Raw genomic sequence first — 113,527 nt, 5'->3', positions numbered from 1 at the left:
GATGAACGCGATTCTGGAATCCGCGTTCCCGTTTTTAAATGTCGGGGATACAGGATGAAGAAAAGCGTGGTATAGATGCTAAAAAGAGAGACAGGTAAACATAAACGTTTACTTTGTGGTTATAATACACCGTTGGGGGCGCAGTGAAGCAAAGCGAATTAAAGCGCTGGCTTGAATCTCAGGGCGTTGAAGTGACAAATGGTGCGAACCATTTGAAACTGAGATATCACGGGAAACGCAGCGTCATGCCCAGACATCCCGGCGATGAGATAAAAGAACCGTTGCGTAAAGCCTTACTTAAGCAGCTTGGTTTGCGTTGATCATCACGGATAAAGAGGTTGACCACATGCGAGAGTCTCAAATCATTATGCGCTATCCCGTCAATTTAACGCCTGCGCCAGAAGGCGGTTATGTCGTGTCGTTCCCGGACATCCCAGAGGCATTAACACAGGGTGATACGCGTCAGGAATCTTTAGAGGCGGCCTTCGACGCGCTGATGACCGCGTTAGAATTTTATTTTGAAGACAATGAACCGATACCGCAGCCTTCGGTGCTTTGCGATGCGGACGCTTACGTAGACGTCCCGCTAAGCGTGACCTCCAAGATTTTGTTACTCAACGCATTTCTGGAATCAAGCATCACGCAGCAGGAGTTGGCAACGCGAATTGGTAAGCCAAAACAAGAAATTACCCGGCTCTTTGATTTACGCCATTCGACGAAAATCGATACCGTTCAGGCTGCAGCCAAAGCGCTGGGGAAAGAACTGAAACTGACGCTCGTGTGACTGGCAAGCGGGTATCAGGTTTTGAGCTAAATTGTTCATAACAGTTATCAAAAACCAGACAATTATGTAAACTGATATACACTACGTTTATCCCTGTACGCGTTCAGGAAGAGAAATGAAGAAATATCAGCGACTGGCCGAACAGATTCGCGATCAAATCGCCTCCGGCGTGTGGCAGCCCGGCGACCGTTTGCCGTCGTTGCGAGAGCAGGTTGCCAGTAGCGGCATGAGCTTTATGACGGTCGGTCACGCGTATCAGTTGCTGGAAAGTCAGGGGCGCATCATTGCCCGCCCGCAATCGGGCTACTATGTGGCGCCGCGTCCGGTGCGCCAGCCGGTGGTGCCGCCTGCGCAGGTCATGCGTGATGAAGCGGTGGACATCAATACCTATATTTTTGAGATATTACAGGCCAGCCGGGACGCCTCCGTCATGCCGTTTGCCTCGGCGTTTCCCGACCCGCGACTCTTCCCCTTACAGCAGCTTAACCGTTCCCTGGCCCAGGTCAGCAAGACCGCCACGGCGATGAGCGTCATTGAAAACCTGCCGCCGGGGAATGCCGAGTTGCGCCATGCGATTGCGCGCCGTTATGCCCAGCAAGGCATTACCGTCTCTCCGGATGAAATCGTGATCACGGCCGGGGCGCTGGAGGCGTTAAACCTCAGTCTGCAGGCCGTGACCGAACCCGGCGACTGGGTGATTGTTGAAAATCCCTGTTTCTACGGCGCGTTGCAGGCGTTAGAACGGCTACGCCTGAAAGCGCTGTCGGTGGCGACCGATGTCAAAGAGGGCATTGATTTAGCGGCGCTGGAACAGGCGTTACAGGAGTATCCGGTGAAAGCGTGCTGGTTGATGACCAACAGCCAAAACCCGCTCGGCTTCACGCTCAGCCCCGAGAAAAAGGCGCGACTGGTCGCACTGCTGGAAACGTACAACGTGATGCTGATAGAAGATGATGTCTACAGCGAACTCTATTTTGGTCGTGAAAAACCCTTGCCCGCCAAGGCCTGGGATCGCAGCGACAGGGTGTTACATTGCTCGTCGTTTTCGAAATGTCTGGTGCCAGGATTTCGCATCGGCTGGGTTGCGGCGGGTCAGCACGCCCGACAAATCCAGCGGCTGCAACTGATGAGCACGCTTTCCACCAGTTCGCCAATGCAGTTGGCGTTGGTGGATTATCTCGCGACCCGCCGTTATGACGCCCATTTGCGCCGTTTGCGCCGCCAGCTTGCCGAGCGCAAGCAACAGGCCTGGCAAACGTTACTCCGCCACCTTCCCGCAGAGGTCAAAATACACCATAACGACAGTGGCTATTTTCTCTGGCTGGAGCTGCCTGATTCGCTGGATGCCGGAGAGTTGAGCGCGCAGGCGCTGGCACATCACATCAGTATCGCCCCAGGAAAAATGTTTTCCACCGCTGACACCTGGACGCGTTTCTTTCGTTTTAATACCGCCTGGCCCTGGGGAGAAAGAGAAGAGCAGGCGGTGAAACAACTCGGAAATCTGATTCGCGGTATGCTGAAATAAATTCTCTGGCGCTATTGTTTTAATTTGAATAGCGCCGGGGCATTTTCAAAATAGTTATTCATGACCGATTGTTAACCCCATCGCTATTAACGTATTGCCCGTCATAGGAAATTTGAATAGCCCGCTCTATTTTTCCGCTGCGCCCTAACTCCTTGTCTATACTCCAGAAGATTTAGCATTGTTGCTGCTATCTGCGGCGTAATGCGCGTCAGCTCACAACCTGATTAAATTTCCTTGCCCCGACAGGTGCGCTTCAAAGGCGCCGACTATTTTTAGGAAAGGACATATATTTACGGCAAGGCTGCCGCTCAATATTTTGCGACAGGAGTAAGACGTTATGAGCAAGAAATTTGCCCGCAGCAGCCTGTGTGCGCTCAGTATGACATTGATGACCGCACACGCCGCCGAACCGCCCACCTCATTAGAAAAACCGGAAGGTCGTCTGGATATTATCGCCTGGCCTGGTTACATCGAACGGGGTCAAACCGATAAACAGTACGATTGGGTCACTCAGTTTGAAAAAGAGACGGGCTGTGCGGTCAATGTGAAAACTGCCGCAACGTCAGATGAGATGGTGAGCCTGATGGCGAAAGGGGGCTACGATCTGGTGACCGCCTCGGGCGATGCGTCGCTGCGACTGATTATGGGCAAACGCGTGCAACCGATTAACACGGCGTTGATCCCCAACTGGAAAGAGGTCGACCCGCGCGTCGTGAAAGGCGAGTGGTTTAACGTCGACGGCAAGGTTTACGGCACGCCGTATCAGTGGGGGCCGAACCTGTTGATGTACAACACCAAAACATTCCCAACGCCACCGGACAGCTGGGGCGTGGTGTTTGTTAAGCAGGATCTCCCGGATGGTAAAACAAACCAGGGACGCGTCCAGGCTTACGATGGCCCCATCTATCTTGCGGATGCCGCGTTATATCTGAAAGCCACCCAACCGAAGTTGGGCATCACCGACCCGTACCAGCTGAATGAGAGACAGTACCAGGCCGTACTCGAAGTGCTGCGTACCCAGCACGGTTTGATCCATCGCTACTGGCACGATACCACCGTGCAAATGAGTGATTTCAAAAATGAAGGCGTGGTCGCCTCGGGCGCCTGGCCTTATCAGGCGAATGCGCTGAAAGCCGAAGGCCAGCCTATCGCCACGGTCTTTCCAAAAGAGGGGGTGACTGGCTGGGCTGATACCACCATGTTGCACAGCGAAGCCAAACACCCGGTGTGCGCGTATAAGTGGATGAACTGGTCGCTAACGCCGAAAGTGCAGGGTGATGTCGCCGCCTGGTTTGGCTCTTTGCCAGTGGTGCCCAATGGCTGTAAAGCCAGCCCGCTGCTGGGTGAAAAAGGGTGTGAAACCAACGGCTACAACTTCTTCGACAAAATCGCTTTCTGGAAAACACCGATCGCGGAAGGCGGAAAATTTGTGCCTTACAGCCGTTGGACGCAGGACTACATTGCCATTATGGGCGGTCGCTAATTCCTCTGGGGTGATTTATGACGTACGCAGTGGAGTTTGAGAACGTCTCACGCCTGTACGGTGACGTACGGGCGGTGGATGGCGTCAGTATTGCGATTAATGACGGTGAGTTTTTTTCCATGCTGGGGCCTTCCGGCTCCGGCAAAACGACCTGCTTACGCTTGATTGCAGGTTTTGAGCAGCTCTCCGGCGGTGAAATTAAAATTTTTGGTCAGCAAGCCAGCGAATTACCGCCCTGGGAGCGGGACGTCAACACCGTCTTCCAGGATTACGCGCTGTTCCCGCATATGTCGATTCTCGACAACGTCGCGTATGGTCTGATGGTCAAAGGCGTTGCTAAAAAACAGCGTTATGCACAGGCCCAGGAGGCGCTGGAAAAAGTCGCCCTTGGTTTTGTTCACGGACGTAAACCTTCGCAGCTTTCCGGCGGTCAGCGCCAGCGTGTGGCGATTGCCCGGGCGCTGGTCAATGAACCGCGGGTGCTCCTGCTGGATGAACCGCTGGGTGCGCTTGACCTCAAATTACGCGAGCAGATGCAGCTGGAGTTGAAAAAGCTGCAGCAGTCGCTCGGCATTACCTTCATCTTCGTCACCCACGACCAGGGTGAGGCGCTGTCGATGTCGGATCGCGTGGCGGTGTTCAACAATGGCCGTATCGAGCAGGTTGACTCTCCCCATGAGCTCTATATGCGACCGCGTACACCCTTTGTGGCGGGGTTTGTCGGCACATCAAACGTGTTTGATACGGCGATGTCCTCCCGTGTCTGCGGCCTTGCCGGAACGTACTCGCTGCGCCCGGAACATATTCGGCTCAATGTCCCGGGTGAAGTGCAGACGGCAGGGGTGATTCAGGCGGTGCAGTATCAGGGGGCGGCGACCCGGTTTGAGCTAAAACTGAGCGGGGGCGAAAAGCTGCTGGTCAGTCAGGCCAACCTGACGGGGGAAATTCTGTCCCCGACGTTGTCACCGGGACAAAACGTGATGGCCTCATGGTCACGCAACGTCATGGTGCCGTTGATTGAGGAGAGGTAAATGGCAATGAGCGTATTACATTCGCCCCCTCCATCAAAACGCCTGAGTAAAATCTCCGGATTTTTCTGGCGCAACCCTGGGCTGGGGCTGTTTCTGCTGCTGTTGGGACCGCTGATGTGGTTTGGCATCGTCTATTTTGGATCATTGCTGACATTGCTGTGGCAAGGGTTCTATACCTTTGACGATTTTACCATGTCGGTGACGCCTGACCTGACGCTGGCCAACCTGCAGGCGCTGTTTAATCCCGCCAACTACGACATCATTTTGCGAACGCTGACGATGGCGGTGGCGGTGACGATCGCCAGCGCGATTCTGGCGTTCCCGATGGCCTGGTTTATGGCGCGTTACACCCGCGGCAAGATGAAAGCCTTTTTCTACATCGCGGTCATGCTGCCGATGTGGGCCAGTTATATTGTCAAAGCCTACGCCTGGACATTGCTGTTGGCAAAAGACGGCGTGGCGCAGTGGTTTCTGACCCATATGGGGCTGGAACCTTTGCTGATGTCGTTTCTGACGCTACCCGGCGTCGGCGGTAACACGCTGTCAACCTCCGGTTTGGGGCGTTTTCTGGTGTTTGTCTATATCTGGCTGCCGTTCATGATCCTCCCCGTTCAGGCCGCGCTGGAACGCTTGCCGCCTTCATTGCTCCAGGCGTCAGCCGATCTGGGCGCGCGCCCAGGACAAACCTTTCGCTACGTGGTGCTACCGCTGGCCATTCCAGGCGTCGCGGCAGGGTCTATCTTTACCTTTTCGCTGACCCTGGGCGATTTTATCGTGCCGCAACTGGTGGGGCCGCCCGGCTATTTCATCGGCAACATGGTCTATTCGCAACAAGGGGCGATCGGCAATATGCCGATGGCGGCGGCCTTCACTCTGGTGCCGATGGTCTTGATCGCACTGTATCTGGCGTTCGTGAAACGCCTGGGAGCGTTCGATGCACTCTGAACGCGCACCTTTTCTCCTCAAACTGGCCGCATGGGGCGGGGTGATTTTTCTTCATTTCCCGATACTGATTATCGCCACCTATGCGTTTAACACCGAAGATGCGGCGTTTAGTTTTCCGCCTCAGGGGCTGACGCTTCGTTGGTTTAGCGTCGCGGCGCAGCGCAGCGATATTCTGGAATCTGTGACGTTGTCACTGAAGATCGCCGCGTTATCCACCGGGATCGCGCTGGTGCTGGGAACGCTGGCGGCGGCCGCGCTGTGGCGACGCGACTTCTTTGGCAAGAATGCCATTTCGCTGCTGTTGCTGCTGCCGATTGCGTTGCCGGGGATTATCACCGGTCTGGCCTTACTGACCGCATTTAAGACCATCAATCTGGAGCCGGGCTTTTTCACCATCGTGGTGGGGCATGCGACGTTTTGTGTGGTGGTGGTGTTCAACAACGTGGTCGCCCGTTTCCGACGCACCTCCTGGAGCCTGGTGGAAGCGTCAATGGACCTTGGCGCAAATGGCTGGCAAACCTTCCGCTACGTGGTGCTGCCCAATTTAGGGTCTGCGCTGCTGGCAGGCGGCATGCTGGCGTTTGCGCTCTCCTTCGATGAGATCATCGTTACCACATTTACTGCCGGGCATGAACGGACGCTGCCGCTGTGGTTGCTCAATCAACTGGGACGACCGCGCGATGTCCCGGTGACGAACGTTGTGGCATTGCTGGTGATGCTGGTGACAACGATTCCGATTTTAGGTGCCTGGTGGCTAACACGTGAAGGCGACTCGCTCGCCGAAAACGGTAAATAAACGACAATATGGGAAAATGCTATGCAACATCAATTACTGATTAACGGTGAGCTGGTCAGCGGTGAAGGTGAAAAGCAACCCGTTTACAACCCCGCGACGGGCGAGGTGATTCTGGAGATTGCGGAAGCCTCACCCGCGCAGGTCGATGCCGCAGTGCGGGCGGCCGATCGCGCATTTGTCGAATGGGGGCAAACCACGCCCAAGTCCCGCGCCGATCTGCTGCTTAAACTGGCCGATACGATCGAAGCCAACGCCGGGGTCTTTGCGGCGCTGGAGTCGCAAAACTGCGGCAAACCGCTGCACTGCGTACTGAACGATGAGATCCCGGCGATTGTCGATGTATTCCGCTTTTTTGCGGGCGCAGCGCGTTGCCTGAACGGTCTGGCGGCGGGGGAATATCTGGAAGGGCACACCTCAATGATCCGCCGTGATCCGGTCGGCGTTGTCGCCTCCATCGCCCCGTGGAACTACCCGCTGATGATGGCGGCCTGGAAACTGGCGCCTGCGCTGGCGGCGGGAAACTGTGTGGTGATTAAACCTTCTGAAATCACGCCGCTTACGGCGCTGAAACTGGCCGAATTTGCAAAAGACATTTTCCCCGCTGGCGTGATTAATGTGCTGTTCGGTCGCGGGAAAACGGTGGGCGATCCGCTGACGGGTCATGAAAAAGTGCGCATGGTTTCCCTGACCGGTTCAATCGCCACAGGCGAACACATTATCAGTCATACTGCGCCGTCGATTAAACGTACCCATATGGAGTTGGGCGGTAAAGCGCCGGTGATTGTCTTCGACGATGCAGACCTGGATGCCGTAGTCGAGGGTGTACGCACCTTTGGATTCTACAATGCCGGACAAGACTGTACCGCAGCCTGCCGGATTTATGCCCAGAAAGGGGTCTACGACGCGCTGGTTGCGAAACTCGGTGCGGCCGTCGCCAGCCTGAAGACCGGCGCGCCGGAAGATGAAACCACCGAGTTGGGACCGTTAAGTTCGCTGGCCCATCTTGAGCGGGTAAGCAAAGCGGTGGAAGAGGCGAAAGCGCTTGGCCATATCAAGGTCATCACTGGCGGTAATAAAGTGGCGGGGGCGGGATACTATTTTGCGCCGACACTGCTGGCCGGCGCGAAACAGGAAGATGCCATTGTGCAGCGCGAAGTGTTCGGTCCTGTGGTGAGCGTCACCGTCTTTGACGATGAAGATCAGGTGCTGGCGTGGGCGAACGATACACAGTACGGGCTGGCGTCATCGGTGTGGACGCGGGACGTTGGGCGCGCGCATCGTCTGAGCGCCAGACTGCAGTATGGGTGTACCTGGGTGAATACCCATTTCATGTTAGTGAGTGAAATGCCGCACGGTGGGCAAAAACTGTCGGGGTACGGTAAGGATATGTCACTGTATGGATTAGAAGATTACACCGTTGTCCGCCACGTTATGGTTAAGCATTAACCGGACGTCTCATCTACAGGAAGGTCGTAAATCGATGGCAGAGAGGAGAAATTCTCTCTGCCATTCTACATTGCAAGCACGGTATTGATTCAAGAAAACCAGCCAAATCTCAAAGAGATAAGACCAAAAAGCCCCACAGCAGCAAAGACATTTATCAGCACTACGGTTTTACTGGAAACATTCATTTTTGCCACCTTTTTATATTGCCCTTATGTGTATAGTACGGCTTCAAACTATTCGCAATAGTACTTATTCTGGACATCACAGAGTTGTGTTGGGCTTCTGTTAAATCCGTGTTTCAAGGCAATAAAACTTGATGCAGATCAAAAAAGGGAGCATATTGTGCGCGTTTTTTAATTCTGGCCTGGATGCCTGACATGTCTGTCTACCAAAAGATGTTAATTTTTTACGCAGTAATGGCGTCAATCTCCTGTTTGACGACCTGGTTTCTCTCCCACGATAAAAAACGGATCCGCTTGCTGAGCGCCGTTTTAGTCGGCGCCACCTGGCCGATGAGTTTTCCTGTCGCGTTGATGTTTTCACTGTTCTGATGCAAAACGGCACGGCCAGATAAGAGGCCTGGGCCTCGTTATCAGACCTGTGGCAAGAGTTCGCGCAACCGCTTTTTGTCTGCGTCTGTGACATCCAGCGGATGCCGGTATCCTTTGTTTTCATTGGCGCGAGTGTAAAGCGCAACCAGCCAGTCATAGACATAGCGACTGGCGGCATGGACGGGCTGTTCGTCCAGTTGCGTTAAGCGGGACATCGGCGGTTGCTCCGTTGCGCTAAAAATAGCGGTGCCTTTGCGGATTCGGCTGGCAGGACGCGCAGCTTCTGCAACCTCCGCATAGCCGAGCCAGGCGACAAAGTTGCCGATTCCGGCGTGCAACTGCGCGCCACAAACCGCTTCACGCTGCATAATCTGCTGTAAATGCTGTGGCAGAGCGAGCCGATAGCTTGCGGTGACCAGAATATCCACGGTATGTCGGAGCGTTTCCGGCGCCAGACCTAATCGACGCGCATTCTCCTCATTACGACACCACTGACGCACATGGTTAACCCACATTCGATGCGCCAGGTCGCCGGTCTCTTTGTTTTCCGCCGGACGGGGCGCATCGCGCATGTCGGCGAACAGGTCGATCTCTTCACTGAACAGCCCGCTCACCTGTTCTTCACGCGGTTGTTGAGTCTGCAACAACGACTCAAAACGGTGAATCGGCGGCAACAGCCCGTCGAGCAGTTCGCCATGACGGGCTGCCTGCGCCTGCAACTGGCGGATGACGATCTCGGCGGCCATCGGCTCATCCGCGTCCGGAAGCAGCAGGTCGCGGAGCTGTTGATGATGTTGCCCAATCAACGAGGTCAGCCGCGCCTGACGCTGGGCTGGCGATGTCGCCTGTGAGAGCCACTCCACCAGGCGTTGTAAACTGTGTTTATCCAGCGCCTGTAGCGTTCCCCAGTGTAAACCGGGTTTGCCCATTAACTGCTGAACGGCTTCATCCAGATTTTGTTGCGTCGCAAAGCGGGCATCCTGCGGGGTAATCGCCCACACCACCCCTGGCATGGCGGCGTCGCGCAACGGTTGAGTGTCATACACCCAGCCGGATAGTTTGCGAGCGACAGTCGGGGTTTGCGAACGGGATGAGAGAGCGTTACAGATGACTAAAACGTCGGGTTGCAAGCGCTGGCGATAACTCTCCAGCATCCAGTCCAGTTTCGCCCGCCATAACGGGGAAATCGCCACGTCAGGCGACAGGGGAATATCCAACAGATCAACGTTATCCAGCACCGTATCTTCAACGGTCAGAACCACTTCACGGGTTAACAACGCCAGGGCGTCCAGCGACAGGCTGGTCGCATTCTGCAGTTGCCCCTCCACCACCGGATGGACCACCACATCGCTTTGTGTCTCTCCGCTACTCTGCGCTCCCTGGGTGAGAAAGCTTTCCGCCGGCAAACCAAAATTGTCGACCAGTAAACTCAGTGGTGCCGCCACTTCTTTAGCATGACCGGTTTGCTGCAACGTATGCGCCAGATCCAGCCATTGGCGGGTCAGTTCCGGTTGCTCTCCCCACAGTAACGCCCACGCGTTTGCCCGGGTGGTGAGATCGACAGCGGGCAGAAGGGTGGCAAACTGGTGCCAGAGCGCATCGTCAATCTGCTGCTGCCCTGAGGGCACACACGTTCGCCAGAAATGGGCAATGGCCGCGACGTCTTCAGGCGTCACCCCCGGAACAGACTGACGCTGGCGCAGCGCCTGCCACTTTTCTAATCGTGATTCGATGATCGACCGTTCAACCGGTCGATGGGCGGACTGCGCGCAGGCCTGGGCGATAAAAATCTGCACCAGATCCGCTTCGCTAATAAGCCGCAAATGCAGCGGCCAGTCGCTGTCGGTTGCGACGTTGTCCCGGGTAAAACGCAGCGCCATATTCGTTGGCGCATGCCCCGGATTAATATGTGAAAAATAGTCAAAACTACGATCTGGCGTAACGACATTCAATTTGCCGTTGCCGCCTCTGCAGAGCGCGCTGAGCAGATGTGCTTTCGCGGATTGTGAATGCCCGTACAACCCCACGCTGCCTCTGGCGGCCTGCGCCTGGTGAAGGGCCAACTCTTTCATGCCAGCCTGGGTGAGCCGCGCCAGCAGCGCATCGGCTTCATCATCAAGGCGTGTTGTCTGCTGACGAGTGTGATTAACCCAGTCAATGATGGCCTGTGTGGTGTTTAACGGCTTACTCATTTCAGGTACACACTCCCGCTGTCGATCCAGTAGTGGCTGCCGCTGTGTCGGCGGTCAGCCAGCGTATTTAATTTGAGGGTCAGGGCATTGGCGGCGACAGGCGTGCCATCCTGTAGCCAGGCATCGCTCAACACGAAGGATTCCGGCCCGCTTTCTTTATTTGTGCCGCGCAGTTGTAGCCGCACGTTTAAGACGCCATCTCCGGCAATGGTTTTCGCCAGTTCGGCGGAATTGATGCTCAGGGTGTACAACGGCGTAGCTGGCCAGCGACTGTTCGCCAACTGGCGAAAACCGAGGGTAACGTTGCCGCGTAACGGGAAGTGCAGACGGGCGTCCAGCTTCATGCCGGGTTTGTCGAGATCGACGTTGTGATACCAGACATTCTCATCGCGCAGCGTGTTCACCGTGTTATCCAGCACCCCGAGATAGCGCACCGTGGAGTAAGCGCCAATATCTGCCGCTTTGAAGTTAAAGCGCGGCAGGCGTAAGTCCAGCGCCAGACTGCACAGCATCGCGCCCACGGCAGCGGTCGATTTCGGATTGCCAATGCGGCCTTGCTGGCTGAACGGATACCATTCATGCACGCGGTAGTTGTCCATCCAGACAATTCGGTTGACCGGAACCGGCTGCAGATGGCGGATCAGTGCCTGCACGCCTGGCAAGCAGGCAGGACGTCCGGTGACCAGCAACACGTCGCAACAATAGTGCGAAATGGCTTCACAGACCGCATGAAGCGGGGAGGTCAGTGTGAACTGACCCGCCAGCAGCGCGTCCTGTAACGTGCTGAACTGCACCTGTAGCGGTACATTCAGCAGATCAAATGCTGGGGCGCCAGGCGGCAACGCATGATTGAACGCCTGCTGGATATAGTTCATCACGTTGCGCGTAGGACGCTGAGGCAGCAGTTCGCCAAACGAGGCATGTAATCCCGCCAGCGGATCGTTAACATCGCTCTGCTCCCAGGCGCTAAGCACCGCATGACCCAGCGGCATAAACAGTTGTAACGCGGTTTGTTGGCGTAAAATCGCCTGTGTATCTATCCGCCCCGAGTCGCCAAACAAGGTCGCCAGCAGGGCGGCGGCATCGCCCACCCCGGCCTGCTGCAAACGGGTTTGCAACGCAGGCAGGACGCAACGTTGAATAACATCCAGCAGCAGATCGTCTCCGGCGACTTTAAACCCTTCACGAAACAATAAATGCGGTGTGATTTTGACGTTGGCGCCGACACCGTCATCAAGCTGGTAATGCACGACTGCCATATCGGTGGTGCCGCCGCCAATGTCGATTGAGGCAACGCGCAACGCCCGACCTTTTACCTCACTGGGTTCTGGCAGGCGATCCGGGCGGGAGAGGGCATTAAAGAAGGATTCGGTACGACCTGCGTAGTGTGAAATCGCTTCGTTGTACAGCCAGACAAGCTGCCCACAGCTGGCTTCATCCCATTCCATCTGGATCGTGGGCACCGGGATAACGCTCTTTTCCTGCTGTTTGCGGGTGGCGAAGTCTTCGTCTTGTGGATGCCACCCCATCGCCTTCCACACCAGCGCGACGGCTTCGAACATGCGCTGGCGGAAAATCTCGCGCTCTTGTTTCGGCATCGCAGAGGGCAACGTCAAAATCAGCGAACGTAGCTGACGGGGAGAGGTTGGAAAGCCTAGCCGCAGACGGGTCGCGACGCTGTTAATTTGCCCCAGCGCCTGTGCCAGAATTTCACACAGCATGTGGGTCATCAGCGTGCTGCGTCTATATTGCGGGGAGAATACCGGCAATCGGTCATCCTGCGGCAGGCTGAACAGCGGCTCTCCGTCGTCATTCATCAGGTTCATTAACGGAAACGCGGTGGCGAGCGGCTCGCGCTGGGTTTTGCTGTTCATCTGGCTAAAACGCCAGTCCTGCAATACCGGCGTTTCATCCCACAGATAGCGGCGCGGGCTGGAGATCCCGCTGTTGCCTTCGGTGCCCAGACGCTGCATGGCCAGTTTTCGGGCTTCGTCTCCCACCCGTACGATGGAAGGCCAGACAAAAGCATCGTCACGGCCGCTTTCGACGGAAAAGTGCTGCTTGCCAAAGCGTGCTTCAGAGAACTCCAGGCGGCTGGTGAAGAGGGGATCGTTGAGGAACTGCGGCTCGCTTAACGAACGCACCTGCAATTCTGCCGTCTGGCGCAGTCCGTCGTTGGCGTCGCCGTGATCTTCAATCAGGACGCCGCAGGTGTGCGTATTGCCGACATCCAGAATCAAATCGACCGGGATCGCAGGCGTACTCAGCGTATGAGTAACCAGTTTTACTTCCGGCATCGCAAGTTGTTCGCCCAGCAGCGTCAGCAGATTCAGCCAGTGCGCCTGATACTCAAAGTTACGCAGCGCCAGTTGAACGTCCTGCTCTGAGTGATCTTCTTTCTGGGTAAGATGTTGGAAAAAGGCTTCCCGCAACCAGCCGTCAACCCAGGTCTGATCCAGAAAATCGGCCACTTCGTCATCGCGCCAGGCGAGCGCAAAGCGCGTACCGTTGAGCAGATCGTTTTCGTTTGGCGCAAGCGTTGCAGAGACGTTCTGTGCCAGTTGGCTGTCTAACGCCAGGGTAACGCGATGGGTGTTTCCTGCCCCGTCGGGTTGCGCCAGTTTGCGCACCTGAACCCGCGCCCAATTATCCGGGCCTTCCACGAAAGTGCGGGGGGGATTGAAGCGCAAAAACGGCAGCGGCAGCCAGACACCGTCAAGCACCTCCAGCGAATGATGCAGCGTTTGGGTACTTTCAGGTTTAACGACTTCCGGTTGCCCGCCGGTTCGCACCGGTAACGTATAGCGACCGCTGCTGAGATCGAAATCCAGCCGCAGCAAAGGGCCATTGGCGGTTTTTCGCACAAACCGTCCCAGGTGCGCGGATTCCTGCGGCGTCAGCCCGAAATCCAGAAACTGTACGCCGCTGTTGGCGATGAGCGTTACGCTTTGTTTGTAATCACACAGATTTACCAGCATAAAATCAGGCACCTATCTTTTTAAACGTCAACGGCAGCGCCGCGTGGGCATCGTAACGCGCCGTGCAAGTCGCGACGTCATTAACGCCCGCTTTACAGGTAATTTCCGGCATCGGGTAGCGTGAACCGTCAGTGCAGCGCGCATTGCCACGACTCTTGATCATCAGCTCACCCGTCTGATGCAGACCAGAGAACACCTCGGCCCGACAGACGATGCTGTCGCCATGCACCACGCGAGCGGTGCCTTTATTGTTTTGCAACTGATAGCGCAGAGAAGGCGCTTTCCCGGTGATGGGGTCCTTCACATCTAAAATCACGCGCCAGTTGCCGTTTAAAAAACGTGTCGTCCCGGCTTTCATCTGATTGGCATCCATCACCAGCGCATCTTTCGGGATGGCGGCAATCACCACCGACTGCTCCGCTTTTTTCACGGGTTGAGGCGCCGGGATCACTTCCGCCTGATGCAGCGGCAGCGGGGCGATTGTCTTCGGCAACGATTTTATCTCTGATGCGGCCAGCGTCGCGGGGGCGGGGGATTCAGTGACGACAACCGATGGCTTCCACAGCAATGGCGCAGCGATAACCACAATCACCGCCGCCGCGAGCGGTAAACACCACACCGGCAGACGGCGGACGGGTTTCACCGACGGCGCTGGCGTTTCCGGCTCACTGACATGCGGCGCAGTAATTGAAATCGGCTCAGGCTCCGGGAGTGGCTCGATAACAGGCACCAGCAGAGGTTCATCCGCCTGAGCGAAGGTTACCTCGGGTACGGGTTCATCTTCCGGCTCCGGTTCTGTGCAAAGCGCAGGTGGCGCGTCAAAGGTGCGCAGGCAATCCAGGACCTCATCACGGGTATTTTCATTGAGATTCACGAAACCCCAGAAGGTGATAACCGGCTTACCGCTCACCAAAAAAACATGATTTTCGCCAGGGAACTGAAGGGCTTTCTCCAGCAACGATCCAAACAGTTGCAGAGACGTTTTACCGGATTGCAGGCTTTTTCGACTCAATGCTGCTGCCGTTTCTACCATGCCAGCCAGCACGCGCAGCGCCCGTAAACGCGACTCTTCACTGGCGGATTTCCACCCGATAGCCTCTCCCTCGACCGGGGAATACCAGTCAACGCGCTCGCCGGTATCATTGAGTTGCGGTATCGCCAGACATTCCGCCATGGCCTGCTGTTTACGCAGGCGCAGCGTTTCACGAATTTGCAATGCTGAATCAAAAACGGCCTGACCGCCGCCGCCCACGGCCTGATAGTCATCCAGATTGCCGCTACGCAAGAGAGTTTTTGCCACGTTATTGTCCCTTAGACTTCTTCACGCATCTACTTTACGGGTCGCCGCGACATGCAAACGGCGGAAGAGAGGCAAAAAGGGGTGAATTTTCCAGGCATAGAGGACTAGGAAAATTCTTGACGTTAACAAAAAGACTTAAGGGAAATTCTTTCACGTCCGTTGCGGAATTTATCAGCGAAAAATGCCGGATTTGCATAACCTGAGAGTGATTCGTTATTTGTCAGTTTTTGTCAACTATGCTCAGATGGTCCCCTTAATACTAAAATGAAAAGGCCTATAACTATGTCTACAGGGAAAGCAGTGCTTGCGTTGGCGCTCAGCGCAATGTTGCCCACAGGAGCCGCCGTGGCGGCAGCGACGGATACCCTCATCTATTGCTCGGAAGCGTCTCCCGAATCGTTTAACCCGCAAATCGCCAGTTCTGGCCCCTCGTTTGTGGCCAGTTCTCAGGTGCTGTACAACCGATTAATCAATTTTGATCCGCTAAAAAATACCCCGGTCCCGTCTCTGGCGACTGACTGGACGATCTCTGAAGACGGCAAAACCTATACCTTCACCCTGAGGCAGGGTGTGAAGTTCAACAGTAATAAATTCTTCAAGCCCACCCGTGATTTCAACGCTGATGACGTTATTTTCTCCGTCTTGCGCCAGAAAGACGCCAGCCATCCCTATCACAACGTTTCGCAGGGGAGCTACGAATACTTCAATGATGTCGGTCTGGACAAATTGATCAAAGAGGTGAAGAAGCTTGACGATTACCACGTACAGTTTGTGTTGAACGAGCCGAATGCGGCGTTTCTCGCCGACTGGGGGATGGATTTTGCGTCTATTCTGTCGGCGGAATATGCCGATGCCATGCTGAAAAAAGGCACGCCGGAAAACGTCGATAACTGGCCGATTGGCACCGGCCCTTACGTGTTACAACAGTACAAGCAGGATGCGCAGATTCGCTATCTGGCGAACCCTCACTATTGGGATGGCGATGTGCCGACGAAGCACCTGATTTTTTCGATTACGCCTAACGTCCAGACGCGCCTGGCAAAACTGCAAACCAACGAATGTCAGATTATTCCCGCGCCCGCGCCTGTGCAGTTTGATGAGATTAAAAAGAATAAAGATCTGACGCTGCATACCGTTGATGCGCTGAACGTGGGGTATCTGGCGTTTAATACAGAGAAGAAACCGTTGGATAATCTTCTGGTTCGCCAGGCGCTGAATTACGCCACGGACAAAAACGCGATCATTAATGCGGTCTTTTTAGGTTCTGGCACGGTCGCAAAATCGCCCATTCCGCCGAAGATGATGGGCTTTAAAAAAGACCTTAACGACTACACTTACGATCCACAAAAGGCGAAAGAACTGCTGAAACAGGCCGGGCAGGAGAAGGGCTTTGAAGTGACGCTCTGGTCAATGCCGGTTCAACGTCCATATAACCCCAACTCACGGCGAATTGCCGAGATGATCCAGAGCGACTGGGCAAAAGTGGGCGTAACGGCAAAAATTGTCTCTTATGAATGGGGCGAGTACCTTTCCGGTATGCGTAAAGGCGAACATGATACTGCGCTGTTTGGCTGGATGTCTGATAACGGAGACCCGGATAATTTTGCCGATGTCTTGTTAGGGTGTAATAGCATCAAAACCGGATCGAATGCCGCACGCTGGTGCGATAAGGGATATGATGCGCTTGTGCAGAAGGCGAAGCTGGTCAGCGATCCGGCCAAACGCGCGGCGTTGTACGGTCAGGCGCAGGACATTTTTTATCAACAAGCGCCCTGGATAGCGCTGGCTAACGGAAAAACGTTCTACGCTACGCGCAGTAATGTGAGCGGTTACAGCGTAAGCCTGATGGGCAGCGATTTTTCAAAAGCGAAATTGAATTAAGACGTTAAGGAGAAAATATGTCGCATCTGGATGAGGTAAGTTTACGCGTCGATGCCGCCATTAACGAAGGCGTGATCAGCCATATGAATGAACTGCTGGTGGTGCTAAGCGATGATGGCGAGCTGAGTCGGGAAGATCGCTATACCCAGCAGCAACGCTTGCGTACCGCCATTGCGCATCATGGACGCCAGCACAAAGAAGAGATGGAAACGCGCCGCGATCAGCTCACCAAAGGCGGCACGATCCTCTGATCATCCTAAAACGTGCGTCTGGCGACGAGCCAGGCGCCAATCACCAGCAACACCGCCCCGCACACGGGACCAGCCAGCGCCCGTATCGGCACCCCGTGACTTCGCACGATATCCAGCACTAAGCCACCAATCAATTGACTGGCGACCAGTACCGCAATGGTGGTCGCCGCGCCGACATATTGATAACCACTGATGCTGGCGAAAACAAAAAACGACCCTAACAGGCCGGGGAGCAGCGTCCACCAGCGCACGCTTGACATCAGCTCGCCAAATCCCGCCGCCCCCTGTTTGAACCCTAAAATGCTGACAAACAGAATAATGCCCACCAGCGAGTTGAGCAGCATCGCGATAAGGATAGTCGACGAGGTCTGGGTAATCCGCACCATCAGGGTGTTTTGTACAACCAGGCCAATGCCTGCGGCAATCAGGAAAGCAACGGTCAGCGTCTGGTTCATCTGTGTCCGTCCGGATCGATACGATCATCCAGTTGCAGTTGCATAAAGGTCAGATCCAGCCAGCGACCAAATTTCGTACCGACCTGCGGCATTTGCGCTGTTGTTTTAAATCCCAGTGATTCATGCAGATGCAGCGAGGCGAGGTTTTGCGACTCAATCCCGGCAACCATCACGTGTTTACCGCACGCACGCGCCTCATCAATCAGTCTTTTGAGCAGTGCTCGCCCCAACCCTTTACCCTGATGTTCCGGGTGAACGTAGACCGAGTGTTCAACGGTATGGCGAAAGCCCTCAAAGTTGCGCCAGTCACCAAAGGAGGCATAGCCGGTGACCGTGTCATTTTCTTCGCTGACCAGCACCGGATAGCCCAGGAACTGACGCGCTTCATACCAGGCGATGCGGTTGTCGACATCGACAGTTTGATCGTTCCAGATAGCGGCGGTGTGTAAAACGGCATGGTTGTAGATTTCTGCGATGGCGGCACAGTCATCTTTGCTGGCAAATCGAATGGGCATGTTGAACCTCAGGGTGTGTTCACTATAGTATTACGATATGAATACTATTGAAGACAATATAAATCAACGGATCAGTGTCAGAATTCGCATTGAACGCGAGTCACGGGGCTGGTCGTTGACGGAGCTTGCCGAACGGGCGGGCGTCTCACGGGCGATGATCCACAAAATTGAACGGGGAGAGAGCAGTCCAACGGCAACGCTGCTTGGCAGACTTTCGGGCGCGTTTGGCATTAGCATGTCGACGCTGATCGCCCGCGCCGAGATGCAGGAGGGCAAACTGTTGCGCTTTGCCGATCAACCGGTCTGGCACGATCCGCAAACGCACTATCTGCGCCGCCATGTATCGCCGCGCAGCGACCTGCCCATCGATTTGGTGCAGATTGAGCTCCCCCCCGGCAGCGACATCCCGATGCCGGCATCGTCCTACGCGCTGGCCCGACAGCTTATCTGGTTACAACAGGGGGAACTGGTGTTTGTTGAAGGGGATACCCGCCATGAAATGAAGGCAGGAGATTGTCTTGAGCTCGGACCGCCCAATGACTGCCGCTTTATTAATGAAACGTCATCCGCCTGCGTTTATCTGGTGGTGCGTTTAAATCCTGGCAGCAATTAAGGTTAGTGCGTCATCAGTGGCAGGAGACTAGTATTGAGGAATTCATGCCAAATATACTGGAGAACATTATGGGTCAACAAACACATCGTAATCGTCGTTGGGTATTGGCGTCACGTCCACATGGCGCACCGACTGCCAGCAACTTTCGCCTCGAAGAGAATGAAGTTGCGCGCCCACGCGAAGGAGAGGTTTTGCTGCGCACCGTTTACCTTTCACTTGACCCCTATATGCGTGGACGCATGAGCGATGAACCGTCCTATTCGCCACCGGTTGATATTGGCGACGTGATGGTCGGGGGCACGGTCAGTCGTGTGGTGGAATCAAATCATCCGAATTATCCTGCGGGAGAGTGGGTTCTGAGCTACAGCGGTTGGCAGGACTATGATCTTTCCAACGGCGAGGGTCTGGTGAAACTGGGTCACAACCCTGAGCATCCCTCATGGGCGCTGGGGGTGTTAGGAATGCCCGGCTTTACAGCGTATATGGGATTACTGGATATCGGGCAACCAAAACAGGGAGAGACGCTGGCTGTCGCCGCCGCCACGGGGCCAGTAGGGGCGACGGTGGGGCAAATTGGTAAGCTGAAAGGTTGCCGGGTCGTCGGTGTTGCGGGTGGTGCTGAAAAATGTCGTCACGCCATCGAAGTTCTCGGGTTCGACAGTTGCCTTGACCATTATGCGAAAGACTTTGCGGAGCAACTGGAGAAAGCCTGCCCTCAGGGAATTGATATCTATTACGAGAACGTCGGCGGTAAGGTGTTTGAGGCGGTTCTGCCGCTGCTCAATACGTCCGCACGCATCCCGCTCTGCGGCCTGGTGAGCGGCTATAACGCCACACACCTGCCCGAGGGCCCCGATCGGCTTCCGTTACTGATGGCCACGCTTCTGAAAAAACGGATCCGATTGCAAGGGTTTATTATTAGCCAGGACTATGGGCACCGGATTCACGAGTTTCAGCAGGAGATGGGGCGCTGGGTGAAAGAAGGGAAAATTCACTATCGTGAACAGGTCACTCTCGGTCTGGAGAATGCCCCTGAAACGTTTATTGGCCTGTTAACGGGGAAAAACTTCGGCAAAGTCGTCATCCAACTGACGGATGAAGTGTAAAGTAATAATGGCGGTGCAATGCCGCCATAAAAAATGGGCAAATTTGTCATTTGCGGCTTTAATTAAAGCACCGCAAAATACGTCACAGAACGTTAACAAGCGAAATATCACACTGGTAAACTATCACTTTTGGTTTTTATTTTTATTATTCCTGACCAGGTTCACTTTTTTAAAATTAAATCCCTTGCTTTATATAGGGGTTTAATTGAGATGTCGCTCGATGAATAACTGAAGGATGTAAAATGCCCGGTTTGGAAAGAACATCACATATCAGCCTGACGACACAGGTTGAGAACGGTTTGAAACACCAGTTGACGATAGGTGTATTAAAACCAGGTGCGAGACTGATAACGAAAAATATTGCCCACGATCTGGGGGTCAGTATTACACCTGTTCGGGAAGCATTACTGCGGCTGGTCTCCGCCAGCGCATTGGCTGTTGCTCCGGCGCAGGCCTTTATGGTGCCAGACATCTCACTGGCGAGATGGGAAGAGATCAACCACGTCCGCACCGAGCTTGAAGGTATGGCGGTAGCGGCGGCGGCAGAGGCGATTTCTGCCGAGCATATGCAGACGCTCACCACGCTGCTGGAGCAGTATCAACAGGCGCACGAAGGCGGCACGATACAAGAGCGACTTCTGGCAAACCACGCGTTACGATTTGAAATTTACCGTTATGCCAATATGCCAACGCTCTATCAAATGATTGAACAACTGTGGGTACGAATGGGCCCCAGCCTGCATTTTTTATATGGCAATGGGGTGCCTGACGGTTATCAGAGCCGTGTGGAGTATTATCACAGGTTGCTCGACGCGCTGGCGCAAGGAGATAAAGACGAGTGCCGCCAGTGTCTGAAAGAGATCATTGCTAAAAATGTGACCGTCATTAGAACGCAATATCTTAATTAACCTCTCCGGAATATAGCGGGGATAACCCCGCTATTGATGCATTACCTTTCTGCGCTATTCAACACGTCAATACCCTTGTGACCATTCGTGCCTTCGTGGAGAAATTAAGAAGATTACGCGGCGGGTGAAAAGAATGCTCCACATATTGATAAATAATGATTACTATTCGCATTCATAAAAAGCAACACCATGATGTTGCTCGTCGAAGCCGTGTGAAGCAGTTATACAGATATTTATCAAAGGGAGTCGTCATGCATTTACGTCATCTGTTTTCGCCGCGCCTGCGGGGTTCATTATTGTTAGGTTCACTGCTTGTTGCGTCGTCATTTAGCACGCAGGCTGCGGAAGAAATGCTGCGTAAAGCCGTAGGTAAGGGCGCATATGAAATGGCCTATAGCCAGCAGGAAAATGCGTTGTGGCTGGCCACGTCGCAGAGCCGTAAAATTGACAAAGGCGGCATCGTGTATCGCCTCGACCCTGTCACGCTGGAAGTCACTCAGGCGATTCACAACGATCTCAAACCGTTTGGCGCAACCGTTAACAATGCAACCCAAACGCTGTGGTTTGGCAATACGGTCAACAGCGCGCTGACGGCCATTGACGCCAAAACGGGTGATGTCAAAGGTCGCCTGGTCCTCGATCCCCGCCAGCGTTCAGAAGAGGTGCGTCCGTTGCAGCCCCGCCAACTGGTGGCGGATGAGGCAACCAATACGGTTTACATCAGCGGCATCGGTAAAGAGAGCGTTGTCTGGGTGGTCGACGGTGAATCCATCAAACTGAAAACCACCATCCAGAATACCGGCAAGATGAGCACCGGTCTGGCTGTCGACAGTAAAGCCGGGCGTTTGTATACCACCAACGCTGATGGCGAATTCATCACCATTGATACCGCCGATAATAAAATTCTGAGCCGCAAGAAGTTGCTGGATGACGGTAAAGAGCACTTCTTTATTAACCTGAGCCTGGACACGGCCGGGCACCGCGCGTTTATCACCGACTCGAAAGCGGCAGAAGTGTTAGTGATTGATACGCGTGACGGCAAAGTGCTGGCAAAAGTGGCGGCGCCTGAATCGCTGGCAGTGCTGTTCAACCCGGCGCGTAACGAAGCCTACGTCACCCATCGTCAGGCCGGTAAAGTCAGTGTGATTGACGCGAAGCGCTACAACGTTGTGAAGACGTTTGACACGCCGACCTTCCCGAATAGCCTCGCGCTTTCTGCCGATGGAAAAACCCTCTACGTGAGCGTTAAACAAAAATCGACTCGCGAGCAGGAAGCCACCCAGCCAGATGATGTGATTCGTATCGCACTGTAATCCCCAACAGGAGAGGGAAATCCTCTCCTGTCTTTCCTCCCACAAGCCGACATGCCTCGTTACACCCCGCAAGTAGCCTGGTCAACATCAGGGAATTACACTACCGTCACGTTTGGATGATTGAAAAATACAGGAATATTATGAAGAAGCCACTTATCTGCCTTTGCGCGGGCGCTATGCTTTTCACTCTGTCGGGTTGCACCACCGATTACGTCATGACGACGAAACAGGGGAAAACCATTGTGATTCAGGGTAAACCAAAGTTGGATAAAGAGACGGGAATGACCAGTTACACCGATCAGGACGGCAATAAGCGGGAAATTAACAGCAATGACGTTGCTGAGCTTATCGAAGCGAATTAATTTCGCTCAGCCGGAACGTGCTGTCCGGCTTTTCGCAAATGCCCGGTAAACGTTGCGTCACCGGGCATCCAACACAAATTATCGCTGATCCGCTGTTGCTTCTTTGAGCGCAGCATCCTCTGAAACGCCCGGCGCATGACGGTGAATTTCCGCAACGCGGTTACGTACGCCAAACCAACCGGCAACCAGCAAAATCGCAATCAACGGCAGGGAAGCGATGGTCCAGGTTCCGTTAGGATAGTCAAACGCCATCAGCACCAGCACGCTGAGCAGGAACAGCAGTGTGAGCCAGGAGGTGAACGGCGCGCCCGGCATTTTGAAGCTGACGTCTGCCGCTTTGCCTTCTTTAATCGCCTTGCGCAGACGCATCTGGCAGACCACGATGAATCCCCACGACGCAATAATGCCCAGCGATGCAAAGTTCAGCACGATCTCAAAGACCTGAGCAGGAACCAGATAATTGAGCAATACGCCGAAAATGTAGACGAACAGCGTCGCCAGAATTCCGGCATACGGCACCTGTTGACGGCTCATTTTCGCCATAAATTTAGGCGCAGAACCGCCCATCGACATCGAGCGCAAAATACGTCCGGTGCAGTACAGACCTGAATTGAGACTGGAGAGCGCCGCAGTCAATACCACGATGTTCATAATGCTGCCGACATAAGGTACGCCCAGTTTTGAGAAAAAGGTCACGAACGGACTCTGGCCTGCCTGGTAAGCATTCCACGGCAGCAACAGCACCAGCAGTACCACCGATCCGACGTAGAACAGACCAATTCGCCAGATCACGCTGTTAATCGCTTTTGGCACCATGGTTTGCGGATCTTTGCATTCCCCGGCCGCTGTCCCCACCATCTCAACGGAGGCAAAAGCAAACACCACGCCTTGCACCAGCACCAGTGCTGGCAGCAGACCGTGCGGGAAGAATCCACCGTTATCGGTGATCAAATGAAACCCGGTAGTATTGCCATCCAGCGGTTGGCCTGATCCTAAAAAGACGGTACCGACCACCAGAAAAACCACAATCGCCAGCACTTTTACCAGCGCGAACCAGAACTCCATCTCGGCAAACCACTTCACGCCGATCATGTTCATGGTGCCGACGATCGCCAGCGCGCCGAGGGCGAAGACCCACTGTGGTACATCCCCGAAAGCGCCCCAGTAATGCATGTACAGCGCCACGGCGGTGATATCGACGATCCCGGTCATCGCCCAGTTGATGAAGTACATCCAGCCTGCGACAAAAGCCGCTTTTTCACCCAAAAATTCACGGGCGTACGACACAAAGCTCCCGCTGGTAGGGCGATGGAGCACCAGTTCGCCCAATGCACGAAGAATAAAAAACGAGAAAATACCGCACACCAGATACACCAGCGCCAGCGCAGGGCCAGCCATCTGTAAACGCGCGCCAGCACCTAAAAAAAGGCCGGTGCCAATCGCGCCGCCAATGGCGATCATTTGAACCTGGCGGTTCCCCATCGCCTTGTGATACCCCTCCTCGTGGGTATTCAACCAGCGTCGTTTCGCAGCGTGTTGCTCAAGTGAGCTTGCGTTGTCTGTTTTCATTACGTTACCTGTTAGCCTGTCTGTCCGAAGGAACGCAGCTTGCCGTACCGCTGGCGACTCAAACGATTGCTTCGCTGCATGCCACTCATCTTTTCCCGTTATTCTGGGTAGGGATAAACATGGGTGGCGCAGCATCCTACCTGCTAATTTTTTTTGACGCAAAACCAATGCATAAGAATTCATGAAGTCAGAAGAGGCAGGGGATGGCCTCGATTCAGCCAGTGGGGGTTATTGCGAAAATGACAGCGGTTTTAGCCCGTATTCCTGGGCAGAAACCTGCAACTGGCCAGGCTGTTCTACACTTAGCGTTTTACGCACGCTGGAGGCGGTATGATGACTGTTTATGGTGTACCCGGTTGGGGATCGGCAATCAGCGAGGTCATGCTGACCCTGGCTGAAATCCCGTATAAATTTGTCGATGTCACCGGTTTCGATGACGAGGGACCGCAACGCGATTTATTGAAAATACGCAATCCGCTGTGTCAGGTACCGACGCTGGTGCTGGAAAATGGCGACATCATGACGGAAACTGCAGCCATCGCGCTGATGATCCTCGATCGTCGTCCCGATCTTGCTCCGTCTGTTCATCATCCGGAGCGGCAGCAGTTCCAGCGTCTGCTTATCTGGCTGGTGGCGAATGTGTATCCCACCTTTACCTATGCCGATTATCCTGAGCGCTGGACCACAGACGCGCCATTGCAGCTGAAAACATCGTGCCTGGAATACCGCAAGTCGCTCTATCTCTGGCTAAACGATCGGCTCATTGCCGAACCGTACGCCTTTGGCGAACAGCTCACGCTGCTGGATTGCTATCTGGGTGTGATGCGCAGTTGGGGGCCAGGACATGACTGGTTTCAGGAACATACGCCGAACATTAGCGCGATTGCCGACGCGGTATGCCAGATACCGCAACTGCGGACGGTGCTGAAAAACAATGAAATTATTTAATCCGCTTGCGGGTGGGTATGCTAGTTTTGATCGCACATTCACAATAAGGAGCCTGCTATGCCGCACGTCGATATTAAATGTTTTCCCCGCGAACTGAATGACGATGAGAAGACCGCACTGGCCACAGACATTACCGCCGTGATCGTCCGCCACCTGCAAAGTAAAGAGAGTTCGGTGAGCGTGGCGCTAAACGAAATCCAACCCGCAGAGTGGAAAGCGGTCTGGGACGCGGAGATCGCCCCCCAGATGGAGACACTGATCAAAAAACCGGGCTACAGTATGTAACCGGCTAGCGTGACCAACGATTCCGCCCGGCCTGTTTTGCCCGATACAGTGCGGCGTCGGCCTCTGCAATCGTCTGTTCAGCCGTTTTATCTTTCGCTGAACAGGCGATACCCTGACTTACCGTGACGTTGTCACTTACCGTTGACGCGGAGTGGGGGATTGCCGCTGTCTCCAGACCGGCTTTGATTCTGGCGGCCACCTGCTCAGCCTCCGGCAGCGACGCGCCAAACAGCACTACCGCAAACTCCTCGCCGCCGTAGCGCGCAACCACATCTTCTGGGCTACGCACCGACTGCATCAACACTTCCGCTACCTGCGCCAGACATGCATCGCCTTTCGGGTGCCCATAGGTATCGTTGTAGCGTTTAAAAAAATCGACATCGAGCATCAGCAGAGTGAACGCGCTGTCATTGGCGGTGGCGCTGTGCAGCACATCCTCCAGCGCGCGTCGGTTTGCCGCGCCGGTCAGCGCGTCTCGGTGCGCGAGGGCGTCAAGGCGAGAAATAAGCACGTTGTTATGTTGGTTCTGATACCAGGCTTCATCGAACCAGCGAAGCAGGATGACGCGCCCACCGAGCATAATCAGCGTGAAGATGACCCAAACGACCGCAAAGTGGGGATTGATACCGTGGTTAAGCACGACACTGGCAACCGGCACCGTGAACCACAGCGGTATCACGTAGGAAAGCAAAGTCGGGGTGTGAAAATAGAGCGTCACGACGGCACTGAGCAGCAAGATGGAACACAGTGGATAGGCAACCGGTAATTGCCACTGGTCGATGAACGAGTAGATGCACAAGGACCAGAGCAGGCTCAGCAGTACTAGCAAACCCTGATTCAGCCACGATTTTCGCCGTGGCGAGAAAATCAGGATGACGCTGATCAGCACAATTCCCATCACCGCGCTGTCGATGGACTGGAGGAGGCTTATCTTCGCCTGATACAGGGTATCCGCATCAGTAAACAGGGCGCGACGGAAAAGGATCATCAACGCAAAGCTGATGTTCACAAAAGCGAACCACGGCAGGCTGATCGCCATTCCGCGTTCAACCATATCTTCACGTTTGGCCCAGATGGTATAGGCAGGTTTTCTATTATTTGGCGTCATAAACTTCATACATACGTAAAACGGGCGGAAAGTCCCGCCCCCAGAGAGTGTGAATTAGGGTGTAATAACCGTGGAGCAGAATTCAACTTTATCCTTAACGTGAGGCGTTCATCCCGCCGTGACCCGTTTCCCGCTGGTGATAAAGGTTCCGGCGCCTAAATGGTGCAGGGTATTGAGCTTGTCGTCGTCAAATTGCCAGCGACCTTCCACAAAGGCTCGTTCGTCGGCAGAGGCTGAGACCACTTCGCCAAACAGTGTATCGTATTTCTCTTGCGCGGACGTCGCAGGCAACAACCGGCACTCCATCCAGGCCAGACATTTTTCTTCAATCATCGGCAATCCGAGCACCGGGCCTTTCACCACCGGGATCCCGTAGCAGTTGAATTTGTCTTCCACACGTCCTGAAACGCTGCCGACCGCATAGGTCCAGTTGGTGGCGGCCACTCCAGGAACCACAATGCCAAACATGCCGCTACGCTCAATCAGTTCGCGCGACCAGGTACTTTTGTCGACCACAATTGCGATACGGGGTGGCTCAAATTCGACCGGCATGGACCACGCCGCCGCCATCACGTTACGTCGTTCAGTGTGACTGTCCCGACAGGTGATCAGAATCGTCGGGCCATGATTTAACAGACGGCAAGCATGCGTTAACTCAACAGGGCGAAAATGGCTCATGGCAGTTCCTCAGAAAGATGAAAAACGTAACGGGAATAGTATTGATATTAACGGGATTAGCGATTTTGTCGCCCCGTTGTCGCTATTCACCGCACAAAATCGCCTGTGCAACAATAAAAATACGTTATAAATACAGGATGCTATCAACAGGAATGCCTTATGACGCCTTTTTTACACGCTTATTTTTCCCGCCTGGGTTGGTCAGCCACGGCGGCGGTCAACATCGATACCCTGCGGGCGCTGCATTTACATCACAACAGCGCCATCGTGTTTGAAAACCTTGATGTGTTGCTACCCCGCGAGATACAGCTTGACGATCAATCGCTGGAAGAAAAACTGATCGTTGCACGTCGTGGCGGATACTGTTTCGAACAAAACGGCGTTTTTGAACGGGCATTACGTGAGATCGGATTTACCGTCCGCAGTTTGCTGGGAAGAGTGGTGCTGGCAAATCCGGCGAGCATGCCGCCGCGCACGCATCGCCTGTTACTGGTTGAGTTAGAGGGCGAACAGTGGATAGCCGACGTAGGATTCGGTGGGCAAACGCTGACCGCGCCGATCCGGTTGCAGGCCGACCTTGAACAACAGACACCTCACGGAGAATACCGTCTGGTTCAGGAGAACGAAGAGTGGATTTTGCAGTTCCGCCATCACGATCACTGGCAATCCATGTACCGTTTCGATCTCGGCATACAGCATCAAAGCGATTATGTGATGGGCAACTTCTGGTCGGCGCACTGGCCGCAATCGCATTTCCGTCACCATCTGTTGATGTGTCGCCATCTGCCGGACGGCGGAAAACTGACGTTAACCAACTTTCACTTTACCCACTACCAGGATGGTCACGCGATAGAGCAGATCAATTTACCCGATGTGGCCAGTCTGTACGCGCTGTTGCAGACGCGGTTTGGACTGGGCGTTGACGATGCGAAGCACGGTTTTACCGAGGCGGAACTGGCGGCGGTGATGTCCGCCTTTGATACCCATCCGGAAGCAGGAAAATAATTGGGCCAGTCTCCGCCGAAGAGCCATGCCCTCCGGCGGATTGACCTGATGACGAGGACCCATGAAACACTCTGCATTGCCATTTTTTGCCGGTCAGCACCGTCAGGAGCGCCTCGGTGCCCGCACCGTATTCAGCCCCCTGCCGGTGATGACCAATGTGCCGCCGGTGCGCCGCACCGACTGGCTGACCCAAAAGCACCCCCACTATATCGAGCTGGGGGGAGCGGGAGGGTCTCTCTTTCAAACACAAACCCTGTATATGTTTTGGGTGCTTGGCTTACTCCTCTCTGCTGGAATGTTTTGGGGGCCACCAGGTGATGGTTTGAGCAATGGTCAGGGCTGGGCCGGCGTCTGGGCTGGCAACTATCAGGAAGTCTGGGTGGGGCCAGGGCAATGGGTGATTGAATTTAGCTGGATGAATCTGGTGGGGGTCGTTCTGGGGTTGGGGATGGGGCCAGGTTTTGCTTTACTCCTAACGGTAAAAATGTTGTGGGAGCATCAGCAGCAGCTACGTCGGGTGTTGCCTTTTCGCTTTCACCGCCAGCGCCGCGAGGTGATGCTGTCGCGCTGGGACAAGCGCACCAGACGCACCGAGGTCCGGATTTTCCCCTGGGAAGATATGTGCGCCATGGTGGGAGAGGGCTCAGCCGTTTCGGTCAGCGGTGTCATGACCATGGCGAGCCTGTTTTTCGGTATCAATTCGGACGAGCGGCCCGGTTATTTCTGGTCCGGCATGAATGTCGGCACCCTCAGCAAGGAGGTGGGGGCCGGCGAGTGGGAGATGCTCCGCCGCTATATGGAAGAAGGCCCCGAGGCCATCGACGAGCCGGCCTCCGTCACCTTTGACGGCATGATTGAGGAATTCTGCCGGGAACGGAAGATACCCCGCAGCGCCTTCTCCCCCCTGCGCCGGCTCTGGTGGGAACTTAACGGCACCCGCTTTGGCATATTGCGCATCAATATCCAGAGCCGCTTGCAGCAGCGCTTCGCCGGGCGTTACTTCGCCGCCCATCCCGAGCTGGCAGCCTGGAGTGCGCCATTGCCACCCGAACAGTGGGCCAAACCGAGCGAGCGGCTGACCCGTTGCAACCAGCTGTTGGCCGAGCAGTACGCCCAGGGCCGGACCATCTTTACCGTGGGTGACGTGCGCGAACTGCTGGGGGAGGTCATCACAGCGGAGGAGTAACAGGTGTTGGCACCCTACGCCGCAAGATGGCGTGGTCTTGCAAGCGCCCCCTCGGGGCGTTTGTGTCGCATTAAGGCAGTGTCAGGTAATCTGCTGTTTTCTTGATGCTACCTGATCATGTTGGCACTGTTGCAAAGTTTTATCGCAGAACATTTCCCTGGCACATTTTGTGGACCAATACGGGAGTTGGCACAATAACTTGTGGCTGCAATTCCCTATTTTTCGGGAGAATCAAACTTTGCAACAGTGCCGTTCAACGCTCCCTGGTCAGTCAGTACAAAAAATCATCTTAACGTACAATAATTTTCGATATCCAAACTGACCCCTTAGAGTTCAATCGCCCATTCGGCGCTGAATAAGATCACTGCGGTGCCGGAGATCGTCACTTTTACTGGCTGATTATCGCGGATAGTGACGTTCACATCGACGACGCCATCGCGTCCCAGCGCGCGTCCCTGATGCCCCAGAACACGCAACGTATTGCCGTCGTGCGCCATCACATTGTGATGAACCAGCCATGCCCCCATCGGACCATTGGCGTTGCCTGTCACCGGGTCTTCAACAATACCGATCGCCGGTGAGAACATGCGTCCATCGGTTTCGTTTTTGCCACTGCGGATCTGGAACGGAAAAAAGCCGTTGCAGCCAATCTGCTGGCTGATGGCCGTCAGTGCCGCAAGATCGGGGGAAAGGGCGTCAATATCGACGCCGGGTTTCAGCGGGATCATCACTTTCGAATGTCCCGTTGTCGCCACCTGAATCGGCAGGCCGGGAAGAATATCGTCTTCACCAAGGTGGAATGCGCTGATGATGGCGGCGCGCGTTTCACCCTCAAGCGGCGGCTCAAAACCCGGCGTACCTTGTTCCAGCGTGATGCGATAGCCGTTGTCTTGCGCAAGGATATCGACCCGGTGACGTCCGGCGAGCGAGCTTTGCCAGACGGTACCATTCCCTAACCCAAGTACGGTGGCGCGAACATAATGCGCCGCAATGGTCGCATGGCCGCAAATCGGTACTTCAACCGTTGGCGTAAAGTAACGAATGCGTACATCGCTCTCGTCGCTTTTTAAGACGAATGCCGTTTCACTGTGACGTAGTTCGCGGGCGATAAGCTGCATTTGCGCCTCGCTGAGTCCATCAGCATGTAACACGACGCCCGCCGAGTTACCGCGAAACGGTACGGAGGTGAAAGCATCAACATGATAAACCTGGGGTTTCATTCGGGTTCTCCTTAGGTCGGAGAACCATCATAACGCGCCAGCCGCCGGAGAGTGAAGGCTATCCGGCGGCACAGAGGATTAGCGACGCGAGCGGACAATCTGGTAGCGACGCGTGAAGTATTCAAACGGCGCGCTCCAGACATGAACCAGACGGGTAAAAGGAAAGATCAGGAAGATGGTCATTCCCAGCACCAGATGCGCCCGGAAGACCAATGCCACACCGTCCAGATGCGCAGACGCTCCCCCCTGGAAGGTCACCACTGACTGCGCCCAACCGACCAGTTTCAGCATTTCGCTGCCGTCCGGGTGCTGCGCGGAAAAGGGGATCGATATGAGACCCAGGATGCACTGAAACAGCAGGATGCAGAGGATGAGAATATCGGCGGTGGAAGAGGTCGCGCGAATTCGGGGATTGGTCAGGCGGCGAACCAGCAAACCCGTACCGCCGACCAATGTCAGCACGCCACAGAGGCCGCCGGCAATCATCGCCATCTGCTGTTTCATCGCCATGGGCAGAAACCAGGCGTACATCCAGTGCGGGGTTAACATCCCGAACAGGTGTCCGAAGAAAATCCCCAGAATGCCGATATGGAACAGATTCGACCATAACACCATGCCGCGTTTGTCCAGCATTTGGCTGGAGGCGGCGCGCCAGGTATACTGCCCGTAATCGTAGCGTAACCAACTGCCGAGGATAAACACCGTACCGCACAGGTAAGGGTAGATATCGTAAAAAAAGACGTTCAGGTACTGTATCATTTCGGACCTCCCGAACTGACGTCAACATACTGTGGCGCCACGTCCTGGCTAAAGCGGCGTTGATAATGTTGTAACGGTGAACTGTCACAGGCGGTGGCGTTATCTTCGATAAACTTCACCTGTTCTTCTTCCCACACCGCGTCCAGTGCCTGACGCGTGTCATCGCGCGTTTCACTGTTGACCTGTTTGGTGACACTGTCACTTGAAAGTGGGCTTCCTGCCAGAGCTAGCAACGCGTCAAACAGGTGATACCACGGGGTTTCGCGCTGTTTTAAGCGCCCGCCCAGAAGGGCCAGAATAGGGGCGACATTCTGTAATCCCTCTTTGGCCTCGGCCTCCGGCAAAACGCTCAGGTACTCCAGATAGAGGGGAAGATGGTCCGGCAATTCCCGGCAGTTAAGCTGCAGTCCGACCTTTTCATATTGCGCCAGCAGATCCACCATTGCCTGACCCCGGTCACGAGACTCCGCATGGACATGCTCAAACAGCAGTAACGAGGTGGCGCGACCACGATCAAACACTTCGCACCATTGCGCCTGTTTCTCGAGCAAGGGCGCATTGAGGAGATCGGCCGCGAAGTCGCTCAGCATCGGCGCTTCATTGCGAACCAGCGCGAGGGCGTCGTCCCGACACTCCCAAAGAAATTCATCGGGATATTCCATCAGCAGCCCAATCACTTTGAGAATTTGCATTATTCGCCCTCCGCTTTATCGCGCACTTCCGTGACATCGATGGCGTCGATTCGGCTGCTGTTAAACAGGTTGAATTTGGTGTCTGAGCCGTGGCAACCGTCGCCGAAGGTAAAGCCGCAGCCATTTTTCTCCGGGAAGGCATCGCGCGCCATTTCCCGGTGGCTGGTTGGGATCACGAAGCGGTCTTCATAGTTGGCAATGGCCAGATAGCGATACATCTCTTCAACTTGTTCAACGCTTAATCCCACTTCCTCAATCGCGCGGGTGTCCGTGACGCCTTCCACGGTTTGTGAGCGTTTGTAATGGCGCATCGCCATCATTCGTTTCAGGGCGCGCAGCACGGGACCGGTGTCGCCCGCGCTGAGCATATTGGCGAGATATTGCACCGGGATCCGCAAACTTTCGACGGCAGGCAGGATACTGTCAGTCTGCGGCAATCCGCCAGCATCGGCATACGACTGGATGGGCGACAACGGCGGGACGTACCAGACCATCGGCAGGGTGCGGTATTCCGGGTGCAGCGGCAGGGCCAGCTTCCAGTCCATCGCCATCTTGTAGACCGGCGAACGCTGGGCCGCCTCAATCACGTTGTGTGGAATTCCCTGTTTCAGCGCCTCTTCAATCACCGCCGGGTCATGAGGATTCAAAAACACGTCGCACTGGCGCTCATAGAGGTCGGTTTCATGTTCGGTACTGGCTGCCTCTTCAATCTTCTCGGCATCGTAGAGCAACACGCCGAGATAACGGATGCGGCCCACGCAGGTTTCTGAACAGACGGTCGGCTGGCCCGATTCAATACGCGGGTAACAGAAGATGCATTTTTCAGATTTGCCGCTCTTCCAGTTGAAGTAGATTTTTTTGTACGGACAGCCGCTGATGCACAGACGCCAGCCCCGGCATTTGTCCTGGTCAATCAAGACAATGCCGTCTTCTTCACGTTTGTAAATCGCGCCGCTCGGGCAGGTTGCCACGCAGCTGGGGTTCAGGCAGTGTTCGCACAGGCGCGGCAGATACATCATGAAGGTGTTTTCAAACTGACCGTACATCTCCTTCTGCATTTTGTCGAAGTTACGGTCACGGGCGCGTTTTTCAAATTCCCCGCCGAGCAGCTCTTCCCAGTTTGGCCCCCAGATAATCTTGTCCATCCGTTTGCCGTCAATCAACGAGCGCGGACGGGCGGTGGGCAGATTTTTGCCCTCAGGCGCGCTATGCAGGTGCTGGTAATCGTAGGTGAACGGCTCGTAGTAATCATCGATTTGCGGAATGACCGGGTTGGCGAAGATTTTCGTGATGACGCCCATTTTGCCGCCCAGACGCGGCCTTATCTTACCGTTAACGTCACGAACCCAGCCGCCTTGCCACTCCTCCTGATCTTCCCAGTTCTTCGGATACCCGATACCCGGTTTAGTCTCAACGTTGTTAAACCACGCGTACTCCATGCCTTCACGCCCGGTCCAGACGTTTTTACAGGTCACCGAGCACGTGTGGCAGCCGATGCACTTATCAAGATTGAGGACCATGCCAACCTGCGAACGTATTTTCATTTTTTCGCCTCCTGTACCTGATCCCGACCTTCATCATCCAGCCAGTTAACATGTTTCATTTTGCGGATCATGATGAATTCATCGCGGTTCGAACCCACCGTGCCGTAGTAGTTAAAGCTGTACGCCAGTTGGGCATAGCCGCCAATCATGTGCGTCGGTTTCGGGCACACGCGCGTCACCGAGTTGTGGATGCCACCGCGCATACCGGTGATTTCCGATCCAGGAATGTTCATGATGCGTTCCTGGGCGTGGTACATCATGGTCATCCCTGGTGGAACACGCTGGCTCACCACCGCGCGGGCGGTGAGAGCGCCGTTGGCGTTGAAGGCTTCAATCCAGTCGTTGTCTTCAATACCTAACTCTTTGGCGTCGGTCTCGCTAAGCCAGACAATCGGCCCGCCGCGCGACAGCGTCAGCATCAGCAGGTTTTCGCTGTAGGTGGAGTGAATGCCCCATTTCTGGTGCGGCGTCAGGAAATTGAGCGCCTTTTCGGGGAAGCCGTTAGGGGGGATCTCCCGCATCGCGCTGACGCTGCGGGTGTCGATAGGCGGTCGGTACGCCACCAGACTTTCGCCAAACGCGCGCATCCAGGCGTGATCCTGGTAAAGCTGTTGGCGACCCGAGAGCGTGCGCCACGGGATCAACTCATGGACGTTGGTGTAACCGGCGTTGTAGGAGACATGCTCGCTTTCCAGACCGGACCAGGTTGGGCTGGAGATAATCTTACGCGGCTGCGCCTGGATATCACGAAAGCGGATTTTCTCGTCTTCTTTGTTGAGCGCCAGATGGGTGTGTTCGCGACCGGTAATGGCACCTAACGCTTCCCAGGCTTTCACCGCCACCTGGCCGTTGGTTTCCGGCGCCAGCGCCAGGATCACTTCAGAGGCATCGATGGCGGTGTCGATCAACGGTCTCCCTTTCGCCGGGCCATCCCGCTTGGTGTAGTTGAGCTTGCCGAGGAAATCGACCTCCGTCTGGGTGTTCCAGGAGATGCCTTTACCGCCGTTACCCAGCTTGTCCATCAGCGGTCCAAGTGAGGTAAAACGCTCGTAAGTGGCCGGATAGTCACGTTCGAGCACCGCAATATTGGGCGCAGTTTTTCCGGGAATGAGGTCGCATTCGCCTTTGCGCCAGTCCTGAATATCAAAGGGTTGTGACAGTTCGGCCGGAGAGTCGTGTTGCAGCGGTTGCAGTACGACATCCGTTTCTTTGCCAAGATGCCCGACGCACACCTCTGAGAACGATTTGGCGATCCCTTTGTAGATATCCCAGTCGCTTTTCGATTCCCAGGCCGGGTCCACGGCGGCCGATAACGGATGAATAAACGGATGCATATCCGAGGTATTCATGTCGTCTTTTTCATACCAGGTGGCGGTCGGCAGCACGATGTCGGAAAACAGGCAGGTGCTGGACATCCGAAAATCGAGCGTCACCAGCAGGTCAAGTTTGCCTTCAATCGCGGCAGACTGCCATTCGACCTCTTCAGGCTTAATCCCTTCGTGCGACCCTAACGCCTCGCCCTGAATACCGCTCTCGGTGCCCAGCAGGTATTTGAGCATGTACTCGTGGCCCTTACCGGAGGAACCCAGCAGATTTGAACGCCAGACGAAGAGATTGCGCGGATGGTTTTTTCCGCTGTCCGGCTGCTCACAGGCGAAACGAATTTCACCAGATTTGAGCGCCGCAACGGTGTACTCCGCCGGGGATAATCCGGCCTGATCCGCGTTGGCTTTCAGGGTTAACGGGTTGAGATTGAGCTGAGGCGCAGAAGGCAGCCAGCCCATGCGTTCTGCCCGGACGTTGAAATCGATCAGATGCCCGGTAAATTTCGTGGCGTCCGCCAGCGGCGAGAGCAACTCCTGCGCGGTCAGTTTTTCATAGCGCCACTGACTGGAGTGGTTGTAGAAAAACGAAGTGCTGTTCATCTGGCGCGGCGGCCGGTTCCAGTCCAGCGCGAACGCCAGCGGGAGCCAGCCGGTTTGCGGACGCAGTTTCTCCTGCCCGACATAGTGCGCCCAGCCGCCGCCGCTTTGCCCGACACAACCGCAGAAGACCAGGATGTTGATCATCCCCCGGTAGTTCATGTCCATGTGATACCAGTGGTTCACACCGGCACCGAGGATAATCATCGACCGTCCGTGGGTTTTGTGGGCGGTATCGGCAAACTCACGGGCGATCTGTTCGATATGACGGCGTGGCACGCCGGTGATGTGTTCGCCCCACGCAGGCGTATAGGCTTTGAGCTCGGCGTACTCTTTGGCGGCGCAGTCATCATCAAGACCCCGATCCAGCCCGTAATTGGCCAGCACCAGATCGTAGACGCTGACCACCGGACGCACGCTACCGTCGGCCAGCGTCAGGCGTTTTACCGGGAGCTGGCGAATGAGCACAGGTTCCTGCTTCACACTGCGAAAATGGGGATTCTCATTACCGCCGAAATAGGGGAACGCCACGCCCGCGACATCATCATGTTGACCCAGCAACGATAGCGACAGTTCCGTTTCGTTTCCTGCCGCCAGCGCTTCAAGGTTCCATTTGCCTTTCTCACCCCAGCGAAAGCCAATCGAACCGTTGGGTGCCACCAGTTCTCCCGCGCTATTCAGGGCGACCGTTTTCCATTCTGGATTATTGCTCTCGCCCAGACCGTTCACCAGATCGGAGGCGCGCATCATCCGCCCAGGAACGTAACTGCCGTCGTCACGCGCATCCAGTAGAACCAGCATCGGCATATCGGTGTAGCGACGACAGTAGTTGATAAAGTAGTCGCTCGGGTTGTCGAGATGGAACTCCTTCAGGATCACATGGCCCATCGCCATGGCCAGCGCGCTGTCGGTACCTTGCTTCGGCGACAGCCACTGGTCGCACAGCTTGGCGACTTCTGAATAATCGGGCGTGATGGCAATGGTTTTGGTGCCTTTGTAACGCACTTCGGTAAAGAAGTGGGCGTCCGGGGTACGCGTCTGCGGCACGTTAGAACCCCAGGCGATAATGTAGCTGGAGTTGTACCAGTCGGCCGATTCCGGGACGTCCGTTTGCTCGCCCCAGGTCATCGGCGATGCCGGGGGTAAATCACAGTACCAGTCATAAAAACTCAGGCAGGTGCCGCCGAGCAGCGACAGGTAGCGGGTGCCAGCGGCGTAGGAGACCATCGACATGGCCGGGATCGGCGAGAAACCGACGACGCGATCGGGACCGTAGGTTTTGACCGTCCAGACGTTGGCGGCGGCGATCAACTGATTGAGTTCTTTCCAGTTTGAGCGAATAAATCCGCCGCGTCCGCGCACCTGTTTGTAGCTCTGGCACTTTTGCGGGTCGTTCATGATCGATTCCCAGGCCAGAACCGGGTCGGGCTGGCGGGAGAGGGCGTCGCGCCAGAGTTCGATCAACCGTTTGCGCACCAGCGGATATTTGAGTCGGTTAGCGCTGTATAAATACCATGAGTAGCTGGCGCCGCGTGGGCAGCCGCGCGGCTCGTGATTGGGAAGATCCGGGCGAGTGCGCGGATAATCGGTTTGTTGTGTTTCCCAGGTCACCAGGCCATTTTTGACGTAGATTTTCCAGCTGCATGAGCCGGTACAGTTAACCCCGTGAGTCGAGCGCACGATTTTGTCGAACTGCCAGCGTTGGCGATAGCTGTCCTCCCAATCCCGGTTGGTATGCATAACCTGACCGTGACCTTCAGCGAAGGTGTCACCTTTTTGCTTAAAGTAACGGAAGCGATCCAGCAGTTTACTCATGACATTTCTCCTGCTCCGATAATGTGTCAGGCATGTAGGCCGGATAAGGCCTTGTGCCGCCATCCGGCATTATTTCAACGCCTGATGGCGACGCTAACGCGTCTTATCAGGCCTACATGAATATGTTTGTTATTTTTTTTGTGATTTACGGCCATAGACCAGCCAGGTCACCAGCACGCAGACGATGTAAAACACTAAGAATATTTTCATTGCGCCAACCGGAGAGCCGGTCAGCGCCAGAGATGAACCAAACGCTTTCGGGATGAAGAAACCGCCCACCGCGCCAATAGCGGAGATAAACCCAAGCGCGGCAGCGGTATCCGTCACCGCTTCACGCTGAGCCTGTTCTTCCGTCCCGCCGTGCAGTTTCACCCGGTAAATCGTGATTTTGCGAAAGATCACCGCAATCATCTGGAAGGTCGAGCCGCTTCCCAGACCTGCGGTCAGGAAAAGCCCCATGAACACCAGATAAAAGGCGGTAAAACTGCCGGAACCCGAACCCGGCAAGGTGAGAAACAGCAGGGCGCTAAACAAGGCCATAAAAATGAAGTTAATCAGCGTCACGCGCACGCCGCCGAACTTATCGGAAATAACGCCGCCGGCAGAGCGTGCCAGCGCGCCGATAAACGGGCCGAAAAAGGCCAGTTTCAGTATGTTCACATCGGGAAATTGTGTTTTCGCCAGCATGGCGAATCCGGCGGAAAAGCCGATAAACGATCCAAACGTGGCGAGGTACAGCAGGCTTAACAACCAGAGATGAAAACGTTTGAGTACCGGCAGCTGTGCGGCGACAGAGGATTTTGAGCTGGAAATATCATTCATTCCCAACCCGGCCGCAATGGTGGCGGCAATCAGCAACGGAACCCAAATCCAGGTGGCATTTGCCAGCGACAACAACGACCCGTCGGCTTGTGGGACGCCTTGTACGCCGAGAAACGTGAAGATGGGCAGAAAAATCACCAGCGGCGAGACCATCTGCATCACGCTGACGCCCAGGTTGCCTAAACCGCCGTTAATCCCCAGGGCGCTGCCTTGCTTCGATTTGGGAAAGAAAAAACTGATATTGCCCATACTCGAGGCAAAGTTGGCACCCGCAAAACCGCACAGCAACGCGATAACAATAAATACCCCATAGGGAGTGGCGGGGTTTTGCACCGCAAAACCGAGCCACAGGCAAGGAATAATCAGAATCACAGTGCTAAAAATCGTCCAGCGACGCCCGCCAAATATGGGCACCATAAAGGAGTAGGGGACGCGTAATATGGCGCCGGAAAGGGAAGGTAATGCGGTTAATAAAAAGAGTTGATCGGTGGTGAAATTAAAGCCTACTTTATTCAAATTAACGGCGACGGCGCTAAACAACATCCAGACGCAGAAGGCGAGCAGCAGACAAGATACTGATATCCAGAGGTTTCTTCTGGCGATATGCTTACCTTTGTTTTCCCAGTAAGCGGGGTTTTCAGGCTTCCAGTCATTTAAAAGATAACGATTTTTTCTCTCATTTTGTGGTGCCATATTACCCTCACATGCCCGCGTCGTTCATGAAAAAGAAATAATAAGAGGCTGAGCCGCAATGGCTCTTTTTAGAAATTATTGGCTTTTTTTGAGAATATTGTTTGAAAGGATAGATAAGAAAGCGAAGCCACGTGACGTGAAGGGGGAATAACAGGTTGCTTAAGTGTTACTAAATGTAAATTATGAAGGTGTATTATTCATTCATATTTAACGTCAGATATACAGTTCCCGTGAAATCATGTGATCCAGATGCCGTTCAAAGGCAGGATCGGCCATTTCCGTCATGCCAAGCGCGTACATACCGTCCAGACCACACACCAGCGCAATGAAACGCCAGGCGATGTCCTCCGCCACGCCATCGGTGAAGGTGAACTCACCGGCCTCACGACCTTGCTCGATCAGTCGCGCGGTATCTTCGTGCCACATCTTCATCGTCAGCAGATACGCATTTTTGATTTCAGGATCTTTGTCCGCCAGGATTTGCGCTTCCCGCCAGAGTTTAATGTACGGCTCAAAACCGCCGTCGTGGCTACCCAGCATGGCATGAAGGCGCGTGCGCCAGGTGGCGTTCTCCGGTGCAATGTTGGTATCCAGCAGGGTACGAATCAGACGAATAAATGCCTGCGATTTCAGTTCTCCCGCATTGCTGAAATGGTGGTGAAGTTGCCCGGTCGCCACGCTGGCTTCTGTCGCAATACGTCTTACCGTCATGGCGTTAAAGCCTTCCTGTAACGCAACGCGCATGGCTGCCTGCAAAATCACTTCGCGACGTTCATCCCGATTTAAATAGCTCATCCGTCTCTCACTCTGGTCACCGTGACGGCAGTGTAACAAAAAGCTGGACATGCGTTCAACTTTCCGTAGGATCGCTAAAGCTGGACATGTGTCCAACTTTGTTTTTAGTGGGAGTTTTATGTTTCGTCAGTGGTTAACGTTAGTGATTATTGTGCTGGTCTACATCCCTGTTGCGATTGACGCAACGGTGCTGCATGTTGCCGCCCCCACGCTGAGTATGACGCTGGGCGCCAGTGGCAACGAGCTGCTGTGGATCATTGATATTTATTCTCTGGTGATGGCCGGGATGGTCCTACCGATGGGCGCGCTGGGCGACCGCATTGGTTTTAAACGTCTACTGTTGCTGGGCGGGAGCCTGTTTGGTCTGGCCTCGCTGGCTGCTGCGTTTGCTCATAGCGCCAGTCTGCTGATTGCAACACGGGCGCTGCTGGCGATCGGTGCTGCAATGATTGTCCCTGCGACGCTGGCGGGGATCCGCGCCACCTTCTCTGAAGCGCGTCATCGCAATATGGCGCTGGGTGTGTGGGCCGCCGTTGGATCGGGGGGCGCGGCGTTCGGTCCCCTGGTCGGCGGTATGTTGCTGGAGCATTTCTACTGGGGCTCGGTATTTCTGATCAACGTCCCGATTGTCTTACTGGTGATGGGACTGACGGCGCGCTTTGTTCCGCCACAGGCAGGCCGTCGCGAGCAGTCGCTCAACCTGGCGCACGCGATCATGTTGATCATCGCCATTTTGCTGTTGGTCTATAGCGCAAAAACGGCGCTGAAAGGGCACCTCGCGGTCGGCGTGATTGCGTTGACGTTACTGGTGGGAGCGCTGTTACTGGCTGCGTTTGTGCGCATCCAACTGGCGGCTTCGCGCCCGATGATCGACATGCGTCTTTTTACTCACCGTATTATCCTGAGCGGCGTGGTGATGGCGATGACCGCGATGATAACGCTGGTGGGATTTGAACTGCTGATGGCGCAGGAGCTTCAGTTTGTTCACGGTTTAACGCCGTATCAGGCGGGGCTGTTTATGTTGCCCGTGATGGTGGCCAGCGGATTCAGCGGTCCGATTGCCGGAATGCTGGTATCACGACTGGGGTTGCGTTGGGTGGCGACGGGCGGGATGGCGCTCAGCGCGTTGAGTTTCTACGGTCTGGCGCTGACCGACTTCAGTAGCCAACAGTGGCAAGCCTGGGGGCTGATGGCATTGCTGGGATTCAGCGCTGCCAGTGCGCTTCTGGCGTCAACGGCGGCCATTATGGCGGCGGCACCGGCAGAAAAAGCCGCCGCAGCGGGCGCCATTGAAACGATGGCCTATGAGCTGGGCGCAGGCTTAGGTATCGCCATCTTCGGTTTACTGCTGAGCCGGAGTTTCTCGGCGTCTGTCATGCTGCCGGAGGGGTTAAACGAGCAGGAGATAGAACGCGCGTCGTCATCAATGGGTGAGGCGGTACAACTTGCCCATACACTCTCACCGAATCTTGGCGAAGCGGTTCTTGGGGCGGCCAGACAGGCGTTCACCTGGTCGCACAGTGTGGCGTTAAGCAGCGCCGGAAGTTTGTTGATCCTGCTGGCACTCGGGATGTGGTTCAGTCTCGCCCGCATAAAACAGCATTAATTTAGTGGGCTAACTGGCAAGGGTAATCCATCTCCTCAACTTCCTTACCGCTCAGGCGGGCATATTGCCCCGTGAGCCGCCAGAAAGCGGGTTGCGTTTCGGTGTAGATTTCGGCTGCCAGGATCAGGCGACGGCGATCGACCTCGTTAAGCTCCAGCAATGTCCACGGAATAAAATAGCGCTCACTGTCGGTCAACGTAAACCACAGTGGGCATCCGCAACCGGAACAGAAAAAACGTTCTCCACGTGTTGAAGAGGGAAAGTGCGAAGGTTCTGATGACTCTGGCGACATCAGCGGTTGACCGCTGGCTTCCAGATACATGGCAATACCACCTGACCATTTCTGGCACAACGTGCAGTGGCAGGCATAAACATCAAGCATTTCGACGTTAACGGTAAAATGACTTTGTCCGCAAAGACAACGACCTGTGAACGTCTGCACGGCATACTCCTTATGACCGAGTCTGGATCAAGAGAAAAAGCCAGCCCATCATGGGCTGGCTTTGATTTCAGGCTACAACAAAATTAGAACTGGTAGGTCAGGCCTACAGCCACAACGTTGTCAGTGCTTACGCCAGCAATCTGAGTGAAGTTGTTGTCATCCAGCAGGTTGATTTTGTAATCAACGAAGGTAGACATGTTTTTGTTGAAGTAGTAGGTCGCGCCCAGGTCAACGTATTCAACCAGATCCTGGTCGCCGAAACCGCCGATGTCTTTACCTTTGGATTTCAGGTAAGCGATGGACGGACGCAGACCGAAGTCGAACTGGTACTGAGCAACCGCTTCAAAGTTCTGCGCTTTATCCGCGATACCGTTAACATTTGAACCATAGGTGGTCATGTTACGGGTTTCGGAGTAGGTGGTTGCCAGGTAGATGTTGTTCGCATCGTATTTCAGACCAGCAGCCCATACTTCAGCGTTGTCGCCGTCAGCGGTGAACACGCCGTTAGTGCTCTTGTTCTGACGGTCGGTACGGTCAGATTTAGCATAGGTCGCACCGATGCCGAAGCCTTCGTACTCATAAGTGGTAGACAGACCAAAACCGTCGCCGTTAGCTTCTTTAACGTTGCTACGGTCGTTTTTGCCCTGGTACTGAGCGGCGAAGTTCAGACCTTCAACCAGACCAAAGAAGTCGGTGTTACGATAGGTTGCAACGCCAGTAGTACGGCTGGTCATGAACACGTCAGTCTGGGTCCAGGTATCACCACCGAACTCAGGCAGAACGTCGGTCCATGCGCCGATGTCGTACGCTACGCCGTAGTTACGGCCGTAGTCGAAAGAACCGTATTCTGCGAATTTCAGACCAGCGAATGCCAGACGAGTTTTGTCGCCTTCGGAACCCTGATCTTCAGTACGGTTGCCTTTAAATTCATATTCCCACTGACCAAAACCAACCAGTTGGTCATTGATCTGCGTTTCGCCTTTGAAGCCCATACGAGCGTAGGTTTTGTCGCCATCACTCTTGGTGTCATCAGAGAAATAATGCTGAGCGTGTACTTTACCGTACAGATCCAGTTTGTTGCCGTCTTTGTTATATATCTCTGCTGCGTTTACAGCACCTGCTGCCAACAGGGTAGTCACTGCCACTGCAACTAATTTAAGTTTCATGCTCAATAATCCTTATAATTTTCTTAGTGTGTTTCCTAAACCATTTCTAAACGAACCCGTCAGTCAATGGCAGACCATTTTTAAATTACGCAGTGGTATAAGTTCAATAATAAGTTTCATAATATTACTGAATATTTACAGTTATGTGATCCAGATCTACATAATAGAGCTGAGAAATTTAGTTTAAATTAGGAACTTACTGCATAGATATATTTACGAGAGGGACTATATCTGTATTTATTGTTTGATATTCGTTAGTTGCCCTTACTAACTATATGCATGAATACAGTTTCCTTTGAGCATAAAATGCTGAGTGTTATCAAAATATAATCATATTGATAACATATTTAACACAAAAGAAAATGGTTGCATACAATTTGTTCATGTGACGCCAAAATGAGCAGCCGGTATGGTATTAACGGTATGGCAATAAAACGGTGAAAAAGCAAATAAGAATTTTCTACGTGTGGGATATCCACGTAATAACTGTCAGATAAGAATTTGTAACAGGAAATAGGCAGTCGGGTCGTTTTTCATCCAGTGGACGATATTAAGACCCGATATTTGGCGTCAGGCACGGCGTGTTGCCAGCCAGCAGAGCAGTGAACCGACACACACCATAATAGCGCCTTGCCAGAACGAAAATGAAAGGGGGGCGCTTAAAAGAACCGCAGCCAGCGCAGACGACATCACGGGGGTGAAATAAGAACCCACGGCCATGATAGTGACATTTCCGTGCAAAATTCCAACATTCCACGCCGCGTAAGCAAAACCTAACGTTAATGCCGCCGAAAATAACTTGATGGTGACGGGAAGGGTGAAATGCATTTCAGGCTGTGGCGTCAGTAAATAGTAGACCCATAAACTTGCGGCAGTGAGCAAAACAAAGACAGTGATTCCGTTAAATCCCCGGGCATATTTGTTGGTGACTGTACAATATGTCGCCCAGATAAATGCGCCCAGAAAGGCGAGAAAATAGCTTAATGGGTTGGTGGCAATGTTGCTGATTATTTCACCAGGATTGAGTCCATTTTCACCGCCTAATACCCAACAGACACCGGTCAACGCCACAATTAATCCAGGAATGACCAGCCAGGTTGTTTTTTGTCCATTAAACAATATGGCAAAAAGAATCGTCAGGCTGGGCCATAAATAGTTGACCATGCCGACCTCAATAGCCTGATGTCGCGTCACCGCATAACCCAGCGACAGCGCCAGGCATATTTCGTAAGTAACGAAAAGGAAACTGCCAGCGATTAAATAACGAACAGGAAAGTGACGAATATTAGGAAAGCCAACCGTAAAAATAAGCAACAGTCCGCTTAATGAATAGATCATTGCCGCGCCGCCCACCGGTCCAAGTCCTTCACTCACGCCACGAATCAACCCCACCATGGTGCTCCAGAGCACGATGGCAATCAGTCCAATTAGCGTTGCTTTTTTTCTCGTCATTCTGTTCGTCTGTCCTCGTTCCTATTCATTAAAGAAGCTGAAATTTATAGCACTTTTAAACTGTCGGGCGTTAATAAATCGTCCAGCCCAATACTTCTTTGTGGGTATAAATGTTCGGCAAACGGCACTATTTAGTAGCGGAACCGATTCGTTATTGATTTGACGCAAAAAAGATATGGTCATAGCTGTTAGTTTCGTCGCGAAGTTACATCCCTGTAAAAAAGAGGAAAGCAATGGACGTCAGCCGCAGACAATTTTTTAAAATCTGCGCGGGCGGTATGGCAGGAACAACAGTCGCAGCGCTTGGATTCGCCCCCAAGTCTGCACTGGCTCAGGCGCGTAATTACAAACTGCTGCGCGCCAAAGAGATCCGAAACTCCTGCACATACTGTTCCGTGGGATGCGGGCTATTAATGTATAGCCTCGGAGATGGAGCCAAAAACGCGAAGGAAGCGATTTACCATATTGAAGGGGACCCGGACCATCCGGTAAGCCGTGGGGCGTTATGCCCTAAAGGCGCGGGTCTGCTGGACTATGTTCACAGTGAAAACCGCCTGCGTTATCCACAATATCGCGCGCCGGGTTCAGACAAATGGCAGCGTATCAGTTGGGATGAAGCATTCTCCCGTATCGCAAAACTGATGAAAGCTGACCGTGACGCCAACTTTATTGAAAAGAACGAGCAGGGCGTCACCGTCAACCGCTGGCTGTCTACCGGGATGCTTTGCGCTTCTGCGGCAAGTAATGAAACCGGTATGCTGACGCAAAAATTTGTGCGCTCGCTCGGCATGCTGGCAGTCGACAACCAGGCACGCGTCTGACACGGACCAACGGTAGCAAGTCTTGCTCCAACATTTGGTCGCGGTGCGATGACCAACCACTGGGTTGATATCAAAAACGCCAATGTCGTAATGGTGATGGGCGGTAACGCCGCTGAAGCACATCCGGTGGGATTCCGCTGGGCGATGGAAGCGAAGAATAATAATGATGCGACATTGATTGTCGTCGATCCTCGCTTTACGCGTACAGCGTCGGTTGCGGATATCTATGCGCCGATCCGTTCCGGTACGGACATTACGTTCCTGTCTGGCGTTCTGCTGTACCTGATCGAAAATCAGAAAATCAACGCGGAGTACGTGAAGCATTACACCAATGCCAGCCTGCTGGTACGGGATGATTTTGCTTTCGACGACGGCCTGTTTAGCGGCTATGACGCGAAAAAACGTCAGTATGATAAGTCCTCATGGAACTATCAGTTCGATGAAAACGGCTATGCAAAACGCGATGACACGCTAAGTCACCCGCGCTGCGTGTGGAACTTGCTGAAACATCACGTTTCCCGCTATACGCCGGATGTGGTGGAAAACATCTGCGGTACGCCAAAAGCCGACTTCCTGAAAGTGTGTGAAGTGTTAGCCTCCACCAGCGCGGCCGATCGTACGACCACCTTCCTCTATGCATTGGGGTGGACGCAACACACCGTCGGGGCGCAGAACATTCGTACGATGGCGATGATCCAGTTGCTGCTCGGCAACATGGGCATGGCCGGCGGCGGCGTGAACGCCTTGCGTGGTCACTCCAACATTCAGGGCTTAACGGATTTAGGTCTTCTTTCTACCAGTCTGAGCGGTTATCTGACGCTGCCGTCAGAGAAACAGACCGATCTGCAAACCTATCTGCAGGCCAATACGCCGAAAGCAACGCTGGCCGACCAGGTGAACTACTGGGGCAACTATCCTAAGTTCTTTGTCAGCCTGATGAAATCGTTCTACGGCGACGCGGCGCAGAAAGAGAATGACTGGGGATTTGAGTGGCTGCCGAAATGGGATCAGTCCTACGACGTCATTAAATACTTCAACATGATGGATAGCGGTAAAGTGACCGGCTATATCTGTCAGGGCTTCAACCCGGTGGCGTCCTTCCCGGACAAAAACAAAGTGGTGCAGTCCCTGAGTAAGTTGAAGTACATGGTCGTTATCGATCCGCTGGTGACAGAAACGTCTACGTTCTGGCAGAACCACGGCGAGTCAAACGATGTCGACCCGGCGTCGATTCAGACCGAAGTGTTCCGCCTGCCGTCCACCTGTTTTGCGGAAGAAGATGGCTCGATTGCTAACTCCGGTCGCTGGCTGCAGTGGCACTGGAAAGGCCAGAATGCGCCAGGCGAAGCCCGCAATGACGGCGAAATTCTGGCCGGGATTTACCATCGTCTGCGCGATCTCTATCGCAATGAAGGCGGTAAAGGCGTAGAGCCGCTGCTGAAAATGAGCTGGAACTACAAGCAGCCCGACCATCCGGAATCCGAAGAGGTCGCCAAAGAAAACAACGGCTATGCGCTGGCCGATCTCTATGACGCCAACGGTGTGCTGATTGCGAAGAAAGGCCAGTTACTGAGCAGTTTCGCTCAGTTGCGCGATGACGGTACTACGGCCTCCTCCTGCTGGATTTATACCGGTAGCTGGACGGAGCAGGGCAACCAAATGGCCAACCGTGACAACGCCGATCCTTCAGGTCTGGGTAACACGTTGGGCTGGGCGTGGGCGTGGCCATTGAACCGCCGCGTACTGTATAACCGCGCTTCCGCCGATCCGCAGGGTAAACCGTGGGATCCGAAGCGGATGCTGATCCAGTGGAACGGTGCGAAATGGACGGGTAACGATATTCCGGACTTCAACACTGCCCCGCCGGGCAGCGCAACCGGGCCGTTTATCATGCAGCCGGAAGGGCTGGGGCGTCTGTTCGCCATTGATAAAATGGCGGAAGGGCCGTTCCCGGAACACTACGAGCCGGTTGAAACGCCGCTGGGAACCAACCCGCTGCATCCAAACGTGATTTCCAATCCGGCGGTGCGCTTGTATGAAGAAGATGCCTTGCGCCTGGGTAAAAAGGATAAGTTCCCGTATGTCGGTACCACCTACCGTCTGACGGAGCACTTCCACACCTGGACCAAGCATGCATTGCTGAATGCGATCGCCCAGCCAGAGCAGTTTGTGGAAATCAGCGAAACCCTGGCCACCGCGAAAGGTATCGCCAACGGCGACTATGTGAAAGTCAGCAGCCAGCGCGGATTTATTCGTGCCGTTGCGGTGGTCACACGCCGTCTGCGCACCTTGCAGGTTAACGGTCAGCAGGTCGAAACGGTGGGGATCCCGATTCACTGGGGCTTTGAAGGGGTCGCACGTAAAGGCTATATCGCCAACACTCTGACGCCGAACGTCGGTGATGCAAACTCGCAAACGCCGGAATACAAAGCGTTTTTAGTTAACATCGAGAAGGCGTAAGGGAGGCGAACATATGTCTTTGGAAACGCAGGACATCATCAAACGGTCCGCAACAAACGCCATCACGCCGCCTCCCCAGGCGCGTGATTACAAGGCTGAGGTCGCCAAACTGATCGACGTTTCCACCTGCATAGGCTGTAAAGCCTGCCAGGTGGCATGCTCGGAGTGGAACGACATTCGCGATGAGGTTGGGCATTGTGTGGGGGTGTATGACAACCCTGCCGATCTGAGCGCGAAATCCTGGACGGTGATGCGCTTTAGCGAAACCGAGCAAAACGGCAAGCTGGAGTGGTTGATCCGTAAAGACGGCTGTATGCACTGTGAAGATCCGGGCTGCCTGAAGGCGTGCCCGTCTGCCGGGGCAATCATCCAGTACGCTAACGGGATTGTCGATTTTCAGTCTGAACACTGCATTGGCTGTGGCTACTGCATTGCCGGGTGTCCGTTTAATGTACCGCGCCTCAATAAAGAGGATAACCGCGTCTACAAATGTACGCTCTGCGTCGATCGCGTCAGTGTCGGCCAGGAGCCAGCGTGCGTGAAAACGTGCCCGACGGGGGCGATTCATTTCGGCACTAAGCAAGAGATGCTGGAAATGGCCGAGCAGCGCGTGGAAAAACTCAAAGCACGCGGGTATGAACATGCCGGTGTTTATAACCCACAGGGTGTGGGTGGGACTCACGTGATGTATGTACTGCATCATGCTAACCAGCCAGAGTTGTATCACGGTTTGCCGAAGGACCCGAAAGTCGACACCTCAATCAACCTGTGGAAAGGGGCGTTGAAGCCGTTGGCGGCAGCTGGGTTTATCGCCACTTTCGCCGGACTGATTTACCACTACATTGGTATCGGCCCGAACAAAGAAGTGGACGACGAAGAGGAGGATCATCATGAGTAAGTCAAAAATGATAGTGCGCACGAAATTTATCGACCGCGCCTGTCACTGGACGGTGGTGATCTGTTTCTTCCTGGTGGCGCTGTCGGGAATTTCGTTTTTCTTCCCGACGCTGCAATGGCTGACGCAAACCTTCGGTACGCCGCAGATGGGGCGCATTCTGCACCCGTTCTTCGGCATCGCGATCTTCGTTGCGCTGATGTTTATGTTCTTTCGTTTTGTACAACACAACATCCCGGATAAGAAAGACATTCCGTGGCTGAAAAATATTGTGGAAGTGCTGAAGGGCAATGAACACAAAGTGGCGGACGTGGGTAAGTACAACGCCGGGCAGAAAATGATGTTCTGGTCGATCATGAGCATGATTTTCGTTCTGCTGGTCACCGGCGTCATCATCTGGCGTCCGTACTTTGCGCAGTTCTTCCCGATGCAGGTAGTGCGTTACAGCCTGCTGATCCATGCGGCAGCGGGCATTATTCTGATGCACGCCATCCTCATCCATATGTATATGGCATTCTGGGTGAAAGGTTCGATCAAAGGCATGGTCGAAGGGAAAGTCAGCCGTCGCTGGGCGAAGAAACACCATCCGCGCTGGTATCGCGACGTCGAGAAAGCCGAAGCCAAAAAAGAGAGTGAAGAAGGGTTATAATCTCTTTTGACTCTGTACAATAAAAATGGCGCTGAAAAAGGCGCCATTTTTTTCATCAGATGAGTTATTGCGTTGCCAGATGGCGTAGCCTTGAAATATCAACGGTTTTTTCGGCTTCTGTCAGACTCCAGGCGGTTTGCAGATTCAGCCACATTTGCGGTGAACTGCCGATCACCACGGAGAGCTTAATCGCCATTTCTGGGGTTAGCGCCGCTTTTCCGGTTAGCAACCGGCTTGCTGTAGAGGGAGCAATGTCCATTGCTCTGGCAAATTCGCGCAGACTGACGTTAAGTTCGTTCAGCGCCTCCTGGATAATCTCCCCCGGGCGGGGATGATTTGCCATTTTCATGCGTGATAGTCCTCGTAATCCAGTATGTATGCATCGCCATTGACGAACTCAAAGGTTATTCGCCAGTTCCCCGAGACCGATATCGCCCAAACGCCATCACGATCGCCGCTCAACGGGTGCAGCCTGTAGCCAGGCATGTCGATATCGTTAATATGGCAGGCGGCATCAATAACAGCGAGACGGTGACGCAATCGTTTTACCTGCGTTGCCAGAACGCCTGACGTACGCCCATGAAGAAACAAGTCACGCAATCCCTTGTGTCTGAAGCTCATGATCATCCAAATCATCCTTGTTCCTTCAGGAGGAACGCTATCATTATTGTTCCGTGTGACGCAACAACATTCGCTACGATTGTCGAAATTTTGTGGGGAACTCGTTTAAAGAGGAAGCAGGAGAGGAGGTTTGTGGAAAGCGCTTCGCAAAACAAACGGCGACGAGCAATAAAGCCGTCGCCGTTTACCGATTAACGGCGGAAATCAATCACCATACGGCCACGAATCTGGCCTTGTTCCATCTCTTTAAAGATAGCGTTGATGTCGCCGAGCGGACGCAGGGCCACTTTAGGCACCACTTTGCCTTCTGCGGCAAACTGGAACGCTTCGGTCAGATCCTGACGCGTACCCACCAGCGAACCGACCACCTGAATACCGTCCAGCACCAGGCGTGGAATATCCAGACTCATGGCTTCCGGCGGCAGGCCAACGGCAACCACACGACCGCCAGCACGGACAGCATCGACGGCAGAGTTAAACGCCGCTTTCGCAACGGCAGTCACCACCGCTGCGTGTGCGCCGCCCGTTTTCTCCTGCACGATTTTCGCCGCATCATCAGTGCGTGAATTGATGACCAGATCGGCACCCATTTCTTTGGCGAGTTTCAGCTGTTCGTCGTTCACGTCGATGGCAATCACTTTGGCGTTAAAGACGTTTTTCGCATACTGCAGCGCCAGGTTGCCCAGACCGCCAAGTCCGTAGATAGCAATCCACTGACCGGGTTTGATCTTCGAGATTTTCACGGCTTTATAGGTGGTGACGCCCGCACAGGTAATGCTGCTTGCTGCGGCGGATTCCAGACCATCCGGCACTTTCACCGCATAATCCGCTACCACGATGCACTCTTCAGCCATACCGCCATCAACGCTGTAACCTGCGTTTTTGACGCTCCGGCACAGCGTCTCGTTGCCGCTGTTACAGTATTCACAGTGACCACATCCTTCAAAGAACCATGCCACGCTTGCGCGATCGCCTGGCTTAAGGGAGGTCACGCCTGGCCCAACGGCAGTGACAACGCCAATGCCTTCATGTCCCAGAATGACGCCGGTTTTGTCGCCAAAATCGCCGTTTTTAACATGGAGATCGGTATGACACACACCACAGCACTCCATTTTCAGAAGCGCTTCACCGTGTTGCAGCGAGCGTAGCGTTTTCTCAGTGATATCAACCTGATGATCTTTAGTGACAACAGCAGCCTTCATAGTCTTCTCCTTATCATGATGGTGAACTGCATAGCGAGTAAAGCGAGTGAGTCTTATTATCCTCTACCTCGTAAGGATTAATTTTTCTGATGATATATGCAAGTGTGAAGCACGATTATTTCCCTGTTCTGGCCTGTTTTTACCGCCAACGGGCCTGTCAAAGCATAATAAATACTAATATTAATAGCTTGACGAGACAGGTAAGAAAGGGCACCTGGCCGGTGCCCTGATGTCATGCTTATTCTAGCCGCAAAATCAGCGCGTCGATTTCCTGACGCCATTGCGCCTGCAAATGTGGCTTCTGATGCTTTGGCTTACGCGCCAGGTCATTCGCTAATTGCTGTTCCAGCAGCAACAGCTTTTCCAGCAGGCTATCGCTGTCATCCGGGAGGGGATTCGCCGATGCCTGAGCCGTGATAGTCGCCGTTGGCCACGTAACAGCCGTTTCCCGAATCCGCGAGTTGATCGCCTCGAGATCGTGCCATTCGCTCAACACACCCCGTTCAATAAACCAGAAGCGGTTACAGCTTTGGCTGATCAACTGTCGGTCATGACTCACCAGCAATACGCCGCCGCTGAAGGTTTGCAGGGTTTGCGCCAGCGCCTCTTTCCCATCCATATCCAGATGGTTAGTCGGCTCGTCAAGCATCAGCAGGCTAAACCGCGCCAGCGACAATCCCACAAACAATAACCGTGAGCGCTCGCCGCCGCTTAACGTTTTGACCTGCTGCTGATGACGGTTCCAGGGAAACCCCGCGCCAATTAGCGCCATCTTGCGTACGTCTGGCTGTGGGGCAAACGGTTCAAGCGCATCAAACAACGAATCATTATCTGCGAGCTGCTGTAGCGTTTGATCGTAATAGCCCAGTGAGACGCGAGGGTGCAGAGACACATTCGCATTGTCCTGCTGAGACTGAAACTGCTGCCAGAGAAGCCGGAGCAGCGATGATTTTCCGCAGCCGTTACGCCCGACAATCGCCACCCGGTCACCGCTTTTTAGCCGCGCCCCCGGAACAGAAAACAGCACTGGGGTTTCCGCCGCCGGTGACACGGACAGGTCGTTCATCTCCAGCAGGCGATCAGCGCGGACGCTATCACCCTGTAATGTTAGTGACCACTGACTTCCTGCCGTGACGTCTGTCTGCACGGCTTTCAGACGGGAAACCTGTTTTTCCATCTGCTTCGCTTTGCGGGACAAATCTTCGTTGTCATAAACCCGTCCCCAGTTCGCCAGCCGTTTGGCGCTGGCGGTGACTCTGTCGATCTCTTTTTGCTCTGCTTTGTGGCGCAGCGCATCACTGACATCCGCGTCCGCTAATGCTTGTCTCGCCGCGCTACAGGGCAGCGCGAACGCGTGCAGGCGACGATCGCGCAGGATCCAGGTGCCGTTAGTGACCGCATCCAACAGATTAGGATCATGCGAGACCACCACGAAACTGCCTGACCAGCGTTGTAAGAACTGCTCCAGCCACAATAAGGTAGGGAGATCCAAGTGGTTGCCAGGTTCGTCCAGTAACAGCAGGTCAGGACGGTGCATCAACGCGCGGGCCAGTAACAGACGCGTATGCTGTCCGCCACTCAGCACTTGCGCTGACAGTGACAACTCCTCTGCAGTAAAACCCATTTCCGCGAGTAATGACTCCGCCTGCCATTGCTGGCTGAGGCGCTCGCGTTCCGGCAGCTGCGCCAACAGCGCTTCCCGCAGGGGTAACGAGAGAATGTCAGACGGCAAATGTTGTTCAACACGGGCGAGATGACAGTGACTGGCCAGAGCAACAGTGCCTGAGGTTGGCGTTTCGCTGCCGTCGAGAATTTTTAGCAGTGTGCTTTTGCCACAGCCGTTGTCGCCGATAAGCCCTATACGATCGCCTTTTTTCAGCGTAAAGGTGAGATCACAGAATATCGGGCCAAACGCCGTATCAACGTGTAAAGATTGTGCGGTTAATAAAGTGCTCATTGCTGCTTACTCAAGAGTTACAGGCGTGAAAACGCCTCGTCAAACATCGCTGACGATAACCCGGTAAGCCCGAGAGAAGGGGAAAGAGAAAGTCGCTTCGCTCAAGCCGAAGTTATCGCAGCACGATATCGATAACGCTTGAGCACTGACGATCGCCTAATGTATGTGAAGCGATGAAACGTTCACAGTACAGCATAAGTATCCTCCTTTTATTTTCCGAATGTTAATGGGTGGTGAAAGTGTAAGCACAAAGAGGGAATTTCGCCACTGTAAACATCGGCGGGAGAATAACCCGGCAAGCATTGCGCCGCCGGGCTATAGGGGTAGTTAGATGGACGTACGGCGGTAATCGCGATATTCCGCCTGCCAGAAGTTATCGTCGATAGCCTGTTGCAGCGCCTCGGCGGAGGTTTTCACCGCGACACCCTGTTGCTGGGCCATTTTGCCGACGGCAAACGCAATGGCGCGCGACACAGCCTGGATATCTTTCAACTCCGGTAAAACCAGTCCTTCACCGTTGAGTACCATCGGCGAATATTTCGCTAACGTTTCACTGGCCGACATCAGCATCTCGTCGGTAATACGTGACGCGCCTGCGGCGATCACGCCCAGACCGATACCCGGGAAGATATAGGCGTTATTACACTGGGCGATAGGATAGGTTTTATCTTTCCACACCACCGGGGCGAACGGACTGCCCGTCGCCACCAACGCGCTACCTTCCGTCCAGGCGATGATGTCCTGCGGTGTGGCTTCCACGCGAGAGGTCGGGTTAGACAACGGCATCACGATCGGACGCGGACAATGCTTGTGCATCTCGCGAATGATCTCTTCGGTAAACAGCCCCGTCTGACCGGAAACGCCGATCAAAATATCCGGCTTCACATTTCTCACCACATCAAGCAGGGAGAGCACGTCGTTTTGCGTATCCCACTGGTGCAGATTTTCACGTTTTTGCACCAGTTTGGTCTGGAATGGCAGCAGGTTAGGCATCTGGTCGGTTAACAGACCAAAGCGATCCACCATAAACACGCGCTGGCGAGCGGCTTCTTCGCTCAATCCTTCGCGCTGGATCTGCGCAACTATCTGCTCGGCAATCCCACAACCTGCGGAACCGGCACCGAGGAAGACGATTTTTTGCTCACTTAACTGGCTACCCGCAGCATGGCTGGCCGCAATGAGCGTGCCGACGGTGACCGCAGCAGTCCCCTGGATATCATCGTTGAAAGAGCAAATTTCATCACGATAGCGGTTGAGTAACGGCATCGCGTTTTTCTGGGCAAAATCTTCGAACTGCAACAGCACGTCCGGCCAGCGTTGCTTCACCGCCTGGATGAAGTCATCGACAAATTCATAGTACTCATCGTCGGTGATACGCGGGTTACGCCAGCCCATGTAGAGCGGATCGTTCAGCAGTTGCTGGTTATTGGTGCCGACATCCAGCACCACCGGGAGGGTGTACGCCGGACTGATCCCGCCACAGGCGGTGTACAGCGACAATTTACCGATGGGAATACCCATACCGCCAATTCCCTGGTCGCCCAGACCCAGAATACGCTCACCGTCAGTGACCACGATCACTTTGATATTGTGATTCGGGACGTTTTGCAGGATATCGTCCATGTTGTGGCGGTTCTGGTAAGAGATAAACACGCCGCGCGAACGACGATAGATCTCAGAGAAACGCTCACAGGCGGCACCGACCGTTGGGGTGTAGATGACCGGCATCATCTCATCGAGATGGTTATGCACCAGTCGGTAGAACAGGGTTTCGTTGGTATCCTGAATGTTGCGCAGGTAAATGTGTTTGTCGATTTCAGCTTTGAATCCCTGGTACTGGATCCAGGCGCGTTCGGCCTGTTCTTCAATCGTTTCGACGACTTCCGGTAGTAACCCCAGCAGGTTGAAGTTACGACGCTCTTCCGCACTGAATGCGCTGCCTTTGTTCAGGAGAGGAAATTCAAGCAGTACAGGGCCAGCGTAGGGGATGTAAAGGGAACGCGGTTTCTTGGTTTTGATGTCCATGTCACTCACTCTTTTTTGAATTACCGACCCTGGCATTGTCGTTTATCTTCATATGTTGCCTTGCCGCCAGGGAATCGGGCACAGATTATAAAGCATTGTGTATGGATAGAGGGGTTTTATAAGCAAAAACACCATTGCGGTGGCAATGGTGTTTGTCGTCATATCAACACAGGCGGGGACTAGTTGCTGTCAGCGCGGCGTTTTCTTCCGGTTGGATTGTTGACCACGCTGGTTTTGTCGCCTTCGGTCACGGTTTTACGTTGATTGGAGATTTTGTGGTCCTGTCCAAGAATATGACGGGCCTGACGGTTCGATTTCATTCTAACTCCTTAATCCTGCTAATGGTTTCAAGGATGAGCCCGCGCGATGTCGGACGAAATACAACCCCATAGAACGCCGTTCTCAGCGAAAACGGCTTACTGGATGGTCGACTATTTTATCTGAAAGGTCAATGTTTAAGCGGTAATTCAGAACGTTCTCTTATCTATCCGCTTTGCGTACAGGCGTCCTATACTTGTTATCCCGACGACAATTAAGGAGAGTAGCAATGACAATCCATAAGAAAGGTCAGGCACACTGGGAAGGCGACATCAAACGCGGAAAAGGCACCGTTTCAACCGAAAGCGGCGTGCTGAACCAGCAGCCTTACGGGTTTAACACACGCTTTGAAGGCGTTAAAGGCACCAACCCGGAAGAGCTGATTGGCGCCGCGCATGCGGCCTGTTTCTCGATGGCACTTTCGTTGATGCTGGGAGAGGCCGGGTTTACGCCAACCTCAATCGATACCACGGCAGATGTCTCACTGGATAAAGTGGATGCTGGTTTTGCGATCACCAAAATTGCGCTCAACAGCGTGGTGGTGGTGCCCGGTATTGATGCGTCGACCTTTGACGGGATTATCCAGAAAGCGAAGGCCGGGTGCCCGGTATCTCAGGTATTGAAGGCAGAAATTACCCTTGATTATCAGTTACAGTTAACACCGTAACTGACCCCGTTGCGCTTACCGGCCTGCGATCGCCCAGGCCGGTAAAGGTAACAAGATTTACTGTGCGACCCAGCCACCATCCATATTCCACGCCACGCCGCGCACCTGGGCTGCCCCTTCGGAACATAAAAAGAGCGTCAGCTCGCCAAGCTGTTCTGGGGTGACAAACTCACGGGAAGGCTGTTTTTCTGCGAGCAGCGCATCGCGGGCGCTTTCCGGCGCTGCGCCGTCGGCAATCCGTTTGTCGATTTGCTGCTGCACTAACGGCGTCAACACCCAGCCAGGACAGAGCGCGTTACAGGTGACGCCGCTTTGCGCTGTTTCCAGCGCGGTGGTTTTGGTCAGTCCCACCACCCCGTGTTTTGCCGCGACATAGGCGGATTTCTCTTTCGACGCCACCAGTCCATGCACCGAGGCAATATTAATGATCCGTCCCCAGTTACGCTCGCGCATCCCCGGCAGCGCCAGTCGCGTGGTGTGGAACACGGACGAGAGATTAATCGCAATGATGGCGTTCCATTTCTCCACCGGAAAGGTCTCGACAGGGGAAACATGCTGGATCCCGGCGTTGTTGATGAGAATATCCACGCCGCCAAACTCGCTTTGCGCGTAGCGCATCATGTCGGCGATTTGTGTTTCATCACTGAGATCGGCGCCATGATAGCCCGGCGTGGTGCCGTATTGCGCCACGCGATCTTTTGCCGCCTCAATATCGCCAAAACCATTAAGAATAATGTTAGCGCCTGCTTTTGCGAGCACCTGCGCAATCCCTAAACCAATACCGCTGGTGGAACCGGTAACCAGAGCGGTTTTACCGTGTAAATTCATCATGATTCTCCTCAGACAATGCCGGTGGCGTAAAAGACGCCGATAACAAACAGTACGGCCAGACTTTTAATCACGGTGATGGCAAAAATCCCGCCGTAAGCCTGACGATGACTCAATCCGGTGATCGCCAGCAGCGTAATCACCGCCCCGTTGTGCGGCAGCGTGTCCATACCGCCACTGGCCATTGAGGCCACGCGGTGTAGCACTTCCAGCGGAATGTTCGCCGCGTTCGCCGCCGCAATAAAGGTGTCGGACATCGCGGCCAGGGCGATACTCATCCCACCCGATGCCGAGCCGGTGATCCCGGCAAGCGTGGTGACGCTAATGGCTTCGTTGAGTAGCGGATCGGGAATCGCCGCCAGCGCTTTCGACAACACCAGAAAACCTGGCAGGGCGGCGATAACAGCACCGAAACCGTATTCTGATGCCGTATTCATTGCCGCCAGAATGGCGCCGCCAACCGCGGTTTTACTGCCTTCCGCCATGCGGCCATGAATATTGCGATAACCGAACACCACCACCAGGATGATCCCGGAAATCAGCGCCGCTTCAACGGCCCAAATAGCGGTGATTTTGCCCACTTCAGTGGTGATCGGCTTGGCAAGGCCAGGCAGTTCCAGCTGATGCGTCGCACCGTACCACTGCGGGATCCAGCGGGTAAACAACAGGTTAAACACCCCCACCAGAATCAGTGGCGAAATCGCAATGATCGGGTTCGGCAGATTAATATTATCCGGCGTTTCCGGCTCATTGAGCAGGTTGCTACCGTACCCTTCGTTTTTCGCCTGCGCTTTGCGACGCTGGCGTTCCAGATAAAAAAGCCCGACGCAGATGATAAACAGCGAGCCAATTAATCCGAGCCAGGGCGCCGCCCAGGCATTGGTGCCAAAAAAGCTGGTCGGGATAATGTTCTGGATCTGCGGCGTTCCCGGCAGGGCATCCATCGTGAAGGAAAACGCCCCCAGCGCCACCGTTGCCGGGATCAGGCGTTTAGGAATATTGCTTTGTCTGAACAGTTCTGCGGCAAACGGATACACCGCAAACGCTACCACAAAGAGTGACACCCCGCCGTAGGTCAGCAGCGCGCAGACCAGCACAATCACCGGAATGGCGTGGCGCCGGCCCAGAATGTTGATTGCCGCGGCGACAATCGAGCGGGAAAAACCAGACAGTTCGATCAACTTGCCAAACACGGCGCCCAGTAAGAAGACGGGGAAGTAGAGTTTTACAAAGCCGACCATTTTCTCCATGAATAAACCGGTAAAGGTCGGGCCAACGGCGCTCGGATCCGTCAACAGAACAGCGCCTAATGCCGCGATGGGGGCAAACAGGATGACGCTGTATCCACGATAGGCTGCCAGCATTAGCAGGCCTAACGCGGCCAGGGCGATTAACACACTCATCAAGACTCCTCAGTATCATTGTTATAGTGGGGTACAGAAAGAGAAGTTACGGCTTTAAGGCAAAGCGCAGTTGATGCTCCCGACGCTGTTGGATGTACTCCTTACGGGCGTCATCCCAACGATAAAATCCCTGACCGCTGCGTAGGCCAGTCTCACCACGTGCCACTTTTTCCGTGACCAGCGACAGCATGTCGCTGCCGGTTGCCAGTTCAGGCAGCAGATGCCGACAGATATCCTGCACCGTGGCAAGACCGGTCATGTCTGCGGCCTCGAGCGGTCCCACCATGGCGTAACGGCGACCTAACGACGCGCGCATCACCTGATCAACCACTTCTGCGCTGGCGATCCCACTCTTCACGATATGCAGTGCTTCACGCAGCAGGGCGAATTGCAGACGATTACCGACAAACCCAGGCGCAGCGCGATCGAGCACCACCGCTTCCAGCTGCATGTCGAGCAGGAGATGTTGCAGCCAGCCCGTCAGCTCAGGCCGGGTGGCGGTGCCGGGCACAATTTCGACCAGCGGGATAAAGTGGGGAGGATGCCAGAAATGGGCAATCAGCAAGCGCTCAGGGTGCTTCAGGGGCGCGGCCAGCGCGTCCGGCGGCAAACCGCTGGTATTGCTGGCGATCACCGTGTCGGGACCGATGCACGCTTCCAGCTGTGCATACAGCGCATGTTTAAGCTCGAGCCGCTCAGGAATGGCCTCTACCAGAACCTGCGAGGAGGCAACATCCTGCAGCGTAGTGGTGCCTTTCAGTCGGCGAATCACCGCCGTTTTATGCTCGGGCGAAAACTGCCCGGTGGCGATCAGCTCATCAAGAATTGATCCTGCAACGGCGCTAATTTCGGCAATTCTGGTGCTATCGGTATCAAACAGCCAGACTTCATGCCCATAACGGGCAAAGTGGGTGGCAATCCCGACGCCCATCAATCCCGCCCCGAGGACGGCGAAGTGGTTACTTTGCATGATGGGCCCCCGTTGCGCGTTCCACCGCCAGCGCCACGCCCTGGCCGCCGCCGACGCACAGCGTCGCCAGCCCTTTAGCAACATCACGGCGCGCCATTTCGTGCAGCAACGTCACCAGAATACGGCAGCCGGATGCGCCGATAGGATGGCCCAGCGCAATCGCGCCGCCGTTGACGTTGACCTTGTCACTGTCCCATTGCAGCGAATCGCCGACCGCCAGTGCCTGGGCGGCAAAGGCTTCATTGGCTTCAATAAGGTCAACGTCATTAAGCGCCCAGCCCGCACGGGACAAGCACTCAATACTGGCATTCACCGGACCGATCCCCATGATTGACGGGTCAACGCCGGAAACCGCATAACCGGAGATGCGTGCGAGAACCGGCAGATTCAGCGCTTGTGCTTTACGTGCGCTCATCACCATCACCGCCGCCGCGCCGTCGTTGAGAGAAGAGGCATTTCCCGCCGTGACGGTGCCGGTTCCCGGGCGAAACGCCGGTTTGAGCTGTGCCAGTTTTTCGGCGGCGGTGTCCGGTCTTGGTTGTTCATCGGCAGTGACCAGACGCGGCGGTTTTTTGCCCTGCGGAACGCTCACCGGGGTGATTTCCGCGACAAAGCGCCCGGATTCCATCGCGGCGGCCGCCTGTTTCTGCGAGCGCAGGGCGAAGGCGTCCTGGCGCTCCCGGCTAATGGCGAACCTTTCCGCCAGATTTTCGGCGGTAATGCCCATATGGTAATCGTTGAAGGCGTCCCATAAGCCATCATGCACCACGCTGTCTTTCAGACTGGTGTGACCCAGGCGTAATCCGGCGCGGGCGCCGTCGAGAAAATAGGGGGCATTGCTCATGCTTTCCTGTCCCCCGGCAATGACGATTTCCGCATCGCCGCAACGAATCGCTTGCGCCGCCTGCTGTACCGCTTTTAGCCCGGAGCCGCAGACCAGATTGACGGTCACGGCGGGGGTTGTGACGGGTAAACCGGCGTTTAACGCACTCTGTCTGGCGGGGTTTTGTCCGCTGCCGGTGGTGAGTACCTGACCAAAAATCACTTCATCAATCAGTTCAGGCGAGACGGCAGTTTTCTCCAGCAAGGCCTTAATGACCGCCGCGCCGAGTTCAACAGCGGAAAGGGGCGCCAGTGCGCCATGAAAACTGCCAATCGGTGTCCGCGTTGCCGCGACAATAACGACGTCCTGCATGATGTTCTCCTCAGGCAAAGTGCATTTCAGGAACCCGATCCGCAACGATCAGCTTGCCTGCGGTTTTCTCAATGATTTCTTCCACGCTGACGCCAGGGGCCCGTTCACGCAGAATGAACGCGCCATCGGCGATGTCGAGCAACGCCAGGTCAGTCAGAACACGTTTGATACATCCCACGCCGGTCAGCGGCAGGGTGCAGGCGGGCAGTAATTTGGATTCGCCGTTTTTGGAGGCGTGGGTCATGACGACGATGATATTCTCGGCGCCGGCAACCAAATCCATTGCGCCGCCCATTCCTTTCACCATCTTGCCGGGGATCATCCACGAGGCGATGCTGCCGTTGACGTCGACCTCAAACGCGCCGAGCACCGTCAGATCGACGTGACCGCCACGGATCATGGCGAACGACTGCGCCGAGTCGAAAATCGCCGCCCCTTTGCGGGCCGTCACGGTCTGCTTCCCGGCATTGATCATGTCGGCGTCGAGTTCCATTTCGGTCGGAAATGCCCCCATACCCAGCAAACCGTTTTCTGACTGCAACATCACGTCCATACCGTCGGGAATGTAGTTCGCGACCAGCGTAGGGATGCCAATCCCCAGATTAACGTAGTAACCGTCGCGCAGTTCGCGGGCGACACGCATCGCCATTTGTTCACGCGTTAACATGGTCAGACTCCTTGGGCTCGCAGGGTGCGTTGTTCGATACGTTTCTCGAAATGCCCCTGGATAATGCGGTTGACGAAAATACCGGGGGTATGGATGGCGGCGGGATCAAGCTCACCGGGAGGGACAATCTCTTCAACTTCCACCACCGTGATTCGCCCGGCGGCCGCCATTAAGGGATTGAAGTTTTGCGCGGTATGGCGGTAAATCACGTTCCCGTACCAGTCGGCCTTCCAGCCTTTAACCAACGCGAAATCACCGGTGATCGCCCGTTCCATGATGTAAGGACGACCGTCAAATTCACGCACCTCTTTACCTTCAGCGACGGGCGTACCGTAGCCGGTGGCGGTAAAGAAGGCGGGAATGCCCGCACCGCCAGCACGCAATTGCTCTGCCAGCGTGCCTTGCGGTGTCAGCACGGCATCCAGCTCGCCGCTCAATACCTGTTTTTCGAACAGCGCATTTTCACCAACATACGAGGCAACGACTTTGCGTACCTGGCGGTTGTCCAGCAGGACGCCAAGCCCAAAACCGTCCACGCCGCAGTTATTCGACACCACCGTTAACCCCTGAACACCCCGGCGGCGAACCTCCTCGATCAGGTTCTCCGGAATGCCGCATAAACCAAACCCGCCCGCCAGCAGCGTCATGTTGTCGGTCAGTCCTTCCAGTGCCTCTTTATAGGTGGCAACCCGTTTATCCAGTCCAGCCATACACTTGCCCCTCCTGTTAACCTTGCCGACATCATTAGGGGCGAAAAATAATTTGTTAATTTTAAATTTGTGACTCACTCATTTGGTTTTTTTATCAATTTAATGTTAATTAAACGTATTCAATAGGTTAAAGAGAAGAAAAATGAGAATGAGCATCAAACAGTTACGCGCGTTTTTAGCGGTAGCTCACACTCTTAATTTTGCTCATGCCAGTGACCGGCTGAATATGTCGCAGCCCGCACTGAGTCTGGCCATTAAAGGGCTGGAAGAGGCGCTTGGCGGGGCGCTCCTGTTGCGAACGACCCGCAAAGTCACGCTAACGCAGGAAGGGGAAACGTTTCTGACGATGGCGCGACAGCTGCTCGCCGACTGGGAAAACACCGAGGAGGCGATGCGTCAGCGGTTTACCCTACAGCGTGGGAAAGTCTCCGTTGCCGCCATGCCGTCATTTGCTGCGAATGTTTTACCGCCGGTACTGAAAACCTTTCGCGATCGCTATTCCGGGATCAATGTCACCGTCCACGATGTGATCAATGAACAGGTGATTGAGATGGTCAGTGAGGGGCGGGTGGAGATGGGCATTGCGTTTGAACCGGAGTTTTCCGGGCACCTCCATTTTACGCCGCTGGGGATGGATCGCTTTATCGCCATTGTTCCGCCCGACAGTAAACTGGCCACCCGTGAACGCATTTGCTGGCGAGAGCTGCTGAGTCTCGATTTCATTGCGTTGCAGCGTCCTTCTGCAGTTCGCCTGATGTTAGAAGAGAAGCTGGCGCAAAGCGGTCGACCGCTGGAAGTGGCGCTCGAAAGCCACCAACTGGTGACTATCGGGCGGCTGGTGGCGAACGGGTTAGGTGGCAGCGCGGTACCGGCGTTATGCCGCACCCAAATGACTGAACTGGGTGCGACCTGTCTGGATCTCGACGGCCCGGTGATCGAGCGTCGGGTGGGGGTGCTGTGCGCGGCGCATCAAAAACTGTCAACGGCGGCCCAGGCGCTGATGGAAACCCTGAAAAAGGCCTACAACGCCTGACGCAGAGCGGGCATCAACGATCCTCAAGCGCCCGCCAACAGCGCACATCACGCCCCGACTCTTGCGGAAGTAGCGCCTGCTTTTTCTCGCATCCCTGCGTCGCTAACGGGCAACGGTCGCGAAAAAAACAGCCCTGCGGCAGGGTGCGATTGCCGGGAAGCTCGGTTTTACGCAATACGAGATCTTCCGCCAGCGGCGCGCCTGTTTTAGGAACCGAATCAAGCAACAACCGCGTATAGGGATGCGCGGGCGAAGTTAACACTTGCCGGGCATCACCCAGTTCAACAATTTGCCCGAGATACATCACCGCGACGCGATCGCTCATGTGCCTGACCACCGAAACGTTATGTGAAATCAACACATAGGTCAGGTTTCTGCGGGCCTGGAGAGAAACCAGCAGATTGAGGATTTGCGCCTGTACGGAGATATCCAGCGCCGACGTGGGTTCATCCAGCACAATCACATCCGGCTCAGAGGAGAGCGCCCGCGCGATAGCGATACGCTGGCGTTGTCCGCCGGAAAACGCATGGGGAAGACGGTCGAGATACTCCGGACGAATGCCCACCAACAGCGCCAGCTCTTCTGCCAGTGCGCGACGTTCCCGCTCGCTGTTGTGTTTTTGGATCCAGACCGGTTCGGTGATGATCCGCCAGATCGGCAATCGGGGGTCGAGCGAGGAGAGCGGGTCCTGAAACACCATCTGCATCCCTTTGTTTGATCCACGCCCCCGGGAGCATTGCCCCTGACTGGGTTTCAGCATCCCCATCAACAGCTGCGCCAGCGTGCTTTTGCCGCAGCCGGACTCTCCCACAATGCCGAGGGTTTCGCCTTCGCGGATCTGCAAATCCAGTCCGTTCAGGGCGTGAACCCGTTCGGTGACGCGCCCCAGCCAGTTGCTGCGGGCCGGGAAATTGACGTGCACATCCTGTAGCGCCAGTAAAATATCAGACATGCGTTGTCTCCAGTTGCGGATACCAGCAGGCAGATTGCTGCGTCGTGTCGCCTGTGCGGCGCATCGGCGGGATAACATCACACTGCTGTCCTGCGGCGAAACAGCGCTCGCGAAAGGCGCATCCGGTGGGTAAATGGGTGAGATTCGGTACCGTTCCGGGGATCGCGGGCAGCGGTTCACGAGGCAAACCGTGTTCCGGGGCGCATTTCAACAAACCGATAGAGTAAGGATGCGTGGGATGGCGAATCACCTGTTCCGTCGGGCCGCTTTCGATAACGCTGCCGGCATACATGACATACAGCCTGTCGCACAGTTGCGATACCACCGCCATATCATGGCTGATAAACAGCACGGCAGTGCCGCTGGCGCGCGCTTTATGTTTGAGCAAGCGCAACACCTGAAGTTGAACTGTCACATCCAGCGCGGTAGTGGGCTCATCGGCGATGATCAGTTCCGGCTCGCAGGAGAAGGCCAGTGCTATCATCACACGCTGGCGCATACCACCGGAAAGCTCAAACGGATATCGCGACATCACCTGAGCGGCGTCCGGGATTTGCATCTCTTCCAGCAGAGCGACGGCTTTCTGTCGCGCATCGTAACGGCGCATTGGCTGGTGGTGGCGGATCACTTCCACCATCTGTTGCCCAATGCGTCGGGTCGGGTTCAGTGCGGTCATCGGCTCCTGGAAAATCATCGCCACCCGCGCGCCACGCCACTGGCGCATCTGTTTTTCACTGGCGTTCAGAACATCTTCACCCAGTAACGAGACGCGTCCCTGATGAATGCGATAACTGCCTTCCGGCAACAAACGCATCGCCAGCATCGCGGTCACCGATTTACCGGAGCCCGACTCACCAACCACGCCAACAATTTCGCCACGCTGAATATGCAACGACACCCGGTTCAGCGCATGAACCTCGCTTTTATAACCCGGAAAACTCAAATGCAGATCTTCAATTTCCAGTACGGGTTGCGTCATGACTGTTTTCCTCCGGCTTTGGGGTCCAGCAGATCGCGAATACCGTCGCCAAACAGATTAAATCCCACGGCGGTGATGAGGATCGCCGCGCCGGGGAAGGCGCAATACCACCACTGGTCGAGAACATAATTACGGCCAATCGCCACCATCGCTCCCCATTCTGCACTCGGCTGTTGTGCGCCGAGGCCAATAAAGCCCAGCGTCGCGGCCATCAGAATCGCGCTGCCGATATCCAGCGAAGCCTGAACAATCAGCGGCGGCAGCGAATTGCGCAAAATATGCCAGCTGATCAGGTGCCAGCGTGATGCGCCATAGGTTCGTGCCGCCTGCACATAGGCGTACTGACGGACAACCAGCGTTTGTCCGCGCGCGAGGCGCACATAAAACGGGATACGGACAATAGCGATCGCCATCATGGCATTAAACAGACTGGGACCGAGGGCGGCCGCCAGCGCCATGGTGAGTACCAGCGAGGGAATCGACAACATAATATCCATCATGCGCATGATGACGGCATCGGCTCGCCCTCCCATCACGCCCGATAAACAGCCGAGCAGCGAACCAATGCCACCCGCAATACCGACCACCACCAGACCAGCAACGATAGACTGCTGGCTGCCCACCAGGACACGACTGAACAGATCGCGTCCGACTTCATCGGTGCCAAACCAGTGGCTGGCAGAAGGCGGCAGCAGACGGGCGGTTAAATCGATGGCGTTCGGGTTATAGGGCGTGACCCACGGCGAAAGCACCATCAACAGCAGCATCAGAACAATAATGACGCCGCCAATCAGCGTCAGCGGACTGCCTTTGATCAACCACCACAGCTTCGCCCAGTCGGTGCGACGGCGGGTAGTTTGCGGTGGCGTCTGCGTTTCCTCGGTTAACATCATTCAGCACCTCCGCGACCAATACGGGGATCGATCCACAGGTAGAGTAAATCCACGAGCAGATTCACCAGCACGTAAGCAAAAGAGACCACCACGGCAAAGCCCATGACGGCGGGGAAGTCGAGCGCCTGAATTGAGGTCACGACCCATGCGCCCATCCCCGGCCAGGCAAACACCGTTTCGGTGAGTACCGCGCCATAGAGCAAATCGCCCAACGCCAGTCCCAGAACGGTAATTGACGGGATCAACGCGTTAGGCAGCGCATAACACAGCACGATGTACCAGCCAGGCAGGCCGCTGGCGCGCGCGGTACGAATATAATCCTCGCTCAGTTGTTCCAGCATCGCGGAGCGAATTTGGCGCGCCACAATGCCCAGATGCACAAAGGCGAGGGTCAGGGCGGGTAAAACCAGGTGTTGCAGCGCATTGAAAAAGACCTCGCCATTGCCTTCCAGCAGGGCGTCGATCAGATAAAACCCGGTGACGTGATTCGGCGGGTCCAGCCAGTCATCAAGCCGTCCGCCGCCGGGCAAAATTTGCAGATGACCGTAAAACAGCACAATCACGCCAAGCCCCAGCCAGAATGCCGGGGTTGAAATACCGGTAATGGCCATCAGACGCACCAGATGATCCAGCCAACGGTTGCGCCATACGGCGGATAAAATGCCCAGCGGAATGCCGATAACCAACGCCAGCAGCAGCGAGCAAAACGCCAGTTCCAGCGTGGCGGGGAAGAAGACGCGCAGTTCGTCCATCACCGGGCGTCCGGTACGAATAGAGGTGCCCAGATCGCCATGAAAGAGATCGCTCACATAGCGAAAGAACTGGATATACAGCGGCTGGTTAAGCCCTAACTGCTGGCGAATATTCTCCACAATCTCGTCGCTGGCGCGATCGCCTGCCAGCAGGCGCGCAGGGTCGCCAGGAATCAGGTGCGAAATAATAAAGGTAATCACGCAAACCCCAGCGACCACCAGGACGAGTCCCCAGCAGCGCTGACGTAAAATGGACCAGAAAGTCATTGGCTTCCCCTTGCGGAGCCAGTACGGCTCCGCATCAACGTGGCTTATTTGCTCATCGTAGAAATATTGAACACCTGTTCCAGCATCGGGTTGAATACAAAGCCTTTGACCTCTTTGTTCATCGCCAACTGGTAGTTTTTCTGGAACAGATAAACGTAAGCAGCCTCGTCAATTACGATGGTTTGCGCCTGTTGGTAATCCTTGGTCCTCGCCGTCTGGTCGGTGGTGGCCAGCGCGCTATGCAGCAGTTTGTCGACGTCGGCGTTTTCATAGAATGAGCGGTTGCCCGGCAATCCTTTCTTATCGGATTCAAACCAGTAGTTCATGAACATATAGGGGTCGGCGAAATCCGGGCTCCAGTTACCAATCGCAATGTCATAATCCCCTTTGCCGACGCGGTCGCGCATGGTGGCATTCGCCAGTTTTTCCAGTTTCACGTTGATACCCAGCTTACTGAGACTGGCCTGGGTCGCGAGGGCGATCGGTTCCCAGTTCGGATCGTTATCCGAGTAGAGGAAACTGAGGGTCTTCGGTTTGGCGGCAACGTTCTCCCACGCGGCTTTGGCTTTTGCCTCGTCTGTACTGTATTGCATCGCATTGGCATCATAGCCCCACATGCCTTCCGGAATCGGCCCGCGCATCTGCTTGCCGTTACCGCTCAGAATGCCGTTCACCATGCCCGGATAGTCTGTTGACCAGGAGATAGCGCGGCGTAAATCGACCTGATTCAACGGCGCTTTACTGTTGTTGAGATAGAGATACGTCACCCGCAATGACGGATACTCGGCCACCGTCACGTTGCCTTCCTGTTTTAAGGCGGTGAGCTGATCAACCGGTAGGGCATCTGCGATATCAATGTCCCCACGCGACAGTTGCAGGCGACGGGAGGCGCTTTCACCAATGATTTTCACCGAGACACGTTTAAACGCCGGTTTCGCGCCAGCGTAATGGGGGTTTGGCACCAGGATCAATTGCTGGCCTTTCTGCCAGCTTTTCAGCATAAAGGGTCCGGAACCCGCCGTGTTCTGCGCCAGAAAACCGCGCGCATCGTCCGCCGCATTCTCTTTCAACACCGCCGGGTTGATGATGGAGGCGCCATCGTTAGCCAGCGTATACAGGAACGGCGCAAAGGGCTGAGTCAGCGTAAATTTCACCGTATGATCGTCAAGTGCTTCCACTTTCAAATCTTTCGGGAAGGCTTCCGCGGGTCCCTGACCAATCTTCAACAGACGCTCAAAAGAGAGCTTCACCGCCTCGGCGGTCACCGGTGTGCCATCCGCAAATTTGGCCTCTTTATTGAGCGTGAAGGTCCACTCTTTTTGATCGTCAGAGGCTTTCCAGCCGCTTGCCAGATCGCCTTCCACCTCAGTTGAGCCTTTGCCGCCCTCCGTTTTGTACTGCACCAGGCGCTGATAAGAGGGATAGGTCACCGTCCAGTCGTTGTTGTCGATAGTGACCGCCGGGTCGAGGGTTTGCGGATCGGCCGCTTTGCCGATCACCAGCATATCTTTGGGGACGGCGGCATAACCTGGCAACGCCATTGCCAGAGCTGCGGCGATCAACGCAGGGCGAAACAGCGAGGCTAATGTGATTGTTGTCTTCATGACCTTGCTCCAGAATTAAAGTGTGTGTTGTGTTGTCGTGGGTGAAAAACAGGCAATGCAGTCGTCGAGTAAGGGGTATTTCGCGGCGGCAGGTAATTCAAAATGCCACCATTCGCTGCTGATCCCGACAAAACCGCCACCGAACATAATCGCGTTCAGCAGCAGGCGATTTCGCTGTGCCTGCGCCGGCACCGACGGGTGATATGCGTGAGAACGGTCGTGCATTTCGTCAAAACCCGCGCCCATATCAAGCACCTGACCGTTTGCGTCCATCAGCGTGACGTCGATAGCGGTGCCACGGCTGTGATTCGACCCAATCGCCACATCGACCACATACTGCGGGTCAGGGCAGACATCCCACAGGATGGATTGCGCCTGCTGCGGGCGGTAGGCGTCGTACACCACCAGAGACAAGCCCGCCAGTTGCGCAATGCTGATGCTTTTTGCCAGCGCAGCAACGGCGTCTTTGTGTAACAGGCAACGCGCTTCCCGATAAATGGGCGCGCCGGTGAGGTTATCGGCCGTGGCGTATTTGAGATCGATATGCAGCGACGGGAAGATCGCCGACACATCGCGCAGTACGGGGTTTTCTGACATAGCACAGTTCCTGTTTATTGTTCGAATTGACCAAATTCTTGTTGTAATTGACGGTTGGTGTGTAAGCGTTCGGCGAGGGTATCGCCCAACTGCTCAACCACGCTGGAGAGTAATAAGTTGAACAGACAGCTGACGGGCGCCAGGGAATCCCAGAAATGCCCGGTATCGGTTTTTACCTGCAATAAATCAATGGAATAGTCTCTTGCCCACGGACACCAGACATCGGTGACCAGCGCCAGCGGAATCTGCCGTTCACTGGCCACGCGACAGTAGTGCCGTGCGGTGGCGGAGTAGGCGCGGGTGTCGGTAATCACCACATAGGGCTGCGTAAACCCTGAATTCAGCGATTCAACCCAGCTCCCTGACAACCCTTCGGAGTAACTCACCTTAGGACGCAGATATTCCAGATGGCTAAAAAATGCGTTAGCAATTCCGCGAGTCGACTGGATCCCCAGAATGTAGACGGCTTCTGCGTGAGCCAGTTGCTGTGCAATCCGTAAAAACGTTTCACTTTGCGCCAGTTGATAGACGTGGCTAATGGCGTCAATTTCCAGCGACAACGACTGTTGCGCGCGGTCCGGCAACCGCTGTTGCTGCTGCCACGACCCCAGACGCTCGTTCATTCCCCAGGGCTGATAGGGGATAGAGGGGAGTTCGCGCAGACTCGCTTTGGCATCCTCCAGATTGCGAAACCCGAGTTTACGCAAATAGCGCCCCACTGTGATCCCGCTGGTGCCAGTCGCTTTAGCGATGCCGTCAGCCGTTTCAAAGGGGATCTGCGCCGCGTGGGTCAACAACCAGCCTGCAACACGCTTTTCGCTTGGCGTTTGCTGACTGAACGTGCGTTCAATGCGGGCAAATAATTCAGGTTTCTCTGTCATTACCGTCTCGCTGTTAAGTCGCTGTCAGATGCCGCGTTGCTGTTATCTGATTAACAATGCAGGACGCGTGCCATACCATCGACAGTCGTCCCGACGCCTTTTTTGTTAAATTTTGGTAATTTTTAATTAACTAACGATCAACATTTGTGCAGCGTAGTTCACTTTTGGTGCAACGGCTGTAGAGGCGGGGGCGGAATATGTTGAATTCGTAGACACGATCACAAAGCGCAGGGGGTTTTAATGCCCGATACATAAAAATCAGTCGCCGGAAATATCAATAATAGCCATAACAATTGCCAGCGACTTTATTCCTGAAACGTCTGGGGTATTATTTCTTTCGTCCTACATTAACGGTTTAAAGCGCGTGTGTAGATATTAATTATTGTGTTTATGGAGTCACAAAAATGAATAAGTTCTCCCTTTCTACAGCAGGTATTTTGGTGGCGGCGCTGTTGACCAGTGTAAGCGTAAGTGCAGCAACGGATAACGCCAAAACTGAAGTCACACCCAAAGGTATGAGCTGTCAGGAGTTCGTTGATCTGAATCCGCAAACCATGGCACCGGTGGCTTTCTGGGTGCTTAATGAAGATGAAGATTTCAAAGGCGGTGACTTTGTTAGCTTCGACGAAACCGTGACCACGGCGGTTCCGTTAACCGTTGAAATTTGCAAAAAACATCCTCAGAGTGAATTAAGCAAAATTAAAGACGAAATCAAAAAAGAATTATCTAAATAATTTTTAGCGTTATTTAAACCCAGCCAGAGTGCTGGGTTTTGTTATATGTGACATTGTCACGTTTAAATCATAAAACCCTCACCATGCTTTATCACCCAACCGCCATAAAGATATAAATTTGCGTGCCGATACTGGTTAAACGTTCGCCTTTTACATAAGGAGTTTGTATGGCCTGGTATCCCTCACGTATTTCTACCCGTTTAACCCTCGGCGGCATTTTGCTGTTGGTCGTCACCACGCTGGTCATCGTGGCGATTATGCTGTGGCGCGGTCAGCCACGGGTTATCGAGATCAATTCCGCCCTTATTGAGGAGACGGGACAAGGTCTGACCCGGCATCTCAGTACCGTGTTATCACGTATTGAAGGGGAAACCGTCACCCTTGCGCGGATGGCCGAAGTGCTTCCCAATGATGAGGCGCTTTATCGCAGTGTGGTTCCCCATCTGATTGGCGAGCAGAATAATGCAATGATTACCGGCGGCGGGATCTGGCCAGAACCGGATGCCTTTACGCAAGGCGTAGAACGCCGCAGTTTTTTCTGGTCGCGTAACGCCGAAGGAAAGCTGATATTTTCAGATGACTACAACGTGCCTGGCGGCAACGGTTACCACAGCGAAACCTGGTATCAGCAGGCGAAAGGGCGTTCGCAGGATAGCTGTCTGTGGTCCGATGTTTATCGTGATGCGATCTCTGGCGTCAATATGGTGACCTGTAGCATTCCGTATCGTCACTCAGGCGCGTTTGCTGGCGTCGCCACCACCGATATCCGTCTGGATAATGTCGCGACGTTTATGCGCCAGCAAGGTAACAGCACTGGCGGCTATGCCTTTGTGGTGGATAAGCAGGGGCAGATTCTCTATTTCCCGCAGGCTGACCCGGCAAAATACAAGACGTTTAGCGATCTGCTCAGCACCTCTGACTGGCTGACGCCGGTGGCAGAGAGTCTGAAATCGCTACGCGGCAGCGCACAGGTGACATCTATAGCGCTCGAACATGACAACATCATTAACGCCCCTTCACGGGTCATGCTGTTCCCGATGGCGGACACCGGTTGGGTGGTCGGTCTGGTCACACCGCAAGAGCGTATTGTCGGCCTGGCGAAAGTGATGATGCAGGATGTTCTTGAAGTCCTGATCCCGATTATGACGCTGTTGCTGGTGGGTGCATGGCTGGTGGTGCGCAGGCTTATCTCCCGGCTGGATGATACACGCCGCGCACTGGATGATATTGCTCAGGGGGAAGGCGATCTCACCCGACGTCTGGATGTTCGTGGGAAAGATGAAATTTCTGATATCGCCCAGGCATTTAACCTTTTCGTCGACAAAATAGCCGCCATTTTGATCAACGTTCGTAGCAGTAGCGTCGTGGTTGCCAGCAACGCCGTCAGTCTGGCAGACAGCAATACGGAGTTATCCACGCGCGTGACCCAGCAAGCGGCGGCCCTTGAGGAGAGTGCGGCGGCCATGGAACAGTTAAATGCGACCGTGCATCAAAATTCAGGCAACACACAGTTAGCGGATGAGTTATCCGAAAGCACCGCGCAAACGGCGAACCGCTGCGGCGATGTAATGCAGGGGGTGATTTCGACCATGGATAACGTCAGTGCGTCATCCGGTCGGATGGTCGAAATTGTGGCAGTGATCGACAGCATTGCATTCCAGACGAATATCCTGGCGCTCAATGCGGCGGTCGAAGCGGCACGGGCCGGTGATGCCGGGCGGGGATTTGCGGTTGTCGCCTCCGAAGTGCGTACGCTGGCGCAGCGTAGCGCTACTGCCGCGCAAGAGATCAAAACCTTAATTGATGGATCGGTCTCGCATGTGAATACCGGAAGTCAGCAAATTCATCATGCGGGTGACCGACTGGAAGAACTGGTCAGCAATGTACGGCAGGTAAGACAGTTGATGGGGGAGATCCGTGTTGCCGGGGACGAACAGCGTAAAGGGGTTTCCGAAGTGACGCTGGCCGTCACCGAAATGGACAGTACGGTTCAGCAGAACGCCTCGCTTATCGACGATGCGGCGACGCGTACTCAGGTGCTGAAAGAAGAGGCGGAGCAACTGGCACTGCTGGTTTCTTCGTTCAGACTGCCGGAACCTGTCATGGCGAGTTAACTCCAATATTAAGTGCATTAAACTGTATTAATGCACTTAATTCTTTTATTTTGGGTGTTGTGCTGGTTTGCGCATATTCATAATTAACTCTATAATATTGTGGATAAAGTGCAATTAAGCGAGATAAGCCACCCTATTATGGATTTAATGCTCAGAACGCCCGTTGAAATCGTCAAACTTCTCTGCGAACGATTACGCAAAGAACGCCTGTCAAAACAGATGACCCAGGCGGAGGTTGCTGCACGCGCGGGGATTGGCGTGAATACGGTGTCGAATCTCGAGGCCGGACGAAATGTGGGCTTTGAGGGGCTGGTCAGGGTGGCAGTTGTTCTGGGGTTGGGGGATGAACTGGAAAACCTGTTCAAACCGAAAATTGAGAGCCTGGATGACATGGTGCGCTACGAAGAGAGTTCAGCACGTCAACGCGTGAGAAGGAAAAATGACGATGCCTGAACACATTGATGTCTTTTATGAAGGATGGGGTGAACGCTGGCGTTGGGGCCGACTGATGTCGTCTACCGCCATGACGGGACGCCCGCTGATTGCCTTCGAATACAGTGATGAAGCCGTACGCAAAGGCTTCGAACTCTCCCGGCTGACCCTACCTCTTAATGGTCCTCGCTTACGACAAGGTTTTCCCGCCCATCAGCTTGGTCTGCCTGGCCCCGTTTATGATTCATTGCCCGATGGTTGGGGAATGCTGCTCATGGATCGATTGTTTAAACGACGGGGACTCAATGCCGCGCGCATTGGTCCTCTGGAACGATTGACCTGGATCGGCAGCAATGCGATGGGCGCCATGACATTCCAGCCGGTTCAGCCGGACGCAGATACAGTCAGTGCACAGGAGATTCCCCTTATTCAGTTAGCCTCTGAAGTACAAGAGGTATTGAGCGGTGAGGGCGGCGAGTTCCTGCAAAAGTTACTGCAGATGGGAGGCTCACCGCAGGGCGCAAGACCCAAAGCGTTACTTTATCGTGACACTGTCACTAAAAAATTCACCACGTCACCGCAACCCGGATACGAAAGTTGGTTAATCAAGTTTCCGGCACAACATGAGCATGCGGAAGTCTGCGCCATTGAGGCGGTGTACTCTGAATGTCTGCGTCGGTGCGGTATTGCCACCCCGGACACCGCTTACTTCGCGCTGGATGATCAACAGGCAGCCTTTGCCACGCGTCGCTTTGACCGCAACAATGATCGTCGTGTTCCGATGCAAAGTCTGGCCTCTTTTACCGGGGCGAATTATCAGGTTCCGGGGGCACTGGACTATCGCAGTTTTTTACGCGCCACCCAAATATGCACCAACGATGTCAGAGAAAAAGCCGTCGCCTTTGAGCGTGTGGTCTTCAACGTGGTGTTTAATAATCGGGACGATCATCCGAAGAACTTTGCCTGGCTGATGTCCGCAGAGGGTAACTGGACGCTGGCTCCCGCATATGATGTTACCTGGTGTGAAGGGCCTGGCGGCTATCACCAGATGGATGTCATGGGCGAGGCATTAGATATCGAGAGAAAACATCTGCAGACGCTGGGCGAACAGGAAGCGGAGTTAATGCCGCAGAAGGTGGACGAAATCATCGCGAAGATTTGTGCGGTCGCCGCCAGATTCAGTGAGATAGCGAAAGACCTGTATCCCGGACACATTACCCAGGCAACGCTTAACACGATACAAAAACGGATCGCTGAAAATATCCGTCGTCTGAACGTATGACCTGACCAAACCACAGGTCGCTGATGCTTAAAAATCCGTGTTGAATACCCTCAACACGGCTTTTTTATTGGATTTACGGTTGCTCAAAATGTGATCCCGGGGCAGAGAAAAGGGTTGGCGAGCAGGAAGAATCGCGTTATATATACATAAAGTATTAAATTAGACATTTTGTATTATAACCTATACGGAGAGTACGTATGTCTTCCGACATTATCCTCAGAAACATGACGTCCGGCGTGAGCCCTGCAGGCCACTACTCGCACACCTGCACCGCCGGGGGTTTTGTGTTTGTCTCGGGTCAATTACCCGTTACCGCAGCAGGTGAGATCAATCCCGCCGCCTCGTTCGAAGAGCAGGTGCATCAGGTGCTGGCAAACCTCGATGCCTGCCTTGCAGCGGCAGGAACAGACCGCGCTTCACTGGTGTCGGTCAGAATCTATGTCACTGATGTCTCGCAATGGCCCTTGTTCAATCAGATTTACGCACAATGGCTGGGAGAGTTTAAACCTGCTCGCGTGGTGGCTGGCGTTGATGCGCTTCATTATGGATTTGCCGTAGAAGTTGAAGCCGTTGCCCTTGCTCGTTCGTCTTCCTGAATTATTCGGAGTTAACAACATGACTTCACTGCAATTCCCTGAGTACAACGATGTGGTTGCTGCGGCACAGCGCATCGAAGGCTATGCTAACCGCACGCCGGTGCTGACTTCCCGTACGGTGAATGATGCGTTTTCGGCAGAGGTATTTTTCAAGTGTGAAAACTACCAACGCATGGGCGCATTTAAGTTTCGTGGTGCGATGAACGCCCTCAGCCAGTTTACGCCACAACAGCGCGCGGCGGGCGTCGTGACGTTTTCGTCCGGCAATCACGCCCAGGCCATTGCGCTGGCGGCAAAGCTATTGAACATCCCGGCGACAATTGTCATGCCGCACGATGCGCCTGCGGCAAAAGTGGCGGCGACAAAAGGGTATGGCGGCAATGTGGTTGTCTACAATCGCTATACCGAAGACCGCGAACAGATTGGCCGGGATCTGGCGACAAAGCACGGACTGACGCTCATCCCGCCCTACGATCACCCGCATGTGATTGCCGGGCAGGGGACTGCCGCCAAAGAGTTGATCGAAGAGGTCGGCCCGCTCGATGTGCTTTATGTTTGTCTGGGCGGCGGCGGATTGCTTTCCGGTTCGGCGCTGGCCGCACGACATTTGTCGCCAGAGTGCAGAATTTATGGCGTTGAGCCAGAAGCGGGCAATGATGGACAGCAATCATTTCGCAGTGGCAACATCGTCCACATTGATACCCCCAAAACCATTGCCGACGGCGCGCAAACCCAGCATCTTGGGCAGTATACGTTTCCGCTCATTCAGAAACACGTCGATGATATTCTTACGGTTTCCGATCAGGAACTTATTGACTCAATGATCTTTTTCGCCGAGCGGATGAAGATGGTGGTTGAGCCGACCGGCTGCTTAGGGTTTGCTGCGGCGCGAGCCAATAAAGAACGGTTACACGGGAAACGGGTGGGGATCATTATCAGCGGCGGTAACGTCGATATCAGCCGTTATAGCGAGTTTCTGGCAGGCTAAATACGTGAGGATATCTGGCAGCAGATATCCTTTTTCTTTAGACTGCACCGGGAATATTGCGTCGTTCGCAGGAGAGAAAATGTCTAAACCCGAGGAAAATTCACTGTTAGGTCAGCTTGATATCATTGCTAAAGGGCTCAGTGAAACCTTTTCGCCATTCTGCGAAGTTGTTGTGCACGACCTTAAAAATCCCGAACATGCGATTCTCGCGATCCATAACAACTTATCCGGCAGGGAAGCAGGGCAACCCGCAACCGAATTGGGGCTTGCACGTATTGCCTCGCCGGATTTCCCCAACATTGTGGCGAACTACGGCAATCAATTTGCCGATGGCCGCCCGGTGAAAAGCACCTCTATTGGCATTAAAGATAATGATGGCAAGTACGTCGCGGCCCTGTGTCTGAACGTGGACATGACGCTATTCCGGGGCATGCAAAGTGCGTTAGCGCGCTTCACCGAGATCGAAAACACCTCCGTACAGGAACATATAGAACCGACAGGATCGGAGGCGATCCGCCAGCGTATCGACAGTTACGCCGCCAAACGTGCGACCACGGCACGCGCACTCAATATTGCCGACCGAAAAGCCGTTATTCAGGAATTACGTAAAGACGGTCTTTTGGAGGTGAAAAAATCGATGGAGACTATCGCCCAGCATCTCGGTATTTCAAGAGCAACGGCGTATCTCTATGCCCGTCAGGAAAATGAGATATAGCTCAACCCGACAGCGTGCAATCTACTGGCTGCACGTTGCCAGGCGTTAATTACAGGGAAGGGAAGGTCCGTTAACTGCCCCAGCGACTTCTCAGATAATTGACCGCCTGCTGCGTTTGCGGCTGGTTGAGATAGTCTTCTCTGAACAGGATCGTGCCGCTAATTTGTGGCACCGATTCATTCAAATCAAGCTGTTTTTTAAGCTCCGGCACGCCGCCATTGACCATCCAGTCCGGTTCATTTTTGGAGGGTTCGCCAACTTTGTACAGGGCAATACCGATGTAGAGCCGCGTGTTGGTCGGCTTCACGACATCGGCCCACCATTTTGCCAGTACATCATAACGGGCCGCGCTGCGCGAAAAGGGCCAGTAAATTTGCGGGGCGATGTAATCGAGTAATCCTTGCTGAACCCAGCGACGCGTGTCGGCAAAGGATTCATCGTAGGCAGCTGCGCCTCGCGTATCGGAACCGGCGGGATCGTGTGAGCGATTACGCCATACCCCGGCCGGACTCACACCAAATTCGACGTCGGGTTTTAGCGTGTTAATGGTTCGCGAAACTTGTTCTATCAGCAATTGCGTATTGTGCCGACGCCAGTCTGCTTTCGATGCGAACGCGCCGCCGTATTTTCGGAAGGTTTCGTTGTCATTGAGCGTGGAACCTGGAGACTCTGTATAGAAGTAGTCATCAAACTGCACGCCATCAACCGGATAACGTGAGACGACTTCGGCAACGATGCTGGTTATCCAGTCGCGTGCCTCCGGAATGCCCGGGTCGAGAACAAAACGATCGCCCGCGGTTCGGATCCAGTCGCGATGCAACACAAAAACGCTTGAAGGATGTTGAGACACCGTGCTGTTTAGTTCGGCGACGGTCGACGGCTTCGTGTTGGTGGAAACGCGATACGGATTAAACCAGGCATGCACTTTCATGCCGCGTTTATGCGCTTCATCAAGCATAAATTGCAGCGGGTCATAACCCGGATTTTCACCGATGGTGCCGGTCATGAGATCTGACCAGGGTAAAATCTCCGAGGGCCAGAGCGCCGTACCGTCTGGTTTGACCTGGAAAAATACGGTATTGATACCAATGCTTTTCAGCTGATCCAGCTTGTTGGTCAACGCGTTTTGCTGCTGACGGACTCGACTGGCGGTATCACTCACATTGACAGATGATACCGGTGGCCAGTCAAGGCGAGAAACCGTTGCCAACCAGATACCGCGCATCGGTTCCTGGCGCTGTTGAGGTTTACCCGGTGTGACTGGCGTTGACGGCGTGACAAGCGAAACCGGAGGTTCTGAGGAACAACTGGAAAGTAAAAGAGCCATTGCGATAAATGATAATGACTTTTTAGCCATGCGCTGGAGGCGACGAGAGCAGATATCCATGTATGCCAGTTTTCCGATGATCACGTGAGAAGGTCATTCTCGTATTATTCAAACGTAAGTCAATACGAAGCGTGCGGCATACAGGCGGCTTGGCAGAGTAGGGGATTAATCCTTCTTACTGCGCCCCTCGGTCCACGGATTAAACGCAGGTTCATCCTTTACTTCAGGCTCTGCATCATTCAGAGAATCAAGGTATAGCGCTTCAACTTCCGCGCGGGCCCACGGCGTACGTCGCAAAAATTTCAAACTCGATTTGACACTTGGGTCATTCTTAAAGCAGTTGATGTTGATCAGTTGAGCCAATTTAACCCAGCCATAACGCGCAACAAGTGCATTAACTTGCATTTCAAGCGTCACGCCATGCAAAGGATCTTTAGAAAAGTGAGCAGTCACAGGAGGTCCCGTCAATTCAGATTTGGGGTGAGGGTACAAGAAAGTGGCGTCATCAGCAATGTAGTGCCAGCAATAAAGAAGCTGGCTGGCGACTATTTTGTACCAATTGTGTGAGTATTTCTTGCCTGGTAGATCAACTGGCGCCAGGCGCGATTATGCAGGGTGAACAGTAGCATCTTATAGAAGGCTGTAGACAGAATGCAGCCAGCGCTGAGCAGTAGAATGATGACACTCAGCAGCGCTGCGGTCAGATCGACACCCGGCCAATTGGTACCGTTCATCGCGCCAGTCAGCGCAGAAACCAGGTAGACAGCCGTCAACAGCAGACTTATCACTGCCAGAGTAAGATGCACCCGTAAGGCGCGAATGCTGCCTTTGCCAATCATAAATGTCGTCAGACCGTTGATGCCAGCGAACAGCAGCGCGATCAGCACAACCCACACGAACACCCGGTCAGCAGGCTGGTTTAGTGCGGCGAGTACGCCGTAACCCAACCACAGCTGTGGAATAGCAAAACTGACGGTTACCCCGAGGGTACTGATCGCTGCCGGAATGCCCATGGTATGTAACCCAACCGGTTTCCCCATCTGTTCGTGTAACAGACACATCAGTTAGATGCTAACAGCGTTAACTCGACTGAAGCGTCAATATAACATGCAAGCCATGGTGGTCATGTTCAACCTGATGAGCTAATAACGCAAGAGGAGGGATGCCAGAGACTCTCAGAACGTGGGAGTGGTTTAAAGTTATCGGCCTTAATAATCAATTTAACATAATATACATTATGCGCACCAGCATTGTAGTGGCTCAATGCTAATGTCTATTTCTGGCTCATTAGGAATGTCCAGTCTATAGTGTTCAAACCTGTGAACCTGGACACCGACTCACTTTTCCTGATGAGAGGTTTTCTATGGCTACACATGACGCTGGAATGTTCACCGTGAAAGAAATCAACCGCCTCAAAATCCTTCAGGACGTCATCGATCGCAACCTGCGTCCTGGCCAGGCTGCGGAGATGCTCGGCATCACGCCACGCCATTGCAGCCGTCTGCTGAAACGTTATCGTCAGTCCGGACCGCTTGGTATGAACAACCAGAGTCGCGGTCGCACCGGAAACCGCCTGTTGCCCGCATCACTGACTGAGCTGGCGCTGAATATCATCCGAGAACGCTACCCCGATTTTGGACCGACGCTGGCACGGGAAAAGCTCGAGGAATTTCATGGTCTGATCCTTGGCAAGGAAACCATCAGACGCCTCATGATAAAAGCCGGACTATGGATCCCCCGCAGACAACGCCCACCGAAAATTCACCAGCCCCGTTACCGGCGTCCCTGTACCGGCGAGCTGATCCAGATTGATGGTTGTGACCATCACTGGTTTGAAAACCGGGGTCGGCCCTGTACAGCACTGGTCTATGTTGACGATGCGACCAGCCGCCTGATGCACCTGCTGTTTGTGAAATCTGAATCCACGTTTACCTATTTTGAAGCGACACGTGGCTATATCGAGAAATTCGGTAAACCCATGATCCTCTACAGCGATAAAGCCAGCGTATTCAGAGTCAATAATAAGCACGCCACCACGGGGCCCGGTGAAACCCAGTTTGCCAGGGCCATGCGTTGCCTTAACATCACCCCTCTGTGCGCGGAAACCAGTCAGGCAAAAGGCCGCGTTGAACGCGCCCATCTGACACTTCAGGACCGGCTGGTTAAGGAGCTCAGGCTAAAAGGGATCAGTACGATAGATGCAGCAAATGCGTTTGCCGAAGAATACATGACCGATTACAACAAGCGGTTTGCCAAAGCCCCCCGGCATGATTTTAATGCTCACAGGCCACTGACATTAACCGATGATCTTGATGCGGAATTTACCTGGCGAGAACCCCGTCGGGTTTCAAAAAACCTTACAGTACAGTACGATAAAGTGCTTTATCTTATTGAAGACAGTGAGTACAGCCGTCGGGCCATAGGTAAATATATCGACGTCTGGCATTATCCTGACGGGCATAAGGAACTGCGCCTGAATGATGTGCTGCTCCCCTATTCCACCTATGACCGGTTGTCGGAAGTTGATCCCGTCGCGATTGTAGATAATAAAAGACTGGGCCATGTGCTGGACGTTGCCAGGCAGGTCCAGAGAAAACGTGACAATAACCGTTCACAGTCGGTACCTTCTGGCGATGAACCTTCCCGCAGGCGGCATGCACCCAGCATTAACAAATCTCAGCGTTCACTGAACGAAGATGACATGCTTGAAGCCATGATAAAGCTTCAGGGTAGCTCGGAGGCCATTTTTGGAAAAAGATGAACCCGAGGCAAACGAGCAACAGCGGCTAATTCATCCTGAAAAAGAGACCAGACATGTCAGAAACAGATGAAAAAGTGATGATGTCACTCAGGGAACGCTACCGGCTGGAACTCATTGAAGCCGTTATATCCCGGGAATTAAGTCTGACGGATGCGGCTGCATCAATGGAGATAACCCCGCGCCACTGCCGCCGTCTGATTGCGCAATACCTACAGGCAGGACCTGTCGGGTTAGTCAGCCAGCGGCGTGGAAAACCCAGTAATCACCGACTTCAGGCAGAGATTAAAGCCCGCGTTATTCATTTTCTGAAGACTGAGTGCCTGAACATGGGGCCATCACAGGCACAAAGAATGCTGGTAACGTCTGAGAGTATCAACCTGTCAGTCGAAACGGTAAGACAGCTGATGATTACAGAGAAATTATGGCAACAAAAATCGAAAACCTCATAATCGAATTATCCCGGATTGAATGGCAGCCTTAGTTTGAACTTGAGCTGGCAGGACTCTGCGGTATAACACGACAGTCTGCAATGAGCGATGAGCTGACATGCAATTCAGGATAAGATGTAGTGATTCAAACCATCACAGGTATATTGCTGCTTCATCGCATCAATAAATATTCAGGAGAGGTCAATGTCTTCAGTTTTACAACATCGCTTCATTCTTACAGGTGGCCCAGGATCAGGCAAAAGCACGATAATTGATACGATTATAAAACGAGGGTTTTGGTGTTCTAAAGAAGCAGGAAGAGGTGTGATACAAGACCAGGTTAACATCGGCGGCGATGCATTACCGTGGGCTAACCAGAGTGCATTTGCAGAACTGATGCTATCCTGGGAAATGCGTTCGTGGCATGAAGCGGAAGGGCAAACACAACCCTGCTTCTTCGACCGTGGTGTTCCTGATGTTGTGGGTTATTTACGTCTTTCTGAGCTTTCCATACCGAGGCATCTAGAAAACGCCATCGAGAAATTTCGCTATAACCGAATCGTATTTATTGCACCACCCTGGCGTGATATATATGTACAGGACACAGAGCGCAAACAATCTTTCGATGTTGCCGTCGCGACATATCACGCAATGGTGAAAACATACCGTATGTATGACTATCAATTGATTGAATTACCATGTACTTCAGTAGAGGAACGTGTGGGTTTTATCCTTTCCAGGATATAGCACATCAAATATAGCCCAAATGTTTAAAAATCCTCTGATAGATATCGTGTACCACTTTACTTTTATTTTCATGATATTTATGAATATCAAAGCTGCAACCTTTAATTGCTTCGAATTTGGCATTAGCATATAATTTGCAGTCTTTTTCTGACTGTCTAAGCCAATCTCGGAAAAGCAAATGCCGAGCTGTTTCAGGGGTGTCCTGAGTAAAAACATGTAGGTTAACTCTAGGATTTTCATAATGAAAAAGGCGATGGCCATGGAAGCGAGGTTCACGAACAATTAGTCTATATCCAAGTTTTTCAAGCGCTAACAAATATACTTCTTCATCCCCAGCATCAGCAACCGTCACGTCAATATCAATAACGGGTTTAGCGGCCAGACCAGGTACTGCCGTAGAACCCACATGATCAATTTTTAGCAAATTCGAACCTAATATATCCTTAATTTTAGATTCCAGTGCTGAATATATTTCCGGCCACGAGGGATCATAAGCAACGACCGAAATATTCTCAATCGGCGGTACACCATTAACAAAGTAGCTATCCTGAGGATCGATGACATAATGCTCCATCATCTCTTTTTTGCTAACCATGAACTGATACCCATAGATCATTAAAATTATGAACGATAGTGTACAGGAGATGGGGTTGGATGTCTCTCAAGCGACCGCTTCTGGCACACAGCGGCCTTTTCAACATATAGACATTTCTAATGAGCCAATGAATAGACAATCCTACTGAGCTTTGACAAGCATGGAATCAGGCAGAATCCGTAGTTTTGTGGTTATGATTGTCCTGGTTGCTGATAGCCTTTGAAAGCGCTTTCTTCAGCATCAATACCAACAACCTGGCCTGCTTGTCATGACGATTGGTTTTACCGGACATCACGTTCGCAACGCGCTCATATCTGATCATACTCAATTTTTGTATCGTACGTTTCATCCTATCGTCTTCTGGTTATCTGTGAACTTTGTTCATCTAAATTTGCGGATGATGATCATCTCTGTCTCGACTGTGAACGTTCAGGCACGCACATTAATATGATGTGCTGTCTTATAAAGCATCTGGCTCTCGCATAAAACGCGTCAAATCATCCTCAACGTTTGTTAGCAACCTTCGCTTTTGCCACTCATCCTCCCGTCAGGTTTCGGTCTATTAATGAGCCATTCTAATAAACCCTAGTTTATTACCCCATCTAATCAAATAAATCACTCTGCGTTATGCTTTTCCCCCGACAACAGTTTGAAGGATAACGTCATGCAAACGGTAAAACTGAACAACGGTATTGAAATGCCCCTGCTGGGTTTTGGTGTGTTTCAGATGACGGATGCCGCCGAGTGCGAAAGCGCCGTTATCGAGGCTATCGAAACGGGTTATCGCCTGATTGATACTGCGGCCTCTTACCAGAATGAAATCCAGGTCGGGAACGCGCTGAAACGTAGCGGCATTCCACGCAGCGAACTCTTTGTCACCACCAAACTGTGGCTTCAGGACACCCACTACCAGGGTGCGAAAGCACAGTTCGAACGTTCGTTGAATCGACTACAGCTGGACTATGTTGATCTGTATCTGATTCACCAGCCTTACGGCGACGTCCACGGTGCCTGGCGTGCCATGGAAGAATTGCAACAGGCAGGGAAAATTCGCGCGATTGGCGTAAGTAACTTCCATCCGGACAGACTTGCCGACCTTATCGCTTTCAACAACATCGTTCCCGCCGTAAACCAGATTGAAGTAAACCCTTTCAATCAGCAGCTGCATGCCGTTCCGTGGATGCAAAGCCGCGGCATTCAGCCACAAGCCTGGGCCCCTTTTGCTGAAGGTAAACATGGTCTTTTCCAGCATCCCGCATTAGCGGCGATCGGTCAGAAATACGGCAAAAGTGTGGGTCAGGTTGTCCTGCGGTGGATCTTCCAGCGTGGCATCGTTTCGCTGGCGAAATCGGTGCGAAAAGAACGTATGGAAGAGAACATCAATATTCTCGATTTTGAACTCAGTACGGAAGATATGCTGCAGATTGCGGCCCTTGATACCGCAACCAGCGCCTTCTTCTCTCACCGCGATCCTGCGATGGTGGAATGGTTAACAGGCCGAAAACTCGACGTTTAAGCCACGAAAAAGAGGTACGTATTAAATGCAAAAACGTTATTTGGGTAAATCTGGACTCGAGGTGTCAACGCTGGGTCTCGGTTGCATGGGGCTCAGCCACGGCTACGGCCCGGCGACAGATACCCGCCAGGCTATCGAACTCATTCGTGCCGCGGTTGAACGTGGCGTCACTTTCTTCGACACCGCCGAAGTGTATGGCCCCTATCAGAACGAAGACGTTGTCGGTGAAGCCTTAAAACCGTTTCGCGATCGCGTCGTTATCGCGACTAAATTTGGTTTCACTTTTGGTGATGACAACAAGCAGCAGATTTTAAACAGCCGTCCGGAGCATATTCGTGAAGCCGTGGAGGGATCACTGCGCCGTCTCAAAACAGACGTTATTGATCTGTTGTATCAGCACCGCGTCGATCCCAATGTCCCCATTGAAGATGTTGCGGGGACGGTGAAAGATCTGATTGCTGAAGGTAAGGTCAAACATTTCGGTCTTTCCGAAGCGGGCGTGCAGACTATTCGGCGGGCGCATGCCGTCCAACCGGTTACCGCTGTGCAAAGCGAATATTCAATGTGGTGGCGTGAACCTGAACAGGAAATCCTGCCACTGCTGGAAGAATTGGGTATTGGTTTCGTGCCATTCAGCCCGTTAGGCAAAGGTTTCCTGACGGGATCTATCACGGCAGGAACCACGTTTGGTCAGGATGATTATCGAAGCCAGGTACCGCGCTTTGCCGCACAAGCGCTGGAAGCGAATGAAAAACTGGTCGTGTTACTGGGCAAACTGGCAGCTGAAAAAGGGGTGACATCTGCGCAAATTGCCCTTGCATGGCTGCTGGCACAAAAACCGTGGATTGTGCCCATCCCAGGAACCACCAAACTGCACCGACTGGAGGAGAATCTGGGTGCCGCAGACATCCCTCTTTCTCAGGATGATTTGCAGCAGATAACCCAGGCGCTTGAAACGGTGAAAATCGTCGGTAATCGTTACTCCCCGGAACATCAGGCTCGTGTAGATCGTTAAACGCAAGCGGGTCTGCTGTGCGCTGCAGACCCGTTATTCAAAGTACCGAAGCGCGTCGATCATCAGTGCGAAAGCTGGCGGATGCTGTTTACGGTTGGGATAATAAAGGTAGTAACCGGGAAATAACGGACACCACGCCTGCAGAGCCTGAATAAGTTCTCCTGATTTCACATACTCCTGAATCATATCTTCTGGTACACAGGCAAGACCAAATCCGGATAACGCCGCATCAATTCGTTCTGACAACAAATTAAGCGTCAGTTGCCCTTCAACCCTGACGCGCAGCGGCTTCCCTTCCCTCTCGAATTCCCAATGATAAAGACCGCCGGCCGTTGGCAAGCGCATATTGATGCACCGATGATGTTGTAGTTCGTGCGGCGTTTCAGGTGCTGGGTTTGCGGCAAAATAAGCCGGTGCGCCGACCACTGCCATTCTCATATCCGGCCCAATTCTTACCGCGATCATATCCTTATCAACGCTTTCGCCAAGACGCACCCCGGCATCAAAACGTCCTTCAACAATATCGACAAAACTATTATCAACCACCAATTCGACATTGATTTCCGGGTATTCTCTGAGGAAGGATTTCAGCTTTGGCCATACCAGACTCCGCGCGGCATGTTCACCGGCGGATAGTCGGATATTGCCTGAGGGGGTGCCGTTCAGTTGAACAAGCGCCTCGAACTCTTGCTCAAGCTCGGCGATTCGTGGCTCCAGGCAGGCAATAATTCGCTCTCCGGCTTCCGTTGGCGCAACGCTTCGGGTGGTTCGCGTTAAAAGACGGATATTTAAACGTTCTTCCAGCGCTTTCATCGCATGACTTAGCGCTGACTGCGAAACGCCAAGCTTAGCGGCCGCTTTAGTAAAACTCCGCTCTCTTGCCACCACCAGAAAAATTTGCAGTTCATTGAAGTTTTCTTTGAGCATTGGCCATTTCCTTATTCAGGAACCCCCTCAAAGAGAAATTATGAAGGGTGTTCATGGGGAAAATCATTTTAGCCCCATTACTAATAATAATGATAATTGATATTCTATATGTATCGAAAATCTTCCTGTATGAACAGAGGCGTGGACATTACTACGCCGATGCTTCACAAGGCAGTTGCAGAAGACGCCACCCTGCTCCATCATCGCTTATGCGATACTGAGTAATACGCCGTAACGAAACAGGTCTTATAGAAAGGGAATTTTTATGAATTCAGATGAGCGACAGTTTTATGAAGACGACGAAGGCATTGCTGTTGATTTAATTCTGCAGGCCTTCGGTCCTGAACCGGTTCAGTGCATAAATCTTGAGGCGGAGTTTGCGGATCAAAAAATGAAGGATGACATCGATTTTCTCGTCAAGACACAAAATGATTTCTATCAGAAGATCACTGCAGAAGCTAAACAATATTGTGAACGCGTATACGGAGCCAGTGTGAAAAATCTGACACTGGTAAAAATATACCTTTCTCCTGAGAATCAGCATCAATTTGGCTTCATGCTTTCCACTTCCCTTGACCCGGAGCATGGGTTAGGGGTTAAATTTCATGGCATTGAAGTGAAAAAAACAGGAAGTAGTGAAACAGCATTTTTGTGAACCTTCAAATACATATTAAATATTAAGGCAGTGATAATAAATGAATTTATCTTCCACCGACGCCACATCAGCCAGTCATACCCCGCCATTGGTCTGGCCAGAATTTACCAATGACAAGGCGCAACTAGAGTGGTGGCTTGCCTGCGTCAAGGCATATCGCGCGGAGTGGGCAAAACCTGCGAGCCTCACGCCAGTTAACGCCCAGGAAATTGATGCGCTTGAACAGCGTCTTGCTTGCCCACTTCCAACGCCGTTACGCACGTATCACGAAAACATTGGTGTACTGGAACTCTCCGAAAGTTTGTGTAGCGTGACGCCTGTGAAATACAGCAATATTGAACCACTACTTGATGCTTATCCCGGTATTACAGATATTCTGGAGGATACGCCTGAATCAACCTCGCTATGGACGCTGGTTAATCAGCTTATTGTCTTTGGCGACTATCTTGGCAACGGTAATTTATGGTGTTTTCACCGCAATACCGGCGAAGTCTGGTATTTTGATCATGACAGCTCACCTATGCTAACGAAAATGTTTACCGATGTGGGTCAGTACCTCGATATTCTGATGTTCATGTGCCTGTTGTTTATTCATGATGAGGAAGGAAATGAGGAACTACTGCGAGAGCGCCTGGGCGATGAAATCGTAGAAAAATGGATGTATTAGGGGTTCAACGCAGAAAACTATTTTGCTACGCCCCTTAACGACATAATTTGTCACACAGATACCGGTTGACGATCACTAACAACCAATGTGTCCCTACTGAAACGGCCAGGCGACACGTTCCGTTATTTTTGGCTGAGTTGATGCTTTTTCAATAAACGCGGGCCAGGTGTATGATTTAGTAATAAATTTCCATGAGTAATACTCTTTACCCTCATCAATAAACTTCAGGTTCAAAAGCGCCCAATCCTCATCATGACAGTGTGAGGTTTTGGCATACTCTTCTGCGGTAAAACACGCCCTGATCATCGCCTTTGATGAAAAAAGGACATCCTTAAATGCCACCTGAGATGAGCCATCATCATTGAGCATGATAAAGTCAGCATACTCCTCTTCACGGCTACCACCGGAATACAATGCCTGCCATTTCGTCACTAAAGCAATGGCCTGTTTTGTTTTGCTCAAGGGATATAAAGCCGGATAGATATATACCTTATCTTTTATCAGGTCTTCACTCATCTCATTTTCATCGTTATTTTTATTGTCGAACTTCCATTGCCCTTCCTTGATGTAATCGTCATTTTTTTTGCGGAATTTTATCATCTCAAGTGTGGGTTCTATTAAGTAAAAAACATCCTCCAGACCTTTTGCTTTCCAGACCTTTGTTTCTTCCCCACAACGGTTTATAGCGGCCTTACATACGCCCGTATACTGCTCACTATTTTTTTTCAGTGCAATAAAAGCAGTGGGTTTTATTGTGTTGATATTCCCTTGCGCCGCCAGAGGGAAAGAAACTGCTGCAACGAATAAAACCACGCAATTCTTCATGATATTCTTCCTGAACTGAATATTTCACATGAAAGGAACTCCCTTTCACCTTGTCATTGTATCGCCCCCAATGCCAAAAGCAGATACAACAGTTGTTTATTTTACTCGCAAATTAAATGAAAATCCCTTTCCATTTTTTAGCTAAAATTTGCTTGAAAAATCCGGTTGGCTTTAATGCGCCAGCGCAAAGTTCAGCGCCGCTTTCACCGCCTCAACCTGGGCAATGATGCACGCTTCCGGATTTGTTTTTTCACTGTCCGGATACACTTCGGTCGTCGTGGTATAGCGAGCAGCGGTCATGGTTGCACAAAGATGGTAGTGACTATTCGGATATTCAACGACCCCTGGACTCGCGACCCGAAAGCCCAGCATCTTCCCTTCTGCATCGGACGGTGCGATGTGGGTCACTTTCTCAACGGCGGCAATGATCGCCCGTTGGAAATCCAGCTGAGAATTTTCTTCGTCGCTGACCAGGTAAAATCCATCCGGGACAACGTCCGGGATATATGGCCCACCGTCCCTGGCCGCAAGTGCCGGACGGAATTCGCTTTCGTCGCTATCCGTTGTCTCATGGAGATCGATATGCACCCGAAATTGTTCCCGCAACGGCGCAATCAGCGACATAAGCGCCTGGGACTCTTCCGCCTTACCTTCGGCGTAGAAACTTCTGTTCGGATCGATGAGATGATAGTTCCAGCGTGAGATCCGCTCAAATGCCCACGGACTGACACAAGGAGCAACCAACAGATTCATTTTGCCTTTGTATTCTTGCCCATGTTCTTGTAAAAACCGCAGCGCGCCCAACACGCCACTGGTTTCATAGCCATGTACGCCACCGGTGATGAGCGCCGACGGTAAAGATTCATCCCAGTCAACGCTGCGCAGCGCCATTAAAGCATAGGTATCACTGGCACAAGTAATTTCACCGTACTTAACAATCTTATAGTCGTTGCCAAGCGCTCGGATTTGACTTAACACATCGTCATAGGACCGTGACGGTAACTGGTTCTTACGCCATTGCTCGCGCTCAGATTCTCCCCAGGGCTGTCCGGGAGTGCCAATTGGATAGAAATTCGCTGATGTCATGGTTTCTGCTCAATGATCGATAAAAAGTGAATGAGGTATGACGCCCTCTCAGACATCATGTCTTAATTGAACGGAATCACAATAAATCAACAATCGGCAACCATCAATCCCGAACGCCCCCAAAATGCCGATGAATGTTGTTAGCAATCAGTATGTTTGAACGCTCCTCGCCTTTTTTCCACTGAAGACTGGTTGCCTGACAGATCATCTGATAGTGTTTTGAGACACAAATTTCAGGAGATGGGCGATGACGAAAGTGTACACCGGCGGCTGCCTCTGCGGTTTTATCCGTATTAGTGCCCGCTCGCCCAGAAATCCTCACACCTGCTCATGCACGCTCTGTCAAAAGCACACGGGAGCGCACAGCGTCAGATGGTTAGAATTTGATACTCAGGATGTCCAATGGACAGGAAAAGGCGGTAAACCGGCGACGTGGCGCTCATCTGAATTCTCCAGCAGAGCTTTTTGCTCCCGTTGCGGAAGCTCGATAGGCGCGATTGATGATGCGCCCACCATTGCTCTCTTAACCGGCTGTTTTGATGATGCTGTCGATGCGGAATTTACGTCAGCTGATAATGCCGGTCGGGGATGTGTTTGACCGGGATAGTTGCCTCATCGTTCATCTGCAACAAATCAATTTCGATGGCATTGCAGATGGCATCCAGCGGCAGATCGTTATTTTCAGTACCAAACGGATCTTCAAGTTCTTCAGCCAGCGTATCGAGCGAAATAAACGTATAGGAAATCAGCACTGAAATAAACGGCGTCATATAGTGCAAATCCATCACCAGCGCGAAGGGCAACATAATACAAAACAGATACACTGTGCGATGCAAAATGAGCGTGTACGCAAAAGGAATGGGCGTATTCGCGATGCGTTCGCAGCCTGCCAGCACCGCCGACATATCGTTTAACCTATTGTTTAAACTGTGAAATAATATATCAGACAGTTGCCCTTCCCGCCGACGAACCGCCAGCCACTCCCCCATCAACAATAAAATGCGGTTTGCCGGTGAATGGGAAGCAAAAACGCGCTGAAGATCCTCGGTACTGAGGTATTTCGCCAGCGGCTCTGCCTGCGGCTGTCGGCGTAACGTCATGCGTAAACAGTGTGCAAAGGCGATCTGCAAACGGACAAACTGCCCTAATTCACGATCGTCTGGCAACGTGGTTTTCACTTCACGCAGTAACGAGCGGGAAGCAATCATCAATTGCCCCCACAAATGCCGGGCCTCCACGTAACGCGCATAGCAGGCATTGTTGCGAAAACCCAAAAATATGGCGATGGCGACACCGAGAATACTGAAAGGCGCAAGGGTAAATTTGATACCCAGCATCGTATACCACGGCAGCATGATGATAACCGCGATAGAGAGTATGAAATTCAGTAGCAGTCGGGAGAAGATCTTGGATAAAACCGAGCCGTGCCAGACGAAAATCTGGCGGAGCCAGTGCTGTTGAGGTCGAACAATCATGATTATCTTCGGAAAATGGGAAAGCGGGGACATTAAACGTGATCGCGATCAATGTTGCAAGTTTCTCTAAAAAGAGAGCCAGCCCCTTTTCTTGCTGTCAGACACTTTCAGCGCAGGTGCTGCAAACCGGCTGAGTAAAATAAAACATCATTGTATGTTGTAACTAATGATGTTTTATTAAAAAACCCGGCCGCAACCGGGTTAACCTTTCAGAGAGCCGCAATTAGCACAGTGGTTTCACCGCGTCGCGCATCCCTTTCGTCAGGATGGCATCCAGGCAGGCACTGACCTGATCGACCAGACCGGAAACCTGAGTCAGGTCCTGTTCCCAGTGTTCTTCCACCGCCAGCACGGTATTGACCAGCTCATGCGTGCTGATCGCACCGTCGCGATGCTGATTCCACAGTTGCTGGTAGCGTTCGATCCAGTGCGCATCGTCCTGAACCGGATAAGACTCCCCGTTACGTTCTGCGCGATAAAACGCAATCAGCGCGGCCAGCGCAAACGTCAGACGCGCGGGTAATGTTCCTTCGGTCTGCTGCTGCCCAGCCAGTAACTGAGGTAAAATTCGGGTGCGGAATTTCGTCATTCCGTTCAGCGCGATAGAAAGGAGCTGATGCTTGATGTACGGATTACGGAAACGCCCTGTCACCGCACTGGCAAAAGAAATCAGCTCATCACGGGGAAGATCGAGTACCGGGATAATTTCTTCATAAATGGCTTTTTCAACAAAAGCACAGATCTCAGCGTCGTTCATCGCTTCGCCAACGGTATCCAGACCGGCCTGGAATGCCACCGGAACCAGTGCAGTATGCGCGCCATTCAGAATGGCAACCTTACGCTCTTTGTAAGGCTTAATGTCATCAACGATCAGTACATTCAGCGGGTATTTATCAAGACGTAACTCAGACGCCAGTGACTTCGGCCCCTGGATCACAAACAGGTAGAAATGTTCGGCGGTGTCGAGAAACGCATCGTGGTAACCCAGCGATTCTTCAAGTTGCGCCACTTCATCACGCGGGTAACCGGTCACAATGCGGTCCACCAGCGTCGAGCAGAAGGCGTTTGCCTGATCCAACCACAGCAAGAATGCCTCAGGAAGCGCCCACTCTTTTGCGTAGCGTTGAACCAGCTCTCGTAACGCATCGCCATTATAGTCAATCAGCTCGCAAGGAATGATTATCCAGCCTTTATCAGCCGCCCCGGCAAAGTGCGTGTAGCGCTCAAACAGCAGTCGGGTCAGTTTCGCCGGATAACTGACTGCAGGTGCGTCTTCGAATTTATCACCTGCGTGGTAGCTGATCCCGGCTTCTGTCGTGTTGGAGAAAACAAAGCGGATGTCAGGGTTATGCGCCAGTTTCAGGAACTCATCATATTCGCCATACACGCTGATTTCACGGTTCACTGAGCGGATCAGGCGGGCATCGCTGACCGCTTCGCCATTTTCGTTCAAACCGCGAATGATGGTGGTGTAGAGACCGTCTTGCGTACTGAGTGACGGAGGGAATGTGCTTTCGATGGGACGGACAATCACCACACCGGCATTCAAATCGGTATGCTCGTTCAGCAGATCAACTTGCCAGTCAACAAAGGCACGCAGGAAGTTCCCCTCGCCAAACTGAATGATACGCTCAGGATAATGGGCGCCAGGAAAATCGCGACGGTTTAGAGTTTTCACTATGGGTTCCCTTTTGGATTAGTCATACAACCTGATTAAATTGGTAGAACAGGTTAGCAAACTTTAATACAATGAACCCCTGTTTTGATCAACTCTCAAACACAAATCACAGGTATTTGTAGAAAACCGTGGTGCTAGTCAGCTTTCCGTCTGGCATCTGCGCGTAATCGGGTATCTCCCCCGCTTTCAGCCAGCCACAATTTTGGTAGAACAACTCTGCGTTACTTCCCGTTGCGGTATCCAGCACCAGCAACGATTTCTGATTTTGCTTTGCGCAGTTTTCCAGCATCTCCATTAAACGCCTGGCGACACCACCCCGGCGCGCGGATGAGTGAACCAACAGCTTGGCCACGTCGGCACGGTGCGGTTGATTTTCAGGTTGATCAAGCAAGAGTTGTACCGTACCGACGATCACCCCCGCGGCATTTTCAGCCGCCAGGACAATGCGCTCGCCACCAGCAACCCCTTGCGCGACGTTCGTCCAGAAAGGCAGGGATTTTTCACGACCAAAGGGCAATACAAAACTGACGGACGCGCCTTGATTGACGCAATCCTCAAGCACATCGCTCAGTTCATTGATTCTGTTGCGGATACGCTCAGCATCGAGGATAAAGTACGAATGAGTGGCAGCCATAGAGTCTCCTTGATTGACTGCACTACCCTGCACTGATCCTTTATTCTCTACAAGCGCGGCAACCATAGGATTGTGTTATGTTTCACTTACACCGCCTCATTACCGGGCACAATTTCTGCATTGTCGAACCTGGCGCTGGTTCGGTTACGCCCCTCTTTTTTCGAGCGATATAAACATTCGTCGGCTTCAACGATAAGGGTATTAAACAGATCAGCTAAAGCGTGTGATTCGGTTCTTCCGCTACCCAAACCGATACTCACGGTCAGATAAAGGGTTTTCTGCTGCCAGCTAAAAGGCTGTAACTCAACCGCTTTACGGATTTTTTCCGCCAGTTGTATTCCCTCATTGCTATCCACAGAAGAGGCAACTACAGCAAACTCTTCACCGCCCATTCGGGCCACCAGTCCTTTGTCGCCGACAATTTTTTGCACGTGGCGAGCAAAGGTGCTTAACACCTGATCGCCGCACTCATGGCCGAAATTGTCATTAATCTGTTTGAAATAATCGATATCCAGCAGCATTACCGTCACGTGCTGTGGTTTCTGTTGTTCCTGTTTTTTAAGTGCTTCAAATAAACCGGAACGGGAATATACCCGCGTCAAATAGTCGAAATCGGCCCGTAAAGAGACTTGTTTTATCAGCGAATTGATTGCCGAAACGCTGACCGCAACCATCACCGGGCAAATCGCCATCGTGGCAATCCCCAGTCGTGCTGAGAACATGTGCGGCGCCGAAAGCGGTGAAGCCACAGAGATATTGATAATCGAATTAGCAACCAGGATTATCTCAACCGCCCCGGTCATAAAGGTCAACAGACAGGTAACCTGCGTAGGATAACGCACCGCACACCAGATAAGCGCGGGCAGCGGAAAGGCCAGGCTCCCTGCTCCACCAATGATCACCGAGGCCGCCACAGAGACTATTAACGCCACAACCGGCATTATCTGTTCCGGTTTAAACCGTGTAAATGTCCCTGGCAAAGAGAGCGTCAGCATACAGGGTATAATCAATACGCCAGTAGAGAATTGTTCGCTAAACCAATCGGCAAACAGCGGCCAGAATGATTGACTGTCAATGCCAGTCGATCCTGTCGCGCCTATTAACGCACACAGCAAAGCGGCAAACAGACAATAATTGAACAGACGCAAGGCATTTATTGGTTCGTACGTATTGTTACCCCGTCGTTTATCCCACAATATCAGTTGAGCAAAGGTAATAATAAAGGCCATATTAGATAAATTAATGATTAGCGACACCCGTCCCCAATCAGTCGTTATCGCATCATACGCCAGCATGGCGACATAACAAACGGCATAGTAATGAAGACGGTTCAGCCAGACATAACGGGCAAACACCCCTGCCATCACGCCATTGAGAGGCCAAAACAGAGACAACGCCTCAACGAGACGCAATTGCGCGCCAATAAAATAAAATAGCGTGGTGACCATAAAAATGGCGAAAGCATTACGTAACGGATTATTTTCTTGAAACAGACGAAATGAGGAGGTAACGAGTGCGTGCATTAAATATCTATCCATATAATTGCCACTGGCAATTATTTCGACATAACGGAGTAATCTAATTAAGCATAGCATGCTTTATTTGCAAAAATGACTCACCCACGCAGGGGCGCATCACGTTATATTGTAAAATAGAGGAATTGTAACTATTTAAACCACAATATTTTCACGAGTTATTTTGTGGTTATTACCGCCCCACCGGGAATCGTTTATTTTGTTATGACTGATTCATCTGGATAACTAACCAATGATGAATCACCGCCACAACATACTGTTGCTGCTCCTCGCTGAGCGGTTGCCCCTGAGGGATTTGGTGCCATTTTTCCAGACAGCCGCGACAACAGGTTGCCGTGGCATGCTGAGCAATAAAAACGGGATGACCGCGCATGGGCGTTTGCTTGCCATCATTGGCAGGCATCGCCGGGGCCAGTCGTTTCGCCACAAAGTCTGCCGCATGTTGATCGATGACCTGCGCCCCTTTATCCCAGCAATACTGTCTCTCTTTCGCGCCAAGATGAAACCGGGAACGAAATGTGGAACGAGATAGCCGGGTAAACAGAGTGTCTGGCACGTTCATCAGTAGACTGAGCGTCCTAATTGTTGAGTCAGCTGTTCAAGTACGGCGATACCTGCCAGGGAGTTTCCGGCGGTATCCAGCTCAGGACTCCAGACGGCGATCGCCATTTCATGCGGCACAATCGCAACAATGCCGCCGCCAACGCCCGATTTCGCGGGCAGCCCGACTCGCCAGGCAAACTCCCCAGAGTTCTGATACATTCCGCTGGTTGCCATCAGCGCGTTGATTTGTCTGGCCTGCATCGGCGTCACCACCGGGTCATTAAGATGAAAAGCGTGTCCCTGGTTCGCCAGAAAAACAAACGTGCGGGCCAGTTCAACGCAATTCATTTTCAGCGCGCAATAGTGGAAATAATTCTGCAAAACCGTGGTGACATCATGCTGAAAATTACCGAATGATTTCATCAGCCAGGCAATCGCCGCATTACGCGCCGAATGCTCGAACTCCGAACGGGCCACGGTAGAATCATAGACAATATCAGGAACGCCGCTCAGTACGCGCACCACCTCAAGCATACGCTGACGCGGGGCGCTCAGCCGTCCTTGTAGCATGTCGCAGATAACCAACGCACCGGCGTTGATAAAAGGATTGCGTGGAATGCCCTGCTCCATCTCCAGCTGCACCAGCGAATTGAAGGGAGAACCCGAAGGATCTTTTCCCACCCGCTGCCAGATCTCATCTTCCTGGTAGTGACGCATAGCCACTGCCAGACTCAGCACCTTCGAAATAGACTGAATGGAAAAGCGTTCCTGCGAATCACCGGCCTGATAGAGTTGTCCATCAACGGTACAAATGGCGATACCCAGTTTTGATCCATCGACGGTGGCTAACGCAGGAATATAGTCGGCAACTTTTCCCTGACCAATTAACGGGCGAACCTGCGCCAGAATGGTCTCTAATACTGAATTGTCCATGGCCCTGGCCACACTATGCTCCTTGCCCGCAGGTCTGAATAGGTCTGCGAGTATAACAGAGCTGAATATGCGACGTCAGGCCGGGAGAGACATTTGCGCCTCCTGACGAGGCGCTTCATGCATCAGACGCGGTTTTTCCAGACCGTCTGGACGTTACAAAACTCATGCAAACCAAAATGGGAAAGCTCACGGCCAAAACCGCTTTTCTTCACCCCGCCAAATGCCACCCGCGCATCGCTGGCGCTATAGCCATTGATAAACACGCCGCCGCATTCCAGCTGGCTGGCCATTTCCTGGGCGCGCGTTTCATCGGCGGTGAAAATCGTCGCCGACAGACCGAAATCACTGTCATTGGCAAGTTGTAAGGCATGCCCGGCACTCTTCGCCACCGTGATTGCCGCCACCGGACCAAACAGCTCCTGGCGAAATGCCGTCATTTCAGGCGTCACATCACCCAAAACCGTTGCCGGATAGTAGTTGCCTTCCCCGGCGATTTTTTCCCCGCCCAGCAATAAACGCGCACCTTCTGCGACCGACGCCATCACCTGTTGATGGAGTTCATCACGCAAATCAAAACGCGCCATCGGTCCGAGATTGTTTTCCTCGTCAAACGGGTTACCCATTTTCAAGGCCGCCGCCGCGGCGACGAAGCGTTCGGTAAACCCGCGGGCAATGCCTTCTTCGACAATAAAACGTTTCGCGGCAGCACAAACCTGTCCGGTATTCTGATAACGGCCAGCAACGGCCGCTTTCACCGCCAGGTCCAGGTCGGCATCGTTCAACACAATAAACGGATCCGAACCGCCCAGTTCCAGCACGCACTTTTTCAGCGCCGCCCCTGCCTGAGCGCCAATAGCAGCGCCAGCGCGAACGCTGCCGGTGACTGTGACCGCCGCAATACGCGGATCATTAATCATCTGGCTGACGCCCGCATTGCTGGCGTTGAGCCAGCCGTAAACACCTTCAGGTATCCCCGCGTCAGCAAAAATATCGGCAATCAGCCCTGCACATCCCGTCACGTTCGGGGCATGCTTTAAGAGATAGCCATTACCCGCCAGCAGGATGGGGATCGCCCCACGCAGCACCTGCCAGAGCGGAAAGTTCCACGGCATCACCGCCAGAATGGTTCCCAGCGGGCGATACTCAATCACCGCTTGCTGATTTTCCACCAGCGTCGGCTCAGGTTTAAGCATTGCAGGACCGTGTTCCGCATACCAGTCGCACAGGCTGGCGGATTTTGCCACTTCGCCGCGCGCCTGGGCGATCGGTTTCCCCATCTCACGCGTAATGCATTGCGCCATCTCTTCAGCCCGCAGTCGCAATGCCTGCCCGACATTGCGCAGTTTCTGCGCCCGGTGCGCGACCGTCGTGCGCTTCCATGCGGCAAAACCACTGGCGGCCAGAGTGAGGGCCTGCTCAATTTCGCTGTCGCTACTCCAGGGCATAGCCGTCAAATGCGCTCCCGTTGCCGGGTCCACTGAAATGGCATGTGTCGCTGATGTCGGGTTCATAGGTTTCTCTCTTTATCACAGGGGATGGCGATATCATGACCCCGTTTACTCTTTCTGAAAATTGAATAATATTAACCACACCATTCACAAATAGAGAAAGCCATGGATCTGACGCAACTGGAAATGTTCAATGCTGTCGCCCAGACGGGCAGCATTACCCAGGCCGCCGCGAAAGTGCATCGTGTCCCCTCTAACCTCACGACACGCATTCGCCAGCTTGAAGCCGATCTCGGGGTGGATCTGTTTATTCGCGAGAATCAGCGTCTGAGGCTTTCTCCGGCAGGCCATAACTTTTTGCGTTATAGCCAGCAGATCCTGGCATTGGTCGATGAAGCGCGGATGGTGGTTGCCGGTGATGAACCGCAAGGACTGTTCTCCCTCGGCGCGCTGGAAAGTACGGCGGCCGTGCGCATTCCCGCCACGCTCGCCGAATATAACCAGCGTTATCCTAAGATCCAATTTGCCTTATCCACCGGACCTTCCGGCACCATGCTGGAGGGCGTACTGGAGGGTAAACTGAATGCCGCCTTTGTGGATGGCCCCATTACCCACCCCGGTCTTGAAGGGATGCCTGTCTACCGTGAAGAGATGATGATTGTCACCCCGTGCGGTCACCGCGCCGTGCACCGTGCCAGTGATGTTAACGGCAGTAATATTTACGCGTTTCGCGCGAACTGCTCGTACCGCCGTCATTTTGAAAGCTGGTTTCATGCCGATCGCGCCACACCGGGTACGATTCACGAAATGGAGTCCTATCATGGGATGCTGGCATGCGTTATCGCCGGTGCGGGCATCGCGTTGATTCCTCGCACGATGTTAGAAAGTATGCCCGGACACCATCAGGTCGACGCCTGGCCGTTAACTGAGGAGTGGCGCTGGCTGAATACCTGGCTGGTTTGGCGACGCGGCGCAATGACCCGACAACTTGAAGCCTTTATGGAACTGCTGCCTCCTCAAACGCGCTCATAGTATTAGCGTATCGCGGGTGTGCGCGGCACAGAGAGCAAGTCAATTTGTGACAACGTCACCACCAGCAATGCGTACACGGAGCGTTCAGAAGTGGTGTCACTTTTTTAGCGACTAAAAAACGTGACACTAATCACAAAGTGATTGTGTTTTCGCCAGAAAACGTTTTAAGATCCTGATCTAACCCTTTCGCAATAAGCCCCATTACTTTTTATGTCAACACGCATTGTTTCCCGTAAAGTCGCGTGGCTACGGGTCGTTACGCTTGCTATTGCGGCTTTTATCTTCAATACCACCGAGTTTGTCCCCGTCGGCTTACTCTCTGATATTGCGCAAAGCTTTCATATGCAGACGGCACAGGTCGGCATTATGCTGACTATCTACGCCTGGGTTGTGGCGCTGATGTCACTTCCCTTTATGCTACTGACAAGCCAGGTGGAACGACGCAAACTGCTGATCTGTTTGTTTGTGCTGTTTATTGCCAGCCATGTGCTCTCATTTCTGGCGTGGAATTTTACCGTTCTGCTCATCAGCCGTATCGGCATCGCCTTTGCGCACGCCATTTTCTGGTCGATCACCGCCTCACTCGCCATCCGCCTGGCCCCTGCCGGTAAACGTGCACAGGCATTGAGTCTGATCGCCACCGGAACCGCACTGGCAATGGTGCTCGGGATCCCTATAGGGCGCATTGTTGGGCAATATTTTGGCTGGCGTACGACTTTCCTGGCTATCGGCATGGGCGCGCTGGTCACGCTCGTGTGTCTGTTCAAGCTCCTGCCCACCTTGCCCAGCGAGCATTCCGGTTCGCTGAAAAGCCTGCCGTTACTGTTTCGCCGCCCTGCGCTGATGAGTCTTTATCTGTTGACGGTGATTGTGGTGACCGCCCATTACACGGCGTACAGCTATATCGAGCCGTTTGTGCAAACCGTGGCCGGGTTGAGCGCCAACTTTGCCACCGTGCTGTTGCTCATTCTCGGCGGTGCCGGGATCGTCGGCAGCGTGGTGTTTGGTAAGTTGGGCAATCGGCATGCCTCCTCACTCATTACCTTTGCCATTGTCCTGCTGGTGGGGTGTCTGCTCCTTCTGCGCTCTGCCGCCGACAGCGAAACACACCTGGCAATATTGAGCATCTTCTGGGGGATTGCCATCATGGTTATAGGTCTGGGTATGCAGGTGAAAGTGCTGGCGCTGGCGCCGGATGCCACCGATGTCGCGATGGCCTTGTTCTCCGGCATCTTTAATATCGGTATTGGTGCGGGCGCGCTGGTGGGTAATCAGGTGAGTTTACACTGGTCGATGTCTGCCATCGGCTATGTCGGTGCCGTTCCGGCGGTTATCGCGTTAGTCTGGTCAGTGATAATTTTTCGCCGCTGGCCTGTCTCGCTGGAGGAACAGCCACAACCGCAGTGACAGGAACGAAAAGGCCCGACGTTTTTGCGCCGGGCCGTAGACGTTAATGATAGGTTTTAATAATTTCCAGAATACCGTTAATGATAAACTGTACGCCCATACAGACCAGCAGGAAGCCCATCAAGCGCGAAATTGCTTCAATTCCCCCTTTGCCGACCAGACGCATAATAGCCCCGGAACTGCGCAGGCTACCCCACAGAATGAGCCCCACAATGGCAAAGATCAGCGGCGGTGCGACAGCAATCACCCAGCCAGGAAAATCGGAACCATCACGCACGGTTGAGGCCGAACTGATGATCATAGCAATCGTACCTGGACCCGCCGTACTTGGCATGGCCAGTGGCACGAAGGCAATATTGGCCGACGGTTCGTCTTCCATCTCTTCAGATTTGCTTTTCGCTTCCGGCGACTCGTGCGCTTTCTGCTGTGGAAAGAGCATTCTGAAACCGATAAAGGCGACAATTAATCCCCCGGCAATCCGCAGCCCGGGAATCGAAATGCCAAACGTATTCATGACTAACTGACCGGCGTAATACGCCACCATCATAATCGCGAACACATAAATCGACGCCATCATCGACTGATGATTACGCTCTGCGCTGTTCATATTCCCGGCAAGTCCGAGGAACAGCGCCACGGTCGTCAGTGGGTTAGCGAGCGGCAGCAGAACAACCAGACCCAGCCCTATCGCTTTAAACAATTCTATCATTGGTAATCTCTTCTCCAGTCGCTCTTCAGTTAGCGGCAAGTATAAGTTCAAATGAGCGCTGACCGCCATTTCAGCGATGTAAGCATTCATTTTCCCATCTCATCTATAAACTGTAATTATCATTAAGTTATTAAAAGCTAAACCATCAGCGTCATGAACCGTTTTAGCAAATCGTGTCATCACACTATTCATTCATTTGACTTATACTTGCCTGGGCAATAGTATCTGCCGTGACTAACTACTTGCCGGGGCAACCATCGTGAAAAGCACCAGTGACCTTTTCAATGAAATCATTCCACTTGGCCGCTTGATCTACATGGTAAATCAGAAAAAAGATCGTTTGCTAAACGACTATCTGTCACCGCTGGATATCACCGCCTCGCAGTTTAAGGTGTTGTGTTCCATCCGTTGCGCGGAGTGCATTACCCCGGTTGAACTTAAGAAAGTGCTGTCTGTTGATCTCGGCGCATTGACGCGCATGCTTGACCGCCTGGTCTGTAAAGGCTGGATCGAAAGACTGCCAAATCCCAACGATAAACGCGGCGTGCTGGTGAAACTCACCGAACACGGCGCGACAATTTGTGAGCAATGTCATCAATTAGTAGGACAAGACCTGCACCAGGAACTAACAAAAAACTTAACGGCGGATGAAGTGGCAACACTTGAGTATTTACTCAAGAAAATCCTGCCGTAAACAGAAAGAGGTATGACGATGTCCAGACGCAACACTGACGCTATCACTATTCATAGCATTTTGGACTGGATCGAAGATAACCTGGAATCGCCGCTCTCACTGGAAAAGGTGTCAGAGCGTTCAGGTTACTCCAAATGGCACCTGCAACGGATGTTTAAAAAAGAAACCGGCCATTCATTAGGTCAATACATCCGCAGCCGCAAAATGACCGAGATAGCCCAGAAATTAAAAGAAAGTAACGAGCCAATTTTGTACCTGGCTGAGCGTTACGGCTTTGAGTCGCAGCAAACGCTGACCCGGACGTTCAAAAACTACTTTGATGTGCCGCCGCATAAGTTCCGCATCACCAATATGCACGGCGAATCCCGGTATTTGCTGCCACTCAATCAGTGTCATTGATAATCGCCTGTTAACGACGTAATCGAGGAAATCATGAAATTTTTGTCTTCTGCAATGCTGGCTCTGTTGCTTGTGGTCTCCGGCCAGAGTGTTGCGGAACAAACTGCCCAGCCCACAACACAAACGAATCGCGATGTGATGATCATACCCACTGCGCACGATCAATCCCCTTTCGATTTCAATCATATGGGGGCTGGCAGCGATAAGTCCGACGAGTTAGGCGTACCCTATTACAATCGGTATGACCTCTAATTCGTTTTGCCCCGTCACTGCGGGGCTTTTTTTATCCTCTTGCCGGTGCCGGTTTGCGTAAACGAAAACCGAACACATTGATATACAGCCCCGCCATAATCAGCACCGCGCCCAATAATTGTAGTCCGGTCAACGTTTCATCCAGCAGCACAGCGGCACTGGCCAACCCAACCACCGGAACTAACAGGGATAACGGCGCCACACGCCAGGTTTCATAACGCCCCAACAGCGTGCCCCAAATCCCGTACCCGACAATGGTGGCAACAAAGGCAAGGTAGACCAGCGATAACACCGTCGTGGTATCAAGGCTGACCAGGCTTTGCATCATGCGATCGGAGCCGTCCAGAAACAGCGAGGCGAGGAAAAACGGAATAATCGGGATCAACGCGCTCCAGACCACCAGCGACATGACAGCCGGGCGCTGCGCATGCTGCATGATCTTTTTATTAAAGATATTCCCGCACGCCCAACTGAGCGCAGCAGCCAGGGTGAGCATAAACCCGGTCATCGCCACATGTTGCCCATTGAAGCTGGCTTCAATCAGCACCAGCACGCCAAAAATCGCCAGCGCAATGCCCGCCAGCTGTTTGCCCTGCAAACGCTCGCCAAACGCAAACGCCCCCAGAACAATGGTGAAAAAGGCCTGTGCCTGTAATACAAGCGACGCCAGTCCGGCGGGCATACCGAAGTTGATGGCGCAAAACAGAAAAGCAAACTGCCCAAAGCTTATCGTCAGACCGTAACCCAGCAGAAGCTTGAGCGGGACTTTGGGGCGGGCAACAAAGAAAATCGCCGGGAACGCCACCAGCAGGAAGCGTAATCCCGCCAGCATCAGTGGCGGCATATTGTGCAATCCCACTTTGATGACGACAAAATTCAGCCCCCACACCACCACGACCAGTAAAGCCAACAGCCCGTCTTTACGCGACATCCCATGACCTCTGCAATTATTAAATTTTTGTAAACAAGTTAACTTAGCGGAAATCGTTCTCCTGCAACAGATCATTAATTCAGGTAGGCCGTACGAGGCACTTTCGGACAACTTATAAGGTATACATCACAATTTTGCCGTGCTATTCCTTTCTGACAGTTAACAAAAACAAAACAACACGCATTGTCAGGCAGGAAAATGAACACCACTCTGAGACGGTCAACCCTTGCATTACTCGCCTCATCGCTATTGCTGACCATTGGTCGTGGCGCCACGCTACCGTTCATGACCATTTATCTGAATCGCCAGTATGCGCTGAGTGTCGACCTGATTGGCTATGCCATGACGGTGGCGCTAACCATCGGCGTGATCTTCAGTCTTGGTTTCGGCATTCTGGCGGATAAATTCGATAAAAAACGCTACATGCTGGTGGCGATTTGCGCGTTTGCCTTCGGGTTTATCGCGATCCCGCTGGTGCATAGCGTCACCCTGGTGGTACTGCTGTTTGCGCTGATCAACTGCGCCTATTCCGTTTTTGCCACCGTACTGAAAGCCTGGTTTGCCGATAACCTCTCTGCTACCGCGAAAACCAAAATTTTTTCGCTCAATTATACCGTGCTCAACATCGGCTGGACCGTTGGGCCGCCGCTCGGCACTCTGCTGGTGATGCAAAGCATTAACCTGCCTTTCTGGCTGGCGGCCGTCTGTTCGGCCTTCCCGCTGGTGTTTATTCAGACATGGGTTACACGGTCAATGCCCCCTGTCGATAGCATGAACACCGCAGTGTGGTCGCCGTCGGTGCTGCTGCGCGATAAAGCATTGCTCTGGTTTACCCTCTCCGCGTTTCTCGCTTCGTTCGTGGGCGGCGCGTTTTCATCCTGTATCTCCCAGTATGTGATGGTCGTCGCTGACGGTGATTTTGCCGAGAAAGTTGTCGCCGTGGTGTTACCGGTGAACGCCGCCATGGTGGTCAGCCTGCAATATGCCCTCGGGCGCAGGCTCAGTGCCGCGAATATCCGCCCGCTGATGGCAGCAGGCACTCTGTGCTTCATTATTGGGCTGGTGGGTTTTATGTTCTCCGGAAACAACCTGATCCTGTGGGGCGTTTCTGCCGCCGTCTTTACCCTCGGTGAAGTGATCTACGCACCGGGGGAATATATGTTGATCGACAATATTGCCCCTGCGGGCATGAAAGCGAGCTACTTCTCTGCACAGTCGCTTGGCTGGCTGGGCGCGGCATTTAACCCGTTAGCCAGTGGCATTATTTTAACCACGCTTCCCGCCTGGTCGCTGTTTGCGGTACTGATTGTCGCCATTGGTCTGGCATGGGTGATGATGCTTAAAGGCATGCGTGTTAAACCCTGGCAGCAGCCAGCAACCTGTTAAATCATCAACCACCGTGCAGGCGTCGTGCTTGCACGGTCATGTCGCCATCATTCCTGATAAAGAATGCCTGATTAATACCCACCTTAATTCTCCCAGCATCGCCATTTTGGTTACTCTTTTTCATATTTCGCGCCATCGTACAGTCAAAAAATTTACGCTGAATTTGAAATAATCACCTAATTCATCTTTTGTTTAGGTTCATGCTGATAAGATTAATGTCAACGAGATGCAATAAAGGTAGACGAGGAAACACACCAAAACAGGAGACATCATATGCTGGGTAATATGAACGTTTTTATGGCGGTACTGGGAATAATTTTATTTTCCGGATTTCTGGCCGCGTACTTCAGCCACAAATGGGATGACTGATGAACGGAGATAACGCTACGCCGACATGGCCCCTTGTTGCATCACTGCACAAGGGGCCATTTTTTTACCTGGATAACGGGCAAAAAAAACCGCCGGATAAACCAGCGGTCAATGCTTGCATGGATAGATTTGTATTTTGCTTTGTGCGTTATCTGGCAATTCCCTGCGAAGACAACGGATCGCATACACCTTATCACTGACAATCTCAATGAAGGTTAAACAATACGGAACTAAGTCAGCCAACAGCCTGTTTTGTAAATGCCGGGTAAACGGGTTCACGACGGATAATCCGGGTAATTTTTTGCTGCTAATCCATAAACATGCAGCGATTTCTGCCCGTCTGCTTACCCTCATACATCGCCCGGTCCGAGCGCCCCAGCACCACATCCAGAGGTTCCCCAGGTTGCGCCCGGGTTACCCCTCCAGTCACAGTGATGTTAATCTCACCACTAGGGTAGTGAATGCTGTTTTCGGCGATTAAGTGGCAGATACGCATTCCAGCCTGACACGCCATATCGTCGGTCTGTGCTCTGATGATGATAATGAATTCTTCACCACCGTAGCGGTACGCCGTTTCGTCATGCCGGGTCCACGCTGAGAGATTCGACGCCAGTGTCCGTAACACAACATCGCCAACCAGATGACCATAAGTGTCATTAACGGACTTGAAGCGATCGATATCCAATAAAAACAGATATAAATTAGAGGGGCTGGCATCAATAAGCTGGCGGTCAAAAGACTCATCCAGAACACGTCGCCCCGGTAATCCCGTCAATATATCCATATTGCTCCGGATATTAAGCAAGTATATTTTGTAGTCTGTCACTGCGGCAGTGAACGCTAACAATGCGTCCTGAAATTGCTCAAAATGTTCTGGCAGCCATCTTTTTTCGACAATCGCCAATAGCAAAACACGGCCACTGGCATGCATTTTGGTATGTGCTGCATTTATCTGATAGAGATATCCCGTCTCATCGGTGTCACGTGCTGGATGATTATTCAACCATTTCCCAAACTCGCACAAACAATGTGAGTCAACATGCGTAATTTCTGGCTGAGTTATATCAGATGAAGCCACGCAGCGAAACATTTTGACCAGCCACTTATAGTGGGCATCAATAGATTGATTCAGACTCAGTAAAATTACATCTATTTCGGCGGTTTTTCTAATCATCGTTCCTCCCCACTCATACATCCCTGATGTTATAGAGTCTAGCGATAGAAAAGCATATTTTTGTCAATTTAATCATAGAAACCCAACCATAGAATGCGGTCATTCACAACACTATGATTTTAAACAAAAGCTAAACAAAAAAAGTAGATAATCCTAAACCAGTAATAAAAATTCCAGGTAATATCCGTCATCTTTCTGGCTATTTGCGCGACAGTCCGAATTAATGAAGGGATAAATATAAAAATGAATAGCTCAATTTTCGCGCAAAGTATTCACTATTCAATTACTCGATATTTGCGAAATTCATATCAACAATAATATGTTTGTGGAACCACCAGGATTCATGATCGGGTATTACCCCGATCATGCAGAATAAGAACGACTGACTTAACCCGCGATGAAGCAGCATCGAATCAATTCGCGGTTCCTGCCCTCGCCACGCCGAACAGAGCTGTTCCAAATCCGTACTGTTGCCCCGTGACAAAATCACCTCCCGAAAGCGCTGGCCATTTTCACGCGGTAATCCGCAATGCTCGACAAACCACTGATAGCCATCATCTGCCAGCATTTGCGTCCAGAGATAGGCGTAATACCCTGCCGCATAACCGCCGCCAAAAATATGGGCGAAGCTCCGAAGGCCGCGCGAGAATGGATGCGGCAGGATAAATACGTCAGCTTGAGTCAAGTGTGTCGTTTAGAACTTGATCCTGGAGGTTAGCCACAGGGTCTCACGATCACTAAGTAAGCTCGTCAGGCCAGCATACGAGGAGATCGTCCCGCTCGGTGTCGTCACGAATGGGCCGAAGAAATCGGTGTATTTCAATTCAATCTGATACCTGGACTGCACCATCGCGCTAAGACCAATAGAATAATTGCCCGTGTGCGCATTGCCCCCTAGTGGGACGGCAGATTCGCCTTTGAGGCCGACTGCATATGTCAATGGCATTGCCAGGTCAATCCCAGGGAACACCTGGTCCCAGGTTGGCATAAAGTTCAGGTTCAAACTAAAGAAATCACGAGTAGACTTATCGATGCCGGTGTACGCAGGATTACCACGATATTGCGCATATCCCTCGGTCACCGATAGTAAGCGGTCCCAAGCCAGTTCGGCCACTACCGTAGCGCTATCGAAGAAAGGCGTATTTCCGATTCCATTCACCCCGTTCAACACGGTATGAAAGGTCTTGCCAATCGCCCCACCGGTTTGACCATCCTGTGGCATCGCGCCGATGAAACCAGGCGTGCCTGCTTTAACTGGCGACACCGTGAGGACTTGCTGGCTATTCAGAGGCATGTTTCGGCGGTAGCTCAAATCCAGACCGACTTTCACTCCGGCAATGTCTTTGGACAGGCTAAAGCCGTAGATGTCGATATCGCCCGCATAGGTAATGGCGTATTGATTGGTTTTCTGGTTGAACACTACCGTATCCGGCAACTGATCTGCGGTGCGGCGGAAGAACAGCCCCATCGTACCTCCGAGCCAGCCAGGGCTCCACTTCACATTCAAACCAAAGTCTCCGACCTTATTTGGTGTCACATCATCGCCATGCGTAGCGAGATTACCGTTGGGCAGATATACGGTTTCACCGCCGTCTAACGCAAGGTCATACATGCCCATGTACGAACCGGACTCAGGAAAGCGTGCGTGCTGCCAGTCAAGGAAATATTCTGCGCCGAACGACCAGGTGGAGGAGACCACGTAATCAGCAGTCACCTGGTTACGTGGGAGAAATATTTCAGTACGCTCGCTGAGTGGTGAACCAAACATCATTCCGAGATCAATCGGAAACTGGCCGTAGTTGATTCCATGCAGCGGAGCAAACAAGCTATTCCCCCATGACTGCAGGCTTTTACCCACACTGAGATTGAGTTTCTGCTGGCCGAACTCGAAAGTATGATAGGCGTAAGCTTCCAGCAACTGGCCAGATGGGCCTTCCGCAAAGCGTTTAGTGTACGGGCTGAGAGCGCCGGCAGTCGGCTTACCGTCCACCAAAGTGTTCGGAGTATTATTATTACTCTCTGGATTGCTGTAGGCCGGGTCGTACCAGGCCGAACCGCTGACGCGAAACCCCGTCTTCTTTTGGTAATCCAACTGGAGTTCGCTTAATAGATTAAGGCGCTCGGTAACCATAGCCCCCTTGCCGAAGTTTAGATCTCCATCGTTGCTGTTGGGGCTGTGCGTGATAGCCTGATCTTGCCCGCCTATTCGCTTACCCAAATTGAGCCTTACGGTGTTGTTCCAGTGGACGTTCAGATCCGGGTTGTCGAAATTGAAGTCGAATGCCAGTGCAGACACCGAGAACAGAGCCGTCGCCACGGCGATGGTCAATTCAGGCAGATGCTTCTTGAAGTGCAAAGTGTCGTTTTTCTCTTGCATGGTTTTTCTCCTGCCTGAATGTAGCTAATCGCATTTGAAATCCCGCAAAATCGCATTTACCCTGTCCGGATTGCATTCCATTGCTCTGGCGTCACAATAACTGCATGCCCATCACAAGCATTCTGTCTCGCACCTCTGCAATTTTGGCGATTGGTAATTGACATTCTCTCCGGCCTAAAAAAGCCCGCCCCAGCGAAACCTCACTCTGATTCCCGCCCCCGTATACTCCCGTCTCCAGGCGGCCAGCGACATGCCGTACTGGTTGATGAACCAGCGGCATTGTTGCAAATTTTACAATGAGGTAGACCTATGTGTGATTGAAAGCCTTATATTTCAAAGACTCTGCTTACCAGACATCTCGCCCAGGGGATTACCATAAGAAAACGGCGAGATCTGGCCTCTGCATAGTGCATGCATCACCTCAATACCTTTGATTGTGCCGTAAGCTCTCTTCATGGACTTGAATCCCAGCGTGACGCCGATTATCCGTTTCACTTTGCCATGATCGCATTTTATGAAGTTATTACGGTACGAACTGGGCATCCCATAGCCAGGCAGGCAATTCGGCTGAGCGAGTAGCGCAGGTTCTCCATGTAGCGCAAAACCCGTTCGAGGTGCACTTCGTTGATCAGGTAGCGGGCCTCCTCCAGGTAGTTGGTCAGGGCCGCAATACGAACCATTGGGGTCATGCCGATCGCCTTCTTGTTCTTGTGGCTGCGTCGCACCGGGGGTTCTGTCACGAAATGACAGCTGCCGAACCTCATCAGAGCGAGTTTGGTTTGTTCGATGACGATAGATTTTATCGGAAGATTCAGTAAAGCGCGTACGCACTTTTATATGTCACCCAGAGGTGTTGGAAGCCACCGAGAGGCTCTAGCCCGCGTGGTGCGCGGGATCTGGCTGCGGAACCGCATGTCGGATGACGTTTGCACTGTCATCAGTTGAAAAGTTCTTGACGTTCAATGTGTAGTTGTAAGTATTCCTGAAATCCGCGCCATTCACTTTTAGAGATCTTCCGACATACTGATTATGTTCCCTGAGGAGATCGCTTTGCGTAAGATCCGATTCACTGAATCACTTCACCCTGATAACCTTAAACTTCGATCGATTCAGAGATCTCTAACGCATCATCGACTTCAATGCCCAGATAACGGACTGTGCTTTCCCGTTTCTTATGGCCCAACAGATGTTGGTTCACCCGGAGATTCTTGGTTTTCTTGTAGATTAGGTAAGGTTTTGTTCTTCTTATGGAATGTGTGCTGTAAAGCGAATCTTCGAGACCAGGCTTCTCTCCCCACCCATGAAGTATTCGGTTGTATTGCCTGGTTGATATGTGCCGGTTAGTTCCGACTCGAGACCGAAACAAGAAGTCTTTACTACGCAAATTGGCAAGCATTATCAATGCAGCAACAGCTTCTCTTGTCCCATTGGTTATCTAAAAGTTCCAGCCGGATTCGGATACCCCAGATATGAGATATCTGAAGTGGTCTTTTTTGGCCGATGATACGGTCTTTGTTCCACGGTGACGTGTTCATACTCAAATCTCCTGCATTGTGGGAGATTTGAGTATGGTTGTCCCTTATGAGCGACATGCAGCCCATGCAACGGAGCCAGCGTCATCCCGGACTCCATCAATGTATGAATGGTATCAGCACTCGACGCCCTAGCTACCAGTACTGCTCACTATGAGCCTGTCATGTAACCCAAAACGTGACATCATAGCAACCATGGTGGGTTAGATGGTTTACTGTATCGGCTGAAAGTCTATGGTAAATTTGGAGTAAAACCTGCCATACAGATTTGGTAGAACAAAAATAGATACTCAGGAACCTATAGAATGCTAAACAGGCAAGTCAGGCAAATCTATCCTCAACAGGATAAAGGTACCCAAACGGTGGTATTTAGTGATTATTCTGACTTTCCAAACATTGTTCTGCTTGGTGATCCCGGTGCTGGAAAAACGCACCTCTTCAAACAGTTTGCGGCATCTCAAGAGGCAAAATATCTGACAGTACGTCACTTCTTAAGTGGCGTAGCTATTGATAATCAGAAAACGTTATTCATCGATGCATTAGATGAGAAGAGGAGTGCCAGTAACAGTAGTGACGTTGTAGATGACATCGTCCGTAGGCTTTTTTCCCAAACGCCACAAAATGTCAGAATTTCTTGTCGCTCTCAGGATTGGTTAGGCGAATCAGACTTGTCAGCATTTTTACCCTATTTTGAGCAGACGGGAGGCTATGTTGTTTTACATTTGCAGTCGCTCTCAAAAGAAGAGCAGACTGCGATTCTACAAGCTAATGGTGTAGAACACCCCGAAGCGTTTCTGGCTGAAGCAGAAAAACATGCCGCCAGCGAATTTCTTTACAACCCACAAAATCTGATAATGCTGGCTGAAGCCGTTAAAGAAGGAAACTGGCCCCGTACAAGGTCTGAACTTTTCCACTCTGCGACACAGTTCCTTTTAACTGAACATAGCCAAGAGCATACGCGGCTAACTTCAGGAATTTATACCTGTGAGGAGCTAGAGTATCCTGCTGGATCAATTTGCGCGTTGCGCATATTGAGTGATGTTTCCGGGGTTTCTCTGCTTCCGAACGATATTCGACTAGAATACCCCAGTTACAGAACCATCACGTTCTTCTCACATGAAATAATTAGAGCGGCGTTATCGAGGCGGATTTTTTCTGCCGGAGATGAGCTTGAGACTGTTGAGTACAGTCACAGGACAATTGCTGAGTATTTAGCGGCAAAATGGTTAGCCGGGATCGTTGACAAAGGGCTACCCATGGGACGTTTGAGAAGTATGCTGGGATTTGAGGGGTATCCGTCTTCAGAATTGAGAGGTTTACACGCATGGCTAGCGGTTTTTTTACCGCAATACGCCCAGGTATTCATTGAAGCCGATCCTTACGGCGTTCTGACCTATGGCGATGCAGCTTCATTACCGATAGCACAAAAACAAAATCTACTGGTGGCGCTATCAAAACTTTCAGAACGTGATCCCTGGTTTAGAAATCACGGTCTCAATTCATATCTGAATGGCTTCGCGACAGTAGAAATGGAAACTCTGTTGCGACAGATAGTCCGCGATCCTCATTCGTCTTTTTCTCTGCGCATGATCGTTTTGGAATCCTTATCGGTAACTACACCGATAGTCACACTGAGCGATGACTTAATTAATATTGCCAAATCGGAGGATTCCTCGTATGCGGAAAAAGAGGAAGCAATAACGGCATTAATCCATTTTGGAGTGTCTGGCCAGAAATTTTCGGTACGTTTCTTTGCGGAATTAAAAGACAAAAATCATGACAGCATCCGGTTGCGCAACCATATTATTCAGTTGCTCTATCAAGATTACTTTGTACCGCAGGATATAGCACAATTGCTGGTTGATACATTAAATATAACCAATGAGCGATTACCGATAGGTGCATTATGGCAGCTGAAAAATATTGTACCGGCAGCTGATCTTCTCGCTATCTTTGAGCATCTCGATCGGTACCACACCGCTCATAGTAAAGACTGGTGTTCTTCAGCTAAAAATCATTATGAGATTGTGCATTTTCTGGAAGCTGGATTATTGCAGATACTCAGCGAGAAGAATGGTTACAGCGCATCTCAGATATGGTTGTGCCTAAAAACGTTCTATAGCTACTCCCATAATCACTACTATCGCGGTTATGACGATGTACAGAAATCTATCGTTCAGGAGATAAAAAATCGTAGCTGGCAATATGAAGATATTATAGACGCCGCCATTCTTTCATTTACACGCTATGATACTCTTTACTTGTTCTTACATGATTTTGCTGGAAGCACCTTCTATCTTATTCCTGATGAGATTTTGCTGGCACGATTTATCCACTATTTATCCCATGCCGAAGCTAGTTCAGATAAAACTGAATGTATTTATCGAATGACATTTGCGGTCCTTTACAGATGTACCAAGCCATCCCAAGAGACGTTTGAATTTCTTTCCGCGTACTGTCATTTAAATGTAAAGTTGACTACTGTGTTTGAGACTTCCATTGTCTGCGAGATTGACGATTGGCGAGTGAAACATAATCTTAGCCAAATAGAGTCTGAGAATGAACGAAATGCGGCTCGTTATGAAGATAGGCAGAGTTTTGAGTTATGTCGGCAGGAAATTGTATCGGGCCAACATTTGAATTGGCTCAAACATATTTCCTATATTTACTATTCGAAATACAGCGATGTTGATGACAAATTGACGCCAGTGCAGCGCTGTGCAGACATATTAGGTGCTGAAAACGTCACTGATGCAATATCCGGTCTTTTAGCGATTTTAAATCGTTCAGATCTGCCCACAATTGACGAGTTGAATTGTGCTTTGCTGAAGGGGGAGTATTACGGATGGTGGTATGCGGTACTTGCAGGAAGCGATGAATTATTTAAAAAACATCCTGATGTTATACAATGGAACGAAGATTTATTAACCACGCTATTGGCTCTGGATGTGGTATTAGCACTTTTCACCAAAGAAAATAATGTTGTAAGTGATTATTCATTACCGTGGAAAAAGGATGTGATACTTAACAAAACAGCATTTTTCATCAAAACCTATTACCACATTATCAATTTCTGCATTAATAATCAGTTGCAAGATATCCGTGCACTTAACTATCTGTTAAATGATACCTGCATTCCAATCGACTATGCCGTTCCTTTAATCATGACACTAGCTAAAGAGCACCCTGATGATGTTGTCCATTTACAAAACCTGGTGGGGTGGTTGTTAGCGAATCCTGAGAGTCATGCAGAGTTGTTGCAGTTATCTGAGTTGATGATAGCGCAACCCTCAAAACTTAAAAAGCCAAGTTATCAAATTTGGCTGGTATGTACTTATTTATTCGCTCCAGACCAGCGTCAGGATCTATTTTTATCTGAATCAAAATCCGCGCCGGAAATGATAGCGCTTATTCGTCAACTATCAGGTAAGGCGAAAAGAGGTCGTGGGAGTAGTGAGCAGCGTTTATCACTAACACAATTGGAAGCGATCATCACTGTCTCTGCTACTCATTTTCCTAATGCAGATCGCGTTGCAAGTAACGACTCTAACTCAGCAAACAATTGGGAGTATGCTGATTTTATCAAAAGATTGATTGATGACGTTTCTTCTTTTTCCTCATATGATGCCGGTGAAATATTTGACCGTTTATTATTACTGCCAGAATGTACAAGTTACCGGGATTATCTCTTGCACGCCCAAAGTAACCAGAAGGTGCGGTATCGGGAATCACAGTTTCAACACACTAACTGGAAGCAAGCGTTGAATACGCTGAAAAATCAGACCCCAGCTAATGTAATGGATCTTTATGCATTATTGTTAGATCATTTGCGGGATATCGCTAACCGAATTACTTATGAAAATACCGATATTTATAAACAGTTCTGGAATGAGAATGGCAATGGTCAAATTTTAGTGCCTAAGCCTGAAGAGAGCTGTCGGAATTTTTTTCTGGAGCTGCTTAGAGCACGACTCCATCCGTTACAAATAATTTGTGAGCCAGAAGGCCACATGGTTTCGGGTAAAAGGGCTGATATCATCATTTTGTAAATAGACCCGTTTTAGTTCCATGCATTTTTTGAGATCCCAGCCAAATAATGGTGTTGTCGATATTCCTCCGGC

General features: G+C 52.7%; 109 protein-coding genes and 3 pseudogenes. 51 read left to right on the top strand and 61 right to left on the bottom strand.

The window, feature by feature from the left end; genetic code table 11:
* Positions 1 to 143 precede the first annotated feature (143 nt).
* The 8 genes from AC07UY_RS16590 (at position 144) to patD (ending at position 8,010) form a co-directional block, all read left to right on the top strand.
* Positions 144 to 320: a type II toxin-antitoxin system HicA family toxin gene (locus AC07UY_RS16590; protein WP_494701592.1), complete on the top strand. Its 177-nt coding sequence runs from the start codon at positions 144 to 146 to the stop codon at positions 318 to 320.
* Between the two features lie 47 nt (positions 321 to 367).
* Positions 368 to 784, top strand: coding sequence for a type II toxin-antitoxin system HicB family antitoxin (locus AC07UY_RS16585; RefSeq protein WP_276295180.1), 417 nt, complete (start codon positions 368 to 370; stop codon positions 782 to 784).
* A 115-nt stretch (positions 785 to 899) separates the two neighbouring features.
* Entirely contained in the window at positions 900 to 2,309 is a 1,410-nt protein-coding gene (locus tag AC07UY_RS16580) for an aminotransferase-like domain-containing protein (RefSeq protein ID WP_494701591.1), read from the top strand.
* Between the two features lie 337 nt (positions 2,310 to 2,646).
* Positions 2,647 to 3,792, top strand: coding sequence for a putative ABC transporter substrate-binding protein YdcS (ydcS, locus tag AC07UY_RS16575; protein ID WP_494701590.1), 1,146 nt, complete (start codon positions 2,647 to 2,649; stop codon positions 3,790 to 3,792).
* Between the two features lie 17 nt (positions 3,793 to 3,809).
* Positions 3,810 to 4,823 (top strand): ABC transporter ATP-binding protein, encoded by a 1,014-nt coding sequence (locus tag AC07UY_RS16570; RefSeq protein ID WP_494660120.1) that lies wholly within the window; start codon positions 3,810 to 3,812, stop codon positions 4,821 to 4,823.
* Positions 4,824 to 5,768 carry an ABC transporter permease gene (locus AC07UY_RS16565; protein ID WP_494660121.1) on the top strand — a complete coding sequence of 315 codons (945 nt, stop codon included), beginning with the start codon at positions 4,824 to 4,826 and terminating at the stop codon, positions 5,766 to 5,768. It begins immediately after the preceding gene.
* Positions 5,758 to 6,564, top strand: coding sequence for an ABC transporter permease (locus AC07UY_RS16560; RefSeq protein WP_203361145.1), 807 nt, complete (start codon positions 5,758 to 5,760; stop codon positions 6,562 to 6,564). Before AC07UY_RS16565 ends, AC07UY_RS16560 begins: the two co-directional genes overlap by 11 nt.
* Positions 6,565 to 6,585: 21 nt before the next feature.
* Positions 6,586 to 8,010: an aminobutyraldehyde dehydrogenase gene (gene patD / locus AC07UY_RS16555; RefSeq protein ID WP_494660123.1), complete on the top strand. Its 1,425-nt coding sequence runs from the start codon at positions 6,586 to 6,588 to the stop codon at positions 8,008 to 8,010.
* 89 nt (positions 8,011 to 8,099) lie between these two features.
* Here the strand turns inward: patD and yncL are convergent, their stop codons facing one another.
* On the bottom strand, positions 8,100 to 8,195 hold the full coding sequence (gene yncL, locus AC07UY_RS16550) for a stress response membrane protein YncL (RefSeq protein ID WP_162382245.1): 96 nt from the start codon (positions 8,193 to 8,195) through the stop codon (positions 8,100 to 8,102).
* Positions 8,196 to 8,387: 192 nt separating this feature from the next.
* Here yncL and AC07UY_RS16545 point away from each other — a divergent pair, with 192 nt between their 5' ends.
* Complete coding sequence (locus AC07UY_RS16545) at positions 8,388 to 8,561, top strand: GhoT/OrtT family toxin (RefSeq protein ID WP_203361147.1); 174 nt, start codon at positions 8,388 to 8,390, stop codon at positions 8,559 to 8,561.
* Between the two features lie 41 nt (positions 8,562 to 8,602).
* Here AC07UY_RS16545 and AC07UY_RS16540 read toward each other — a convergent pair whose 3' ends face one another.
* The 3 genes from AC07UY_RS16540 to AC07UY_RS16530 are packed head-to-tail and all read right to left on the bottom strand — an operon-like array spanning position 8,603 to position 15,031.
* Positions 8,603 to 10,753 (bottom strand): virulence factor SrfC family protein, encoded by a 2,151-nt coding sequence (locus AC07UY_RS16540; RefSeq protein WP_494701589.1) that lies wholly within the window; start codon positions 10,751 to 10,753, stop codon positions 8,603 to 8,605.
* Positions 10,750 to 13,731: a virulence factor SrfB gene (locus AC07UY_RS16535; protein WP_494701588.1), complete on the bottom strand. Its 2,982-nt coding sequence runs from the start codon at positions 13,729 to 13,731 to the stop codon at positions 10,750 to 10,752. Before AC07UY_RS16535 ends, AC07UY_RS16540 begins: the two co-directional genes overlap by 4 nt.
* A gap of 4 nt (positions 13,732 to 13,735) precedes the next feature.
* Positions 13,736 to 15,031: an SrfA family protein gene (locus tag AC07UY_RS16530; RefSeq protein ID WP_494701587.1), complete on the bottom strand. Its 1,296-nt coding sequence runs from the start codon at positions 15,029 to 15,031 to the stop codon at positions 13,736 to 13,738.
* A gap of 282 nt (positions 15,032 to 15,313) precedes the next feature.
* Between AC07UY_RS16530 and AC07UY_RS16525 the strand changes: the two genes are divergently transcribed.
* Both AC07UY_RS16525 and AC07UY_RS16520 read left to right on the top strand, forming a co-directional pair.
* Positions 15,314 to 16,912 (top strand): ABC transporter substrate-binding protein, encoded by a 1,599-nt coding sequence (locus AC07UY_RS16525; protein ID WP_494701586.1) that lies wholly within the window; start codon positions 15,314 to 15,316, stop codon positions 16,910 to 16,912.
* A 17-nt stretch (positions 16,913 to 16,929) separates the two neighbouring features.
* Positions 16,930 to 17,163: a YdcY family protein gene (locus AC07UY_RS16520; RefSeq protein ID WP_494701585.1), complete on the top strand. Its 234-nt coding sequence runs from the start codon at positions 16,930 to 16,932 to the stop codon at positions 17,161 to 17,163.
* A 5-nt stretch (positions 17,164 to 17,168) separates the two neighbouring features.
* Here the strand turns inward: AC07UY_RS16520 and AC07UY_RS16515 are convergent, their stop codons facing one another.
* Positions 17,169 to 17,618 (bottom strand): DMT family transporter, encoded by a 450-nt coding sequence (locus AC07UY_RS16515; protein ID WP_494660129.1) that lies wholly within the window; start codon positions 17,616 to 17,618, stop codon positions 17,169 to 17,171.
* Positions 17,615 to 18,133, bottom strand: coding sequence for a GNAT family N-acetyltransferase (locus AC07UY_RS16510; protein WP_494660130.1), 519 nt, complete (start codon positions 18,131 to 18,133; stop codon positions 17,615 to 17,617). Before AC07UY_RS16510 ends, AC07UY_RS16515 begins: the two co-directional genes overlap by 4 nt.
* 37 nt (positions 18,134 to 18,170) lie before the next feature.
* On the opposite strand from AC07UY_RS16510, the gene AC07UY_RS16505 reads away from it, so the two are divergent.
* From AC07UY_RS16505 to AC07UY_RS16485, 5 genes are all read left to right on the top strand, one after another.
* The gene (locus tag AC07UY_RS16505; protein WP_494701584.1) at positions 18,171 to 18,746 is read left to right on the top strand and encodes a helix-turn-helix domain-containing protein; all 576 of its coding nucleotides are present in this window, start codon (positions 18,171 to 18,173) and stop codon (positions 18,744 to 18,746) included.
* Positions 18,747 to 18,814: 68 nt separating this feature from the next.
* Positions 18,815 to 19,852 carry an NADPH-dependent curcumin/dihydrocurcumin reductase gene (gene curA, locus AC07UY_RS16500; RefSeq protein WP_494660132.1) on the top strand — a complete coding sequence of 346 codons (1,038 nt, stop codon included), beginning with the start codon at positions 18,815 to 18,817 and terminating at the stop codon, positions 19,850 to 19,852.
* Positions 19,853 to 20,094: 242 nt separating this feature from the next.
* Positions 20,095 to 20,760 (top strand): GntR family transcriptional regulator, encoded by a 666-nt coding sequence (locus AC07UY_RS16495; RefSeq protein ID WP_494660133.1) that lies wholly within the window; start codon positions 20,095 to 20,097, stop codon positions 20,758 to 20,760.
* A gap of 251 nt (positions 20,761 to 21,011) precedes the next feature.
* Positions 21,012 to 22,073 carry a 7-bladed beta-propeller protein YncE gene (gene yncE / locus AC07UY_RS16490; protein WP_203361158.1) on the top strand — a complete coding sequence of 354 codons (1,062 nt, stop codon included), beginning with the start codon at positions 21,012 to 21,014 and terminating at the stop codon, positions 22,071 to 22,073.
* A 140-nt stretch (positions 22,074 to 22,213) separates the two neighbouring features.
* Positions 22,214 to 22,435 (top strand): YgdI/YgdR family lipoprotein, encoded by a 222-nt coding sequence (locus tag AC07UY_RS16485; RefSeq protein ID WP_494701583.1) that lies wholly within the window; start codon positions 22,214 to 22,216, stop codon positions 22,433 to 22,435.
* Between the two features lie 78 nt (positions 22,436 to 22,513).
* On the opposite strand, the gene ansP is transcribed toward AC07UY_RS16485, so the two are convergent.
* Entirely contained in the window at positions 22,514 to 24,004 is a 1,491-nt protein-coding gene (gene ansP, locus AC07UY_RS16480; RefSeq protein WP_494660134.1) for an L-asparagine permease, read from the bottom strand.
* A 181-nt stretch (positions 24,005 to 24,185) separates the two neighbouring features.
* On the opposite strand from ansP, the gene AC07UY_RS16475 reads away from it, so the two are divergent.
* The 3 genes from AC07UY_RS16475 to pptA are packed head-to-tail and all read left to right on the top strand — an operon-like array spanning position 24,186 to position 25,237.
* Positions 24,186 to 24,338, top strand: a complete 153-nt coding sequence (locus tag AC07UY_RS16475) for a hypothetical protein (protein ID WP_494660135.1) — start codon at positions 24,186 to 24,188, stop codon at positions 24,336 to 24,338.
* On the top strand, positions 24,335 to 24,952 hold the full coding sequence (locus AC07UY_RS16470) for a glutathione S-transferase family protein (RefSeq protein WP_494660136.1): 618 nt from the start codon (positions 24,335 to 24,337) through the stop codon (positions 24,950 to 24,952). The genes AC07UY_RS16475 and AC07UY_RS16470 overlap by 4 nt, the downstream gene beginning before the upstream one ends.
* A gap of 57 nt (positions 24,953 to 25,009) precedes the next feature.
* The gene (pptA, locus tag AC07UY_RS16465) at positions 25,010 to 25,237 is read left to right on the top strand and encodes a tautomerase PptA (RefSeq protein WP_494660137.1); all 228 of its coding nucleotides are present in this window, start codon (positions 25,010 to 25,012) and stop codon (positions 25,235 to 25,237) included.
* 4 nt (positions 25,238 to 25,241) lie between these two features.
* Here the strand turns inward: pptA and AC07UY_RS16460 are convergent, their stop codons facing one another.
* The gene (locus AC07UY_RS16460; protein ID WP_494701612.1) at positions 25,242 to 26,291 is read right to left on the bottom strand and encodes a GGDEF domain-containing protein; all 1,050 of its coding nucleotides are present in this window, start codon (positions 26,289 to 26,291) and stop codon (positions 25,242 to 25,244) included.
* Positions 26,292 to 26,453: 162 nt separating this feature from the next.
* Positions 26,454 to 27,023: a flavin reductase family protein gene (locus AC07UY_RS16455; RefSeq protein WP_203361165.1), complete on the bottom strand. Its 570-nt coding sequence runs from the start codon at positions 27,021 to 27,023 to the stop codon at positions 26,454 to 26,456.
* Positions 27,024 to 27,182: 159 nt separating this feature from the next.
* On the opposite strand from AC07UY_RS16455, the gene nhoA reads away from it, so the two are divergent.
* Both nhoA and AC07UY_RS16445 read left to right on the top strand, forming a co-directional pair.
* Positions 27,183 to 28,028: an N-hydroxyarylamine O-acetyltransferase gene (gene nhoA / locus AC07UY_RS16450; RefSeq protein WP_494701582.1), complete on the top strand. Its 846-nt coding sequence runs from the start codon at positions 27,183 to 27,185 to the stop codon at positions 28,026 to 28,028.
* 61 nt (positions 28,029 to 28,089) lie between these two features.
* The gene (locus tag AC07UY_RS16445) at positions 28,090 to 29,214 is read left to right on the top strand and encodes a hypothetical protein (RefSeq protein WP_494701581.1); all 1,125 of its coding nucleotides are present in this window, start codon (positions 28,090 to 28,092) and stop codon (positions 29,212 to 29,214) included.
* Positions 29,215 to 29,540: 326 nt separating this feature from the next.
* Here AC07UY_RS16445 and AC07UY_RS16440 read toward each other — a convergent pair whose 3' ends face one another.
* The 7 genes from AC07UY_RS16440 to AC07UY_RS16410 all read right to left on the bottom strand — a co-directional run bounded on the left by AC07UY_RS16440 (position 29,541) and on the right by AC07UY_RS16410 (position 39,476).
* Positions 29,541 to 30,434, bottom strand: a complete 894-nt coding sequence (locus AC07UY_RS16440) for a PhzF family isomerase (RefSeq protein ID WP_494701580.1) — start codon at positions 30,432 to 30,434, stop codon at positions 29,541 to 29,543.
* A gap of 78 nt (positions 30,435 to 30,512) precedes the next feature.
* Entirely contained in the window at positions 30,513 to 31,193 is a 681-nt protein-coding gene (gene narI / locus AC07UY_RS16435; protein ID WP_494660141.1) for a respiratory nitrate reductase subunit gamma, read from the bottom strand.
* Positions 31,190 to 31,885, bottom strand: a complete 696-nt coding sequence (gene narW / locus AC07UY_RS16430; protein ID WP_494701579.1) for a nitrate reductase molybdenum cofactor assembly chaperone — start codon at positions 31,883 to 31,885, stop codon at positions 31,190 to 31,192. The genes narI and narW overlap by 4 nt, the downstream gene beginning before the upstream one ends.
* Positions 31,885 to 33,429, bottom strand: coding sequence for a nitrate reductase subunit beta (gene narH / locus AC07UY_RS16425; RefSeq protein WP_494701578.1), 1,545 nt, complete (start codon positions 33,427 to 33,429; stop codon positions 31,885 to 31,887). The genes narW and narH overlap by 1 nt, the downstream gene beginning before the upstream one ends.
* Positions 33,426 to 37,166, bottom strand: a complete 3,741-nt coding sequence (locus tag AC07UY_RS16420) for a nitrate reductase subunit alpha (protein ID WP_494701577.1) — start codon at positions 37,164 to 37,166, stop codon at positions 33,426 to 33,428. Before AC07UY_RS16420 ends, narH begins: the two co-directional genes overlap by 4 nt.
* 129 nt (positions 37,167 to 37,295) lie before the next feature.
* Complete coding sequence (locus AC07UY_RS16415) at positions 37,296 to 38,681, bottom strand: NarK family nitrate/nitrite MFS transporter (RefSeq protein WP_494701576.1); 1,386 nt, start codon at positions 38,679 to 38,681, stop codon at positions 37,296 to 37,298.
* 213 nt (positions 38,682 to 38,894) lie between these two features.
* On the bottom strand, positions 38,895 to 39,476 hold the full coding sequence (locus tag AC07UY_RS16410) for a TetR family transcriptional regulator (RefSeq protein WP_494701575.1): 582 nt from the start codon (positions 39,474 to 39,476) through the stop codon (positions 38,895 to 38,897).
* A 118-nt stretch (positions 39,477 to 39,594) separates the two neighbouring features.
* Here AC07UY_RS16410 and AC07UY_RS16405 point away from each other — a divergent pair, with 118 nt between their 5' ends.
* Positions 39,595 to 41,082 carry an MFS transporter gene (locus AC07UY_RS16405; protein ID WP_494660146.1) on the top strand — a complete coding sequence of 496 codons (1,488 nt, stop codon included), beginning with the start codon at positions 39,595 to 39,597 and terminating at the stop codon, positions 41,080 to 41,082.
* A gap of 1 nt (position 41,083) precedes the next feature.
* Here the strand turns inward: AC07UY_RS16405 and AC07UY_RS16400 are convergent, their stop codons facing one another.
* The 3 genes from AC07UY_RS16400 to yddG form a co-directional block, all read right to left on the bottom strand.
* Positions 41,084 to 41,524 (bottom strand): GFA family protein, encoded by a 441-nt coding sequence (locus AC07UY_RS16400; protein ID WP_494660147.1) that lies wholly within the window; start codon positions 41,522 to 41,524, stop codon positions 41,084 to 41,086.
* An 83-nt stretch (positions 41,525 to 41,607) separates the two neighbouring features.
* Positions 41,608 to 42,690: a porin OmpC gene (ompC, locus tag AC07UY_RS16395; RefSeq protein ID WP_494660148.1), complete on the bottom strand. Its 1,083-nt coding sequence runs from the start codon at positions 42,688 to 42,690 to the stop codon at positions 41,608 to 41,610.
* Between the two features lie 570 nt (positions 42,691 to 43,260).
* Positions 43,261 to 44,142: an aromatic amino acid efflux DMT transporter YddG gene (yddG, locus tag AC07UY_RS16390; protein ID WP_494660149.1), complete on the bottom strand. Its 882-nt coding sequence runs from the start codon at positions 44,140 to 44,142 to the stop codon at positions 43,261 to 43,263.
* A gap of 233 nt (positions 44,143 to 44,375) precedes the next feature.
* On the opposite strand from yddG, the gene fdnG reads away from it, so the two are divergent.
* From fdnG to fdnI, 3 genes are read left to right on the top strand one after another with little or no spacing between them, the layout of a single operon-like run.
* The gene (gene fdnG / locus AC07UY_RS16385; protein ID WP_494701574.1) at positions 44,376 to 47,423 is read left to right on the top strand and encodes a formate dehydrogenase-N subunit alpha; all 3,048 of its coding nucleotides are present in this window, start codon (positions 44,376 to 44,378) and stop codon (positions 47,421 to 47,423) included.
* 13 nt (positions 47,424 to 47,436) lie between these two features.
* Positions 47,437 to 48,321, top strand: a complete 885-nt coding sequence (gene fdnH, locus AC07UY_RS16380; RefSeq protein ID WP_192612223.1) for a formate dehydrogenase N subunit beta — start codon at positions 47,437 to 47,439, stop codon at positions 48,319 to 48,321.
* Complete coding sequence (fdnI, locus tag AC07UY_RS16375; RefSeq protein WP_162382270.1) at positions 48,314 to 48,967, top strand: formate dehydrogenase-N subunit gamma; 654 nt, start codon at positions 48,314 to 48,316, stop codon at positions 48,965 to 48,967. Before fdnH ends, fdnI begins: the two co-directional genes overlap by 8 nt.
* Positions 48,968 to 49,031: 64 nt before the next feature.
* Here fdnI and AC07UY_RS16370 read toward each other — a convergent pair whose 3' ends face one another.
* The 6 genes from AC07UY_RS16370 to sra form a co-directional block, all read right to left on the bottom strand.
* On the bottom strand, positions 49,032 to 49,316 hold the full coding sequence (locus AC07UY_RS16370) for a HigA family addiction module antitoxin (RefSeq protein ID WP_203361179.1): 285 nt from the start codon (positions 49,314 to 49,316) through the stop codon (positions 49,032 to 49,034).
* Positions 49,313 to 49,594, bottom strand: coding sequence for a type II toxin-antitoxin system RelE/ParE family toxin (locus AC07UY_RS16365; RefSeq protein WP_494701611.1), 282 nt, complete (start codon positions 49,592 to 49,594; stop codon positions 49,313 to 49,315). The genes AC07UY_RS16370 and AC07UY_RS16365 overlap by 4 nt, the downstream gene beginning before the upstream one ends.
* 185 nt (positions 49,595 to 49,779) lie before the next feature.
* Positions 49,780 to 50,790 (bottom strand): alcohol dehydrogenase AdhP, encoded by a 1,011-nt coding sequence (adhP, locus tag AC07UY_RS16360; protein WP_203361180.1) that lies wholly within the window; start codon positions 50,788 to 50,790, stop codon positions 49,780 to 49,782.
* A gap of 238 nt (positions 50,791 to 51,028) precedes the next feature.
* A complete protein-coding gene (locus AC07UY_RS16355; protein WP_494701573.1) occupies positions 51,029 to 52,747 on the bottom strand; it encodes an ABC-F family ATP-binding cassette domain-containing protein in 1,719 nt (572 codons plus the stop codon).
* A 327-nt stretch (positions 52,748 to 53,074) separates the two neighbouring features.
* Complete coding sequence (maeA, locus tag AC07UY_RS16350) at positions 53,075 to 54,772, bottom strand: malate dehydrogenase (RefSeq protein ID WP_494701572.1); 1,698 nt, start codon at positions 54,770 to 54,772, stop codon at positions 53,075 to 53,077.
* A gap of 179 nt (positions 54,773 to 54,951) precedes the next feature.
* On the bottom strand, positions 54,952 to 55,092 hold the full coding sequence (sra, locus tag AC07UY_RS16345; protein ID WP_203357834.1) for a stationary-phase-induced ribosome-associated protein: 141 nt from the start codon (positions 55,090 to 55,092) through the stop codon (positions 54,952 to 54,954).
* 227 nt (positions 55,093 to 55,319) lie between these two features.
* Between sra and osmC the strand changes: the two genes are divergently transcribed.
* Complete coding sequence (gene osmC / locus AC07UY_RS16340) at positions 55,320 to 55,757, top strand: peroxiredoxin OsmC (RefSeq protein WP_192612216.1); 438 nt, start codon at positions 55,320 to 55,322, stop codon at positions 55,755 to 55,757.
* Positions 55,758 to 55,814: 57 nt separating this feature from the next.
* On the opposite strand, the gene AC07UY_RS16335 is transcribed toward osmC, so the two are convergent.
* The 6 genes from AC07UY_RS16335 to AC07UY_RS16310 are packed head-to-tail and all read right to left on the bottom strand — an operon-like array spanning position 55,815 to position 61,530.
* Positions 55,815 to 56,585, bottom strand: a complete 771-nt coding sequence (locus AC07UY_RS16335) for a 3-hydroxybutyrate dehydrogenase (protein ID WP_203361276.1) — start codon at positions 56,583 to 56,585, stop codon at positions 55,815 to 55,817.
* A gap of 11 nt (positions 56,586 to 56,596) precedes the next feature.
* Positions 56,597 to 57,991 (bottom strand): GntP family permease, encoded by a 1,395-nt coding sequence (locus AC07UY_RS16330; protein ID WP_490467596.1) that lies wholly within the window; start codon positions 57,989 to 57,991, stop codon positions 56,597 to 56,599.
* A 43-nt stretch (positions 57,992 to 58,034) separates the two neighbouring features.
* Positions 58,035 to 58,958 carry a 3-hydroxyacyl-CoA dehydrogenase family protein gene (locus tag AC07UY_RS16325; RefSeq protein ID WP_494701571.1) on the bottom strand — a complete coding sequence of 308 codons (924 nt, stop codon included), beginning with the start codon at positions 58,956 to 58,958 and terminating at the stop codon, positions 58,035 to 58,037.
* Positions 58,948 to 60,153 carry an acetyl-CoA C-acetyltransferase gene (locus AC07UY_RS16320; protein WP_494701570.1) on the bottom strand — a complete coding sequence of 402 codons (1,206 nt, stop codon included), beginning with the start codon at positions 60,151 to 60,153 and terminating at the stop codon, positions 58,948 to 58,950. The genes AC07UY_RS16325 and AC07UY_RS16320 overlap by 11 nt, the downstream gene beginning before the upstream one ends.
* Before the next feature lie 10 nt (positions 60,154 to 60,163).
* Positions 60,164 to 60,820, bottom strand: coding sequence for a CoA transferase subunit B (locus tag AC07UY_RS16315; protein ID WP_494660155.1), 657 nt, complete (start codon positions 60,818 to 60,820; stop codon positions 60,164 to 60,166).
* A gap of 2 nt (positions 60,821 to 60,822) precedes the next feature.
* Entirely contained in the window at positions 60,823 to 61,530 is a 708-nt protein-coding gene (locus tag AC07UY_RS16310) for a CoA transferase subunit A (RefSeq protein WP_494660156.1), read from the bottom strand.
* A 142-nt stretch (positions 61,531 to 61,672) separates the two neighbouring features.
* On the opposite strand from AC07UY_RS16310, the gene AC07UY_RS16305 reads away from it, so the two are divergent.
* Positions 61,673 to 62,563 carry a LysR family transcriptional regulator gene (locus AC07UY_RS16305; RefSeq protein WP_203357840.1) on the top strand — a complete coding sequence of 297 codons (891 nt, stop codon included), beginning with the start codon at positions 61,673 to 61,675 and terminating at the stop codon, positions 62,561 to 62,563.
* Positions 62,564 to 62,576: 13 nt separating this feature from the next.
* Here the strand turns inward: AC07UY_RS16305 and AC07UY_RS16300 are convergent, their stop codons facing one another.
* From AC07UY_RS16300 to AC07UY_RS16270, 7 genes are read right to left on the bottom strand one after another with little or no spacing between them, the layout of a single operon-like run.
* Entirely contained in the window at positions 62,577 to 63,515 is a 939-nt protein-coding gene (locus AC07UY_RS16300) for an oligopeptide/dipeptide ABC transporter ATP-binding protein (RefSeq protein WP_203357841.1), read from the bottom strand.
* Positions 63,508 to 64,494: an ABC transporter ATP-binding protein gene (locus tag AC07UY_RS16295; RefSeq protein WP_494660158.1), complete on the bottom strand. Its 987-nt coding sequence runs from the start codon at positions 64,492 to 64,494 to the stop codon at positions 63,508 to 63,510. Before AC07UY_RS16295 ends, AC07UY_RS16300 begins: the two co-directional genes overlap by 8 nt.
* On the bottom strand, positions 64,491 to 65,387 hold the full coding sequence (gene ddpC / locus AC07UY_RS16290; protein WP_494660159.1) for a D,D-dipeptide ABC transporter permease: 897 nt from the start codon (positions 65,385 to 65,387) through the stop codon (positions 64,491 to 64,493). Before ddpC ends, AC07UY_RS16295 begins: the two co-directional genes overlap by 4 nt.
* On the bottom strand, positions 65,384 to 66,406 hold the full coding sequence (locus AC07UY_RS16285) for an ABC transporter permease (protein WP_494701569.1): 1,023 nt from the start codon (positions 66,404 to 66,406) through the stop codon (positions 65,384 to 65,386). Before AC07UY_RS16285 ends, ddpC begins: the two co-directional genes overlap by 4 nt.
* 44 nt (positions 66,407 to 66,450) lie before the next feature.
* Positions 66,451 to 68,010, bottom strand: a complete 1,560-nt coding sequence (locus AC07UY_RS16280; protein ID WP_494701568.1) for an ABC transporter substrate-binding protein — start codon at positions 68,008 to 68,010, stop codon at positions 66,451 to 66,453.
* A 15-nt stretch (positions 68,011 to 68,025) separates the two neighbouring features.
* Positions 68,026 to 68,607: a D-alanyl-D-alanine dipeptidase gene (ddpX, locus tag AC07UY_RS16275; RefSeq protein ID WP_494701567.1), complete on the bottom strand. Its 582-nt coding sequence runs from the start codon at positions 68,605 to 68,607 to the stop codon at positions 68,026 to 68,028.
* Positions 68,608 to 68,621: 14 nt separating this feature from the next.
* A complete protein-coding gene (locus AC07UY_RS16270) occupies positions 68,622 to 69,488 on the bottom strand; it encodes a MurR/RpiR family transcriptional regulator (protein ID WP_494701566.1) in 867 nt (288 codons plus the stop codon).
* 404 nt (positions 69,489 to 69,892) lie between these two features.
* Between AC07UY_RS16270 and hdeB the strand changes: the two genes are divergently transcribed.
* The 7 genes from hdeB (at position 69,893) to AC07UY_RS16235 (ending at position 76,349) form a co-directional block, all read left to right on the top strand.
* Positions 69,893 to 70,222, top strand: coding sequence for an acid-activated periplasmic chaperone HdeB (gene hdeB, locus AC07UY_RS16265; RefSeq protein ID WP_276291775.1), 330 nt, complete (start codon positions 69,893 to 69,895; stop codon positions 70,220 to 70,222).
* Between the two features lie 167 nt (positions 70,223 to 70,389).
* The gene (locus tag AC07UY_RS16260; protein ID WP_494701565.1) at positions 70,390 to 72,336 is read left to right on the top strand and encodes a methyl-accepting chemotaxis protein; all 1,947 of its coding nucleotides are present in this window, start codon (positions 70,390 to 70,392) and stop codon (positions 72,334 to 72,336) included.
* 138 nt (positions 72,337 to 72,474) lie between these two features.
* Positions 72,475 to 72,789 (top strand): helix-turn-helix domain-containing protein, encoded by a 315-nt coding sequence (locus AC07UY_RS16255; RefSeq protein ID WP_192612200.1) that lies wholly within the window; start codon positions 72,475 to 72,477, stop codon positions 72,787 to 72,789.
* On the top strand, positions 72,782 to 74,050 hold the full coding sequence (locus AC07UY_RS16250; RefSeq protein ID WP_494660225.1) for a type II toxin-antitoxin system HipA family toxin: 1,269 nt from the start codon (positions 72,782 to 72,784) through the stop codon (positions 74,048 to 74,050). Before AC07UY_RS16255 ends, AC07UY_RS16250 begins: the two co-directional genes overlap by 8 nt.
* A gap of 197 nt (positions 74,051 to 74,247) precedes the next feature.
* A complete protein-coding gene (locus AC07UY_RS16245) occupies positions 74,248 to 74,646 on the top strand; it encodes a RidA family protein (RefSeq protein ID WP_192612199.1) in 399 nt (132 codons plus the stop codon).
* 19 nt (positions 74,647 to 74,665) lie between these two features.
* Positions 74,666 to 75,634: a threo-3-hydroxy-L-aspartate ammonia-lyase gene (locus AC07UY_RS16240; protein ID WP_494701564.1), complete on the top strand. Its 969-nt coding sequence runs from the start codon at positions 74,666 to 74,668 to the stop codon at positions 75,632 to 75,634.
* A 79-nt stretch (positions 75,635 to 75,713) separates the two neighbouring features.
* Positions 75,714 to 76,349 carry a helix-turn-helix transcriptional regulator gene (locus AC07UY_RS16235; RefSeq protein WP_494701563.1) on the top strand — a complete coding sequence of 212 codons (636 nt, stop codon included), beginning with the start codon at positions 75,714 to 75,716 and terminating at the stop codon, positions 76,347 to 76,349.
* 70 nt (positions 76,350 to 76,419) lie between these two features.
* Here the strand turns inward: AC07UY_RS16235 and AC07UY_RS16230 are convergent, their stop codons facing one another.
* From AC07UY_RS16230 to AC07UY_RS16220, 3 genes are all read right to left on the bottom strand, one after another.
* A complete protein-coding gene (locus AC07UY_RS16230) occupies positions 76,420 to 77,736 on the bottom strand; it encodes a glycoside hydrolase family 10-like protein (RefSeq protein ID WP_494701610.1) in 1,317 nt (438 codons plus the stop codon).
* A 105-nt stretch (positions 77,737 to 77,841) separates the two neighbouring features.
* Positions 77,842 to 78,129 carry a VF530 family protein gene (locus tag AC07UY_RS16225; protein WP_494660167.1) on the bottom strand — a complete coding sequence of 96 codons (288 nt, stop codon included), beginning with the start codon at positions 78,127 to 78,129 and terminating at the stop codon, positions 77,842 to 77,844.
* A gap of 92 nt (positions 78,130 to 78,221) precedes the next feature.
* Positions 78,222 to 78,737: a hypothetical protein gene (locus tag AC07UY_RS16220; protein WP_494701562.1), complete on the bottom strand. Its 516-nt coding sequence runs from the start codon at positions 78,735 to 78,737 to the stop codon at positions 78,222 to 78,224.
* A 302-nt stretch (positions 78,738 to 79,039) separates the two neighbouring features.
* Here AC07UY_RS16220 and AC07UY_RS16215 point away from each other — a divergent pair, with 302 nt between their 5' ends.
* From AC07UY_RS16215 to AC07UY_RS16205, 3 genes are all read left to right on the top strand, one after another.
* The gene (locus AC07UY_RS16215; protein WP_494701561.1) at positions 79,040 to 80,437 is read left to right on the top strand and encodes an ISNCY family transposase; all 1,398 of its coding nucleotides are present in this window, start codon (positions 79,040 to 79,042) and stop codon (positions 80,435 to 80,437) included.
* Positions 80,438 to 80,490: 53 nt separating this feature from the next.
* Positions 80,491 to 80,886: a helix-turn-helix domain-containing protein gene (locus tag AC07UY_RS16210; RefSeq protein WP_494701560.1), complete on the top strand. Its 396-nt coding sequence runs from the start codon at positions 80,491 to 80,493 to the stop codon at positions 80,884 to 80,886.
* Between the two features lie 183 nt (positions 80,887 to 81,069).
* Entirely contained in the window at positions 81,070 to 81,612 is a 543-nt protein-coding gene (locus tag AC07UY_RS16205; RefSeq protein ID WP_494701559.1) for an AAA family ATPase, read from the top strand.
* Positions 81,613 to 81,616: 4 nt separating this feature from the next.
* On the opposite strand, the gene AC07UY_RS16200 is transcribed toward AC07UY_RS16205, so the two are convergent.
* Together AC07UY_RS16200 and AC07UY_RS16195 are read right to left on the bottom strand one after the other, a co-directional pair.
* Positions 81,617 to 82,207, bottom strand: a complete 591-nt coding sequence (locus AC07UY_RS16200) for a GrpB family protein (protein WP_494701558.1) — start codon at positions 82,205 to 82,207, stop codon at positions 81,617 to 81,619.
* A 166-nt stretch (positions 82,208 to 82,373) separates the two neighbouring features.
* The gene (locus AC07UY_RS16195; RefSeq protein WP_494724435.1) at positions 82,374 to 82,556 is read right to left on the bottom strand and encodes a hypothetical protein; all 183 of its coding nucleotides are present in this window, start codon (positions 82,554 to 82,556) and stop codon (positions 82,374 to 82,376) included.
* Positions 82,557 to 82,871: 315 nt separating this feature from the next.
* On the opposite strand from AC07UY_RS16195, the gene AC07UY_RS16190 reads away from it, so the two are divergent.
* Positions 82,872 to 83,723, top strand: a complete 852-nt coding sequence (locus tag AC07UY_RS16190) for an aldo/keto reductase (protein ID WP_494660171.1) — start codon at positions 82,872 to 82,874, stop codon at positions 83,721 to 83,723.
* A 25-nt stretch (positions 83,724 to 83,748) separates the two neighbouring features.
* A complete protein-coding gene (locus tag AC07UY_RS16185) occupies positions 83,749 to 84,738 on the top strand; it encodes an aldo/keto reductase (RefSeq protein WP_494660172.1) in 990 nt (329 codons plus the stop codon).
* 33 nt (positions 84,739 to 84,771) lie between these two features.
* Here AC07UY_RS16185 and AC07UY_RS16180 read toward each other — a convergent pair whose 3' ends face one another.
* Complete coding sequence (locus tag AC07UY_RS16180; protein ID WP_494660173.1) at positions 84,772 to 85,665, bottom strand: LysR family transcriptional regulator; 894 nt, start codon at positions 85,663 to 85,665, stop codon at positions 84,772 to 84,774.
* A gap of 265 nt (positions 85,666 to 85,930) precedes the next feature.
* Between AC07UY_RS16180 and AC07UY_RS16175 the strand changes: the two genes are divergently transcribed.
* Together AC07UY_RS16175 and AC07UY_RS16170 are read left to right on the top strand one after the other, a co-directional pair.
* Complete coding sequence (locus tag AC07UY_RS16175; protein WP_494660174.1) at positions 85,931 to 86,320, top strand: hypothetical protein; 390 nt, start codon at positions 85,931 to 85,933, stop codon at positions 86,318 to 86,320.
* A gap of 40 nt (positions 86,321 to 86,360) precedes the next feature.
* Complete coding sequence (locus AC07UY_RS16170; protein WP_494660175.1) at positions 86,361 to 86,987, top strand: SMI1/KNR4 family protein; 627 nt, start codon at positions 86,361 to 86,363, stop codon at positions 86,985 to 86,987.
* A gap of 93 nt (positions 86,988 to 87,080) precedes the next feature.
* On the opposite strand, the gene AC07UY_RS16165 is transcribed toward AC07UY_RS16170, so the two are convergent.
* Both AC07UY_RS16165 and AC07UY_RS16160 read right to left on the bottom strand, forming a co-directional pair.
* On the bottom strand, positions 87,081 to 87,812 hold the full coding sequence (locus AC07UY_RS16165; protein ID WP_494660176.1) for a hypothetical protein: 732 nt from the start codon (positions 87,810 to 87,812) through the stop codon (positions 87,081 to 87,083).
* A gap of 171 nt (positions 87,813 to 87,983) precedes the next feature.
* Positions 87,984 to 88,898: a M14 family metallopeptidase gene (locus AC07UY_RS16160; protein ID WP_494660177.1), complete on the bottom strand. Its 915-nt coding sequence runs from the start codon at positions 88,896 to 88,898 to the stop codon at positions 87,984 to 87,986.
* A 247-nt stretch (positions 88,899 to 89,145) separates the two neighbouring features.
* Between AC07UY_RS16160 and AC07UY_RS16155 the strand changes: the two genes are divergently transcribed.
* Positions 89,146 to 89,496 (top strand): GFA family protein, encoded by a 351-nt coding sequence (locus AC07UY_RS16155; protein ID WP_494660178.1) that lies wholly within the window; start codon positions 89,146 to 89,148, stop codon positions 89,494 to 89,496.
* Here AC07UY_RS16155 and AC07UY_RS16150 read toward each other — a convergent pair.
* The 7 genes from AC07UY_RS16150 to sad all read right to left on the bottom strand — a co-directional run bounded on the left by AC07UY_RS16150 (position 89,459) and on the right by sad (position 97,207).
* On the bottom strand, positions 89,459 to 90,373 hold the full coding sequence (locus AC07UY_RS16150) for a bestrophin family protein (RefSeq protein ID WP_304521073.1): 915 nt from the start codon (positions 90,371 to 90,373) through the stop codon (positions 89,459 to 89,461). The genes AC07UY_RS16155 and AC07UY_RS16150 overlap by 38 nt on opposite strands.
* Positions 90,374 to 90,596: 223 nt before the next feature.
* A complete protein-coding gene (locus AC07UY_RS16145) occupies positions 90,597 to 92,051 on the bottom strand; it encodes a tagaturonate reductase (RefSeq protein ID WP_494660179.1) in 1,455 nt (484 codons plus the stop codon).
* 106 nt (positions 92,052 to 92,157) lie between these two features.
* The gene (locus AC07UY_RS16140) at positions 92,158 to 92,685 is read right to left on the bottom strand and encodes a GNAT family N-acetyltransferase (RefSeq protein ID WP_494701556.1); all 528 of its coding nucleotides are present in this window, start codon (positions 92,683 to 92,685) and stop codon (positions 92,158 to 92,160) included.
* 86 nt (positions 92,686 to 92,771) lie between these two features.
* Complete coding sequence (locus AC07UY_RS16135) at positions 92,772 to 94,208, bottom strand: sensor domain-containing diguanylate cyclase (RefSeq protein WP_494701555.1); 1,437 nt, start codon at positions 94,206 to 94,208, stop codon at positions 92,772 to 92,774.
* Between the two features lie 214 nt (positions 94,209 to 94,422).
* Positions 94,423 to 94,782 carry a DUF4186 domain-containing protein gene (locus tag AC07UY_RS16130; protein ID WP_494660181.1) on the bottom strand — a complete coding sequence of 120 codons (360 nt, stop codon included), beginning with the start codon at positions 94,780 to 94,782 and terminating at the stop codon, positions 94,423 to 94,425.
* On the bottom strand, positions 94,782 to 95,708 hold the full coding sequence (gene glsB, locus AC07UY_RS16125) for a glutaminase B (RefSeq protein WP_203357873.1): 927 nt from the start codon (positions 95,706 to 95,708) through the stop codon (positions 94,782 to 94,784). The genes AC07UY_RS16130 and glsB overlap by 1 nt, the downstream gene beginning before the upstream one ends.
* 110 nt (positions 95,709 to 95,818) lie before the next feature.
* On the bottom strand, positions 95,819 to 97,207 hold the full coding sequence (gene sad, locus AC07UY_RS16120; RefSeq protein WP_494660182.1) for a succinate-semialdehyde dehydrogenase: 1,389 nt from the start codon (positions 97,205 to 97,207) through the stop codon (positions 95,819 to 95,821).
* A gap of 102 nt (positions 97,208 to 97,309) precedes the next feature.
* Here sad and ptrR point away from each other — a divergent pair, with 102 nt between their 5' ends.
* Positions 97,310 to 98,176 carry a putrescine utilization regulator PtrR gene (gene ptrR / locus AC07UY_RS16115; protein WP_494701554.1) on the top strand — a complete coding sequence of 289 codons (867 nt, stop codon included), beginning with the start codon at positions 97,310 to 97,312 and terminating at the stop codon, positions 98,174 to 98,176.
* Positions 98,177 to 98,386: 210 nt separating this feature from the next.
* Entirely contained in the window at positions 98,387 to 99,583 is a 1,197-nt protein-coding gene (locus AC07UY_RS16110; RefSeq protein WP_494701553.1) for a sugar transporter, read from the top strand.
* Between the two features lie 43 nt (positions 99,584 to 99,626).
* Here the strand turns inward: AC07UY_RS16110 and AC07UY_RS16105 are convergent, their stop codons facing one another.
* Positions 99,627 to 100,292 carry a MarC family NAAT transporter gene (locus AC07UY_RS16105; protein ID WP_192612175.1) on the bottom strand — a complete coding sequence of 222 codons (666 nt, stop codon included), beginning with the start codon at positions 100,290 to 100,292 and terminating at the stop codon, positions 99,627 to 99,629.
* A gap of 259 nt (positions 100,293 to 100,551) precedes the next feature.
* Here AC07UY_RS16105 and marR point away from each other — a divergent pair, with 259 nt between their 5' ends.
* Genes marR through marB form a run of 3 tightly spaced genes read left to right on the top strand, consistent with a single transcriptional unit; the run spans position 100,552 to position 101,637 of the window.
* A complete protein-coding gene (marR, locus tag AC07UY_RS16100) occupies positions 100,552 to 100,986 on the top strand; it encodes a multiple antibiotic resistance transcriptional regulator MarR (RefSeq protein WP_203357877.1) in 435 nt (144 codons plus the stop codon).
* Positions 100,987 to 101,004: 18 nt separating this feature from the next.
* The gene (gene marA / locus AC07UY_RS16095) at positions 101,005 to 101,385 is read left to right on the top strand and encodes an MDR efflux pump AcrAB transcriptional activator MarA (RefSeq protein ID WP_192612173.1); all 381 of its coding nucleotides are present in this window, start codon (positions 101,005 to 101,007) and stop codon (positions 101,383 to 101,385) included.
* A gap of 33 nt (positions 101,386 to 101,418) precedes the next feature.
* Positions 101,419 to 101,637, top strand: coding sequence for a multiple antibiotic resistance protein MarB (gene marB, locus AC07UY_RS16090; RefSeq protein WP_203357878.1), 219 nt, complete (start codon positions 101,419 to 101,421; stop codon positions 101,635 to 101,637).
* Between the two features lie 31 nt (positions 101,638 to 101,668).
* Here the strand turns inward: marB and eamA are convergent, their stop codons facing one another.
* Entirely contained in the window at positions 101,669 to 102,568 is a 900-nt protein-coding gene (gene eamA, locus AC07UY_RS16085) for an O-acetylserine/cysteine exporter (RefSeq protein ID WP_494701552.1), read from the bottom strand.
* A gap of 198 nt (positions 102,569 to 102,766) precedes the next feature.
* Here eamA and ydeE point away from each other — a divergent pair, with 198 nt between their 5' ends.
* The 3 genes from ydeE to AC07UY_RS16070 all read left to right on the top strand — a co-directional run bounded on the left by ydeE (position 102,767) and on the right by AC07UY_RS16070 (position 104,523).
* Positions 102,767 to 103,954: an efflux MFS transporter YdeE gene (gene ydeE / locus AC07UY_RS16080; protein WP_494701551.1), complete on the top strand. Its 1,188-nt coding sequence runs from the start codon at positions 102,767 to 102,769 to the stop codon at positions 103,952 to 103,954.
* 273 nt (positions 103,955 to 104,227) lie between these two features.
* Entirely contained in the window at positions 104,228 to 104,323 is a 96-nt protein-coding gene (gene mgtS / locus AC07UY_RS16075; protein WP_000901367.1) for a protein MgtS, read from the top strand.
* A complete protein-coding gene (locus tag AC07UY_RS16070) occupies positions 104,323 to 104,523 on the top strand; it encodes a hypothetical protein (protein ID WP_494660187.1) in 201 nt (66 codons plus the stop codon). Before mgtS ends, AC07UY_RS16070 begins: the two co-directional genes overlap by 1 nt.
* Before the next feature lie 107 nt (positions 104,524 to 104,630).
* On the opposite strand, the gene AC07UY_RS16065 is transcribed toward AC07UY_RS16070, so the two are convergent.
* From AC07UY_RS16065 to AC07UY_RS16040, 6 genes and pseudogenes are all read right to left on the bottom strand, one after another.
* Positions 104,631 to 105,497 carry a diguanylate cyclase gene (locus AC07UY_RS16065; protein WP_494701550.1) on the bottom strand — a complete coding sequence of 289 codons (867 nt, stop codon included), beginning with the start codon at positions 105,495 to 105,497 and terminating at the stop codon, positions 104,631 to 104,633.
* A gap of 382 nt (positions 105,498 to 105,879) precedes the next feature.
* Positions 105,880 to 106,125 (bottom strand): annotated as a pseudogene (locus AC07UY_RS16060) (M3 family metallopeptidase); the annotation flags it as partial.
* 66 nt (positions 106,126 to 106,191) lie between these two features.
* Complete coding sequence (locus AC07UY_RS16055) at positions 106,192 to 107,874, bottom strand: DUF1302 domain-containing protein (protein WP_494701549.1); 1,683 nt, start codon at positions 107,872 to 107,874, stop codon at positions 106,192 to 106,194.
* 326 nt (positions 107,875 to 108,200) lie between these two features.
* Positions 108,201 to 108,405, bottom strand: a pseudogene (locus AC07UY_RS16050) (DDE-type integrase/transposase/recombinase); the annotation flags it as partial.
* The gene (locus AC07UY_RS16045) at positions 108,387 to 108,563 is read right to left on the bottom strand and encodes a hypothetical protein (RefSeq protein ID WP_494701548.1); all 177 of its coding nucleotides are present in this window, start codon (positions 108,561 to 108,563) and stop codon (positions 108,387 to 108,389) included. The pseudogene AC07UY_RS16050 and the gene AC07UY_RS16045, both read right to left, overlap by 19 nt.
* Before the next feature lie 404 nt (positions 108,564 to 108,967).
* Positions 108,968 to 109,409, bottom strand: a pseudogene (locus AC07UY_RS16040) (tyrosine-type recombinase/integrase).
* Between the two features lie 302 nt (positions 109,410 to 109,711).
* Between AC07UY_RS16040 and eruA the strand changes: the two are divergent.
* On the top strand, positions 109,712 to 113,455 hold the full coding sequence (gene eruA, locus AC07UY_RS16035; protein WP_494701547.1) for an NACHT domain-containing antiphage protein EruA: 3,744 nt from the start codon (positions 109,712 to 109,714) through the stop codon (positions 113,453 to 113,455).
* Positions 113,456 to 113,527: the final 72 nt, after the last annotated feature.

This window comes from Citrobacter sp. GW821-FHT02E08 (genome assembly GCF_059421685.1).
Note: the sequence above shows the minus strand (reverse complement) of the source record. Positions and strands in the feature narration are given on the sequence as shown.

What these genes read in the sequence shown, in the direction of transcription:
- AC07UY_RS16585 (WP_276295180.1), top strand. Translation starts at nt 368, where the DNA reads ATGCGCTATCCCGTCAATTTAACGCCTGCGCCAGAAGGCGGTTATGTC.
- AC07UY_RS16580 (WP_494701591.1), top strand. Translation starts at nt 900, where the DNA reads ATGAAGAAATATCAGCGACTGGCCGAACAGATTCGCGATCAAATCGCC.
- ydcS (WP_494701590.1), top strand. Translation starts at nt 2,647, where the DNA reads ATGAGCAAGAAATTTGCCCGCAGCAGCCTGTGTGCGCTCAGTATGACA.
- AC07UY_RS16570 (WP_494660120.1), top strand. Translation starts at nt 3,810, where the DNA reads ATGACGTACGCAGTGGAGTTTGAGAACGTCTCACGCCTGTACGGTGAC.
- AC07UY_RS16565 (WP_494660121.1), top strand. Translation starts at nt 4,824, where the DNA reads ATGGCAATGAGCGTATTACATTCGCCCCCTCCATCAAAACGCCTGAGT.
- AC07UY_RS16560 (WP_203361145.1), top strand. Translation starts at nt 5,758, where the DNA reads ATGCACTCTGAACGCGCACCTTTTCTCCTCAAACTGGCCGCATGGGGC.
- patD (WP_494660123.1), top strand. Translation starts at nt 6,586, where the DNA reads ATGCAACATCAATTACTGATTAACGGTGAGCTGGTCAGCGGTGAAGGT.
- yncL (WP_162382245.1), bottom strand. Translation starts at nt 8,195, where the DNA reads ATGAATGTTTCCAGTAAAACCGTAGTGCTGATAAATGTCTTTGCTGCT.
- AC07UY_RS16545 (WP_203361147.1), top strand. Translation starts at nt 8,388, where the DNA reads ATGTCTGTCTACCAAAAGATGTTAATTTTTTACGCAGTAATGGCGTCA.
- AC07UY_RS16540 (WP_494701589.1), bottom strand. Translation starts at nt 10,753, where the DNA reads ATGAGTAAGCCGTTAAACACCACACAGGCCATCATTGACTGGGTTAAT.
- AC07UY_RS16535 (WP_494701588.1), bottom strand. Translation starts at nt 13,731, where the DNA reads ATGCTGGTAAATCTGTGTGATTACAAACAAAGCGTAACGCTCATCGCC.
- AC07UY_RS16525 (WP_494701586.1), top strand. Translation starts at nt 15,314, where the DNA reads ATGTCTACAGGGAAAGCAGTGCTTGCGTTGGCGCTCAGCGCAATGTTG.
- AC07UY_RS16520 (WP_494701585.1), top strand. Translation starts at nt 16,930, where the DNA reads ATGTCGCATCTGGATGAGGTAAGTTTACGCGTCGATGCCGCCATTAAC.
- AC07UY_RS16515 (WP_494660129.1), bottom strand. Translation starts at nt 17,618, where the DNA reads ATGAACCAGACGCTGACCGTTGCTTTCCTGATTGCCGCAGGCATTGGC.
- AC07UY_RS16510 (WP_494660130.1), bottom strand. Translation starts at nt 18,133, where the DNA reads ATGCCCATTCGATTTGCCAGCAAAGATGACTGTGCCGCCATCGCAGAA.
- AC07UY_RS16505 (WP_494701584.1), top strand. Translation starts at nt 18,171, where the DNA reads ATGAATACTATTGAAGACAATATAAATCAACGGATCAGTGTCAGAATT.
- curA (WP_494660132.1), top strand. Translation starts at nt 18,815, where the DNA reads ATGGGTCAACAAACACATCGTAATCGTCGTTGGGTATTGGCGTCACGT.
- AC07UY_RS16495 (WP_494660133.1), top strand. Translation starts at nt 20,095, where the DNA reads ATGCCCGGTTTGGAAAGAACATCACATATCAGCCTGACGACACAGGTT.
- yncE (WP_203361158.1), top strand. Translation starts at nt 21,012, where the DNA reads ATGCATTTACGTCATCTGTTTTCGCCGCGCCTGCGGGGTTCATTATTG.
- AC07UY_RS16485 (WP_494701583.1), top strand. Translation starts at nt 22,214, where the DNA reads ATGAAGAAGCCACTTATCTGCCTTTGCGCGGGCGCTATGCTTTTCACT.
- ansP (WP_494660134.1), bottom strand. Translation starts at nt 24,004, where the DNA reads ATGAAAACAGACAACGCAAGCTCACTTGAGCAACACGCTGCGAAACGA.
- AC07UY_RS16475 (WP_494660135.1), top strand. Translation starts at nt 24,186, where the DNA reads ATGAAGTCAGAAGAGGCAGGGGATGGCCTCGATTCAGCCAGTGGGGGT.
- AC07UY_RS16470 (WP_494660136.1), top strand. Translation starts at nt 24,335, where the DNA reads ATGATGACTGTTTATGGTGTACCCGGTTGGGGATCGGCAATCAGCGAG.
- pptA (WP_494660137.1), top strand. Translation starts at nt 25,010, where the DNA reads ATGCCGCACGTCGATATTAAATGTTTTCCCCGCGAACTGAATGACGAT.
- AC07UY_RS16460 (WP_494701612.1), bottom strand. Translation starts at nt 26,291, where the DNA reads ATGGTTGAACGCGGAATGGCGATCAGCCTGCCGTGGTTCGCTTTTGTG.
- AC07UY_RS16455 (WP_203361165.1), bottom strand. Translation starts at nt 27,023, where the DNA reads ATGAGCCATTTTCGCCCTGTTGAGTTAACGCATGCTTGCCGTCTGTTA.
- nhoA (WP_494701582.1), top strand. Translation starts at nt 27,183, where the DNA reads ATGACGCCTTTTTTACACGCTTATTTTTCCCGCCTGGGTTGGTCAGCC.
- AC07UY_RS16445 (WP_494701581.1), top strand. Translation starts at nt 28,090, where the DNA reads ATGAAACACTCTGCATTGCCATTTTTTGCCGGTCAGCACCGTCAGGAG.
- AC07UY_RS16440 (WP_494701580.1), bottom strand. Translation starts at nt 30,434, where the DNA reads ATGAAACCCCAGGTTTATCATGTTGATGCTTTCACCTCCGTACCGTTT.
- narI (WP_494660141.1), bottom strand. Translation starts at nt 31,193, where the DNA reads ATGATACAGTACCTGAACGTCTTTTTTTACGATATCTACCCTTACCTG.
- narW (WP_494701579.1), bottom strand. Translation starts at nt 31,885, where the DNA reads ATGCAAATTCTCAAAGTGATTGGGCTGCTGATGGAATATCCCGATGAA.
- narH (WP_494701578.1), bottom strand. Translation starts at nt 33,429, where the DNA reads ATGAAAATACGTTCGCAGGTTGGCATGGTCCTCAATCTTGATAAGTGC.
- AC07UY_RS16420 (WP_494701577.1), bottom strand. Translation starts at nt 37,166, where the DNA reads ATGAGTAAACTGCTGGATCGCTTCCGTTACTTTAAGCAAAAAGGTGAC.
- AC07UY_RS16415 (WP_494701576.1), bottom strand. Translation starts at nt 38,681, where the DNA reads ATGGCACCACAAAATGAGAGAAAAAATCGTTATCTTTTAAATGACTGG.
- AC07UY_RS16410 (WP_494701575.1), bottom strand. Translation starts at nt 39,476, where the DNA reads ATGAGCTATTTAAATCGGGATGAACGTCGCGAAGTGATTTTGCAGGCA.
- AC07UY_RS16405 (WP_494660146.1), top strand. Translation starts at nt 39,595, where the DNA reads ATGTTTCGTCAGTGGTTAACGTTAGTGATTATTGTGCTGGTCTACATC.
- ompC (WP_494660148.1), bottom strand. Translation starts at nt 42,690, where the DNA reads ATGAAACTTAAATTAGTTGCAGTGGCAGTGACTACCCTGTTGGCAGCA.
- yddG (WP_494660149.1), bottom strand. Translation starts at nt 44,142, where the DNA reads ATGACGAGAAAAAAAGCAACGCTAATTGGACTGATTGCCATCGTGCTC.
- fdnH (WP_192612223.1), top strand. Translation starts at nt 47,437, where the DNA reads ATGTCTTTGGAAACGCAGGACATCATCAAACGGTCCGCAACAAACGCC.
- fdnI (WP_162382270.1), top strand. Translation starts at nt 48,314, where the DNA reads ATGAGTAAGTCAAAAATGATAGTGCGCACGAAATTTATCGACCGCGCC.
- AC07UY_RS16370 (WP_203361179.1), bottom strand. Translation starts at nt 49,316, where the DNA reads ATGAAAATGGCAAATCATCCCCGCCCGGGGGAGATTATCCAGGAGGCG.
- AC07UY_RS16365 (WP_494701611.1), bottom strand. Translation starts at nt 49,594, where the DNA reads ATGATCATGAGCTTCAGACACAAGGGATTGCGTGACTTGTTTCTTCAT.
- adhP (WP_203361180.1), bottom strand. Translation starts at nt 50,790, where the DNA reads ATGAAGGCTGCTGTTGTCACTAAAGATCATCAGGTTGATATCACTGAG.
- AC07UY_RS16355 (WP_494701573.1), bottom strand. Translation starts at nt 52,747, where the DNA reads ATGAGCACTTTATTAACCGCACAATCTTTACACGTTGATACGGCGTTT.
- maeA (WP_494701572.1), bottom strand. Translation starts at nt 54,772, where the DNA reads ATGGACATCAAAACCAAGAAACCGCGTTCCCTTTACATCCCCTACGCT.
- sra (WP_203357834.1), bottom strand. Translation starts at nt 55,092, where the DNA reads ATGAAATCGAACCGTCAGGCCCGTCATATTCTTGGACAGGACCACAAA.
- osmC (WP_192612216.1), top strand. Translation starts at nt 55,320, where the DNA reads ATGACAATCCATAAGAAAGGTCAGGCACACTGGGAAGGCGACATCAAA.
- AC07UY_RS16335 (WP_203361276.1), bottom strand. Translation starts at nt 56,585, where the DNA reads ATGAATTTACACGGTAAAACCGCTCTGGTTACCGGTTCCACCAGCGGT.
- AC07UY_RS16325 (WP_494701571.1), bottom strand. Translation starts at nt 58,958, where the DNA reads ATGCAAAGTAACCACTTCGCCGTCCTCGGGGCGGGATTGATGGGCGTC.
- AC07UY_RS16320 (WP_494701570.1), bottom strand. Translation starts at nt 60,153, where the DNA reads ATGCAGGACGTCGTTATTGTCGCGGCAACGCGGACACCGATTGGCAGT.
- AC07UY_RS16315 (WP_494660155.1), bottom strand. Translation starts at nt 60,820, where the DNA reads ATGTTAACGCGTGAACAAATGGCGATGCGTGTCGCCCGCGAACTGCGC.
- AC07UY_RS16310 (WP_494660156.1), bottom strand. Translation starts at nt 61,530, where the DNA reads ATGGCTGGACTGGATAAACGGGTTGCCACCTATAAAGAGGCACTGGAA.
- AC07UY_RS16305 (WP_203357840.1), top strand. Translation starts at nt 61,673, where the DNA reads ATGAGAATGAGCATCAAACAGTTACGCGCGTTTTTAGCGGTAGCTCAC.
- AC07UY_RS16300 (WP_203357841.1), bottom strand. Translation starts at nt 63,515, where the DNA reads ATGTCTGATATTTTACTGGCGCTACAGGATGTGCACGTCAATTTCCCG.
- AC07UY_RS16295 (WP_494660158.1), bottom strand. Translation starts at nt 64,494, where the DNA reads ATGACGCAACCCGTACTGGAAATTGAAGATCTGCATTTGAGTTTTCCG.
- ddpC (WP_494660159.1), bottom strand. Translation starts at nt 65,387, where the DNA reads ATGATGTTAACCGAGGAAACGCAGACGCCACCGCAAACTACCCGCCGT.
- AC07UY_RS16285 (WP_494701569.1), bottom strand. Translation starts at nt 66,406, where the DNA reads ATGACTTTCTGGTCCATTTTACGTCAGCGCTGCTGGGGACTCGTCCTG.
- AC07UY_RS16280 (WP_494701568.1), bottom strand. Translation starts at nt 68,010, where the DNA reads ATGAAGACAACAATCACATTAGCCTCGCTGTTTCGCCCTGCGTTGATC.
- ddpX (WP_494701567.1), bottom strand. Translation starts at nt 68,607, where the DNA reads ATGTCAGAAAACCCCGTACTGCGCGATGTGTCGGCGATCTTCCCGTCG.
- AC07UY_RS16270 (WP_494701566.1), bottom strand. Translation starts at nt 69,488, where the DNA reads ATGACAGAGAAACCTGAATTATTTGCCCGCATTGAACGCACGTTCAGT.
- hdeB (WP_276291775.1), top strand. Translation starts at nt 69,893, where the DNA reads ATGAATAAGTTCTCCCTTTCTACAGCAGGTATTTTGGTGGCGGCGCTG.
- AC07UY_RS16260 (WP_494701565.1), top strand. Translation starts at nt 70,390, where the DNA reads ATGGCCTGGTATCCCTCACGTATTTCTACCCGTTTAACCCTCGGCGGC.
- AC07UY_RS16255 (WP_192612200.1), top strand. Translation starts at nt 72,475, where the DNA reads ATGGATTTAATGCTCAGAACGCCCGTTGAAATCGTCAAACTTCTCTGC.
- AC07UY_RS16250 (WP_494660225.1), top strand. Translation starts at nt 72,782, where the DNA reads ATGCCTGAACACATTGATGTCTTTTATGAAGGATGGGGTGAACGCTGG.
- AC07UY_RS16245 (WP_192612199.1), top strand. Translation starts at nt 74,248, where the DNA reads ATGTCTTCCGACATTATCCTCAGAAACATGACGTCCGGCGTGAGCCCT.
- AC07UY_RS16240 (WP_494701564.1), top strand. Translation starts at nt 74,666, where the DNA reads ATGACTTCACTGCAATTCCCTGAGTACAACGATGTGGTTGCTGCGGCA.
- AC07UY_RS16235 (WP_494701563.1), top strand. Translation starts at nt 75,714, where the DNA reads ATGTCTAAACCCGAGGAAAATTCACTGTTAGGTCAGCTTGATATCATT.
- AC07UY_RS16230 (WP_494701610.1), bottom strand. Translation starts at nt 77,736, where the DNA reads ATGGATATCTGCTCTCGTCGCCTCCAGCGCATGGCTAAAAAGTCATTA.
- AC07UY_RS16220 (WP_494701562.1), bottom strand. Translation starts at nt 78,737, where the DNA reads ATGTGTCTGTTACACGAACAGATGGGGAAACCGGTTGGGTTACATACC.
- AC07UY_RS16215 (WP_494701561.1), top strand. Translation starts at nt 79,040, where the DNA reads ATGGCTACACATGACGCTGGAATGTTCACCGTGAAAGAAATCAACCGC.
- AC07UY_RS16210 (WP_494701560.1), top strand. Translation starts at nt 80,491, where the DNA reads ATGTCAGAAACAGATGAAAAAGTGATGATGTCACTCAGGGAACGCTAC.
- AC07UY_RS16205 (WP_494701559.1), top strand. Translation starts at nt 81,070, where the DNA reads ATGTCTTCAGTTTTACAACATCGCTTCATTCTTACAGGTGGCCCAGGA.
- AC07UY_RS16200 (WP_494701558.1), bottom strand. Translation starts at nt 82,207, where the DNA reads ATGGTTAGCAAAAAAGAGATGATGGAGCATTATGTCATCGATCCTCAG.
- AC07UY_RS16195 (WP_494724435.1), bottom strand. Translation starts at nt 82,556, where the DNA reads ATGAAACGTACGATACAAAAATTGAGTATGATCAGATATGAGCGCGTT.
- AC07UY_RS16190 (WP_494660171.1), top strand. Translation starts at nt 82,872, where the DNA reads ATGCAAACGGTAAAACTGAACAACGGTATTGAAATGCCCCTGCTGGGT.
- AC07UY_RS16185 (WP_494660172.1), top strand. Translation starts at nt 83,749, where the DNA reads ATGCAAAAACGTTATTTGGGTAAATCTGGACTCGAGGTGTCAACGCTG.
- AC07UY_RS16180 (WP_494660173.1), bottom strand. Translation starts at nt 85,665, where the DNA reads ATGCTCAAAGAAAACTTCAATGAACTGCAAATTTTTCTGGTGGTGGCA.
- AC07UY_RS16175 (WP_494660174.1), top strand. Translation starts at nt 85,931, where the DNA reads ATGAATTCAGATGAGCGACAGTTTTATGAAGACGACGAAGGCATTGCT.
- AC07UY_RS16170 (WP_494660175.1), top strand. Translation starts at nt 86,361, where the DNA reads ATGAATTTATCTTCCACCGACGCCACATCAGCCAGTCATACCCCGCCA.
- AC07UY_RS16165 (WP_494660176.1), bottom strand. Translation starts at nt 87,812, where the DNA reads ATGAAGAATTGCGTGGTTTTATTCGTTGCAGCAGTTTCTTTCCCTCTG.
- AC07UY_RS16160 (WP_494660177.1), bottom strand. Translation starts at nt 88,898, where the DNA reads ATGACATCAGCGAATTTCTATCCAATTGGCACTCCCGGACAGCCCTGG.
- AC07UY_RS16155 (WP_494660178.1), top strand. Translation starts at nt 89,146, where the DNA reads ATGACGAAAGTGTACACCGGCGGCTGCCTCTGCGGTTTTATCCGTATT.
- AC07UY_RS16150 (WP_304521073.1), bottom strand. Translation starts at nt 90,373, where the DNA reads ATGATTGTTCGACCTCAACAGCACTGGCTCCGCCAGATTTTCGTCTGG.
- AC07UY_RS16140 (WP_494701556.1), bottom strand. Translation starts at nt 92,685, where the DNA reads ATGGCTGCCACTCATTCGTACTTTATCCTCGATGCTGAGCGTATCCGC.
- AC07UY_RS16135 (WP_494701555.1), bottom strand. Translation starts at nt 94,208, where the DNA reads ATGCACGCACTCGTTACCTCCTCATTTCGTCTGTTTCAAGAAAATAAT.
- AC07UY_RS16130 (WP_494660181.1), bottom strand. Translation starts at nt 94,782, where the DNA reads ATGAACGTGCCAGACACTCTGTTTACCCGGCTATCTCGTTCCACATTT.
- sad (WP_494660182.1), bottom strand. Translation starts at nt 97,207, where the DNA reads ATGAACCCGACATCAGCGACACATGCCATTTCAGTGGACCCGGCAACG.
- ptrR (WP_494701554.1), top strand. Translation starts at nt 97,310, where the DNA reads ATGGATCTGACGCAACTGGAAATGTTCAATGCTGTCGCCCAGACGGGC.
- AC07UY_RS16110 (WP_494701553.1), top strand. Translation starts at nt 98,387, where the DNA reads ATGTCAACACGCATTGTTTCCCGTAAAGTCGCGTGGCTACGGGTCGTT.
- AC07UY_RS16105 (WP_192612175.1), bottom strand. Translation starts at nt 100,292, where the DNA reads ATGATAGAATTGTTTAAAGCGATAGGGCTGGGTCTGGTTGTTCTGCTG.
- marA (WP_192612173.1), top strand. Translation starts at nt 101,005, where the DNA reads ATGTCCAGACGCAACACTGACGCTATCACTATTCATAGCATTTTGGAC.
- marB (WP_203357878.1), top strand. Translation starts at nt 101,419, where the DNA reads ATGAAATTTTTGTCTTCTGCAATGCTGGCTCTGTTGCTTGTGGTCTCC.
- eamA (WP_494701552.1), bottom strand. Translation starts at nt 102,568, where the DNA reads ATGTCGCGTAAAGACGGGCTGTTGGCTTTACTGGTCGTGGTGGTGTGG.
- ydeE (WP_494701551.1), top strand. Translation starts at nt 102,767, where the DNA reads ATGAACACCACTCTGAGACGGTCAACCCTTGCATTACTCGCCTCATCG.
- mgtS (WP_000901367.1), top strand. Translation starts at nt 104,228, where the DNA reads ATGCTGGGTAATATGAACGTTTTTATGGCGGTACTGGGAATAATTTTA.
- AC07UY_RS16070 (WP_494660187.1), top strand. Translation starts at nt 104,323, where the DNA reads ATGAACGGAGATAACGCTACGCCGACATGGCCCCTTGTTGCATCACTG.
- AC07UY_RS16065 (WP_494701550.1), bottom strand. Translation starts at nt 105,497, where the DNA reads ATGATTAGAAAAACCGCCGAAATAGATGTAATTTTACTGAGTCTGAAT.
- AC07UY_RS16055 (WP_494701549.1), bottom strand. Translation starts at nt 107,874, where the DNA reads ATGCAAGAGAAAAACGACACTTTGCACTTCAAGAAGCATCTGCCTGAA.
- AC07UY_RS16045 (WP_494701548.1), bottom strand. Translation starts at nt 108,563, where the DNA reads ATGACCCCAATGGTTCGTATTGCGGCCCTGACCAACTACCTGGAGGAG.
- eruA (WP_494701547.1), top strand. Translation starts at nt 109,712, where the DNA reads ATGCTAAACAGGCAAGTCAGGCAAATCTATCCTCAACAGGATAAAGGT.